Annotated in this window: 101 protein-coding genes, 1 tRNA gene and 5 pseudogenes (2 of these 107 cut by a window edge); 57 read left to right on the top strand and 50 right to left on the bottom strand. The window is 72.2% G+C overall.

Annotation, left to right across the window (positions count from 1 at the left end; genetic code table 11):
* Both IE244_RS02005 and IE244_RS02000 read right to left on the bottom strand, forming a co-directional pair.
* Positions 1-1,060 carry the beginning of a serine/threonine-protein kinase gene (locus IE244_RS02005; RefSeq protein ID WP_191870867.1) on the bottom strand. The gene continues 1,100 nt to the left of window position 1, outside the view, so the window shows 1,060 of its 2,160 coding nt (coding positions 1-1,060); it begins with the start codon at positions 1,058-1,060; the stop codon falls past the left edge of the window.
* A gap of 63 nt (positions 1,061-1,123) precedes the next feature.
* Positions 1,124-1,318, bottom strand: coding sequence for a hypothetical protein (locus IE244_RS02000; RefSeq protein ID WP_037684666.1), 195 nt, complete (start codon positions 1,316-1,318; stop codon positions 1,124-1,126).
* A 532-nt stretch (positions 1,319-1,850) separates the two neighbouring features.
* Between IE244_RS02000 and IE244_RS01995 the strand changes: the two genes are divergently transcribed.
* Positions 1,851-2,939 carry an acyltransferase family protein gene (locus tag IE244_RS01995; RefSeq protein WP_229853914.1) on the top strand — a complete coding sequence of 363 codons (1,089 nt, stop codon included), beginning with the start codon at positions 1,851-1,853 and terminating at the stop codon, positions 2,937-2,939.
* Here IE244_RS01995 and IE244_RS01990 read toward each other — a convergent pair.
* Positions 2,936-3,391 carry an HD domain-containing protein gene (locus IE244_RS01990; RefSeq protein ID WP_191870865.1) on the bottom strand — a complete coding sequence of 152 codons (456 nt, stop codon included), beginning with the start codon at positions 3,389-3,391 and terminating at the stop codon, positions 2,936-2,938. The genes IE244_RS01995 and IE244_RS01990 overlap by 4 nt on opposite strands.
* A gap of 89 nt (positions 3,392-3,480) precedes the next feature.
* Here IE244_RS01990 and IE244_RS01985 point away from each other — a divergent pair, with 89 nt between their 5' ends.
* Positions 3,481-4,146 (top strand): GNAT family N-acetyltransferase, encoded by a 666-nt coding sequence (locus IE244_RS01985; RefSeq protein WP_191870864.1) that lies wholly within the window; start codon positions 3,481-3,483, stop codon positions 4,144-4,146.
* A 31-nt stretch (positions 4,147-4,177) separates the two neighbouring features.
* Here the strand turns inward: IE244_RS01985 and IE244_RS01980 are convergent, their stop codons facing one another.
* Positions 4,178-5,356 (bottom strand): PP2C family protein-serine/threonine phosphatase, encoded by a 1,179-nt coding sequence (locus IE244_RS01980; protein ID WP_191870863.1) that lies wholly within the window; start codon positions 5,354-5,356, stop codon positions 4,178-4,180.
* A gap of 187 nt (positions 5,357-5,543) precedes the next feature.
* Here IE244_RS01980 and IE244_RS01975 point away from each other — a divergent pair, with 187 nt between their 5' ends.
* Positions 5,544-6,785, top strand: coding sequence for a GNAT family N-acetyltransferase (locus IE244_RS01975; protein WP_191870862.1), 1,242 nt, complete (start codon positions 5,544-5,546; stop codon positions 6,783-6,785).
* Positions 6,786-6,840: 55 nt separating this feature from the next.
* Here the strand turns inward: IE244_RS01975 and IE244_RS01970 are convergent, their stop codons facing one another.
* Together IE244_RS01970 and IE244_RS01965 are read right to left on the bottom strand one after the other, a co-directional pair.
* The gene (locus tag IE244_RS01970) at positions 6,841-7,650 is read right to left on the bottom strand and encodes an Fpg/Nei family DNA glycosylase (protein WP_191870861.1); all 810 of its coding nucleotides are present in this window, start codon (positions 7,648-7,650) and stop codon (positions 6,841-6,843) included.
* A 116-nt stretch (positions 7,651-7,766) separates the two neighbouring features.
* Positions 7,767-8,252, bottom strand: a complete 486-nt coding sequence (locus IE244_RS01965) for a ribose-5-phosphate isomerase (RefSeq protein ID WP_191870860.1) — start codon at positions 8,250-8,252, stop codon at positions 7,767-7,769.
* A gap of 214 nt (positions 8,253-8,466) precedes the next feature.
* Between IE244_RS01965 and IE244_RS01960 the strand changes: the two genes are divergently transcribed.
* Positions 8,467-9,891: an amino acid permease gene (locus IE244_RS01960; RefSeq protein ID WP_191870859.1), complete on the top strand. Its 1,425-nt coding sequence runs from the start codon at positions 8,467-8,469 to the stop codon at positions 9,889-9,891.
* A gap of 344 nt (positions 9,892-10,235) precedes the next feature.
* Here the strand turns inward: IE244_RS01960 and IE244_RS01955 are convergent, their stop codons facing one another.
* Positions 10,236-10,817 (bottom strand): biotin transporter BioY, encoded by a 582-nt coding sequence (locus IE244_RS01955; RefSeq protein WP_191870858.1) that lies wholly within the window; start codon positions 10,815-10,817, stop codon positions 10,236-10,238.
* 429 nt (positions 10,818-11,246) lie between these two features.
* Between IE244_RS01955 and IE244_RS01950 the strand changes: the two genes are divergently transcribed.
* From IE244_RS01950 to IE244_RS01915, 8 genes are all read left to right on the top strand, one after another.
* Positions 11,247-12,446 carry an ROK family transcriptional regulator gene (locus IE244_RS01950; protein ID WP_191870857.1) on the top strand — a complete coding sequence of 400 codons (1,200 nt, stop codon included), beginning with the start codon at positions 11,247-11,249 and terminating at the stop codon, positions 12,444-12,446.
* Positions 12,447-12,652: 206 nt separating this feature from the next.
* On the top strand, positions 12,653-13,693 hold the full coding sequence (locus tag IE244_RS01945) for an ABC transporter substrate-binding protein (protein ID WP_191870856.1): 1,041 nt from the start codon (positions 12,653-12,655) through the stop codon (positions 13,691-13,693).
* Positions 13,690-14,535, top strand: a complete 846-nt coding sequence (locus tag IE244_RS01940; RefSeq protein ID WP_191870855.1) for an ABC transporter permease — start codon at positions 13,690-13,692, stop codon at positions 14,533-14,535. Before IE244_RS01945 ends, IE244_RS01940 begins: the two co-directional genes overlap by 4 nt.
* Positions 14,511-15,245, top strand: a complete 735-nt coding sequence (locus tag IE244_RS01935; protein ID WP_191870854.1) for an ABC transporter ATP-binding protein — start codon at positions 14,511-14,513, stop codon at positions 15,243-15,245. Before IE244_RS01940 ends, IE244_RS01935 begins: the two co-directional genes overlap by 25 nt.
* Entirely contained in the window at positions 15,242-16,600 is a 1,359-nt protein-coding gene (locus IE244_RS01930) for an LLM class flavin-dependent oxidoreductase (protein WP_373305698.1), read from the top strand. Before IE244_RS01935 ends, IE244_RS01930 begins: the two co-directional genes overlap by 4 nt.
* Before the next feature lie 12 nt (positions 16,601-16,612).
* On the top strand, positions 16,613-17,518 hold the full coding sequence (locus IE244_RS01925; RefSeq protein ID WP_191870852.1) for a TauD/TfdA dioxygenase family protein: 906 nt from the start codon (positions 16,613-16,615) through the stop codon (positions 17,516-17,518).
* Positions 17,519-17,640: 122 nt separating this feature from the next.
* Positions 17,641-19,029, top strand: a complete 1,389-nt coding sequence (locus IE244_RS01920) for an amino acid permease (protein ID WP_191870851.1) — start codon at positions 17,641-17,643, stop codon at positions 19,027-19,029.
* 120 nt (positions 19,030-19,149) lie between these two features.
* Positions 19,150-19,797, top strand: a complete 648-nt coding sequence (locus tag IE244_RS01915) for a superoxide dismutase (RefSeq protein WP_191870850.1) — start codon at positions 19,150-19,152, stop codon at positions 19,795-19,797.
* Positions 19,798-19,950: 153 nt separating this feature from the next.
* Here IE244_RS01915 and IE244_RS01910 read toward each other — a convergent pair whose 3' ends face one another.
* Positions 19,951-20,595, bottom strand: a complete 645-nt coding sequence (locus tag IE244_RS01910) for a mycothiol-dependent nitroreductase Rv2466c family protein (protein WP_191870849.1) — start codon at positions 20,593-20,595, stop codon at positions 19,951-19,953.
* Positions 20,596-20,733: 138 nt separating this feature from the next.
* Here IE244_RS01910 and pepN (IE244_RS01905) point away from each other — a divergent pair, with 138 nt between their 5' ends.
* The 3 genes from pepN (IE244_RS01905) to IE244_RS01895 all read left to right on the top strand — a co-directional run bounded on the left by pepN (IE244_RS01905) (position 20,734) and on the right by IE244_RS01895 (position 25,541).
* Positions 20,734-23,316 (top strand): aminopeptidase N, encoded by a 2,583-nt coding sequence (pepN, locus tag IE244_RS01905; protein ID WP_191870848.1) that lies wholly within the window; start codon positions 20,734-20,736, stop codon positions 23,314-23,316.
* 207 nt (positions 23,317-23,523) lie between these two features.
* Positions 23,524-24,561, top strand: a complete 1,038-nt coding sequence (locus IE244_RS01900) for a hypothetical protein (protein WP_191870847.1) — start codon at positions 23,524-23,526, stop codon at positions 24,559-24,561.
* Between the two features lie 176 nt (positions 24,562-24,737).
* Positions 24,738-25,541, top strand: coding sequence for an SGNH/GDSL hydrolase family protein (locus IE244_RS01895; RefSeq protein ID WP_191870846.1), 804 nt, complete (start codon positions 24,738-24,740; stop codon positions 25,539-25,541).
* A 3-nt stretch (positions 25,542-25,544) separates the two neighbouring features.
* Here the strand turns inward: IE244_RS01895 and IE244_RS01890 are convergent, their stop codons facing one another.
* The 6 genes from IE244_RS01890 to IE244_RS01865 form a co-directional block, all read right to left on the bottom strand.
* Positions 25,545-26,738 (bottom strand): glycosyltransferase, encoded by a 1,194-nt coding sequence (locus tag IE244_RS01890; protein WP_191871390.1) that lies wholly within the window; start codon positions 26,736-26,738, stop codon positions 25,545-25,547.
* Positions 26,739-26,889: 151 nt separating this feature from the next.
* Complete coding sequence (locus IE244_RS01885; RefSeq protein ID WP_191870845.1) at positions 26,890-28,026, bottom strand: serine hydrolase domain-containing protein; 1,137 nt, start codon at positions 28,024-28,026, stop codon at positions 26,890-26,892.
* A gap of 95 nt (positions 28,027-28,121) precedes the next feature.
* Positions 28,122-29,891 carry a TIGR03767 family metallophosphoesterase gene (locus IE244_RS01880; RefSeq protein WP_191870844.1) on the bottom strand — a complete coding sequence of 590 codons (1,770 nt, stop codon included), beginning with the start codon at positions 29,889-29,891 and terminating at the stop codon, positions 28,122-28,124.
* A gap of 199 nt (positions 29,892-30,090) precedes the next feature.
* Positions 30,091-30,582: an NUDIX hydrolase gene (locus IE244_RS01875; RefSeq protein WP_229853913.1), complete on the bottom strand. Its 492-nt coding sequence runs from the start codon at positions 30,580-30,582 to the stop codon at positions 30,091-30,093.
* Between the two features lie 9 nt (positions 30,583-30,591).
* Complete coding sequence (locus tag IE244_RS01870; protein WP_191870843.1) at positions 30,592-31,551, bottom strand: pyridoxamine 5'-phosphate oxidase family protein; 960 nt, start codon at positions 31,549-31,551, stop codon at positions 30,592-30,594.
* A 2-nt stretch (positions 31,552-31,553) separates the two neighbouring features.
* Positions 31,554-32,000: a VOC family protein gene (locus IE244_RS01865; RefSeq protein ID WP_191870842.1), complete on the bottom strand. Its 447-nt coding sequence runs from the start codon at positions 31,998-32,000 to the stop codon at positions 31,554-31,556.
* Between the two features lie 114 nt (positions 32,001-32,114).
* On the opposite strand from IE244_RS01865, the gene IE244_RS01860 reads away from it, so the two are divergent.
* The 3 genes from IE244_RS01860 to IE244_RS01850 all read left to right on the top strand — a co-directional run bounded on the left by IE244_RS01860 (position 32,115) and on the right by IE244_RS01850 (position 37,480).
* Positions 32,115-32,657 (top strand): CGNR zinc finger domain-containing protein, encoded by a 543-nt coding sequence (locus IE244_RS01860; protein WP_191870841.1) that lies wholly within the window; start codon positions 32,115-32,117, stop codon positions 32,655-32,657.
* Positions 32,658-32,810: 153 nt separating this feature from the next.
* The gene (locus IE244_RS01855) at positions 32,811-36,107 is read left to right on the top strand and encodes a S8 family serine peptidase (protein WP_191870840.1); all 3,297 of its coding nucleotides are present in this window, start codon (positions 32,811-32,813) and stop codon (positions 36,105-36,107) included.
* A gap of 353 nt (positions 36,108-36,460) precedes the next feature.
* Entirely contained in the window at positions 36,461-37,480 is a 1,020-nt protein-coding gene (locus tag IE244_RS01850) for an aspartate-semialdehyde dehydrogenase (protein WP_191870839.1), read from the top strand.
* Between the two features lie 138 nt (positions 37,481-37,618).
* Here the strand turns inward: IE244_RS01850 and pepN (IE244_RS01845) are convergent, their stop codons facing one another.
* Positions 37,619-40,195, bottom strand: coding sequence for an aminopeptidase N (pepN, locus tag IE244_RS01845; protein WP_191870838.1), 2,577 nt, complete (start codon positions 40,193-40,195; stop codon positions 37,619-37,621).
* A gap of 112 nt (positions 40,196-40,307) precedes the next feature.
* Between pepN (IE244_RS01845) and IE244_RS01840 the strand changes: the two genes are divergently transcribed.
* Positions 40,308-40,814, top strand: coding sequence for a DUF1203 domain-containing protein (locus tag IE244_RS01840; RefSeq protein ID WP_191870837.1), 507 nt, complete (start codon positions 40,308-40,310; stop codon positions 40,812-40,814).
* Here the strand turns inward: IE244_RS01840 and IE244_RS01835 are convergent.
* A complete protein-coding gene (locus IE244_RS01835; RefSeq protein ID WP_191870836.1) occupies positions 40,811-41,743 on the bottom strand; it encodes a LysR family transcriptional regulator in 933 nt (310 codons plus the stop codon). The genes IE244_RS01840 and IE244_RS01835 overlap by 4 nt on opposite strands.
* A gap of 220 nt (positions 41,744-41,963) precedes the next feature.
* Here IE244_RS01835 and IE244_RS43105 point away from each other — a divergent pair.
* Positions 41,964-42,227, top strand: a pseudogene (locus IE244_RS43105) (MmyB family transcriptional regulator); the annotation flags it as partial.
* Here IE244_RS43105 and IE244_RS01825 read toward each other — a convergent pair.
* From IE244_RS01825 to IE244_RS01815, 3 genes are all read right to left on the bottom strand, one after another.
* A complete protein-coding gene (locus IE244_RS01825; RefSeq protein WP_229853951.1) occupies positions 42,199-43,050 on the bottom strand; it encodes a DMT family transporter in 852 nt (283 codons plus the stop codon). The pseudogene IE244_RS43105 and the gene IE244_RS01825 overlap by 29 nt on opposite strands.
* 111 nt (positions 43,051-43,161) lie before the next feature.
* The gene (locus IE244_RS01820) at positions 43,162-44,088 is read right to left on the bottom strand and encodes an EamA family transporter (RefSeq protein WP_191870833.1); all 927 of its coding nucleotides are present in this window, start codon (positions 44,086-44,088) and stop codon (positions 43,162-43,164) included.
* Positions 44,085-45,485: an MFS transporter gene (locus IE244_RS01815; protein ID WP_191870832.1), complete on the bottom strand. Its 1,401-nt coding sequence runs from the start codon at positions 45,483-45,485 to the stop codon at positions 44,085-44,087. The genes IE244_RS01820 and IE244_RS01815 overlap by 4 nt, the downstream gene beginning before the upstream one ends.
* A 106-nt stretch (positions 45,486-45,591) precedes the next feature.
* Here IE244_RS01815 and IE244_RS01810 point away from each other — a divergent pair, with 106 nt between their 5' ends.
* On the top strand, positions 45,592-46,110 hold the full coding sequence (locus IE244_RS01810; protein WP_191870831.1) for a MarR family winged helix-turn-helix transcriptional regulator: 519 nt from the start codon (positions 45,592-45,594) through the stop codon (positions 46,108-46,110).
* 47 nt (positions 46,111-46,157) lie between these two features.
* Here the strand turns inward: IE244_RS01810 and IE244_RS01805 are convergent, their stop codons facing one another.
* On the bottom strand, positions 46,158-47,645 hold the full coding sequence (locus IE244_RS01805; RefSeq protein ID WP_191870830.1) for an FAD-dependent monooxygenase: 1,488 nt from the start codon (positions 47,643-47,645) through the stop codon (positions 46,158-46,160).
* Positions 47,646-47,774: 129 nt separating this feature from the next.
* On the opposite strand from IE244_RS01805, the gene IE244_RS01800 reads away from it, so the two are divergent.
* Positions 47,775-48,353, top strand: coding sequence for a TetR/AcrR family transcriptional regulator (locus IE244_RS01800; protein ID WP_191870829.1), 579 nt, complete (start codon positions 47,775-47,777; stop codon positions 48,351-48,353).
* A 203-nt stretch (positions 48,354-48,556) separates the two neighbouring features.
* Here the strand turns inward: IE244_RS01800 and IE244_RS01795 are convergent, their stop codons facing one another.
* Genes IE244_RS01795 through IE244_RS01785 form a run of 3 tightly spaced genes read right to left on the bottom strand, consistent with a single transcriptional unit; the run spans position 48,557 to position 51,215 of the window.
* On the bottom strand, positions 48,557-48,832 hold the full coding sequence (locus tag IE244_RS01795) for a hypothetical protein (RefSeq protein WP_191870828.1): 276 nt from the start codon (positions 48,830-48,832) through the stop codon (positions 48,557-48,559).
* Between the two features lie 58 nt (positions 48,833-48,890).
* Positions 48,891-50,981 (bottom strand): 4-alpha-glucanotransferase, encoded by a 2,091-nt coding sequence (malQ, locus tag IE244_RS01790; protein WP_191870827.1) that lies wholly within the window; start codon positions 50,979-50,981, stop codon positions 48,891-48,893.
* Positions 50,982-51,215 carry a hypothetical protein gene (locus tag IE244_RS01785; RefSeq protein WP_031160081.1) on the bottom strand — a complete coding sequence of 78 codons (234 nt, stop codon included), beginning with the start codon at positions 51,213-51,215 and terminating at the stop codon, positions 50,982-50,984. It abuts the gene before it with no gap.
* Between the two features lie 171 nt (positions 51,216-51,386).
* Here IE244_RS01785 and IE244_RS01780 point away from each other — a divergent pair, with 171 nt between their 5' ends.
* From IE244_RS01780 to IE244_RS01760, 5 genes are all read left to right on the top strand, one after another.
* A complete protein-coding gene (locus IE244_RS01780; protein ID WP_191870826.1) occupies positions 51,387-51,998 on the top strand; it encodes an RNA polymerase sigma factor in 612 nt (203 codons plus the stop codon).
* Positions 51,995-53,029 (top strand): zf-HC2 domain-containing protein, encoded by a 1,035-nt coding sequence (locus IE244_RS01775; protein WP_191870825.1) that lies wholly within the window; start codon positions 51,995-51,997, stop codon positions 53,027-53,029. The genes IE244_RS01780 and IE244_RS01775 overlap by 4 nt, the downstream gene beginning before the upstream one ends.
* 143 nt (positions 53,030-53,172) lie before the next feature.
* Positions 53,173-53,937 (top strand): ABC transporter ATP-binding protein, encoded by a 765-nt coding sequence (locus IE244_RS01770; protein ID WP_191871388.1) that lies wholly within the window; start codon positions 53,173-53,175, stop codon positions 53,935-53,937.
* On the top strand, positions 53,934-55,265 hold the full coding sequence (locus IE244_RS01765; RefSeq protein ID WP_191870824.1) for a hypothetical protein: 1,332 nt from the start codon (positions 53,934-53,936) through the stop codon (positions 55,263-55,265). The genes IE244_RS01770 and IE244_RS01765 overlap by 4 nt, the downstream gene beginning before the upstream one ends.
* Entirely contained in the window at positions 55,262-55,864 is a 603-nt protein-coding gene (locus IE244_RS01760) for a hypothetical protein (protein ID WP_191870823.1), read from the top strand. Before IE244_RS01765 ends, IE244_RS01760 begins: the two co-directional genes overlap by 4 nt.
* A 140-nt stretch (positions 55,865-56,004) precedes the next feature.
* On the opposite strand, the gene IE244_RS01755 is transcribed toward IE244_RS01760, so the two are convergent.
* Positions 56,005-56,541, bottom strand: coding sequence for an HNH endonuclease (locus IE244_RS01755; RefSeq protein ID WP_031160068.1), 537 nt, complete (start codon positions 56,539-56,541; stop codon positions 56,005-56,007).
* A gap of 327 nt (positions 56,542-56,868) precedes the next feature.
* On the opposite strand from IE244_RS01755, the gene IE244_RS01750 reads away from it, so the two are divergent.
* From IE244_RS01750 to IE244_RS01695, 12 genes are all read left to right on the top strand, one after another.
* Positions 56,869-57,981: a mechanosensitive ion channel family protein gene (locus IE244_RS01750; protein WP_191870822.1), complete on the top strand. Its 1,113-nt coding sequence runs from the start codon at positions 56,869-56,871 to the stop codon at positions 57,979-57,981.
* 102 nt (positions 57,982-58,083) lie between these two features.
* On the top strand, positions 58,084-58,248 hold the full coding sequence (locus tag IE244_RS01745) for a hypothetical protein (protein ID WP_191870821.1): 165 nt from the start codon (positions 58,084-58,086) through the stop codon (positions 58,246-58,248).
* 206 nt (positions 58,249-58,454) lie between these two features.
* Positions 58,455-59,666, top strand: coding sequence for an ROK family transcriptional regulator (locus IE244_RS01740; RefSeq protein WP_191870820.1), 1,212 nt, complete (start codon positions 58,455-58,457; stop codon positions 59,664-59,666).
* Positions 59,667-59,713: 47 nt separating this feature from the next.
* Complete coding sequence (locus tag IE244_RS01735; RefSeq protein ID WP_191870819.1) at positions 59,714-61,057, top strand: ABC transporter substrate-binding protein; 1,344 nt, start codon at positions 59,714-59,716, stop codon at positions 61,055-61,057.
* Entirely contained in the window at positions 61,057-61,998 is a 942-nt protein-coding gene (locus IE244_RS01730; protein ID WP_191870818.1) for a carbohydrate ABC transporter permease, read from the top strand. The genes IE244_RS01735 and IE244_RS01730 overlap by 1 nt, the downstream gene beginning before the upstream one ends.
* A gap of 2 nt (positions 61,999-62,000) precedes the next feature.
* On the top strand, positions 62,001-62,897 hold the full coding sequence (locus IE244_RS01725; RefSeq protein WP_191870817.1) for a carbohydrate ABC transporter permease: 897 nt from the start codon (positions 62,001-62,003) through the stop codon (positions 62,895-62,897).
* 7 nt (positions 62,898-62,904) lie between these two features.
* A complete protein-coding gene (locus IE244_RS01720) occupies positions 62,905-64,170 on the top strand; it encodes a 6-phospho-beta-glucosidase (protein ID WP_191870816.1) in 1,266 nt (421 codons plus the stop codon).
* Positions 64,161-65,159, top strand: coding sequence for an N-acetylglucosamine kinase (locus IE244_RS01715; RefSeq protein ID WP_191870815.1), 999 nt, complete (start codon positions 64,161-64,163; stop codon positions 65,157-65,159). Before IE244_RS01720 ends, IE244_RS01715 begins: the two co-directional genes overlap by 10 nt.
* A gap of 109 nt (positions 65,160-65,268) precedes the next feature.
* Positions 65,269-66,324, top strand: a complete 1,056-nt coding sequence (locus tag IE244_RS01710) for an RICIN domain-containing protein (RefSeq protein ID WP_191870814.1) — start codon at positions 65,269-65,271, stop codon at positions 66,322-66,324.
* 220 nt (positions 66,325-66,544) lie between these two features.
* Complete coding sequence (locus IE244_RS01705; RefSeq protein WP_373305697.1) at positions 66,545-67,978, top strand: GlnX family signal transduction membrane protein; 1,434 nt, start codon at positions 66,545-66,547, stop codon at positions 67,976-67,978.
* Between the two features lie 14 nt (positions 67,979-67,992).
* Positions 67,993-69,024, top strand: a complete 1,032-nt coding sequence (locus IE244_RS01700) for a glutamate ABC transporter substrate-binding protein (protein ID WP_191870813.1) — start codon at positions 67,993-67,995, stop codon at positions 69,022-69,024.
* A 43-nt stretch (positions 69,025-69,067) separates the two neighbouring features.
* On the top strand, positions 69,068-70,342 hold the full coding sequence (locus IE244_RS01695) for a coiled-coil domain-containing protein (protein ID WP_191870812.1): 1,275 nt from the start codon (positions 69,068-69,070) through the stop codon (positions 70,340-70,342).
* Between the two features lie 19 nt (positions 70,343-70,361).
* On the opposite strand, the gene IE244_RS43375 is transcribed toward IE244_RS01695, so the two are convergent.
* Complete coding sequence (locus tag IE244_RS43375) at positions 70,362-70,721, bottom strand: hypothetical protein (protein WP_444545071.1); 360 nt, start codon at positions 70,719-70,721, stop codon at positions 70,362-70,364.
* Between IE244_RS43375 and IE244_RS01690 the strand changes: the two genes are divergently transcribed.
* From IE244_RS01690 to IE244_RS01675, 4 genes are all read left to right on the top strand, one after another.
* Complete coding sequence (locus IE244_RS01690) at positions 70,696-72,807, top strand: serine/threonine-protein kinase (RefSeq protein WP_444545070.1); 2,112 nt, start codon at positions 70,696-70,698, stop codon at positions 72,805-72,807. The genes IE244_RS43375 and IE244_RS01690 overlap by 26 nt on opposite strands.
* A 3-nt stretch (positions 72,808-72,810) precedes the next feature.
* The gene (locus IE244_RS01685) at positions 72,811-74,226 is read left to right on the top strand and encodes a PP2C family protein-serine/threonine phosphatase (protein ID WP_191870810.1); all 1,416 of its coding nucleotides are present in this window, start codon (positions 72,811-72,813) and stop codon (positions 74,224-74,226) included.
* 110 nt (positions 74,227-74,336) lie between these two features.
* Entirely contained in the window at positions 74,337-75,677 is a 1,341-nt protein-coding gene (locus IE244_RS01680) for a vWA domain-containing protein (RefSeq protein ID WP_191870809.1), read from the top strand.
* Between the two features lie 35 nt (positions 75,678-75,712).
* Positions 75,713-77,434, top strand: a complete 1,722-nt coding sequence (locus IE244_RS01675; RefSeq protein WP_191870808.1) for an FHA domain-containing protein — start codon at positions 75,713-75,715, stop codon at positions 77,432-77,434.
* Positions 77,435-77,440: 6 nt separating this feature from the next.
* On the opposite strand, the gene IE244_RS01670 is transcribed toward IE244_RS01675, so the two are convergent.
* Positions 77,441-78,418: a methyltransferase domain-containing protein gene (locus IE244_RS01670; protein ID WP_191870807.1), complete on the bottom strand. Its 978-nt coding sequence runs from the start codon at positions 78,416-78,418 to the stop codon at positions 77,441-77,443.
* An 80-nt stretch (positions 78,419-78,498) separates the two neighbouring features.
* Between IE244_RS01670 and IE244_RS01665 the strand changes: the two genes are divergently transcribed.
* Together IE244_RS01665 and IE244_RS41705 are read left to right on the top strand one after the other, a co-directional pair.
* Positions 78,499-78,903, top strand: coding sequence for a globin (locus IE244_RS01665; protein WP_191870806.1), 405 nt, complete (start codon positions 78,499-78,501; stop codon positions 78,901-78,903).
* Between the two features lie 64 nt (positions 78,904-78,967).
* Positions 78,968-79,135, top strand: a pseudogene (locus tag IE244_RS41705) (ABC transporter ATP-binding protein); the annotation flags it as partial.
* A 15-nt stretch (positions 79,136-79,150) separates the two neighbouring features.
* On the opposite strand, the gene IE244_RS01660 reads toward IE244_RS41705, so the two are convergent.
* Genes IE244_RS01660 through ettA form a run of 3 tightly spaced genes read right to left on the bottom strand, consistent with a single transcriptional unit; the run spans position 79,151 to position 81,909 of the window.
* Positions 79,151-79,828 carry a DUF8185 domain-containing protein gene (locus IE244_RS01660; RefSeq protein ID WP_191870805.1) on the bottom strand — a complete coding sequence of 226 codons (678 nt, stop codon included), beginning with the start codon at positions 79,826-79,828 and terminating at the stop codon, positions 79,151-79,153.
* Complete coding sequence (locus IE244_RS01655) at positions 79,825-80,238, bottom strand: acyl-CoA thioesterase (RefSeq protein ID WP_191870804.1); 414 nt, start codon at positions 80,236-80,238, stop codon at positions 79,825-79,827. Before IE244_RS01655 ends, IE244_RS01660 begins: the two co-directional genes overlap by 4 nt.
* Positions 80,239-80,244: 6 nt before the next feature.
* Positions 80,245-81,909 (bottom strand): energy-dependent translational throttle protein EttA, encoded by a 1,665-nt coding sequence (ettA, locus tag IE244_RS01650; protein WP_191870803.1) that lies wholly within the window; start codon positions 81,907-81,909, stop codon positions 80,245-80,247.
* Positions 81,910-82,377: 468 nt separating this feature from the next.
* Here ettA and IE244_RS01645 point away from each other — a divergent pair, with 468 nt between their 5' ends.
* The gene (locus IE244_RS01645; protein WP_191870802.1) at positions 82,378-82,773 is read left to right on the top strand and encodes a hypothetical protein; all 396 of its coding nucleotides are present in this window, start codon (positions 82,378-82,380) and stop codon (positions 82,771-82,773) included.
* Positions 82,774-82,982: 209 nt separating this feature from the next.
* On the opposite strand, the pseudogene IE244_RS01640 reads toward IE244_RS01645, so the two are convergent.
* Positions 82,983-83,775 (bottom strand): annotated as a pseudogene (locus IE244_RS01640) (GntR family transcriptional regulator).
* On the opposite strand from IE244_RS01640, the gene IE244_RS01635 reads away from it, so the two are divergent.
* Positions 83,710-84,369 carry an NADPH-dependent FMN reductase gene (locus IE244_RS01635; RefSeq protein WP_191870801.1) on the top strand — a complete coding sequence of 220 codons (660 nt, stop codon included), beginning with the start codon at positions 83,710-83,712 and terminating at the stop codon, positions 84,367-84,369. The pseudogene IE244_RS01640 and the gene IE244_RS01635 overlap by 66 nt on opposite strands.
* Before the next feature lie 386 nt (positions 84,370-84,755).
* Positions 84,756-84,968, top strand: a pseudogene (locus IE244_RS41700) (DNA mismatch repair protein MutT); the annotation flags it as partial.
* A 14-nt stretch (positions 84,969-84,982) separates the two neighbouring features.
* Here IE244_RS41700 and IE244_RS01630 read toward each other — a convergent pair.
* The 3 genes from IE244_RS01630 to IE244_RS01620 all read right to left on the bottom strand — a co-directional run bounded on the left by IE244_RS01630 (position 84,983) and on the right by IE244_RS01620 (position 88,355).
* Complete coding sequence (locus IE244_RS01630) at positions 84,983-86,428, bottom strand: Dyp-type peroxidase (RefSeq protein WP_229853912.1); 1,446 nt, start codon at positions 86,426-86,428, stop codon at positions 84,983-84,985.
* A gap of 56 nt (positions 86,429-86,484) precedes the next feature.
* The gene (locus IE244_RS01625; RefSeq protein WP_229853911.1) at positions 86,485-87,069 is read right to left on the bottom strand and encodes a hypothetical protein; all 585 of its coding nucleotides are present in this window, start codon (positions 87,067-87,069) and stop codon (positions 86,485-86,487) included.
* Positions 87,070-87,233: 164 nt separating this feature from the next.
* Positions 87,234-88,355, bottom strand: a complete 1,122-nt coding sequence (locus tag IE244_RS01620; RefSeq protein ID WP_191870799.1) for a catalase family protein — start codon at positions 88,353-88,355, stop codon at positions 87,234-87,236.
* A gap of 972 nt (positions 88,356-89,327) precedes the next feature.
* Here IE244_RS01620 and IE244_RS01615 point away from each other — a divergent pair.
* Positions 89,328-90,641 carry a cytochrome P450 gene (locus IE244_RS01615; RefSeq protein WP_229853910.1) on the top strand — a complete coding sequence of 438 codons (1,314 nt, stop codon included), beginning with the start codon at positions 89,328-89,330 and terminating at the stop codon, positions 90,639-90,641.
* Positions 90,642-90,678: 37 nt separating this feature from the next.
* On the opposite strand, the gene IE244_RS01610 is transcribed toward IE244_RS01615, so the two are convergent.
* From IE244_RS01610 to IE244_RS01590, 5 genes are all read right to left on the bottom strand, one after another.
* The gene (locus IE244_RS01610; protein WP_191870798.1) at positions 90,679-91,236 is read right to left on the bottom strand and encodes a GNAT family N-acetyltransferase; all 558 of its coding nucleotides are present in this window, start codon (positions 91,234-91,236) and stop codon (positions 90,679-90,681) included.
* Positions 91,237-91,292: 56 nt separating this feature from the next.
* Positions 91,293-92,699 (bottom strand): Cys-Gln thioester bond-forming surface protein, encoded by a 1,407-nt coding sequence (locus IE244_RS01605; protein WP_373305696.1) that lies wholly within the window; start codon positions 92,697-92,699, stop codon positions 91,293-91,295.
* Positions 92,700-92,952: 253 nt separating this feature from the next.
* On the bottom strand, positions 92,953-93,432 hold the full coding sequence (locus IE244_RS01600; protein ID WP_191870797.1) for a single-stranded DNA-binding protein: 480 nt from the start codon (positions 93,430-93,432) through the stop codon (positions 92,953-92,955).
* A 310-nt stretch (positions 93,433-93,742) separates the two neighbouring features.
* Positions 93,743-96,202 carry a YfjP family GTPase gene (locus tag IE244_RS01595; protein WP_229853909.1) on the bottom strand — a complete coding sequence of 820 codons (2,460 nt, stop codon included), beginning with the start codon at positions 96,200-96,202 and terminating at the stop codon, positions 93,743-93,745.
* A 678-nt stretch (positions 96,203-96,880) separates the two neighbouring features.
* Positions 96,881-98,491 (bottom strand): dynamin family protein, encoded by a 1,611-nt coding sequence (locus IE244_RS01590; protein WP_191870796.1) that lies wholly within the window; start codon positions 98,489-98,491, stop codon positions 96,881-96,883.
* A 321-nt stretch (positions 98,492-98,812) separates the two neighbouring features.
* Between IE244_RS01590 and IE244_RS01585 the strand changes: the two genes are divergently transcribed.
* A tRNA-Arg gene (locus tag IE244_RS01585) sits at positions 98,813-98,885 on the top strand.
* Positions 98,886-99,119: 234 nt separating this feature from the next.
* Here the strand turns inward: IE244_RS01585 and IE244_RS01580 are convergent.
* Together IE244_RS01580 and IE244_RS01575 are read right to left on the bottom strand one after the other, a co-directional pair.
* On the bottom strand, positions 99,120-99,395 hold the full coding sequence (locus tag IE244_RS01580; protein ID WP_031159950.1) for a hypothetical protein: 276 nt from the start codon (positions 99,393-99,395) through the stop codon (positions 99,120-99,122).
* Between the two features lie 72 nt (positions 99,396-99,467).
* Positions 99,468-100,244 carry a hypothetical protein gene (locus IE244_RS01575; protein ID WP_191870795.1) on the bottom strand — a complete coding sequence of 259 codons (777 nt, stop codon included), beginning with the start codon at positions 100,242-100,244 and terminating at the stop codon, positions 99,468-99,470.
* 507 nt (positions 100,245-100,751) lie between these two features.
* Between IE244_RS01575 and IE244_RS01570 the strand changes: the two genes are divergently transcribed.
* The 3 genes from IE244_RS01570 to IE244_RS01560 all read left to right on the top strand — a co-directional run bounded on the left by IE244_RS01570 (position 100,752) and on the right by IE244_RS01560 (position 102,314).
* Positions 100,752-101,225, top strand: a complete 474-nt coding sequence (locus IE244_RS01570; protein WP_031159945.1) for a hypothetical protein — start codon at positions 100,752-100,754, stop codon at positions 101,223-101,225.
* Positions 101,226-101,491: 266 nt separating this feature from the next.
* Positions 101,492-101,791 (top strand): hypothetical protein, encoded by a 300-nt coding sequence (locus IE244_RS01565; RefSeq protein WP_191870794.1) that lies wholly within the window; start codon positions 101,492-101,494, stop codon positions 101,789-101,791.
* Between the two features lie 220 nt (positions 101,792-102,011).
* A complete protein-coding gene (locus IE244_RS01560) occupies positions 102,012-102,314 on the top strand; it encodes a hypothetical protein (protein ID WP_031159939.1) in 303 nt (100 codons plus the stop codon).
* Positions 102,315-102,449: 135 nt separating this feature from the next.
* Here the strand turns inward: IE244_RS01560 and IE244_RS01555 are convergent, their stop codons facing one another.
* The 9 genes and pseudogenes from IE244_RS01555 to IE244_RS01515 all read right to left on the bottom strand — a co-directional run bounded on the left by IE244_RS01555 (position 102,450) and on the right by IE244_RS01515 (position 109,247).
* Positions 102,450-102,884: a hypothetical protein gene (locus IE244_RS01555; protein WP_191870793.1), complete on the bottom strand. Its 435-nt coding sequence runs from the start codon at positions 102,882-102,884 to the stop codon at positions 102,450-102,452.
* A 339-nt stretch (positions 102,885-103,223) separates the two neighbouring features.
* On the bottom strand, positions 103,224-103,490 hold the full coding sequence (locus IE244_RS01550; RefSeq protein WP_191870792.1) for a hypothetical protein: 267 nt from the start codon (positions 103,488-103,490) through the stop codon (positions 103,224-103,226).
* A 147-nt stretch (positions 103,491-103,637) separates the two neighbouring features.
* Positions 103,638-103,961, bottom strand: a complete 324-nt coding sequence (locus tag IE244_RS01545) for a hypothetical protein (RefSeq protein WP_191870791.1) — start codon at positions 103,959-103,961, stop codon at positions 103,638-103,640.
* 114 nt (positions 103,962-104,075) lie between these two features.
* Positions 104,076-104,321, bottom strand: coding sequence for a hypothetical protein (locus IE244_RS01540; protein ID WP_031159933.1), 246 nt, complete (start codon positions 104,319-104,321; stop codon positions 104,076-104,078).
* Between the two features lie 169 nt (positions 104,322-104,490).
* Positions 104,491-105,903: a condensation domain-containing protein gene (locus IE244_RS01535; protein ID WP_191870790.1), complete on the bottom strand. Its 1,413-nt coding sequence runs from the start codon at positions 105,901-105,903 to the stop codon at positions 104,491-104,493.
* A 278-nt stretch (positions 105,904-106,181) separates the two neighbouring features.
* Positions 106,182-107,048: a tyrosinase family protein gene (locus IE244_RS01530; protein WP_191870789.1), complete on the bottom strand. Its 867-nt coding sequence runs from the start codon at positions 107,046-107,048 to the stop codon at positions 106,182-106,184.
* Positions 107,032-107,529, bottom strand: coding sequence for a tyrosinase family oxidase copper chaperone (locus tag IE244_RS01525; RefSeq protein ID WP_191870788.1), 498 nt, complete (start codon positions 107,527-107,529; stop codon positions 107,032-107,034). Before IE244_RS01525 ends, IE244_RS01530 begins: the two co-directional genes overlap by 17 nt.
* A 156-nt stretch (positions 107,530-107,685) precedes the next feature.
* Positions 107,686-108,145, bottom strand: a pseudogene (locus tag IE244_RS01520) (vitamin K epoxide reductase family protein).
* Positions 108,146-108,587: 442 nt separating this feature from the next.
* Complete coding sequence (locus IE244_RS01515; RefSeq protein ID WP_191870787.1) at positions 108,588-109,247, bottom strand: hypothetical protein; 660 nt, start codon at positions 109,245-109,247, stop codon at positions 108,588-108,590.
* A gap of 673 nt (positions 109,248-109,920) precedes the next feature.
* On the opposite strand from IE244_RS01515, the gene IE244_RS42705 reads away from it, so the two are divergent.
* A complete protein-coding gene (locus IE244_RS42705) occupies positions 109,921-110,286 on the top strand; it encodes an LPXTG cell wall anchor domain-containing protein (RefSeq protein WP_268252838.1) in 366 nt (121 codons plus the stop codon).
* Between the two features lie 113 nt (positions 110,287-110,399).
* Here the strand turns inward: IE244_RS42705 and IE244_RS01505 are convergent, their stop codons facing one another.
* Positions 110,400-111,272, bottom strand: a complete 873-nt coding sequence (locus IE244_RS01505; RefSeq protein WP_191870785.1) for a beta-1,6-N-acetylglucosaminyltransferase — start codon at positions 111,270-111,272, stop codon at positions 110,400-110,402.
* Positions 111,273-111,662: 390 nt separating this feature from the next.
* Here IE244_RS01505 and IE244_RS01500 point away from each other — a divergent pair, with 390 nt between their 5' ends.
* The 3 genes in view from IE244_RS01500 to IE244_RS01490 are tightly spaced (at most 45 nt apart) and all read left to right on the top strand, a layout consistent with a single transcriptional unit that may run on beyond the window.
* Positions 111,663-113,024 (top strand): sugar transferase, encoded by a 1,362-nt coding sequence (locus tag IE244_RS01500; RefSeq protein ID WP_229853950.1) that lies wholly within the window; start codon positions 111,663-111,665, stop codon positions 113,022-113,024.
* Between the two features lie 13 nt (positions 113,025-113,037).
* Entirely contained in the window at positions 113,038-113,604 is a 567-nt protein-coding gene (locus IE244_RS01495; RefSeq protein ID WP_191870783.1) for a DapH/DapD/GlmU-related protein, read from the top strand.
* 45 nt (positions 113,605-113,649) lie between these two features.
* On the top strand, positions 113,650-113,698 hold the 5' end (the start) of the coding sequence (locus tag IE244_RS01490; RefSeq protein ID WP_191870782.1) for a glycosyltransferase. It continues 1,079 nt past the right edge of the window; only the first 49 of its 1,128 coding nucleotides appear in the window; the start codon lies at positions 113,650-113,652; its stop codon lies off the right edge, out of view.

Here is a 113,698-nt window from a genome sequence, read left to right as displayed (position 1 = left end):
TGGGGGCCGCGGTGTTCCGGTTGCCGCCCGCGGGTGTCCCGGCCTGCCGGTGCCAGGCGTGCCAGCCGGCCGGCAGGGCGTGCGGGGTGCCGCCGCCGTCGCGGGCGAGGAAGGCGACCCCGGTGGCGGCCACGGCGGCCAGTACGGCGACGGCCGCGACGAGCGCCGTCCGGCGGCGCCGGCGCCGTGCGGGGCGTGCGGGGTCCGGCCCCGGCTCCCGTGCCCCGGGCCGCTCCGGCCGCTCGGGCAGCCGTCCGTCCCGGAGCAGGTGCAGGAGCTCGTCGGGGGTCGGGCGGCCTTTGGGGTGCTTCTCCAGGCAGAGCCGGACGAAGGGGAGCAGATCATCGGGGACGCCGGCGAGGTCGGGCTCGCGCTCCACGACTCTCGTCGCCGTCTCCCAGGGGCTGACGCTGTCGAACGGGCCGTGCCGGGTGGCGGCGTACGCGACGACCGCGCCGAGGGAGAAGACGTCGGTGGCGGGGCCGACCTCGTGCGGGGAGGTGAACTGCTCGGGGGACATGAAGGGCGGGGTGCCCATCACCCGTCCCGTCTGGGTGAGGGCGTCGGCGGTGGTGGACTCGGCGGCGCGGGAGACGCCGAAGTCGATGACGCGCGGGCCGTCCTCGGCGAGCATGACGTTGGCCGGTTTCAGGTCGCGGTGGACGACTCCGGCGCGGTGGATGTCGCGCAGCGCCTCGGCGAGGCCGGTGGCGAGTTCGCGCAGCCGGCCGGGCGGGAGCGGGCCGTGGCGGCGGACGTGGGTGCCGAGGTCCTCGCCAGGGATGTAGAGCGTGGCCATCCAGGGGCGCGGGGCGTCGGCGTCCGCGTCCACCACGGGGGCCGTGAAGGCGCCGCTGACCTGGCGCGCGGCGGCCACCTCGCGGCTGAAGCGGGTGCGGAACTCGTCGTCGTCGGCGTACTGGCCGTGGACGACCTTGACCGCGAGCCGGCGACCGGAGGCGGACCGGGCGAGATACACGACGCCCATGCCGCCGCTGCCCAGGCGGTCCTCGATCCGGTAGCCGCCGATCTCCGCGGGGTCCGTGTCGCGCAGCGCCATACCCGTGGGTCCCCCCGTTGCTTCAGTTGTTCAGCACGTTCCGCTCCGGTCGCCCCGCGCCGGTCAGAACTTGATGGAGCTGATGGAGTCCGCTATCGAGTTCAGGAAGCGGTCGATGGACGGGGCCATGCCGGTGGAGGCGAGGAAGAAGCCGAAGAGGATGGCGACGATCGCGGGTCCCGCCTTGATGTTCCCCCCTCGTATCAGCACTACAAGGATGATCGCCAACAGCAGCACCACAGACAGTGAAATGGCCACAACTGATCACACCCTCGGTCGGTCCGCTCTCCCGGCCCGGGGGCACGGCCCGCGCGCCCCCGCCAGAACCATCGTGCCACCAACCCGGCCCTGCCATGCGGCCCGTGACGCAACGTCGGACGGCCGACCCGCGCGGGGGATGCGCCGCACAGCAATTCGTCAGGGCCTCCGTGCGTGACTTCACGACGAATTACGCGACTTCGTTTCCACCTCCACACATCCTGTGCGCAGGTAATTCGAATTGATGACACAGAGACGCCGTATGCACCATTTAGTCGGGATGAATCGGGACATCGAGGGTGAACTGGCGACCCTGTGTGCGCATCATCACGTAGACGTAGATGCCAAGTTCTGTAAATCAGTGGGCACTCGGGGGCGATAACCAGGAATGACTGCGGGGGTTTTACGAAATCCCACAGACGACGCTAGGGTGCCTGAGATGTTTGACGCCGCCTCGTCCCCCGGCCAGAACCGCAGGCCGCTCCCCCCGGCACAGTCGCCGGTGGACGGAGTGCCCGGTCCGCGTACCCCGATGAGTGCGCAGAAGGGACAGGCGAAGGCGGACAGACCCGGCAAACAGCGCGACGCGTTCTTCGACAACGCCAAGTACCTGGCGATCGTGCTCGTCGCGATGGGGCACGCGTGGGAGCCGCTGAAGGGGGACAGCCGGATCCTGGAGGGCGTGTACACCGTCGTGTACTGCTTCCACATGCCGGCGTTCATCATCGTCTCCGGGTTCTTCTCGCGCGGTTTCGACATGCGCCCGGACCGGCTGAAGCGGCTGATCACCGGCGTCGTGGTGCCCTACGTCCTGTTCGAGACCGCGTACCCGCTGTTCAAGAACCTCATCACGGGTTCGCACGAGGAGATCAGCCTCCTCGATCCCTGGTACCTGACCTGGTTCCTGGTCGCGCTGTTCGTCTGGCGGCTGACGACACCGATCTGGAAGCTGGTGCGCTCGCCGCTCGCGGTCGCCCTGGGCATCGCCATGCTCGCGTCGGTCACCCCCAACATCGGCGACGACCTCGATCTGCAGCGCGTCCTGCAGTTCCTGCCGTATTTCGTGCTCGGCCTGTGCATGAAGCCCGAGCACTTCCAGCTGGTGCGCCGTCGCTCGGTGCGGATCGCCGCGGTGCCGGTGTTCGCCGTCGCGCTGGCCGTCGGCTGGTGGGCCGTACCGCGCATGAACACCGCGTGGTTCTACCACCGCGACTCCGCGCAGGAGCTGGGCGCGCCCTGGTGGTGCGGCCCCGTGATGACGCTGGCGATGATGGGCTGCTCGCTGGTGCTGACGGCCTGCTTCTTCTCCTGGGTGCCGGGACGCAGGACGTGGTTCACGGCGCTCGGCGCCGGCACCCTGTACGGCTATCTGCTGCACGGCTTCCTGGTGAAGTTCGCCGACTACCGCGGCCTGTTCGACCACGCCTGGCTGCACCACCCGCTCGGCGAGATCCTGGTGACCGCCCTCGCGGGCGCCGCCGTCACCCTGCTGTGCACCAGGCCCGTGCAGCGCGTCTTCCGCTTCGCGATGGAGCCGAGGATGGAGTGGGCGTTCCGGCAGGACGCGGCCGAACTCGCCCGCGAGCGGCAGCAAAAGGAGCGCGAGCGGGTCAGCGCCTAGGAGCCCGGCTCGGCCAGACCGAGAAGTGCACGCATCCGCGCGTACTTCTCGGTCAGTCGTTTCCGGGTCGGCTCGTCCAGGACCGCGAGCCGCTCCGGGTCGGCGTTGTGCGCCAGGTCGGCCTCCTTCACCAGCCGTGCGCCCTCCGTGGCGAGGATCCGCCGCGCGTACACCTCCGGCTGCTCCCCCGGCCGCTTGGTGAGGGCGTCCACGATGGCCTTGGTCCGCGCGGTCAGCGCCGCCCGTTCCAGCCACTGGCGGGACAGCGCGTCGTCCTCGACGGAGTCGTGCAGCCAGGCGGCAGCGATCTGTTCCGGGTCCCCGCCGCGGGCGCGCACGCCCGCGGCGACGGCGGCGAGATGCTCGGCGTACGGCCGGCCCGCCTTGTCCTTCTGACCTTCGTGCACGGCCCGGGCGAGGGCCTCCACTTCGGTGAGCGTGAGCTGTGTCATCACGCCAGTGTCTCGCGAAGCCGGCCGCACCATGCCATCCTGTAATAGACGCTAATCAAGAGCACCTATTACACGCTCATGGAGGGGTCATGCGCTTCGGGAGTACCGCGGAAGCCGTACGCGCCTGGGTCGAGGGCTGGGCCGTGTCGCGCGGGGCGGCCCAACCGACGTGCGAGCCCTGGGGTTTCACGGTCCAGGTCGGCCTGCCCGGGGAGGTGGCCCGGCATGTGCTGACCGCCGCCGACGAGGCGACCGTCCGGAAGCTGGCCGAGAGCAGTCCCGCCGGGGTCGCGCTGAAGGCGTTCGTCGCGGCGGGGACCCTCCGGGCGTGGCTGCCGCCGGGCTGGGGACTGCTGGACGGTCACGCCGTCCTCATGGCCGCCACCCTGGCCGAGGCCGCGGCACCGCCCGGCCTGCCCGACGGCTACCTGCTGAGCAGCTGGAGCCGGGGCGGGGTGACCCGGGTCGTGGTGCGGGCCGCCGACGGGTCCTTCGCCGCGCGCGGGCAGACGGCCGTCACCGGTGCGACCGCCGCCGTCGACCAGGTGGAGACCGCCCCGGCCCATCGGCGGCGGGGGCTGGGACGCGTGGTGCTGGGCACGCTCGCCGAGGCCGGCACCCGCCAGGGGGCGAGGGCGGCCGTACTGGGCGCGACCGAGGAGGGCCGGGCCCTGTACGAGGCCCTGGGCTGGCGGGTCCTGGCCCCGCTGAGCGCAGCCATGCGCACCGCGGAGACAGGGCCGGGGGCGGCGTAGGCCGGCGCCCGGAGCCGGGTGGGGACGGCGGTCAGGAGGGCAGTCGGGGCGGGGAGGACTGGCGGCAGATCAGCAGGAGGGCCCGGTCGTCGTTGACGTCCTTCGCGACCGCCTCGATGAGGTGCCAGGCGGCGCCGTGGAAGCCGCCGGCGACATAGCGGTCGGCCTCGCCGGTGAGGCGGTCGATGCCCTCGACGATGTCGCGGTCGGAGGTCTCCACCAGGCCGTCCGTGAAGAGCATCAGGACGTCGCCGGGGCGCAGGGAGCCCTTCATGGGATCGAACTGGGCGCCGTCGTACACGCCGAGCAGCGGGCCCTCGGCGGCCTTCTCCTCCCAGCGTCCGCTGCCCGCGCTCAGCTGCAGACCCGGGGGATGGCCGGCGGAGTACAGCTCGTAGTCACCGGAGTCGAGGTCCAGGACGAGATGGATGGAGGTGGCGAAGCCCTCGTCCCAGTCCTGGCGCAGGAGGTAGCCGTTCGCGGCGGGCAGGAAGGCGTGCGGCGGCAGCGAGCCGAGCAGGCCGCCGAAGGCACCGGACAGCAGCAGGGCGCGCGACCCGGCGTCCATGCCCTTGCCGGACACGTCCGTGAGCACGACCTCCAGCGTGCGGCCGCCGTTGGTGCGGGCCGCGACGACGAAGTCGCCGGAGAAGGACTGGCCGCCGGCCGGCCTGAGCGCCATCTCGTGGTGCCAGCCCTGCGGCAGCTTCGGCAGCTTGCTCTGCACCCGGATCCGCTCGCGCAGGTCGAACAGCATGGTGCCGCCGCGCCGCCAGGGCACGCCGACCCGGCTGCGGAACTGGGCCGTGAGCAGACCGAAGAAACCGCACGCCGCCACGACCAGGACGACGCCCGGGGTGACCCGGGAGGGCCCCTCGGTGTACGGGCCGAGCCGTACCGACTCCACGATCAGCGCGCTGGCCCCCGCCGCGTACAGGCCGAGCAGGCTCGCCGGGCGCAGCAGCAGGCCGCCCGCGATGATCGGCAGCACCAGCGTGGCCGGGGAGCACCACACCGAGTCGACCAGGGTGACGGCCATGAGGAGGGGGATGGCGAGCAGCAGGCCGACGAACGCGATCCAGTCGGAGCCGTCGCCGCGGAAGTAGTCCACGGCGCTTCTGCGCAGGCCGACGCGGGCCCGGTGCCACTGCATCTTCCACCGGGCCGTGAACGTCTCGGCCTTCGCGCGCCGCTGTCGTCCTGCTGCCATCAGTTCGGGACCCTATCCATCGGACCGGCTGCTTGGCACGGGAGGTCCCACTTGTCCCCCGTGCGAGGCCCCACTTCGTGATGCGTCTCGTGGTGCGTCCTCACAGTGAACGGCACGCGGGGCCATCGCGCCGCCGACCGGGAGAAATTCACTGGCTCGTCCTGCAATGCCCTGATAGGCATGGCTCATGGGGACTGACGGCGGGACCGAGTTGAGGATGCTGCGCCCGGAGGAGTTCGACCGGTGGTGGGACCACCTGGTCCGTGCGTTCGGGGGCGGACCGGCCTCGACCGAAGAGCGCGAACTGGACAAATCCGTCACCGAGTTCGATCGTTCCCTGGCCGTCTGGGACGCGGACGCGATCGTCGGTACGTCCGGGGCCTTCAGCTTCCGGATGACCGTGCCGGGCGGGGCGGTGGTGCCCACCGCCGGTGTGACCATGGTCAGCGTGGCCGCGACGCACCGGCGGCGCGGGATCCTGACGGCGATGATGCGGCGGCTGCTGGCCGACGCGCACACCAAGGGCGAGCCGCTGGCGGCACTGTTCGCCTCCGAGCCCGCGATCTACGGCCGCTTCGGGTTCGGTACGGCGAGCTTCCAGATCAGCGCCGACATCGACACCGGCCGGGTCGCGCTGGCGCTGCCCGCGGGCACCGACGAGGTGCGCGTGCGCTACGCACCGCCCGCCGACGTCCTGAAGGAGTGCGAGGCGGTGTACGCGGCCCTGGTGCCCCGCCGCCCCGGCATGCTGGCCCGGCAGCCCGGCTGGGAGCAGGCCGGCCTGCTCGACCCGGAGAGCGACCGGAACGGGGCGTCGGCCCTGCAGTGCGTGGTCGCCGAACGGGACGGACAGGTCACCGGGTACGCCCGGTTCCGCACCAAGATGGAATGGGGGCCGAGCGGCCACGACGGTTCGGTGACCCTGGAGGACCTCGCCGCGCTCGATCCGGCGGCGGAGGCCGCGCTGTGGCGGTTCCTGTTCGGCATCGACCTGATGACGACGCTGACGGTACGGGGACGGCCGGTCGACGACGCCTGGCAGCACCTGGTCTCCGACATCCGCCGCTGCCGGCTGCGGCTGCGGGACGCCGGGCACGTCCGCCTGGTGGACGTGGGTACGGCCCTGTCGGCACGTACGTATCCGGCGCCCGTGGACGTGGTGCTGGACGTGGAGGACGCCTTCTGCCCCTGGAACGCGGGACGCTGGCGGCTGACGGGCGACGCCGAGGGCGCGTCCTGCGAGCGGACGAGCGACGCACCCGCGCTCGCCCTCACGGTACGGGACCTGGGCGCGGCCTACCTCGGCGGTGTGACCCTGCTGTCACTGGCGAGGGCCGGCCGGGTACGGGAGCTGCGGCCGGGCACGCTGACACAGGCATCGGTGGCGTTCGCCTCAGCGGTGGCCCCCTGGCTGCCCCACGGCTTCTGACACCCGCCACCCCGGCACCACGGCGGTCCCGCAGCCCGGTGTCCCCATGCCCCGTTCACGGTTTCTGGCAGGTGGGGCACCAGAAGAGGTTGCGGGCGGCGAGGGCGGCGGTGCGGATCTCGTCGCCGCAGATGTGGCAGGGCTGGGGCGCGCGGCGGTACACGTAGACCTCGCCGCCGTGGTCGTCCACGCGGGGCGGGCGGCCCATGGCCTCCGGGGTGTGCTCGGGGCGGACGGTGTCGATCCGGTTGTTCCTGACCCCCTCCCGCATCAGCGCGACGAGATCGGCCCAGAGGGCGTCCCACGTGCGCGGGGTGATCTCCCTGCCGGCCCGGTAGGGGTCGACGCCGTGCCGGAAGAGGACCTCGGCGCGGTAGACGTTGCCGACGCCGGCGACGATCTTCTGGTCCATGAGGAGCGCGGCGATCGTCGTACGGCTACGGGAGATCCTGCGGTACGCCGCGGCGGGGTCGGCGTCCTCACGGAGCGGGTCGGGGCCGAGGCGGGCGTGTATCGCGCGCTTCTCCTCCTCCGTGATCAGCGCGCAGGTGGTGGGGCCGCGGAGGTCGACGTAGGCGGTGTCGTCGGCGAGCCGCAGCCGGACGGTGTCGGTCGGCGGGGGCGCGGGGGCGTCACCGAAGCCGACCTTGCCGAACAGACCGAGGTGGATGTGGACCCAGTCGGCGTCCCGGAAGCGGAGGAAGAGGTGCTTGCCGTGGGCTTCGGTGCCGGTGAGGACGGCGCCGTTCAGCAGGTCGGCGGCGTCCGAGAACTTCCCCTGCGGGCTGCTGACGCGGGCGGGCCTTCCCGAGAACCGCTCGGCGTAGTCCTGGGCCAGCCGGTGGATGGTGTGCCCTTCTGGCAAGGCTGAGCTTTCCTTTCCGATCCGGCCGACCAGGACCGCGGGGATGCCTCCCCGGCCCACCGGATCGAAACCGGTGGGCCGGACGGAGGGGCGGGGGCAGGGTCCCCCGCGGGGTCTTACTGCTGCGGGTGGTGGGGCGGGATCGGGGGGAGGTCGCCCGTCGTCTCGTAGCCGGCCAGCATGTCGATCCGGCGGATGTGCCGCTCGTCACCGGAGAAGGGTGTGTTCAGGAACACCTCGACGAACTTCGTCGCCTCCTCCGTGCTGTGCATGCGCGCCCCCACGGCCACCACGTTGGCGTTGTTGTGCTGCCGCCCGAGCGCCGCCGTCTCCTCGCTCCAGGCCAGCGCCGCGCGCACGCCCTTCGCCTTGTTCGCGGCGATCTGCTCACCGTTGCCGGAGCCGCCGATCACGATGCCGAGGGCGTCGGGGTCCGCGGCCGTCCGCTCCGCGGCGCGCAGGCAGAAGGGCGGGTAGTCGTCCTGGGCGTCGTAGATGTGCGGCCCGCAGTCGACGGGCTCGTGCCCCGCCGCCTTGAGCCAGTCGACGAGGTGGTTCTTGAGTTCGTAGCCCGCATGGTCGGAGCCGAGATACACGCGCATGCAATGAGTGTGACACGCCTGTATCAGGGCAGCAGCCTCGGGTGGCGGCCCCCCTGAGAGTCCCAAAAATGTGAGCCTGACCATAGAACCTCAAGGGAACCTCAAGTAACGATACGGATTCAGAGGTTCCCGAATTCGTTCGCCTCGGATTCACTGGACCGACTCGTACACCGCTCATACGAGCTGCCCCTCCTGGTGCAAAGGAAATCCGTCCATGACCCCTGGTTCGGGCCTCCAAGCAGGACTCAAGAACCGCCATCTGTCGATGATCGCGATCGGTGGTGTGATCGGAGCCGGCCTCTTCGTCGGTTCCAGCTCCGGCATCGCCACCGCGGGACCCGGCATCCTGCTGTCGTACGCCCTCGTCGGCACCCTCGTCGTCCTCGTGATGCGCATGCTCGGCGAGATGTCCGCGGCCAACCCCGCCTCCGGCTCCTTCTCCGAGCACGCCGACCGCGCCCTCGGCCGCTGGGCCGGGTTCTCCATCGGCTGGCTCTACTGGTTCTTCTGGGTCGTCGTGCTGGCCGTCGAGGCCACCGCCGGCGCCGGGATCCTCGCGGGCTGGGTGCCCGCCGTGCCCCAATGGGCCTGGGCACTCATCGTGATGACCGTGCTCACCGCGACCAACCTCGTCTCCGTCGGCTCCTACGGCGAGTTCGAGTTCTGGTTCGCCGGCATCAAGGTCGTGGCGATCGGCGCGTTCATCGTCGTCGGTCTGCTGGCCGTGTTCGGCGTCCTGCCGGGCGCGCACGCCGACAAGGCGTCCTTCGGCAACCTGACCGACCACGGCGGCTTCCTGCCGCACGGCCCCGGCACCATCCTCACCGGTGTGCTGCTGGTCGTCTTCTCCTTCATGGGAAGCGAGATCGCGACCCTGGCGGCCGGCGAGTCGGAGGACCCGCAGCGCGCGGTCACCAAGTCCACCAACAGCATCATCTGGCGGATCGGCGTCTTCTACCTGGGTTCGATCCTGGTCGTCGTCTCGCTGCTGCCGTGGAACGACCCGTCCATCAAGAAGGACGGCTCCTACGTCGCCGCCCTGAACTCCCTGGGCATCGCGCACGCCGGCGAGATCATGAACGTCATCGTGCTGACCTCGGTGCTGTCCTGCCTCAACTCCGGCCTGTACACCGCCTCCCGGATGGCGTTCTCGCTGGGCCAGCGCGGTGACGCGCCGAAGGCGTTCGCCCGCACCACCTCCCGCGGTGTGCCGCTGACGGCCATCCTGGCGTCGGTCGTCTTCGGATTCGTGGCGGTGTTCTTCAACTACGCCTACCCGAAGACCGTCTTCCTCTTCCTGGTCAACTCCTCCGGCGCGGTCGCCCTGTTCGTGTGGCTGGTCATCTGCTTCTCGCAGCTGCGGATGCGGAAGATCATCCAGCGGGAGGCGCCGGAGAAGCTGGTCGTGAAGATGTGGCTGTACCCGTACCTGACCTGGGTGACGGCCGCCTTCATCGTCTTCGTCCTCGGCTACATGCTGACCGACACCGAAGGCGAGAGCAGCGGCCGTACGACCGTGCTGCTGTCGGTGGGCGTGGCGACGATCGTGGTGCTGGTCGCCCTGGTGAAGCAGAAGCTCGCGGCGAACCGCCCGGCCCCCGCGGTCGAGGCCCCGGCCGACAAGGTGTCCGTCGGCTGATCCGCCCCTCCGGCTGAACATGGCCGCATGACCTGACGCATCCTGTCAGGTCATGCGGCCATGTCGCGTGCCATGACCTCCGTGGACGAGCACCTGGACCCGGCCTGGTCACCGCCGACGGGCAGCGCCGTCCTGCGGGCGTACGAGGACTTGGGCGCGGACCGTGCCGGACGGGCTGACCTCGTCGTTCGCCGCCGTGCCGTACCCGGACCTGGACGTCGAGCGGGCCGGTGAGCCACCGGGGACAGGAACACCGCTCCGTACGACCCCGAAACGCGCAAGAGGCTCGCCCGGGTCGAGGAGACGTACGACCCGGCGAGCCTCTTCCGCAGGAACTACGGCGTCTAGCGCTTGTTCGCGAACTTCCAGGCGGTCGGCAGCGCGCCCATCGCCAGGGCGGCCTTGAGGGCGTCGCCGATCAGGAACGGGGCGAGGCCGAGGGCGACGGCCTGGGAGAGGGAGAGGTGGGCCGCGACGGCCAGGTAGGGCACGCCGACGGCGTAGATGATCGCCTCGCCGAGGATCATCGTGCCCGCCATGCGCAGCGGCGAGCGGTCGGCGCCGCGCCGGGCCAGGGCTCCGACGGCCGCCGAGGCGAGGAGCATGCCGAGGATGTAGCCGAAGGAGACCGAGGCCGCGCCGGAGGTGCCGTGCGCGAACCACGGCACGCCCGCGACACCGGCGAGCGCGTACAGGGCGAGCGAGAGGACGCCGCGGCGGGCGCCGAGCGCGGTGCCGACGAGCAGCGCGGCGAAGGTCTGGCCGGTCACCGGCACCGGGGAGTGGGGCACCGGGACGGCCACCTGGGCCGCGAGGCCGGTGAGCGCGGCGCCGCCGATGACGAGGGCCGCGTCGCGGACGCGGGACGCGGGCAGCAGGTCGGCGAGGACTGCGCCGGGGCGAGCGGTGGCGGTGGCGGTGCTCATGGGGACTCCGCGGGTGACGGGGACATGCTGGGACAACGGTGACGCTATCCCAGCCGCCTCCGGCCGATCACCGTCAGCGATCGACAAAGGGGAGATCGGGGGCTTGGTGGGCTCCGGACAAAGACTGCGGGATACACCGACCTTGGGGTGACCCTGGTCACTGAGGCGGGGACGGGTGGCTCACTCGGCGGGGCGCCGAGCGGACTGTGGGGTCTCACCAAATGAATCCTGGTCGTCTGGCCGGATTCACCTTTCCTGGCCTACCCTTCCAGCCATGGTGGCCCAGTCCCGGTACTTCACGTCGCGTCGCTATGTCGACCTGCGACGCCAGGGCACGGCCACCTGTCGCCGCCCGGGGTAGGGGCGGGCCGGCACGGCACGCCTCGCCTTTCCGAGACGTGTCGGCCCCGCTCCCGAGGACGGTCCTCCATGCCCCGTACCGCGGCATCCACCCTTGTCTCGCCCGTTCCGCGTGCCGCCGACAGCGACCGGCGGCGCACCAGCGCCAGTGTCGTCCTGCGGTCCGTGCTGGAGCACGGGCCGGTGGCGCGCAGCACCATCGCCCGGCTGACCGGGCTGTCGCCCGCGTCGGTGACCGAACACTGTGCCCGGCTCGCCGAACTCGGCCTGGTCCGGGAGTCCGCCGTGCCGCGCCGCTCGAACGGGGTCGGCCGGCCGCATGTCCCGGTCGACCTGGACGACGCCCGGTTCCTGGTCGGCGGGGTGCATGTGGCCGTGCCGTACACGACGGTGGCGCTGCTGGATCTGCGCGGCCGGGTGGTGGCCCGGCGCGAGCTGAAGCACGAACGGACCGACGCGGGCTGGGTGCTGGCCCGGGCGGCCGAGGGACTCGCCGAGCTGCTCGCCGGGGTGCCGGACCGCCGGCCGCTGGGCGTCGGGGTGGCGGTCGGCGGCTGGGTGGAGCGGGAGACGGGCAGCGTGGTCGAGCACGAGCTGCTGGGCTGGCGCGAGGTGCCGGTGCGGGAGCTGCTCGGCGCCCGCACGGGTCTGCCGGTCCATGTGGACGGGCACGCGCGGGCGTTGGTGAACGGGGAGCGGCTGTTCGGGCGGGCCCGGGGCAGCCGGAGCGTGCTGCACCTGTTCATGGGCAACGTGGTCGACGCGGCCTTCGCGACCAACGACGAGGTGCACCACGGGCCGCGTTCGGCGGCCGGGGCGATCGCGCATCTGCCGGTGCCGGGCGGCACCGAGCCGTGCGCGTGCGGCCGTACCGGCTGCCTGCAGGCCGAGCTGAGCGAGCGGACGCTGTGCCGGCGGGCCCGGGCGGCCGGGGTGACCGGCTCGGCCAACCCGATGCACGTGGTGGCCGCGGCGGCGGGCGGGGACGCGACGGCCCGGCGGCTGCTGGTGGAGCGGGCCCGGGCGACCGGGCGGGCGGCCGGATTGCTGCTCGATGTGCTCAACCCGGAGACCGTCGTCGTGACCGAGGTGGGCGTCATCCACTTCGAGGACTGCCTCGCCGCACTGCGGGAGGCGGCCGGCACGGCCCGTGCGGCGGATGTACTCCCGACGAGTTTCCCGGATTCCGTACTGGCGGTGGCGGGCGGTTCGGTGGTGCTGGACGCGTTGTTCCGGGACCCGCTGGCTGCCTCACCTGAGGCTATTTAATTCAGAAACTCCGAATGTTGACAGGGGGTACTCATGGCCAGGAACATGCTGGTCATGAGCCTCCTCATCAGCTGTCGCACCGTCTGTTGCTGACACATTGCCGCGCATGAAGCGCGTGTTTCCCGCTGTGTGAGTTCTCTTTCCTCCGGCTCTTCTTCCCGGAATTCTTCCTGCCTTTCCCCTCTTTTTGTCCCGGGAGTCCTCCCATGCACCGTCGTGTCTTTCTCACCTCCCTGCTGGGCGCGTCCGCCGCCGTGGGCCTCAGCGGCTGCGCCAAGGGTGACGCCTCCGCCGACACCAGCGGGGCCGCGACCAAGCCGCTCGCCGACGAGGTCCCGGCCGGCACCAGCCTGAAGATCGCCTCCTACCTGGGCCAGCAGCAGCTGCAGTTCCGGCTGGCGAAGCTGCCCAAGCTGCCCTTCACGGTGTCCGACTGGCTGAACATCGGAGCCGGCCCGGACGTCATCAACGCCTTCCGCGCCAAGTCCCTGGACCTCGCCAACAACGCGGGCATCCCGCCGATCCAGGCGCACTACCAGGGCTTCGACGCGAAGATCGTGGCGATCGACATCACCCGCAAGCCCAACTACCTCTTCGCCACCAAGCCCGGCAGCGACATCCGCACCGTCGACGACTTCAAGGGCGGGCGGCTGGCCTTCTCGCAGGGGCAGGCGCAGGGCGTCGTCCTGCTGCGGGCGCTGAAGAAGGCGGGCCTGAGCTACGACCAGGTGAAGCTGGTCCCGCTGACCAGCAACCAGTTCTTCACCGCCCTGCAGTCCGGGCAGGTCGACGTGGCCCCGCTCGCCATCAGCCAGGCGCCCGCCTATCTCAAGCAGTACGAGGCGAAGGGCGCCCGCGCCATCGACACCGACGTCGTGGACCTGCTCAACCCGCTGTGGGCACCGCAGTCGGTGCTCAGCGACCCGGCGAAGGCCGCCGCGGTCGCCGCCTACATCCCGCAGTGGGCGCGGGGCCAGGTGTGGGCGTACGAGCACCCGGACGTGTGGGACGAGGAGTTCTACGTCAAGACGCAGAACCTGACCCTCGCGCAGGCGCAGGGCATCACGAAGCTCGCCAACAAGCCTCTCTTCCCTCCCGTTTGGGACGAGGCGATCAAGTGGGAGCAGGAGACCGCGGATCTGCTCGCCGAGGGCGGGTTCGTGAAGAAGTTCGACGTCTCCTCGCTCTTCGACCACCGCTTCGAGTCGATCGCCGCCAAGGCCGTACCGCAGGAGTACCGGAAATGACCGCCGTGACCACGTCGACCGCCGTGCCGGCGACGGCGGCCGGGGAGCCGCCCCAGGTCCGCCGGCGCCGCCGCCTCTCCCCCGGCCGCCGGCTGCCCGCCGCCCGGCTGATCGGCCCCCTGGCGTTCCTCGCGCTGTGGGCCGCCGCCTCCGCCGCCGGGTCCCTCGACCCGGCCGCCATCCCCGCGCCCTGGACGGTGCTGCGGACCGGCGGTCACCTGTGGACCGACGGCACGCTGTCCACCGACGTCCTGACCTCGCTGAAGCGGGCCGGGTACGGCTTCGCGATCGGCCTGACCGCGGGGGTCCTGCTGGCGCTCGCCTCCGGGCTCAGCCGCACCGGTGAGGCGCTGATCGACGGGACCGTGCAGCTCAACCGGGCGGTACCGACCCTCGGTCTGATCCCGCTGTTCATCCTCTGGCTGGGCATCGGGGAGACCTTCAAGGTCGCCATCATCGCGATCGTCGTCTACGTCCCGATCTACCTGAACACACACGCCGCGCTGTCCGGCATCGACAGCCGGTACGTCGAACTCGCCGAGGTGCAGGGCCTGTCCCGGCTCGCCTTCGTCCGCCAGGTGGTGATCCCCGGCGCGCTGCCCGGATTCTTCGTGGGACTCCGGCTCGGTGTGACCGGCTCCTGGCTGGGCCTGGTGGTGCTGGAGCAGATCAACGCCACCAGCGGTCTCGGCTACCTGATGTTCCAGGCGCAGAACTACGGCCAGACCGACGTGATCCTGGTAGGCCTGCTGATCTACGGCGTCTTCGGCCTGGTCTCCGACAGCGTGGTCCGTCTGATCGAACGGAGGGTGCTGTCGTGGCGCCGCACACTGAGCAGCTGACCCGGCCGGCCGTCCGGCTGCGGGACCTGACCCGGTCGTTCGACGGCCGTACGGTCCTCGACGGCATCGACCTCGACCTGCCCGCCGGCCAGTTCACGGCCCTGCTCGGGCACAGCGGCTCGGGCAAGTCCACCCTGCTGCGGGCCGTCGCGGGCCTGGACCACGGAGTGGCCGGCAGCGGGCGGCTCAGCGCGCCCGAGCGGGTCTCGGTGGTCTTCCAGGACTCCCGGCTGCTGCCCTGGCGCCGGGTGCTGGACAACGTCCTGCTGGGCACGGACGGCGGGGACGCCGAGCAGCGCGGCCGGGCCGCGCTGGAAGAGGTCGGTCTGAAGGGCCGCGAGCGGGCCTGGCCCGGCGAGCTGTCCGGCGGCGAGGCCCAGCGGGCCGCGCTGGCCCGCTCCCTGGTCCGCGAACCGGAACTGCTGCTGGCGGACGAGCCGTTCGGCGCGCTGGACGCGCTGACCCGGATCAAGATGCACAACCTGCTGCGCGGCCTGTGGCAGCGCCACCGGCCGTCCGTGCTGCTGGTCACCCACGACGTGGACGAGGCGATCGTGCTCGCCGACCGGGTCCTCGTCCTGGACCGGGGCCGCATCGGCCTCGACCTGACCATCGACCACCCCCACCCGCGCTCCTACCGCGAGCCGGTCCTGGGCGAGTACCGCGAGCGGCTGCTGGCCGCGCTGGGCGTCACGGAGGACCACCAGTGACACGGGGTAAGACACCGCGAAGGCTCCATCTGAACGCCTTCCTCATGAACACCGGGCACCACGAGGCGTCGTGGCGGCTTCCGGAGAGCGACCCGTACGCGCACGTCGATCTGCGGCACTACGTGCGGCTCGCGCGGATCGCCGAACGCGGCACCTTCGACTCGCTCTTCCTCGCCGACGGACCGCAGCTGTGGAGCAACCTCGCGCAGCGCCCGGCGGGTGCCCTGGAACCGCTCACCCTGCTGACCGCGCTGGCGACGGCCACCGAGCACATCGGACTGATCGCCACCGCGTCCACCTCCTACAACTCCCCCTACAACCTGGCCCGCAAGCTGGCCTCGCTGGACATCATCAGCGGCGGCCGGGCCGGCTGGAACATCGTCACCACCGCCGGCGCCGAGGCGGCCCGCAACTTCGGGCTCGCCGAGGAGCCCGCGCACGCCGAGCGGTACGCCCGTGCCGCCGAGTTCCTCGACGTGGCGCGCAAGCTGTGGGACAGCTGGGAGGACGACACGATCGTCGCCGACAAGGCGGCCGGGGTCTGGGGCGACGACAGCAGGATCCATCCGGCCCGGCACCAGGGCACGTACTTCAGCGTCGCCGGCGCCCTCAACGTCCCGCGCTCCCCGCAGGGCTACCCGCTGCTGGTGCAGGCGGGGTCGAGCGAGGACGGCAAGGCGTTCGCGGCCCGGTACGCCGAGGCGGTCTTCACCGCCCAGCGGACCCTCGCCGACGCCCAGGCCTTCTACGCCGACCTCAAGTCGCGTACCGGGCGGGCCGGACGCGACCCCGGGCACATCAAGGTGCTGCCCGGGATCGTGCCCGTCCTCGGGTCGACGCAGGCGGAGGCGCGGGCGGCGGAGCAGCTGCTGGAGGACCACATCGTGTACGAGCACGGGGTGGGCCGGCTGGAGAGCCTGCTGACGCTTCCCGCGGGCACGCTGAAGCTGGACGAGCGGCTCCCCTCCGAGCTGCCGCCGGAGTCCGCCATCGAGGGCGCCAAGAGCCGCTACACCCTCGTCGTGGAGCTGGCCCGGCGCGAGCGGCTCACCGTCCGGCAGCTGATCGCGCGGCTCGGCGGCGGACGCGGTCACCTCACCTTCACCGGGACGCCCGAGCAGGTCGCCGGCCAGATCGAGACCTGGTTCACGCAGGGCGCCGCCGACGGCTTCAACATCATGCCGGCCGTACTGCCCTCCGGCCTGGACGCCTTCGTCGAGCACGTCGTACCGCTGCTGCGCGCCCGCGGCCTGTTCCGCACGGAGTACGACGACCCCCGCCAGACCCTCCGGGAGCGCTACGGCCTCCCCCGCCCCGCCCATCCGTACCCCACCCCCGCTCCCGCCCTCGTCTGAAAGGACCGGTTCATGTCCCTGGAGATCACCAAGGTCACCGCACGCATCGGCGCCCGCGTCAGCGGCGTCGACATCACCCGCCCGCTCGCCCCGGAGGAGGTCACCGCGATCCGCGAGGCGCTGAACGTCCACAAGGCACTCGTCTTCGACACGGGTGCCGCCGGAGAACTCGACGACGCCGGGCAGCAGGCCTTCGCCCGCCACTTCGGCGACCTGACCACCGCCCACCCGACGGTCGGCGCGGTCGACGGCGCCCCGAACGTGCTGCCGGTGGACAGCGAGCGGGGCCGGGCCAACCACTGGCACACCGACGTCACCTTCGTCCTCAACCCGCCGCAGGCCAGCACCCTGCGCTCGATCACCGTCCCGCCGTACGGCGGCGAGACCCTGATCGCCAACGCGGCCGCCGCCTACCGGGACCTGCCCGAGCCGCTGCGCCGCCTCGCCGACACCCTGTGGGCGGAGCACACCAACGACTACGACTACGCCGTACCGGAGGAGGAGATCGACGAGGAGAAGGCCGCCCAGCGCGCCCAGTTCACGTCCATCACGTACCGCACCGCCCACCCGGTGGTCCGCGTGCACCCGCTGACCGGCGAGCGCGGGCTGTTCGTCGGCGGGTTCGCGCAGCGGATCGTGGGCCTGTCGGCCGGCGAGTCCCGCAAGATCCTCGACCTGCTGCAGGCGTACGTCACCCGCCCGGAGAACATCCTGCGCCACCGCTGGGCGGTCAACGAGCTGGTGCTCTTCGACAACCGGATCACCCAGCACTACGCCATCGACAACTACGACGGACAGCCGCGCCGGCTGCACCGGGTGACCGTCGCCGGTGACGTCCCGGTCGGCATCGAGGGCAAGGAGAGCTATTCGATCGAGGGTGACGCCTCGCACTACACCCCCGTGCCCGCGGCCGCGTAACCGCCGGTTCACCCTGCGTAGGGCAGGTGTCCGGATACTGGGCGGCCCCTCCGCCTGAGCGGACGGGCCGCCCAGACTGGCGGGGTTTTTGCCCGCCCATTGCACGGGGAGAGCCGCGCCCAATGCCCAGCAGCAGCCCGACCACCGATTCACCGCCGCAGCAACAGGACGGCGCCTCCCTCTCCCACGGCCTCAAGCAGCGCCATCTGTCGATGATCGCCCTCGGCGGTGTCATCGGCGCCGGCCTGTTCGTCGGCTCCGGCGCGGGCATCGCCGCCGCCGGCCCCTCGATCGTGATCGCCTACACGGTCTCCGGCCTGCTGGTGATGCTGGTGATGCGGATGCTCGGCGAGATGTCCGCCGCGTACCCGTCGTCCGGTTCCTTCTCGGCGCATGCCGAGCGGGCGATCGGGCCCTGGGCGGGCTTCGCGGCGGGCTGGTCCTTCTGGGTGCTGCTGTGCACGGCCGTCGGGCTGGAGGGCATCGGCGCCGCGAAGATCGTCCAGGGCTGGGTGCCGGGCACCCCGCAGTGGATGTGGGTCGCGCTGTTCATGGTGGTGTTCTGCGGCGCGAACCTGGCCGCCGTGAAGAACTTCGGTGAGTTCGAGTTCTGGTTCGCCGCGCTGAAGGTCGGCGCGATCAGCCTCTTCCTGATCCTCGGCGTGCTGGCCATCGCGGGCGTGCTGCCCGGCACCGACTCCCCCGGCGCCTCACACCTCGCCCACTTCCTCCCGCACGGCAGCGATGGCCTGATCATCGGCCTGCTCGCGTCCGTCTTCTCCTACGGCGGCATGGAGACGGTCACCATCGCCGCGGCCGAGTCGGAGAACCCGGTCAAGGGCGTGGCCTCCGCGGTGCGTACGGCGATGTGGCGCATCGCCCTGTTCTACATCGGCTCCATGGCGGTCGTCGTCACCCTGGTCCCGTGGGACTCCAAGGAGGTCGTCGAGAAGGGCCCGTACGTCGCCACGCTCGACCACCTCGGCATCCCCGGCGCCGGTCAGCTGATGAACGTGGTCGTCCTGGTCGCCCTGCTCTCCGCGATGAACGCCAACATCTACGGCTCCTCGCGCATCGCCTTCTCGCTGGTCGAGCGCGGCCTGGGCCCGAAGGCGCTGGCGAAGCTGTCCGGCGGGGTCCCGCGGATCGCGGTCCTCGTCTCCTGTGTCCTCGGGTTCGTCTGCGTCCTGCTCAGCTACTGGAGCCCGAACGGCGCCTTCAAGTGGCTGCTGAACATGATCGGCGCGGTCATCCTGGTCGTCTGGATCTTCATCGCGGTCTCCCAGCTGCTGCTGCGCCGCCGCATCGAGCGCGAGACCCCCGAGAAGCTGGTCGTGCGGATGTGGGCCTTCCCGTGGCTGACCTGGGTCGCGCTGGCCGGCATGGCCGCGATCTTCGTCCTGATGGCCCGGGAGCAGGACACCCGGCTCCAGCTCTACTCCACCGGCGTCATGACCTTGCTGCTCGCGGCCGTCGGCTACGTGTGGCAGCGGGCCCGCGCCCGGCGCTGAGCCCCGCACCGGACAAGGCCCCCACGTGCGACACGTGGGGGCCTTTGTGTTGCCCGGCCACTCTTGTTGCTAGCGTGTAGTTGCAAGTAACTTGCAATAAGGTTCCGGAGGGGATCACCCATGCCCGTCTACACGCTGCCCGACCTGCCCTACGACTACTCCGCGCTGGCCCCCGTGATCAGCCCGGAGATCATCGAGCTGCACCACGACAAGCACCACGCGGCCTATGTGAAGGGCGCCAACGACACGCTGGAACAGCTCGCCGAGGCGCGCGAGGCGGAGTCGTGGGGCTCGATCAACGGCCTGGAGAAGAACCTGGCCTTCCACCTCTCCGGTCACATCCTGCACAGCATCTACTGGCAGAACATGACCGGCCCGAAGGACGGCGGTGGCGAGCCGCTCGCGGCCGACGGCGTGGGCGGGCTGGCGGACGCGATCACCGAGTCCTTCGGCTCCTTCGCCGCCTTCAAGACCCAGCTGTCCAAGGCCGCGGCCACCACCCAGGGCTCCGGCTGGGGCGTTCTGGCGTACGAACCGCTCAGCGGCCGGCTGATCGTGGAGCAGGTCTACGACCACCAGGGCAACGTCGGCCAGGGCGCCACGCCCCTCCTGGTCTTCGACGCCTGGGAGCACGCCTTCTACCTCCAGTACCGCAACCAGAAGGTCGACTTCATCGAGGCCATGTGGCAGGTCGTCGACTGGCAGGACGTGGCCCGCCGGCACGAGGCCGCCAGGTCCCGTGCCGACGCGCTGCTGCTGGCCCCCTGATCGGCCGGTCTCCCCCGGGACGTCCCGCCTCGTGATCGTCTTCTCACCTTTCACGTCGGCGGGCGGATGAACGGAAGACCCCTGCGAGGACGTGACTCGCAGGGGTCTTCCCATGCCGCGGGTGCGGGCGGCGGCGGCCGGTGGGGCGTGGACCTACAGGTTGCTGAAGTCGGGGCCCTGGGTGCGGGTGCGCTTGATCTCGTAGAAGCCCGGCACCGAGGCCACGGCGAGGGTGCCGTCCCACAGGCGGGCCGCCTCCTCGCCCTTCGGGGCGGGGGTGACGACGGGGCCGAAGAAGGCGATCTGCTCGCCGTCGGGGCCCGGGACCGCGATGACCGGGGTGCCGACGTCCTGGCCGACCTTCTCGATGCCCTCCTTGTGGGAGGCGCGCAGCTCGGCGTCGAACTCGAAGTCCGTCTGCTCGGCGTACTCGATCAGGTCGGCGGGCAGGCCGACGTCGGCGAGGGCGCCGGCGAGGGCCTCCAGGGTCGGGCCCTCGCCGTTGTTGTGGATGCGGGTGCCGAGCGCGGTGTAGAGCGGGCCGAGGACGTCGGCGCCGTGCTTCTGCCAGGCGGCGGTGACCACGCGCACCGGCTGCCAGGCCTTGGTGGCGAGCATCTCCCGGTACTCCTCCGGCAGCTCGTCCAGGCGGTTCTCGTTGAGGACGGCGAGGCTCATGATGTGCCAGCGGACCTCGATGTCCCGGACCTTCTCCACCTCCAGCACCCAGCGGGAGGTCATCCAGGCCCACGGGCACAGCGGGTCGAACCAGAAGTCGACGGGGGTCTTCTGAGACATGTCTCTCCTCAAGGGGAACTCTTTTCCCGGGAAACGCCCTTGGCCGCCCGGCCATTCCCTGCTGACCCCTGTCAGGGGCACGTGGCAGGATCGGTCCTGTTCAGCCGTCATCCGTGCGACCACGAGGGAGCGCCGCCCGTGCCCGGTGAGAATCTGTCCCGCGACGAGGCCCGGGAGCGGGCCGCCCTGCTGTCCGTCGACGGGTACGACGTGTCCCTGGACCTCAGGTCCGCCGTCGGCGACGGGGACGGCGAGCCGCGCACGTTCCGCTCGGTGACCACGATCCGCTTCCGCTGCAACGAGCCGGGCGCGTCCAGCTTCGCCGATCTGATCGCGCCGGGCGTCACCTCGGTCTCGCTCAACGGCCGCGACCTGGACCCGGGCCAGGTCTTCGACGGCTCGCGGATCCTGTTGGAGGACCTGGCCGGGGAGAACGAGCTGGTGGTGGACGCCCGGTGCGCCTACTCACGCACCGGCGAGGGCATGCACCGCTTCGTGGACCCCGAGGACGGCGAGGTCTACCTCTACACGCAGTACGAGCCGGCCGACTCCCGCCGGGTCTTCGCGAACTTCGAGCAGCCGGACCTGAAGGCGCCGTACCGCTTCGAGGTGCGGGCGCCCGAGGGGTGGACGGTGTGGAGCAACGGGGCGGGTGAACTGGCCGACGGGGTCTGGCGGTTCGCGGAGACCAAGCCGATCTCGACGTACATCACGTGTGTGGTGGCGGGCCCGTACCACCACGTCACCGACTCCTACACCCGCACGTTCGAGGACGGCACGAAGCTGGAGATCCCGCTCGGCGCGATGTGCCGCAAGGGACTCGCCCCGCACTTCGACGCCGACGACGTCTTCCTGGTCACCAAACAGGGCCTGGACTTCTTCCACGACCACTTCGACTACCCGTACCCGTTCGGGAAGTACGACCAGGCGTTCGTGCCCGAGTACAACCTGGGCGCGATGGAGAACCCGGGCCTCGTGACCTTCCGGGAGGAGTACATCTTCCGCGGGAAGGTGACACAGGCGTCGTACGAGGCGCGGGCCAACGTCGTCCTGCACGAGATGGCGCACATGTGGTTCGGCGACCTGGTCACCATGGAGTGGTGGGACGACCTGTGGCTGAAGGAGTCCTTCGCGGACTTCATGGGCACCTTCGCGAACGTCGGCGCGACCCGCTTCAAGGACGCGTGGATCACCTTCGCCAACCGCCGCAAGGCCTGGGCGTACCGCGCGGACCAGCTGCCCTCGACGCATCCGGTCACGGCGGACATCCGTGACCTGGAGGACGCCAAGCTGAACTTCGACGGCATCACCTACGCCAAGGGCGCCTCGGTGCTCAAGCAGCTGGTGGCCTACGTGGGCCAGGACGCGTTCCTGGAGGGCGCCCGCCGCTACTTCAAGCGCCACGCGTACGGCAACACGCGCCTCGGCGACCTGCTGTCGGTGCTGGGCGAGACCAGCGGGCGGGACATGAGCGCGTGGGCCCGGTCCTGGCTGCAGACGGCCGGGGTGAACGCCCTGACGCCGCAGGTGCTGCTGGACACCGAGGGCGGCCGGATCGCCGAGCTGGCGGTGGTGCAGGAGGCTCCGGAGTCGCACCCCGAGGAGCGCCCGCACCGCGTCGCGGTGGGCCTGTACCGGCGTACGCCCGAGGGCGCGCTGGAGCGGTACGCGCGCGTGGAGACGGATGTGGAGGGCCCGCGCACGGTCGTCGCGGAGCTGGCGGGCGCCGAGGCCCCGGAGCTGGTCCTGGTCAACGACGACGACCTGACCTACTGCAAGATCCGCTTCGACAGCACCTCGCTGGCCACGCTCACGCAGCACCTGGGCGCCCTGACCGACCCGCTGGCCCGTGCCCTGTGCTGGTCGGCGCTGTGGAACCTGACCCGGGACGCGCTGCTGCCGGCCCGGGACTTCGTCGCTCTGGTGCTGCGGTTCGCGGGCCGCGAGTCGGACATCGGTGTGCTGCAGATGCTGCACACGTGGGCGAACTCGGCGCTGGTGCACTACGCGGCACCCGAGTGGCGGGAGACGGGCGGCGAGCTGCTGGCCGAGGGCGCGCTGCGGGAGCTGCGGGAGGCCGAGCCGGGCAGCGAGCACCAGCTGGCCTGGGCCCGGTTCTTCGCGGCCGTGGCCTCCGGTGAGCCGGACCTGACGCTGCTGCGGGACCTGCTGGACGGCACGTCGGCGATCGACGGCCTGGAGGTGGACCAGGAGCTGCGCTGGGCGTTCCTGGAGCCGCTGGCCGCGCACGGGGTGGCGGACGAGTCGGTGCTGGCGGCCGAACTGGCCCGGGACGACACGGCGTCCGGCAAGCGGCACCAGGTCCGCTGCCTGGCGGCCCGGCCCTCGGCGGCCGTCAAGGCGCAGGCGTGGGCGCAGGTGGTGGAGTCCGACGCCCTCTCCAACGCCCTGGTGGAGGCGACGATCGCGGGCTTCGACCAGCCCTCGCAGCGGGAGCTGACGGCGCCGTACGCGCGGAAGTACTTCGCGGCGATCGAGCGGGTGTGGCGGGAGCGGTCGATCCAGATCGGCATGGACGTCGTACGGGGCCTGTTCCCGGCGCTCCAGGACCGGCCGGAGACCCTGGAGGCGACGGACGCGTGGCTGGACGCGCACCGGGACGCGGCGCCGGCGCTGCGCCGGCTGGTGCTGGAGGCACGGGACGACCTGGCGCGGGCGCTGCGCGCACAGGAGTGCGACGCGACGGCCGCCGACCACTGAGCCTTGGCCTGAGCTTTCCACGCCGGTGACCGTTACGAAATTCGGGCAAGAGTAGCCGTAACCCCTGGTCCGCACCCGATCGGACCAGGGGTTTTCGTTCCCTACTCGGCACCCGAACACCTGACCTTTAGTCCCGGCTTGTCCGCATTTCTCGACGGGCGTGTAACAGCGGTTAAAGGAGGGACCGGGGGCGGGAATCCCGTCGCCATGACGCACAACACCCCGGTCTCCCCCCGCCCCCTCCGCCACCTCTCGGAGGTCCACCGCCGCGTCCTGACGACGGCTCAGCTCCGCGCCCACGGCGTGACGACGGCCGAGCTGAACGAGCAGTGCCGCCCCGGCGGCCCCTGGCAGCTGCTGCTGCCGAACGTGATCCTGCTGCACCCCGGACCGCCGACGAGCGAGGAGCGTCTGCACGGGGCCCTGCTGTACGCCGCCCGCGAGTCCACGCCGGGCGTCCCGGCCCAGCCGACGGCGGAGGAGCCGCACCGCCCGGTCTACGCGGAAGCGATGATCACGGGTCTGGCCGCCCTCACCCTCTACGGCTTCTCCGCCACCCCGCCGCTGGTCTCCCTGGACCACGTCGACGTGCTGGTCCCGCGGCTGCGCCGGCTGCGCTCCTCGGGCTTCGTCCGCGTCCTGCGCACGCCCTCCCTGCCCACGGCCCGGGCGGTGACGGGCCTGCCGGTGGCGCCCGTGCCGCGGGCGCTGGCGGACGCGGTGGCGGAGCTGACGGACGCGGAGGCGGTACGGCGGCTGCTGACCGAGGCGGTGCGCCGCGGCCACTGCGAACCGGCGTCGGTGGTCCGCGAGTTGACCCACGCCAAGCTGCTGAACCGCCCCCACGTGGTGGACGCGGTGGACGCGCTCGTGGCGGAGGGCCGCTCCATCGCCGAGGACCGGCTGTACCGGATGGTCGCCGAGTACGGGCTGCCCGACCCGGTCTGGAACGTCGACCTGCGCCTGCCCGGCGGCCCGCACCTCGGCGGCCTGGACGCCTACTGGCCGGACCAGGCGGTGGCGGTGGAGCTGGACACCCGCGCGCCCCGGCAGGACGACGACGCGCTGTGGTCGGAGTACGCCCGCAAACGCGAACACCTGGAACGCCTGGGGATCACGGTCGTGTACATCACCCCGAGGAAGCTCCGGGACGGGATGGAACAGCAGGCGGCGGTGGTCCGCACCGCCCTGATGGCGTCGGCCGACCGCGACCCGGCCGCCTATGTCGTGGTGCTTCCCCGGTAGTGACGGCCGGGGAGGGCATCAGGAGGGGAGAGGAGGGGCCACCGGACCGCATCCGGTGGCCCCTCCTCGTGCGTGCCGGCGCCCGTCCACTTCTGCTGCGCCGACCGGGTGGCGGTTCACCGGAACGGACGAGCACCGCGGGCGGGACCGGGCGGGCCCGCGATAGGAGGATTCCCATGAGACAGTCCCGAACAGCGGCGGGGGCGTGCTCCCTCCTCCTGGCGGCCGCCTGCGCCTTCGCCGACCCCGCGACGGCCCAGGTGGCGCCCGTGGCCACCGGCTATGTGGCCCTCGGTGACTCCTACTCCGCCGGTGTCGGCGCCGGCGACTACCTGTCCTCCGGCAAGGAGTGCAAGCGCAGCGCCCGGGCGTACCCGGTGCTGTGGGCCGAGACCCACGGGCCGTCGTCGTTCACGTTCGCCGCCTGCAACGGCGCCCGGACGACCGACGTCCTGGCCGACCAGCTCGGTCACCTCGGCCCGCGCACGGGCCTGGTCACCCTCACCGCCGGCGGCAGTGACTCGGGCTTCGGCTCCGTCATGACGACGTGCGCGCTCGGCGGCGACACCCGGTGCCTGTCCGCCCTCTCCGGCGCCCGCACCGCCATGGACGGGACGCTCGCGCACAACCTCGACCGCCTCTACACGGCGATCAGGGAACGGGCGCCCGCCGCCCGCGTCGTGGTGCTGGGCTACCCGCACCTGTACCACCTGAGGGGCACCTGCAGGCTGGGCCTCGCGGACCGGGACCGGGCCGCCGTCAACGACGCCGTGGACCACCTCAACGCGGTGATCGCCATGAGCGCCGCCGGCCACGGCTTCACCTTCGCCGACGTCACCGCCGCCTTCGCGGGCCACGAGATCTGCTCGGCCAGCCCCTGGCTGCGCGGCGTCGACGTGCTGGCGATCACCGAGTCGTACCACCCCACGGCACCGGGGCAGTCCCTCGGCTACCTTCCGGCCCTCACCCGGGCCTCCTGACCGCTACAGCGGCCCGGGCAGCGTCGGCAGCCGGGAGGCGCCGGTGTGGACGCCGTCCAGCAGCGCGGCGTACGCCGCGATCATGCGCGTACGGCTGAAGCGCTCGCGGCTCGCGGCCAGGGCCGGGGCGAGGCCGGCGCGGCCGGCGACCGCCGCCGCCCAGGCCAGGGCGATGGCCTCCGGGTCCTGCGGGGTCACGAAACCGTGGCCCCGGACGATCTCCGCGCTGTCGCCCACGTCCGTCGTCACGGGGACGGCGCCGCACATCATGCCCTCGATCAGGCACAGCGGCGCCGCCTCCCCGGAGGCGGAGGTCAGGGCGACGACGTCGGCGCCGGCGTAGACGGTCTCCATGTCGCGGCGCACGCCGAGCAGACGGATCCGCTCCGCGAGCCGCCGGTCCGCGCCGAACGCGACCTCGGTGTCGGCCCACAGGGCCGGGTTCCCGTCGTTCATCCCCGCGCCGCACATCAGGACGTGGCCCTCGGGCTCGCGGGCGAGCCAGGCGCGGGCCGCGCGCAGCAGGAGCGGGACGTTCTTCATCGTGGCGTAGCGGGCCGCGAAGACGACCACCGGCGCGGTGGCCGGGATGCCCAGGGACGCGCGGAACGCCTGCCGGGCCGCCGGGTCCGGGCGGAACCGGAGCAGGTCGACGCCGTTGGGTATGACGTGCAGCAGCCGGGACGGGATGCCGGCGGCCTCGTAGGCGGCCCGTGTGGACTCGGCGCAGCACACGCAGGCGGCCACCGTGCCGTCGGCGATGGCGGCCTTCAGCTCCTGAAGCGCCGGACCCTGGTTCTCCGGGTCCGACCGGTGCAGGCAGACCACGACCGGGCGGCGGGGCAGGCCGGCCTGGTTCAGCAGGGCCAGCGGCTGCTCCTTCAGGGAGAGGATCACCTCCGCCGCGGCCATCGCCCGGGCCGTTTCGGCCATCTCGGGCCCGCTGAAAACGTTCGCCGCGAGAGCCCCGTCCACCAGGCCGGCGCTGCGGCCGAGCGAGGTGACACCGATCCCGGCCGCGGTCAGCGCCCGGTAGCAGGCGTCGTCCTCCATGCGCTGCCGGGTGGCCTCGCGCCGGACCTCGTCGTGGATGCTGAGTACCTGGTGGGACTGGCCGCCCTCGGCCAGTCCCCGTACGACGTCGCTGTGCACGATCCGGGCTCCTCCGGAGAAGAAACCCTCGTAGACCGACAGCACACGCAGTCCGTGCCTCTGCCGCACGCGACCACCCGCCTTGCATAAATGATCGAGAAGATCGAGCCATCCCCGTCCGTAGCGGGATAGCCGATATGAGGCGGTACGGACGTTACGTACGGGTTAACGGGCAATGTCGTGCATGAAACGGTAGCTAACAGAATTCCCCTTCGACCGCGGCTGCCGTGTCCCCGGTCCAGTCCCCGTTGAAATTGACGGCCAGGGCGTGCCGGCCGTCCGCCGTCACGTCCGCCTCGCTGGTGGAGCCGAAGATGCCACCGCCGTGCCCCCAGACATGAACGCCGCAGCCCAGCCTGGTGTCCATGAGACCGAGGCCGTAGCGGACGCGGGGCGAGATCGTGGTGCGCACGGTGGTCTTCATTTCCTTCAGCTGGTGCGCCGGAAGGAGCTTTCCGCCGAGCAGGGCGCTGTAGAAGCGGTCGAGATCGGCGGAATTCGAGATCATTTCGCCCGCGGAGGCGGCGAGGGACGGGTTGAAGGTCGTGACGTCGTCGGTGGGGCCTTTCGGGCCGCTGAATTTCGAATAGGCGCGACTGCTCGGCTGCGGGACGGTGATCTTCGTGCCGGGCAGGGACGTCGCCTTCAGGTGCAGGGGGGCGATGATGCGGCGGGTGATCTCGGCGGCGTACGTGCGTCCCGTCACCTTCTCGATCACCATGCCGGCGACGACGTAGTTGGTGTTGGAGTAGTTCCAGGACTCCCCGGGCGTGAAGTCCGGCTTGTGTGTCATCGCGATCTCCACCAGCCGGCGCGGGGTGAGCGTGTCGTAGCGGTGCCGGTGGAAGCCGTCCCTGCTGGAGTAGATGCGGTCGAAGTCCTTGTCCGCGGTGTAGTTGTAGATGCCACTGGTGTGGTTCAGGAGCTGCCGGACGGTGATGCGGCGGCCGTCGTGACCGTGCCCGCGGACCACTCCCGGCAGCCACCTGTCCACCGTGTCGTCCAGCGACAGCCGGCCCTCCGCCTCCAGTTGGAGCAGGACGGTGGCGACGAAGGACTTGGTGATGCTGCCGACGCGGTAGCGGTCGGCGGTGGAACGCGGCTCGCCCGTGCGCAGGTCACCTACCCCGGCGGTGGTGGACCAGGTGCCGTGGGCGTCCTTCGCGGTGGCGGTCACGCCGGGCACGCCGGCCGCGACCGCCGCTTCGACGGCCTTGCGGGTGCCGGCGTGGCCGCCGTGCGGGTGGGTGCCGGTGGCGGCCACGGCCGGAGCCGCCAGGGCCGCCGTGAGGAGCAGGGCGGTGGCGCCCACCAGGGTCGTGCGTACGCGCATGTCTTCCCCCAACCTGGGATTCTCGTTCCGGTCGGGAGTAAGAACCTGCGCCGGATGCGCGAAGGTTGCCGCGGCTTACGCCGGTTGAGTGACTTTCAGCCCTTCTTCAGCACCAGCTCCGTGTTCCGGTCGGCCGCGCCGCCCGCGAGGGTCTTGTTGGCGCCGGGGGCGTTGTAGGCCAGCTCGCGGTAGAGGGCGGCGAGGCCGGTCTGGGAGAGGTCGCCGAAGTCCGTGCGGTGCGGGGCGGCGGACTCGATCAGGGTGGTGAACACGGAGATCGTGCCGTCCTTGTTGTCGACCAGCTCGACGATGCGCGCCAGGTGCGGGTAGTCGATGTGCGAGGCGGTGGAGATCTCCCAGAAGGAGCGGCCGCCGGAGGCCTGGTGGGGGGTGATGACGTTCTTGTGGATGTGCCCGTTCACCCAGGCCAGGACGTTGGCGTGGGAGGACAGGACGGAGATCACCTCGGCGCCGTTGTGGCGGCGCTCCCCCGGGCGGGCCGGGTCGGGGCGGGTGTTGGTCATGGACGTGCTGGTGTGGTGGCTGAAGACGACGGCGTAGGAGTCCTTGTTGTCCTTCAGCGTCTTGTCCAGCCACTTCAGCTGGGCGGTGCCGAGGGAGCCCTCGTAGTGGCCGCCGGCGTCGGTGGTGTCGAGGCTGATGCCGATGACGTCGTCGGAGATACGGAAGGCGTAGTACTGGGTGCCCGCGTCGAGGTTCGCCGAGGAGTAGCCGTGGCCGACCGGGCCGTGCCCCTGGTACGCCGGGTCGAGGTGGGCCTTGAGGTAGTCGGCCTGGGTGTACGGGGCGCGCTTCTCGTCCGCCGTGACCGAGCGCATGGAGCGGGCGTGGGCCTTGAGGAAGTCGCGGTAGCCGGCGCCCCTGGGGTCGGTGGCGTTCTTGATGGCGTCCTGGAGCTTCTTGGCGTCGGCGTCGGAGACGCTGAACAGCTTCTTGCCGGCGATGGCCGCCTCGGCGAGGTAGGGGTCGCCGTGGGAGCCGTAGCAGCCGAGCGGGAGGGCGTCGTGGTTGCCGACGGTGGAGTACCAGGGCAGCTTCAGGCCGGGGCTGTTCACCTCGCGGATCGCGGCGGCCAGGAAGCCCCCGAGATGCGGGAAGCCGAGCGCCTTGTCGTTGTCCCGGGTGGTGGAGTCCGGCTGCCAGTACAGCTTCAGACCGCTGTTCTGCACGCCCTCGTAGTGCCGGGGGTCACCGGAGTTGGGGGTGATACGGCCACCGCTCATCACCTTCATGAACCACTCCAGCTCGGAGTGGGCGTTGTTGTCGGTGTTGTCTCCGGTGGTCATGACGAAGTGCAGCGGGGCGCCGGTGACGGGGGCGCCGTGCAGCGCGTTGACCCGCTCGACGAGCGAGATGGCACCGGGCACGGTGAGCGCCTCCTGCGGACGCCAGGCGTGCACGTCGTGCGAGCGCAGGTACTCCAGCCGCAGCGGGTGCTGGACGTCCTGCAGATGCAGGTCGGTGAACTGCACGAACGCGGCGAGCGTGGTACGGCGGCCCGCCCGGCCGGACTTGGGCGCGGCCAGCTCGCCGCGCACCACCCGCGGCCAGCCGGAGCCGTCGCCGAGCCGGCGGTAGCCGTAGCTGTTGCGCGGTGCGGCGACCGAGGCGAGGGTGGTGCCCTTGGTGTACGGGGCGAGGGCCGCCCCGGCGGCCTGCCGGGAGTGGGCGACGGGCGCCTCGGCGCCGGCGCCCGTCTCCGGCGCGCCGGTGGCGGCCTGGCTGTCGGTGGGCCGGAGGGCGTAGCCGACGCCCGCGGAGAGCGAGACCGCTCCGGCGGCGGCGAGGACGGTACGGCGGTTGACCCCCAGAGCGGAGGTGGTGACAGAGCGTATGCGCGACATGGCGCGATCTCCCCGAGTGCGAACGCGTCGGCAGTGGTCGCGGGCCGTCGCAGGCGCGAACGCCCCGCTCGCTCTGGATGTTTGGCACCGGGGATGACCTGTGCGTGAACGCGGCGGCAACGCGCAGCGCCCATCACCGTACGTGGATCTGCGGGGAGGGACGCGGTCATGGAGTGGATCGCGGGCGGCCCAGGGCCGGCTACTCCTCGTTCATCTCCTGGGGTAGGGGACGGGCTCCGGCCGCGAGATGGCCGTGCGCGGGCCGCTCCTGCCAGAGCCGCAGCGCGACGTCGACCAGACGCACCCGGGTGAGGCCGGGTACGGCCGAAAGGTCCTGCCATGCGGCGAAGTCGGTGGATCCGTCGACCTCGTAGCGGAGTTCGCCGCCGGTGACCTCGCCCTCGTAGAGGAGGCGCAGGGCATGGTGGCGGGTGGGGCGCCGCAGACCGCGGCGGGGGAAGAGGTGCCGCCGGGAGTCCACGCCGAGGAGACCGGTCACCTCGATGCGGTAGCCGGTCTCCTCGGTGACCTCCCGGCGGACGGTGTCGTACGGGTCCTCACCGTGCTCCATGCCGCCGCCGGGCAGCACCCATTCGGGAGGACCCCCGTCGAGGCCGGGGGACCGGGCGAGCAGGATCCGTCCGTCGCGGACGCATACGGCGTAGGCCGCCACCCTCAAGTTCTGTCGCATTCCTGGACGTTAGCCCGGCCCGTCCGGATTGGCCGGTGAGTATTCCGGCGGGGACCAGCGCAGGGGCAGGGCGGCCGGGGTCCACCGGGCCTCGGCGAGGGTGAAGCGGACGGTGCGTGCGCCGTCGGCGGTGAACTCGGTGTGCGCCTCGCCGGTCAGCTGGAGGGTGGTGCCGGTGGTCCAGTCGAGGAAGAGCAGGCCCGCGCGGGGGTCGGTGCGCAGATTGCCCAGGGTGAGGAACATGGCGTTGCCGGGGTAGTCCGGCCAGGTCAGTTCGCGCGGTGACGCGATCCGCACGAAGCCGGGGTTGCCGCCGCGGTGGCTGACGTCCGCTCCGCCGGGGTGCGTGGTGGCCAGGAAGAAGGTGTCGGCCGCGCGGACGAACTCCCTCTGGCGCGGGGTGAGTCCGGTCATGCGGTGGGGAGTTCCGGGGGTGCGGTCGGTGAGGATCTCGTACGACTCCCTGCGCTGGATGTACTTGGGGCAGTTGGAGAAGACCTGGTCCGCCTCGACCGTGAAGCCCGCCGGTGTCGGCCTCAGCCGGCCGTTGAGGCGCATACGGCGGCGGGTGCGGGGATCGAGGGCGATGGTGCCGATGGGCGTGCGGGGGGTGGTCAGCGCGTCCGCCAAGGGGTCCTTCAGGCCGCCACCCGCGTGCGGGTCGCTGGTGGTGGCTCGCGCGGCTCCCCGCGCCCCCGCGGGCACGCCCTCCTGCCCGGTGCGGGTGAGGACCGACATCCGTCCCGGGCCCGTGGCCCGGACGAAGCCGGGGCGGCCCGTGAGCGCGGAGGCCCACACCCGGCCCGTCTCCGGGGCCGCCGCGCCCACGACCAGCAGGGGCTGGAGCTCCAGGAAGGCCGCCGCGACCGGCTTGATGTCCTGGCCGAGGGAGCGGCCCACATGGTCGGCGCGGTCGCGTACACCCATCAGCTCCTGCACGGCGAGCGAGCCCGCGTGGTAGGTGCCCACGGCTAGAAGAAGCCGCAGGTCGGTGCGGAGGCGTGGGGGGCCGGGGCGCCGTCGGGGCCGAGCGGGGCGGAGATCTCCAGGCGGATGCCGTCCGGGTCGTGGAAGAAGATCCCGCCCGAGGTCGCGCCCTCACGGTGGGCGACCACGCCGTCGTACGCGAAATCCGCTCCGGCGGCCCGCAGCGCGGTCTCGTACGCCTGGACGCGGTCGACGGAGTCGACCGTGAAGGCGAGGTGGTGCAGTCCGGGCCGGTCGCGGTCGTACGCCCCCCGCGCCTGCTGCCAGAGGGTGACGAGCGGCTGACCGCCGTCCTCCCCGAGGAGCGCGTAGCGCCGGCCGTCCTCCTTGCCCTCAGCGAGCAGGGCGAAGCCCAGGACGTCCCGGTAGAAGGCGAGCGAGCGGTCGAGGTCGGTGACGTTCAGGCCGGTGTGCGCGAGGCGCGGGCTCATGGCTGTTCCCTTCGGTGCGATCCATCTAACCGTTGTACTTCACAGTAGAGGGTTAGGTTCGATCGGGTCAACCGGTGACGTACGCTTTACTGGTTAGCCGAGAAGGAGGGCCCGATGTCCGCCGCCCGCGATCCCCGCCCGCTCACCGGTGAGCCCCTCGCCCTCGACCTGCTCAACACCCGGTGGAACCGGGAGGGCGTCACCCAGGACCTGCTCGACGGCACCGGGGGGCTGGCGGTGTGGCTCGCGAGCAACGGGCTGGCCGGCACCCACCCGGCCGACGCGGAGGTGCTGCGCCATCTGCGCGAGGCCCGCGAGGCGATCGCGGCCGCGGTGCACGGGCCGCCGCGGGAGGCGGCGCCGCTCGTGGACGCCGTACTGGCGCACGGGCGCATCCGGGCCCGGCTGACCGAGGACGGTCCCGCCGAGGAGCCGGAGTTCGCCGACCCGTCCTGGGGCCCGGCCTGGCTCGCCGCCCGCGACTATCTGGACCTGCTCGGCAGGGCGCCGGAGCGGATCCGCTCGTGCGCCGGCGGCGGCTGCGTCCTGCACTTCTTCGACACGTCGCGCAACGGCACCCGCCGCTGGTGCTCGATGGCCGCGTGCGGCAACCGCGCGAAGGCCTCCCGGCACTACGCGCGCTCCAAGGAGAACTGAGCGGATTCCGGTCCATTCAGGCCGGTTCCACGCATAACCATCGCGGGTTTTCCCCATACATCCATATCGTTTCGGTCAACGGACGCCAAAGTCCGGCGCCTTGGGCAAGGCTGAGCGCTCTCGTCCGCTCGTTCCTTGACCCGAGGGATGCCGATGACCCACACGCAAGAGCGTGATCCCATACCCGGCCACAGACGCCTGGCCCGCATGGCCGTGACCGTGGGCGTGGTGGCCGCCCTGTCCGCTGCCGGGCCGATACCCCTGGCCCTCGCCGCCGGTACGCCGTCCGCACCGGCCACCGGACCCGGCGTCAAGTCCGCCCACGACAAGCTGGGTTCGGACGACGCCTCACTGCTCGCCGACGCCAAGGCCGACGGCGACAAGAACGTCACGATGATGATCGCGACGGCCCCCGGGCAGACCGAGCAGGTCGCCAAGGAGCTGGCCGCGGTCAAGGGCGGCTCGGTGGGCCGCACCTACGACAGGGTCGGCTACGTCCGCGCCACCGTACCGACGGCCCGCGCGGACGCGGCCATCGCCGCCGCCGCGAAGCTCTCCTCGGTGCACGCCATCGACCTCAGGCAGGAGATACCGCTCGACGACCCGGCGCCGAACGGCCCGAAGTCCGGCTCGCCCGCCGCCGGCCGCCCCGGCCCCGACCGGAAAACCCCCGCCGCGAACCCGTACAACCCGTCCTTCGAGACCGGTGCCGTCGACTTCGTCCGGGAGCACCCGAAGGCCGACGGCCGCGGCATCACCATCGGCATCCTCGACTCCGGCGTCGACCTCGGCCACCCGGCGCTGCAGAAGACCACCACCGGCGAGCGGAAGATCGTCGACTGGGTGACCTCGACCGACCCGATCGCGGACGGCGACGCGACCTGGCGGCCGATGGTCACCACGGTCTCCGGACCCAGCTTCTCCTACGGCGGCGCGACCTGGACGGCGCCCTCCGGCTCCTACGGGATCAGCACCTTCAAGGAGTCCGCCACCACGGGCGGCGACGAGAAGGGCGACCTCGACCGGGACGGCGACACCACCGACAGCTGGGGCGTGCTGTACGACGCGGCGGCCGGCACGGTCACCGTCGACCTGAACGGCAACCACGACTTCACCGACGACACGCCGATGAAGCCGTACAAGGACGGCTACCAGGTCGGCTACTTCGGCACCGACGACCCGAAGACCGACGTGGCCGAACGGGTGCCGTTCGTCGTGCAGATCCGCAAGGACGTGCCGATGGACCCGTACGGCGGCGACTGGGTCGGCAAGAAGGCCGACTTCGTCAACATCGGTGTCATCGAGTCCGAGCACGGCACGCACGTCGCGGGCATCACCGCCGCCAACGGCCTGTTCGGCGGGAAGATGAACGGCGCGGCCCCCGGCGCGAAGCTCGTCTCCTCGCGCGCCTGCACCTGGACCGGCGGCTGCACCAACGTGGCCCTCACCGAGGGCATGATCGACCTGGTCACGAACCGGGGCGTCGACATCGTCAACATGTCGATCGGCGGTCTGCCGGCCCTGAACGACGGCAACAACGCGCGCGCCGAGCTGTACACCCGGCTCATCGACACCTACGGCGTGCAGCTGGTGATCTCGGCCGGCAACTCCGGACCGGGCGCCAACACCATCGGCGACCCCGGCCTCGCCGACAAGGTGATCTCGGTCGGCGCCGCCATCTCCAGGCAGACCTGGGCCGCGGACTACGGCTCGGTGGTGGAGAAGAAGTACCAGATGATGCCGTTCTCCTCGCGCGGCCCGCGTGAGGACGGCGGCTTCACGCCGACCCTGGTCGCGCCGGGTGCCGCGATCAACTCCACCCAGACCTGGCTGCCCGGCGCCCCGGTCCCCGAGGCGGGCTACTCGCTGCCGGCCGGCTACTCCATGCTCCAGGGCACCTCGATGGCCTCCCCGCAGGCGACGGGAGCCTCCGCGCTGCTGCTGAGCGCCGCCAGGCAGAAGGGCATCGTGCTGCCGCCCGCCACGCTGCGCACGGCGCTGACCTCGACGGCCCACCACATCAAGGGGGCGCAGGCGTACGAGGAGGGCGCGGGCCTGATCGACGTCGTGGACGCCTGGGACGCCGTCAAGGACGACGCCCAGGCCCACGACTACACGGTCAGGGCCCCGGTCGACACCGCGCTCGACCAGGCCCTGAAGACCCCCGGCTTCGGCACCGGCCTGTACGACCGCGAGGGCGGTCTGAAGGCGGGCGAGAAGAAGACCTACGACGTCACCGTCACCCGCACCTCCGGCCCCGACAAGGCGGTCCGGCACGAGCTGCGCTTCGCGAACAACGCCGGGCACACCTTCGGGATCGTCGGCGCCGACGAGGTGTGGCTGCCGCTGAACCGGCCGGTGACGGTCAAGGTCCAGGCGGCACCGGCGTCCGCGGGCGTCAAGAGCGCGATCCTGGAGGTCGACGACCCGAGGACCGAGGGCGTCGACAAGCAGATCCTCACCACGGTGGTCGTCTCCACCCCGGTGAAGTACACGTACTCGGCGACGGGTTCGGTGCAGCGCAACAGCACACGGTCGTACTTCCTGACCGTGCCCGAGGGCGCGAAGTCCCTTGAGGTCGCGATCGGCGGGCTGAAGGACGGGAGCCAGACCCGGTTCATCGCCATCCACCCGTACGGCACCCCGGTCGACAACACCGGCACCCCGTACTGCTACCCCAACTACCTCGACGGCAACGGCTGCAAGCCCGACGTGCGCTCCTACGCCGACCCGCAGCCCGGCGTCTGGGAGGTGGAGGTCGAGTCCCGGCGCACGTCCCCGCTGCTGGACAACCCGTACACGCTGGACGTCAGCGTGCTGGGCGCGGCCTTCGACCCGGCGACGGTGACCGTGCCCGAGGCGAAGGCCGGTGTGCCGGCCGACGCCACCTGGAAGGTCACCAACGCGTACGCGGCCCTGGACGGCAAGCTGACCGGCGGCCCGCTCGGCTCCGCCCGGACGACCCGTCCGTCCCTCGGGCAGGGCGAGAAGCAGATCACCACGGTGGACGTGCCGGCCGGCGCCAAGTCCCTGGACGTCGCGATCGGCAACGTCTCCGACGCGGCCGCCGACCTCGACCTGACCGTGTACGACGCGAGCGGCAAGCAGGTCGCCCAGTCCGCCGACGGCGACTCGGAGGAGGCGGTCTCCGTCCCCTCCCCGGCCGCCGGCACGTACACCATCGAGGTCGTCGGCTACTCGGTCCCGTCGGGTACCACCGCCTACGACTACCGGGACGTGTTCTTCTCCCCCACGCTCGGCACGGTCACGGTGGACGACGCCACGCCCGTCAAGCTCGGTACGGGCGACTCGGCCACGGTGACCGGGCAGGTCACGGCCGCCGCCCAGGCACCGGCCGGCCGTGAGTTCTTCGGGCAGGTCCAGCTGGTGAACGCGCACGGCACGGTCGCGGGCACCGGCAGCGTGAAGATCGGGAAGGTCACGCCGTAACCCGGAGCGGCTCTGGTGAGGGGCGGGCGTCCGTCCGGGCGCCCGCCCCTCATGGCGTACCGGTCGGCTCCCCGCCCGGCGGGTGGCTCCGGGGTCGCGGAGGCGTACGTCACACCGCCGTGTGGCCGCCACCCGGACGGGCAGGGACGGGACAGCACAGCTTGCGGCCCGGGCGCCTCGCGGAGGGAACATCTCCAGCTCAGCGGGGTGCCCGACGGACGTACGGAACCGTCCGCGGGGTGATCGTGTCCCACTCTTCGGGCACGGCTCGCAAAGAATTGGACAGGTGGACCGGGGTGGGCCGCATGATGGAAAAGCCCCGGTCATGCACGAGACACACAGAGGGAGACACCGTGAGGGTCGGAATCGTCGGAGCCACCGGTCAGGTCGGCACGGTCATGCGCAGGATCCTCACGGAGCGCAACTTCCCGGTGACGCAGCTGCGCCTGTTCGCCTCGGCCCGCTCGGCCGGCACCGTGCTGGACGGTGTGACGGTGGAGGACGCGGCGACCGCCGACTACACCGGCCTGGACATCGTGCTCTTCTCCGCGGGCGGCGCGACCTCCAAGGCGCTGGCCGAGAAGGTCGCCGCCCAGGGCGCCGTCGTGATCGACAACTCCTCGGCCTGGCGCAAGGACCCCGAGGTCCCGCTGGTGGTCTCCGAGGTCAACCCGCACGCGGTCGCCGACCGCCCCAAGGGCATCATCGCCAACCCGAACTGCACGACGATGGCCGCGATGCCGGTCCTGAAGCCGCTGCACGAGGAGGCCGGCCTGGAGGCGCTGGTCGTCGCCACCTACCAGGCGGTGTCCGGTTCGGGTCTCGCGGGCGTGGCCGAGCTGCACGGCCAGGTGCAGAAGGTCGCCGCGGAGGCCGACAAGCTCACCCACGACGGCGCGGCGGTCGACTTCCCCGAGCCGCAGGTCTACAAGCGCTCCATCGCCTTCAACGTGCTGCCGCTGGCGGGCTCGATCGTCGACGACGGTCTGAACGAGACCGACGAGGAGCAGAAGCTGCGCAACGAGTCCCGCAAGATCCTGGAGATCCCCGGGCTGAAGGTCTCCGGCACCTGTGTGCGCGTCCCGGTCTTCTCCGGCCACTCCCTCCAGGTCAACGCCCGCTTCGCCCGTCCGATCAGCCCTGAGCGCGCGACCGAGCTGCTCGCGAAGGCGCCCGGCGTCGCCCTCTCCGAGATCCCGACCCCGCTGCAGGCGGCCGGCCAGGACCCGTCGTACGTCGGCCGCATCCGCCGCGACGAGACCTCCGACCACGGTCTCGCCCTGTTCATCTCCAACGACAACCTCCGCAAGGGCGCCGCACTGAACGCGGTCCAGATCGCGGAGCTGGTGGCGGCGGAGCTGTCGGCGAAGTAGGCCCGAAGCGAACCTCCCGCCCAAAGCCCCGGCCCTTCAGGGTCCGGGGCTTTTGGTCATCACGCTTGGGGAATCACCGGGACACGAAGGGGCGCCTGGTGTCGTGAGACACCAGGCGCCCCGTCACCGTGTGAAGGACTACTCGCCCGCCGCCGCGTCCGCCGCCTGTGCCCTCAGGGCGCGCTCGACGCCCGCGCGGGACTCCGAGACGAGGCGGCGCAGCGCCGCGTTCGGCTCGGCCGCGGCCAGCCAGGTGTCGGTCTTGGCCAGGGTCTCCTCGGAGACCTGGACCGCCGGGTACAGGCCGATGGCGATCTGCTGGGCGATCTCGTGCGAACGGGAGTCCCAGACGCCCTTGACGACCTCGAAGTACCTGTCCGTGAAGGACGCGAGCAGCTCGCGCTGGTCGGTCTGGACGAAGCCGCCGATCACGGCCTCCTGCACCGCGTTCGGCAGCTTGTCGGACTCGACCACCGCGGCCCAGGCCTCCGCCTTGGCCTCGGCCGTCGGGCGGGCCGCGCGGGCGGTGGCCGCGTGCCGCTCACCGGCCGCGGTCTTGTCCCGCTCGTACTCGGCCGCGATCTCGGCCTCGTCGAACCGGCCGACCGCCGCCAGCCGCTCCACGAACGCCCAGCGCAGCTCGGTGTCCACGGCCAGGCCCTCGACGGTGTGGGTGCCGTCCAGCAGGGCTTCCAGGAGGTCCAGCTGCTCGGGGGTGCGGGCGGTGGCCGCGAAGGCACGGGCCCAGGCCAGCTGGTGGTCGCCGCCCGGCTGGGCCGCGCGCAGGTGGGCCAGCGTGGCGTCGGTCCAGCGGGTCAGCAGGGACTCGCGGGCGGCCGGGTCGGCGTACAGGTCGATGGCGAGCTTGACCTGGCGGTGCAGCGACTGCACGACGCCGATGTCGGACTCCTTGCCGATGCCGGACAGGACGAGCGCGAGGTAGTCGCGGGCGGCCAGCTCGGCGTCCCGCGTCATGTCCCAGGCGGAGGCCCAGCACAGGGCGCGCGGCAGGGACTCGGTGAAGTCGCCGAGGTGCTCGGTGACGACCGCGAGGGACTGCTCGTCCAGGCGGACCTTGGCGTACGACAGGTCGTCGTCGTTGAGCAGGACGACCGCGGGGCGGCGCCTGCCGGTCAGCTGCGGTACGGCCGTCAGCTCGCCGTCGACGTCCAGTTCGAGGCGGTCGGTGCGGACCAGCTTGCCGGAGCCGGCGTCGAGGTCGTACAGGCCGATGGCGATGCGGTGCGGGCGCAGGGTGGGCTCGCCCTTGGCGCCGGCGGGCAGCGCCGGGGCCTCCTGGCGGACGGCGAAGGAGGTGATCACCCCGTCGGCGTCGGTGGCGACCTCGGGCCGCAGGATGTTGATGCCGGCCGTCTCCAGCCATTTCCTCGACCAGGTCTTCAGGTCCCGGCCGGAGGTCTCCTCCAGGGCGCCCAGCAGGTCGGACAGGCGCGTGTTGCCGAACGCGTGCCGCTTGAAGTAGGCCTGCACGCCCTTGAAGAACTCGTCCTCGCCGACGTACGCGACCAGCTGCTTGAGGACGGAGGCGCCCTTGGCGTACGTGATGCCGTCGAAGTTGACGAGGACGTCGTCCAGGTCACGGATGTCCGCCATGATCGGGTGCGTGGACGGCAGCTGGTCCTGCCGGTACGCCCAGGTCTTCATCGAGTTGGCGAACGTGGTCCACGAGTGCGGCCAGCGCGAGCCGGGCGCGGCGGCCTGGCAGGCGATGGAGGTGTAGGTGGCGAACGACTCGTTCAGCCACAGGTCGTTCCACCACTCCATCGTGACGAGGTCGCCGAACCACATGTGGGCCAGCTCGTGCAGGATCGTCTCGGCCCGGACCTCGTACGCCGCGTCGGTCACCTTGGACCGGAAGACGTACTGGTCGCGGATGGTGACGGCACCGGCGTTCTCCATCGCGCCCGCGTTGAACTCGGGCACGAACAGCTGGTCGTACTTCTTGAAGGGGTAGGCGTAGTCGAACTTCTCCTGGAACCAGTCGAAGCCCTGCCGGGTCACCTCGAAGATCGCGTCCGAGTCGAGGAACTCGGCGAGCGAGGGCCGGCAGTAGATGCCGAGCGGCACCGACTGGCCGTCCTTCTCGTACACGCTGTGCACGGAGTGGTACGGGCCGACGATCAGCGCGGTGATGTAGGACGAGATGCGCGGGGTCGGCTCGAAGGCCCAGACGTTGTCCTTGGGCTCGGGCGTCGGCGAGTTGGAAATGACGGTCCAGCCCTCGGGCGCCTTCACGGTGAACTGGAAGGTGGCCTTCAGGTCCGGCTGCTCGAACGAGGCGAAGACGCGGCGGGCGTCCGGGACCTCGAACTGGGTGTAGAGGTAGGCCTGTTCGTCGACGGGGTCGACGAACCGGTGCAGGCCCTCGCCGGTGTTGGTGTAGGCGCAGTCCGCGACGACCCGCAGGATGTTGCGCCCCTCCAGCAGCTCCGGCAGGGCGATCCGCGAGTCCTTGAAGACCTCGGCGGCATCCAGCTGGTCGCCGTTCAGGACCACCTCGTGGACGGTCGGCGCCACCAGGTCGATGAAGGACTCGGCACCGCCGCGGGCCACGTCGAAACGCACCGTGGTCACGGACCGGTAGGTACCGCCTTCCTGCGCGCCGGAGAGGTCGAGATCGATCTCGTACGAGTCAACGGTGAGCAGCTCGGCCCGCTGCTGCGCCTCTTCGCGAGTCAGGTTTGTGCCAGGCACGCGGTCATCTCCTCGTTATGTGTGGGTTGCGCCATCCTTCCATGGGATCCACGAGGAGCGCGATGTCCGGATCCCGCCGGTCAGCGGGGCGCCGCGGCAGGACGCTGGAGGCATGACGCCGACACACACGCCACGGCCCGTCCCGGCCCGGGTTCTCAGGGAGCTGCGGACCGCCGACGACGCGGGGCGCCCCCTGGCCCCCTTCACCGACGAGGAGGGCGGCGCCCCGTTGCGCTGCTGTCTGCGCCGCAGCGCGCCGGGCGAGGCGATCGCCCTGGTCTCGTACGCGCCGCTGCGCCGCTGGGCCGCTGAGACGGGCGCCGATCCGGGGGCGTACGACGAGCAGGGACCGGTCTTCATCCACGCCGGGGACTGCCCGGGCCCGTCCGGCACGGCCCTGCCCTTCACCGACGCCCACCGCACCCTGCGCCGCTACTCGGCCGAGGGCCGCATCCTGGGCGGCCGTCTGGTGACACCCGCCCAGGGCCCGGAGAGCGCGGGAGACCCGGAGTGTTTCGCGACGGCCCTCACCGAGGCCTTCGCCGATCCGCGGGTGGCGTTGGTGCATGTGCGGGCGGTGGAGTACGGGTGTTTCCTGTACGAGGTGCGGCGCGCCTAGGACCGGGGGGTGGGACGTCCGCCCGGGTGACCGGGGGCGGCCGCCACCTCCCGCAGGGCCTCCAGCACACGCGTCACCGCCCGCCCCGTCTCCCCGCCCCTGCGCACCGCCGCCGTCACATGGCGGACCGGGCCGGCCGGGCCGAGGTCGCGCATGACGACGCCGGTGCGGGGGGCCGCGGCCATGCGGGGGATCAGGGCCACGCCCATGCCCGCCTCCACCATGGCGAGGATCGCGGTCCACCCGGAGGCCGAGTGGCCCTGGTGGGGGCTGAAGCCGGCGGTCTCGCAGGCGCGGCGGGTGATGTCCGACCAGGGGCCGCTGCCGCCGAAGATCCAGGGTTCCGCGGCCAGGTCGGTGAGGGTCGGGGCGGGGGCCGTGGCCAGGGGGTGGTCGGGGGGCAGGGCGAGGTCGAGGGGGTCGGTGAGCAGGGGTACGCGGGTGAAGCGGGGGTCGGCCGCGCTGGGGGCCTCGGCGGCGAGGGACAGGGCGAGGTCGACGTCACCGGCGGCGAGCAGGTCGTAGGCCGCGGCGGCCTCCGCCTCCCGTATGCGGACGGTCACCCCGGGGTGCGCCTCGCGCAGGGCCCGTACGGCCGGTACGACGAGCGCGGGCACCGCCGTGGAGAAGGCGCCGACCCGGACCTCGCCCGCCTCGCCGCGCGCGTAGGCCGCCAGTGCCGCGTCGGCGCGCTCCAGCTGCTCGAACACCGCCTCGGCGTGGGTCAGTACCAGCCGGGCGGCGTCGGTGAGCCGGACCCGCCGTCCGTGCGCCTCCAGCAGGGGCACGCCGAGCTGGGCGGCGAGATTGGTGAGCTGCTGGGACACCGCGGACGGAGTCATGTGCAGGGCCTCGGCCGTCGCGGTCACGGTCCCCCGCTCGCGCAGGGTGCGCAGGATCTGCAGCTTGCGGATGTCCCACTCGGCCATGCGCGCACGCTACACGCCGGTCTCCCGGGCGACCGGGTCGACCGTGCTCCGGTCCTGCTCGCCGCGGCCCTCGGCGAGCGCCGCGGAGAACCTTCCGCCACCCGGCCGCGCGCCGTCCGTACGGCGACTGGGGCGAGGTCGCCGCCGCCACGGTCGCGCATCTCCGGGCGGCGGCCGGGCGCCGTCCGGACCCCCCCCGGACGTCACCGGCGCGGTCGGCGAACTCGTCGTCGGGAGCGGGGAGTCCGCGGCCCTGGGGCAGCGGTACGAGGTGCGCAGCCGGACCAACGGGCGCGAGCACTTCGCCCATCCGGCCATGGGCACGATGACCCTGAGCCACGAGGCCCACGAGGTCGCCCGCACCGACGGGCACGGGCTGGTCGTGTACCAGGCCGAGCCGGGCAGCCCGGACCACGAGGCCATGGTCCCGCTGGGACACGCGGACCCCGCGGCCGTCACCGCCGGGAGCCCGCGCCCAGGATGACCCCGCCCAGGATCAGCGCCATCGACAGCAGCTGCGGCAGGCCCGTCGTCTCGCCGAGCACGGCCCAGGACAGCAGGGCCACGCAGACCGGCTGGAGGTGGTAGACGATGCCGGCGCGGGTCGCGCCGATCAGGCCGACGGCCCGGTTCCAGGCGAAGAAGGCGAGCGCCGAGGAGGCGACGCCGACGTAGAGGAGGGGCAGGACCGTGCCGGGGGCCGGGTGGAAGGAGCCCTGCACGGCCACGCTCACCGCCTGCGCGGGCAGCAGCAGGACCGTGCCGGTCAGGAACGTGCTGAACAGGAAGGCGGTGCCGCCGAGTTCGGCGGGCTTGCGGCGCAGCAGCGCGCTGTAGCCGGCGAAGCAGCACGCGGCGGCGGTCATCCACAGGCCGCCGGGCGAGAAGTCGGCGCCGCCGCCGACCAGCAGGGCCACGCCCGCGCAGGCGACGAGCAGGCCGGTGGTGCGCCGGGCACCGAGCCGGGCGCCGCCCAGCCGTTCGAACACGGCCATGAGCACCGGCGAGGCGGCCATGATCATGCCCATGGTGGCGGCGGGGGTGGTCACTCCGGCCTGGTTGACGAGGGTGTTGTAGACGGCGACGCCGAGCAGGGAGGCGAGGAGCACGTAGCGGGCGTGCCGGCGCAGCAGGGACCGCTGGCGCCAGGCCTGCCGCGCGCCGAAGGGTGCCACGGCGAGGAGGGCGATCACCCAGCGCCAGAAGGCGTGCTGGACGGGCGGGACGCTGTCGTGCAGGCCGCGGGAGGTGACGAAGCTGCCCGACCAGACGACCGTGGCGAGCGCGGCGCAGGCGAGGCCCAGCAGGGAGGCGGCGGCCTCGCGCGGACGGCGGGCGGCCGCCGGGGTCTCGGTGCTGCTGGTCCGGTGCAGGACGGCGGTCACAGGGTTCCTTTCGGCGGGGAGGGATGCGTGCTCCTACCGTCGCAGCGGACCTTCTGTCAGGTCCATCGAAAGTTTTCGACTGTTCTTTTCAGCGGAACTGAACGGTCGGGGCCGGCTTCCGTACTGGCCCGCCAGCGTGGCGCCGAACGCCAGCGCCATCCCCGACAGCTGCACCGGTGTGAGCGTCTGACCGAGGGCCGCCCAGCCGACGACGGCCGCGGTCAGCGGGGAGAGCGGGCCGAGGAAGGCGACCTGGGGGGCGCTGAGCCGGCCGATGCCGCGGAACCACAGCCAGTACGCCACCGCCGTGTTGGCCAGCGCCAGGTACGCGCAGCCGCCGGCGGCACGGCCGTCCAGGGCGGGCGGCGCCCCCTCGGCCAGGAAGGCGACCGGCGCGATGAGCAGGCCGCCCGCGGTGAGCTGCCAGGCGGTGAGGGCCAGCGGACCGACCCCGTCCGGACGGCCCCACCGCTTGGTCAGGACCGTACCGGCGGCCATCGAGGCGGTGGCGGCGACGGCCGCGAGCACCCCGACGGCGTCGAGCGTTCCGGTGCCCTCCAGCACGACGAGGCTGACGCCGAGCGCCGCGACGACACCGGTGACGAGCGAGCGCGGAGCCGGTCGCTGTCCGAGCAGCAGCGCCGAGAGGCCGAGGACGAACAGCGGCTGGACCGAGCCGACCACGGCGGCCATGCCACCGGGCAGCCGGTACGCCGACACGAACAGCAGCGGGAAGAAGACCCCGATGTTCAGCGCGCCGAGCGCCGCCGCCCGCCACCACCAGCCGCCGCGCGGCAGCTTCCGGGTCAGCGCCAGCAGGACCAGGCCGGCGGGCAGGGCCCGCAGCAGCGCCGTGAACAGGGGCCGGCCCGGCGGCAGGAACTCGGTGGTGACGGCGTAGGTGGTGCCCCAGGAGACGGGGGCGAGGGCGGTGAGCAGAACGGTGACGGACCGTCTCATGACCGGGTCCTTTCCGGCTGGACGACGACGGGGGCAGAACCAGCGGCCAGGACGGGGACCGCGGCCGGGACGGGGGCCGGGGCCGGGGCGGGGGCCGGGGCCGGGGCGGGGGTGCCGCCGCGGTGGGGCGTCGGGGCCGGCAGCGGTCGTACCGCCGCCGCCGGCAGGCGGTCCTCCGTGCGGATCAGCAGCGCGGCGGCCACCGCCGAGGTGACGACGAGGACCGCCCACGGCGCCCGGCCGTCCAGCGCGAGCAGGGCCGTGAACAGGGAGGGCGCCACCGCCTTCGCCAGCGACCACGACATCTGGTACGCCGCCAGATACCGGCCGCGCACCTCCTCGGGCGCCGCCTCGACCGCGAGCACCTGGGAGGCGGGACTGTGGATCAGCTCGCCGACGGTGTAGAGGACGACCACGGCGACGAGGGCGCCGCCCAGGACCGTGGCCGACGCGGGCCGCACGGTGCCGAGCACGATCTGTGCGGCGAAGGCGGCCGCGAACAGGCCCCCGCCCAGCGCCGCGGCGCGGGTGCGCCGGGCGCCGGTCCTGCGGACCCGCGCGCCGACGCCGACCCCGGCCACCGCGCACAGCACGGTGTTGAGGGTGAACGCGGCACCGGTGAGCACCGCGGGGCCGTGCAGCCACTCCACCAGGAACAGCGGGAAGAGGACCGACAGGGCCGAATAGCTCAGCGCGTTCAGGAAGTTGGCGCCGGTGACGACCAGGAAGGGCCGGTCGGCGAGGACGAGCCGGTAGCCGGCGCCCGCCCGGCGCGGGGCGAGGGCCTCGGCCGCCGTACGCGTCGGCGGCACGGGGCGCAGGGGCCGCAGCAGCAGCGCCGCGAGCGCGAAGGACAGGGCGTTGCCCCAGGCCGCCCAGGTGTAACCGGCGCTGCCCGCGAGGGAGATGACCAGCGTGGCCAGCAGCGCTCCCGCGCCGTTGCCCGCGTTCTGCAGCGCCCGCGTCGACGCCTGCAGCCGGTCCCGGCCCGTGCCGCGCGCCACCTCGCCGATCAGGGACTGCTGCGCGGCGGGGAAGGCCCGGTCGGCGGCGGCCGTGACCAGGGCGACGGCCGCGAAGGCGGCGAGGGAGTGGGCGAAGGGGTAGAGGGCGAAGCCGGCGACCCGGACGCCGTTCAGCACGTACTGCACGCGCTTGGCGCCGTACCGGTCCACCGCCGTCCCGGCGAGCGGCAGTGCGGCGATGCCCGCGAGCCCGGTGGCGGTGAGCACGGCGCCCACGAGCGTGAAGGACAGCCCGGTGACGGCGTGGAAGAAGACCAGTGTGAACGGGACGTACATGCCGGTGCCGACGCCGTTGACGGCGGCGGTGACGGGCAGCACCCACTCGTGCGGGACACGGTCGTCCACGCGGCTCCCGCTGTTCGTCCTCTTCATCCTGGACCCCCTCCTGATTAGCTTGCTCGAAAGTAGCTTAGCACTAAGCTACTTTTCAGCAAGTCACTTTCTTGCGGGTGACCATCGAGCGAGGAATACTCGGCCCATGAACGAAGGCCCGCAGCAGCACAGGGATCCCGTCGACGCGATCATCGACCAGTGGGCCGTCGTCCGGCCCGACCTCGACACCAGGGCGATGGAGGTGTTCGGCCGGATCTACCGCCTCTCGCGCACCATGGGCGACCGCATGGAGGAGGCGTACCGCCCCTACGGCATCTCCCGCGGCGAGTTCGACGTGCTCTCGACCCTGCGCCGCTCAGGCGAGCCGTACACCCTCTCACCGCGCCAGCTGTCGGCCACTCTCATGCTCACCACCGGCGGCATGACCGGCCGTCTCGACAAGCTGGAGAAGGCCGGTCTGCTGCGCCGCTCCCCCGACCCGCACGACCGGCGCGCCCTTCAGGTGACCCTGACCGAGAAGGGGCTGGACGTCATCGACCGGGCGGTCGGCGCGGGCCTCGCGGTCCAGACCGAGGCCCTGTCCCCCTTCGACAGCGAGCAGGCCGGCCAACTGGCCGACCTGTTGCGGCAGTTGCTGTCGTCCACCGAGGAGGCGGGACACTAGTCCCCTTCCGGGGAGGCGGGGCACTGGTCCCCTTCCAGGGAGGCGGGCTACTGGTCCCCTTCCAGGGAGGCGGGGCGCCGGGCCCCCGGGTGGGCGGCCAGCGCCGCCTCGATGTCCGCCGCGGTGGCCGAGTCGGCGGCCCAGGCCGCGTATCCGTCGGGCCGGACCAGCACGGTCGTACGGCGGTCGCTCGCCCAGCGCGCCACGGCCGGCCGGTCCGCACGGCCGGCCCCCACCTCGTACGGCTCCGGTGTGATCAGGACGAACCGGCCACCGCGCAGCGCCTCGTACAGGCGAGTGCCGCTGGCCAGGGCGACGTCCGGGACGCGGGTACCGGTCAGCGGGTGGGCGCCCCGGGGCGCGGGGTAGCGGTAGCCGATGCCGGTGACCTGGGCGGCGACCGCGCGCCGGGCGGGACCCACGGCGCCCAGGAACGCGGTGAGCGCGGCGCGGGCCGCGAGGGTCCAGGGGCGCTTGGCCATGGCGAGGCGGACGATCCCGCCGCTGCTGCGCAGCACCGCCCGGCCCACCGGGTGGCGCTCGGCCTGGTAGGTGCCGAGCAGCGCGGGGTCCGCCTGCCCGGTGACGACGGCCGCCAGCTTCCAGCTCAGGTTGGCCGCGTCCTGGAGCCCGGTGTTCATGCCCTGGCCGCCGGCCGGGGTGTGCACGTGCGCGGCGTCGCCGGCCAGGAACACCCGCCCGACCCGGTAGGCGGGCGCCTGCCGTTCGTCGCTGTGGAAGCGGGACATCCAGCGGGCGTCGTGCATCCCGAAGTCCCGGCCGAGGGCGAGGCGGGTGATCTCCTGGACCTCGGCCAGGTCCAGCGGCGCGTCGTCGGCGACGTCACGGCCGCGGTGCCAGCCGATCACCCGGTAGTAGCCGTCGCCGAACGGCGCGAGGAAGGCGAAGGCGTCGCCGACGGCGTTGACGGTGAGCAGGGCCGGCGGCTTCTCGGCGAGCCTGACGTCGGCGAGGACGACCGACCGGATCACCGACCTGCCCGGAAACGGCAGCCCGATCGCGTCCCGTACGCCGCTGCGCATGCCGTCGGCGCCGACGACGTACGCCGCACGCAGACTCTCCGCACGCCCCCGCGGCCCGCGCACCTCGACGGTCACCCCGTCGGCGTCCTGGGCGAGCCCGGTCAGCTCGGTCTCGTACCGGAAGCCGGCGCCCGCCGCGACCGCGCGCCGCTCCAGGACCTTCTCGACCTCGTACTGCGGGAGGACGAGCAGATGGCGGAAGCGGGAGGGGAGGACGCCGAGGTCGACGGTGAGGCGGCCGAACAGACGCAGGCGGTCCAGGGGCTGCCCCACGGCCTCCAGGTCGTCGGCGAGACCACGGGCGTCGAGCTGTTCGAGGGTGCGGGCGTGCAGGACGAAGGCGCGGGAGAGGTTGCTGATCTTCCGGGGGCGCTTTTCGAGGACGGTCACCGGGACGCCGGCAGCGGCGAGATCACCGGCGAGGAGCAGGCCGGTGGGGCCGGAGCCGACGACGATGACGTGCTGCGGGCTGTGTCCCTTGGTGCCGGTCATGGTGGCCTCCTGGGCGCCAACATTCGTTGGCCAACGGGCGTTGGTCAACGCTTGTTGGCCAGCGTAAGGGGACTGTCCGGTAGGGGTCAACACTTGTTGGCCTACGTATGTTGGCCTACGCTCGTTGGCATGACCGACGGCACGAAGACCAGCCCCGCACGCCGCTCCGACGCCACCCGTACCGCCATCCTCGCCGCCGCCCGCGAACGGTTCGCCGCCGACGGCTACGACCGGGCCACCATCCGGGCGATCGCGAAGGACGCGCGTATCGACCCGTCGATGGTGATGCGCTACTACGGCAGCAAGGAGGGACTGTTCGCGGCGGCCGTCGCGCTGGACCTGCGGCTGCCCGACCTGGCGCGCGTGCCGCGGGACGAGGCCGGACGGGCTCTGGTGGCCCACTTCCTGGGCCTGTGGGAGGAGAACGAGGAGCTCACGGCCGTCCTGCGGGTCGGCGCCACCAACCAGGCCGGGGCCGAGCGGATGCAGGGCATCTTCCGGGACCAGCTGCTGCCGGTGGCCCGGCAGGTGTGCCCCGACCCCGAGCAGGCCCCCGCCCGGGCCGCGCTGTGTGCCGCCCAGCTGCTCGGGCTGGCCCTGACCCGCTATGTGCTGCGGCTGCCGCCGGCGCGGGAGCTGACCCGCGAGGAGCTGCTGGCGTGGCTCGGGCCGACCGTGCAGCGGTATCTGACCGCGCCGAATCCCTGAACCGGAGAGCCGGATCCCGGGGCCGGAGAGCCGGAACCCCAGGCCGAGGAGCCAAAATCCCAGGCCGAAGAGCCGAGACCCCAGGCCGGAGAGCCGGAACCCCGGGGCGGGAAAACGCCGGGGGCGCCGGTCTCACCCGGGGTACGGCGTGCGCGCGTACCAACGGGAGGACAGGCGCCCCCGGCGGCGGAACCGGTGTCCGGTCAGGCCTTGGCCCCGGACTTCGCCCTGGCCTTGGCCGAGGGGGCGATGACCCTGATCTTGGACTTGTCGAGCATCATCACCAGACCGGCGATCACCACGAACAGCGCCAGCGGGATCAGCACGTAGAGGCCCAGCGTCTGGATGACGCTCAGACCATGGCCGGGGTCGTCGCCGTCGTCGCGGGTCAGCGCGAGCGCGGGGGACGACATGAGCAGCATCATCAGCGTCGTGCCGGCGGCCAGGGCGCCGGCGCGCAGGGCGTTCTTCTTGTCCACGATCTCAAGTTAGCGAATCACCCGGAAGGACGCGCGCCCGGGGTCCACTAGCGGGGGTTCACCCCTCCCTGGCCTGCGTGAACACATCGAGCAGCGCCCTCAGCCGGGGGGCGGCCGTCAGTTCCTCCAGAGGCACCGGGCGGCCCTGGCGGTCCGCGATCGGCAGCCGCCAGTTCGGGTACTGGTCCCAGGTCCCCGGCAGGTTCTGCGGGCGCCGGTCGCCGACGCCGTCCGGGAGCCAGACGCCGATCAGCCGGGCCGGGGTGCGCAGCAGGAAGCGGTGGACGGCGCGGATCTCCTCCTCCTCGTCGGTACCGGGCGGTCCGGCGGCCGTCAGGTCCAGCAGGCCGAGGCTGCCGAGCAGGGCGAGCCACTCGGCGGCGTCGGCGGTGGCCTCGGCCCGCTCCTCGGTGGCCGGGCGGGTGAGCAGGCCCAGGCGGTCGCGCAGGTCGACGTGGTCGGCGGTCAGCCGGGCGGCGGTCGGCGGCAGGTCGTGGGTGGTGGCGGTGGCCAGGCAGCCGTCGCGCCAGCGGTCGGGCGGCAGCGGGCGGCCGTCGCCCTCCCAGTCGCGTTCGAACCACAGCACCGAGGTGCCGAGCACCCCGCGCCGCGCGAGCGTCTCGCGCACGCCCGGCTCGACGGTGCCGAGGTCCTCGCCGATGACGACGGCCCCGGCACGGGTGGCCTCCAGGGCGAGGATCGCGAGCATGGCGTCGGCGTCGTAGCGGACGTAGGTGCCCTCGGTGGGCGGGCTGCCCTGCGGGACCCACCACAGCCGGAACAGGCCCATGACGTGGTCGACGCGCAGGGCGCCGGCGTAGCGGAAGAGGGCGCGCAGCAGGTCGCGGTACGGCGCGTACCCGCAGGCCGCGAGCCGGTCCGGGCGCCAGGGCGGCAGGCCCCAGTCCTGGCCGCGGGCGTTGAAGGCATCGGGCGGGGCGCCGACGGACATGCCGGCGGCGAACACGTCCTGCTGGGCCCAGGCGTCGGCGCCGTCCGGGTGCACGCCGACGGCGAGGTCGTGCACGATCCCGACCGCCATCCCGGCCTCGCGGGCGGCGCGCTGGGCGGCCCGGAGCTGGCCGTCGGTGAGCCAGGCGAGGCGGGCGTGGAACTCGACCCGGCCGGCGAGTTCGGCGCGGGCGCGGGCGGTGTCGGCCGAGCGGGGGTCGCGCAGTTCGCCGGGCCAGCGGTGCCAGTCGAAGCCGTGGGTCTCGGCGAGGGCGTACCAGGTGGCGTGGTCGTCGAGGGCCTGGCCCTGGGCGGCGCGGAACTCGTCGTAGGCGGCCCGGCGGCCGGGGCCCAGCGGGACGGCGAGTACCAGTTCCAGTGCCTCCCGCTTCAGCTCCCACACCGCGTCCCGGTCGATGAGGGCGCCCTTGTCGAGGACGGTGGCGCGCAGCCGCTCGGCCCGCTCCAGCAGTCCGTTCAGCCGCTCGCGGTCCGGGACGTACGCGTACTCGGGGACGTCCTCGATCCGCAGGTGCACGGGGTCGGGGAAACGGCGGGACGACGGGCGGTACGGGGAGGGGTCGGTGGGGGCGCCGGGTACGGCCGCATGCAGCGGGTTGACCTGGACGAATCCGGCGCCGGCGGTGCGTCCGGCCCAGCCGGCCAGCTCGGCGAGGTCACCGAGGTCGCCCATGCCCCAGGAGCGGCGGGAGAGCAGGGAGTACAGCTGGACGAGCAGGCCGTGGGAGCGGCCGGGCGGGGCGGGCAGCCGGTCGGGGGCGACGACGAGGCGGGCGTGGCCGGTGCGGCCGTCGGGGGCGGCGGCGGTCAGGCGGTGCACGCCGAGCGGGAGGTTCCAGGTCCCGTCCCGTTCCTCCCCCTCCTCGGTCCGCACGCGTAGCCGCGTGCCGGGCGGCAGCGCGGTGAGGGCGGCGGGTCCCCGCGGGTCGCCGGCCCAGTGCACGACCGTCGGCGGCAGCAGGCGCTCGCTCAGTTCGCGCTCCCGGACGGCGAGCGCGGTGCGTACGGCGCCGGGGCCGGCCGCGTCGACGCCCAGGGCGGCCAGGGCGGCGATCACGGCGGAGGCGGGGACCGGGACGTCGCGGCCCGGGGCGGGGCTGTAGGAGGTGGCGACCCCGTGCAGCTCGGCGAGCCGGGACAGGTCCGCGTCCGCGGGGTCCTCCAACGCCGCGGCCATCTACACCCCCGCGCCGAAGGCGTCGGACTCGCTGGTCAGCGGGGTGGCGTCGGCGAGCGGTGGCTCGCTGGTCAGAGGCTCGGCGTCGGGCAGGGGCGGTTCGCTGGTCAGCGGGGTCTGGGCGCAGGCGCTCTCCGCGCTGAAGACGCACAGCGGTGCTTCGGCGGTCGTGGCGGACGGCTCCGCCACGGGTTTCCACTGGGCCGGGATCGAGAGTCGAGCCGGTGCGGCCACGGGGGCCTCCTTCGGTTGAGTCGGTCGCTCGGGTCGGATGATGCGGCTTTGAACGGGTTACGGCAGGCCTACCCCGTGACGGCGTCCGCACTCGCGGACGTTCCGGGCACCTGTCCGTGATCCGGCACCGGCCCGGTGATCGATAGAGAGGGTGTGAGACTGTTCCGCCCCATGGGGGGCCAGCGGGAGAGCGACGGGAGAGCCGGCGCCGCCGACGGGGACGCGGCGCTGTTGCGGTCCGTCGCCACGGGGGACGCGGCCGCGATGGCCGCGCTGTACGACCGGCACGCGGGCTGGCTGCACGCGCGGCTGACGCGCCGGTGTGCCGACCCGGAAACGGTGCGCGAGGTGCTGCAGGACACGTTCGTCACGGTGTGGCGGTCGGCGGCCGGGCACCGCGGGCAAGAGGCGGGCGGCTGGCTGTGGACGATCGCCGCGCGCCGGCTCGTCGACGCCCGGCGGGCGCAGGAGCGGACCGCGCGGACGGCGGCGCCCCTGGAGGCGGCGGTCGGCCGCCACGAGCCCGCCGGCGCGCCGTCCGCCGAGGACCGGGTGCTGGCCGGACTGGAGTACGGCGATGTCGGCACCGCCCTGGACCGGATCTCCCCGGAACTGCGCGAGGTGCTGCGGGCGACCGTGGTGGACGGGCTGAGTACCCGTGAGGCGGCCCGGCTGCTCGGCATACCCGAGGGCACGGTCAAGTCCCGCGCCCGGCGCGCCCGTGCCGAACTGCGGGCCGCGCTGGCCCAGTTGAACCCGTCCCCGATCGGAGGCACCGCATGAGAGACGGCGACGCGCGCGTCTGGCACGTCTCCGGCGAGTTCGCCGCCCGCTATGCCGGGGGCACACTGCCGGAGCCGGACGCGTGGTCCCTGGAGAAACACGTGGAGGACTGCGCGGGCTGCGCGTCCCGGGTGTCGGACGCGGTGGGCGCGACGACGGCCGGCACGGTGCTCGCGCAGGTCCGGGCGGCGGTCCTGGAGACGGTTCTGGACCCGGCCCCGGACCCGGTCCCGGAGACCGCGCCGACCCCGGTACGGCGGACCGCCCCGGAACGGCATCCGGTGGGGCGGACCACGAGCGAGCGGCGTCCGGCGGAGCGGACCGCACCCGGGCGGCGTCCGGGACGGCCCACCGCCCCGCGGCCGCGAACGCGTGCGGCGCGCTCGTCCCCGAGGCCGCCCGGCTCCCGGCTGCCGCGGCTGCTGTGGGCGGCCGGGCCCGCCGTGCGCGGGGCGTGGCTGCCCGCCGTGCTCGTCGTGGCCGCCGGCGCGCTGGCCCTGGCCTACGGTGCGGGTCTCCCCGGCACGCGGGCGCTGCTGCTGGCGGTCGCGCCGGTCGTGCCGGTGACCGGGATCGCCCTGTCCTACGGCCCGCACGCCGACCCGCTGCACGAGATCGCCGCGGCCACCCCGGGCGGCGGACTGCGGCTCGCGCTCATCCGCACGGTCGCCGTCCTCACGGTGAGCGTGCCGCTGCTGACCCTCACCGGTCTGCTGCTGCCCGCCTCGGGCGCGCCGGCCGCCGCGGCCTGGCTGCTGCCGGGGCTGGCGCTGTCGCTGGGCTCGCTGGCGCTGGCCTCCTTCATCGGCTGCCGGGCGGCAGCCCTGGTGACGGGGGGCGGCTGGCTGGCGGCCGTCCTTGGCCCGGTGCCGGTCGCGTCCGGCGACGCGGGCGGCGCCCGGCTGGCCGAGCAGCTCTCCCGCTGCCTCGACGGCATCGGCGCACAGAGCGCGTGGGCGGCGGCGGCCGTGCTGAGCGCCGTCCTGCTGACCGCCCGCCGCCCCGCGTACGACCGCCCGCTCGGCCGGTGACGGCGGGCTCCACGCCCGCGGGCCCAGCCACGACCCGGCCGTGATCCGGCCATGCCCGGCCGCGACCCAGTCATGCCGTCCGGCCTCCTGAACCACTCCTTCCTGAACCGCTCCTTTCTGGAGAGTCCTTGAACTCCATACATGTGACCGGCCTGCGGGTCCGGCACCGCAAGACGCTTGCCCTCGACTCCCTCGACCTCGGTCTCGGCACCGGTGTGCACGGGCTGCTCGGCCCGAACGGGGCCGGGAAGACCTCGCTCATCCGGGTGCTGGCCACGGTCGCCCGGCCGGACGCCGGCCGGGTGGAGATCCTCGGTGAGGACACCGCCGAGCACCGCGGCCGCACCGAGGTGCGGCGCCGGCTCGGCTATCTGCCGCAGGAGTTCGGCTACTACCCGGGCTTCACGGTGCGGGAGTTCGTCGCGTACGTGGCCTGGCTGAAGGAGGTGCCCGCCGAGCGGGTGCCGGACGCCGTGGAGCGGGCCGTGACCCGGGTGGGCCTCGCGGACCGCGCCGACGCGAAGGTGCGCACGCTCTCGGGGGGCATGGTCCGCCGCGTCGGGATCGCGCAGGCCATCGTCAACGACCCGGCCGTACTGCTGCTGGACGAGCCGACGGCCGGGCTGGACCCGGAGCAGCGCGTGGAGTTCCGCGCGCTGCTGCGCGAGCTGGGCACCTCGGCGACGGTGGTGGTCTCCACGCACCTGGTGGAGGACGTGGCCGCCGCCTGTACGGAGGTCACCCTCCTCGATGCCGGCCGGGTCGCCTACCGGGGCACGCCGGAGGCGCTCACGGTGCTCGGCGAGGCGTCCGACGGTCCGGGCGACCATCCGATCGAGCGCGGGTACACCGCCGTGCTGCGGGCCCACCGCGCGGCGGGCAGCGGCGCGCGGGAGGCCGTGCGATGACGATGGTCGCGCGGCGCAGGGCGCCGGGGGTGCGCAAGGGGGCTCCGCACCCTCTCCGTACGGAGGCCGTGCGGGGGTTCGCCCCGTTCGCGGGGGCCGTGGTCCTGGTGACGCTCGGGGTGATGCTGGGCAGCAGGGCGAAGCGGTGGCAGGGCGACTGGGGGGCGACCGCCGCGCAGGTGCACAGCGCCCTGCTGATCATCCTGCCGCTGGGCGCCGCCGCGGGCTGCTGGCAGGGCGGGCGGGAGCGGCGGCGGCGTACCGAGGAGCTGTGGGGGACGGCCGTACGGCCGCCGCTGGTGCGGTTCCTGGCCGCCGCGCTCCCGCTGACGGCCTGGGTGACGGCCGGCTATCTGGTCGCCGTGGCCGCCGCGCTGCTCGCGACGGGGCCGTACGCGCTGGGCGGCCGGCCGCACCTGGGGCTGCTGCCCGGGGACGCGGTGGCCCTGGCCTCGGCCGCACTGGCCGGCCAGGTGGCCGGGCGGGTCCTGCCGACGCGGCTGGCGGCGCCGCTGCTGGCCGTGGCCGGGTACGCCGGGCTCGGGGTGGCGACGATGGGTTCCTCGGGCCACGGCTCCCCGCTGAGCCCCGTGTTCCCCGTCGGCGACGACCAACTGCCGGTGTGGTGGCAGCCGGTGGCGATGGCCGTGTGGACCGGTGGGGTGGCGCTCGCCGCCGTGCTGGCGTACGCCGCCCGGCGCCGGACGGCGGCCCTGCTGCCGCTGGCCGCCGCCGTGGCCGCGGGTGCGCTGCTGGTGCGGACCGGCGAGGGCCTGCTGCACCCGGATCCGCTCTCCCGGCACCAGGTCTGCGACACCTCGACCACTCCGGCGGTCTGTGTGAACGCCCGGTACGCGAAGCTGTTGCCGCAGGTCAAGGCGGCCGTGGCCGGAATCACCGGCAAGCTGGAGGGGGTGCGGAACCTGCCGGTGCGCTGGGCGGACCGGCCGGGCGGGTTCCACCCCGACGAGGCACAGCTGCCGATGGTCACGCCGGTCGGCTGGGCGCTCGTACGGGGGCGGCTGACGGATCCGCGCGAGTTCGCCTGGGAGGCCGCCGCCGGGCTGGGGCGGCACGCGGAGTGCGAGGAGCCTCGGGTGATGGAGCTGGACGAGCTGGTCCGGCACTATCTGGCGCCGCGCCCCTACGAGTCCTACATCGACGGGCTGGACGCGCACGGCTCCAGGGCCCAGCGCGCCGAACTGCGCAAGAGGGTGGCCGCGCGGGCGCACCTGGCGTCGATGAGCGGCACGGAGCGCAGGGCTTGGCTGTCGGCGTACTTCGCGACGGCGGGCAGCTGCGATGTCACGGGGGTGCCGCAGCTGTGAACGGACTCGTCCTCTACGCCCGCTCCCGGGCCCTGCCGCTCACACTGGCCGCACTCGCCGGGACCACGGCGTTCGCGGTGTGGTCCGCCGGGCGGCTGGACAGCTATCTGGACCCGGACCGCCGGGTGCCGGTCGTGGCACTCGCCCCGCTGCTGGCCTCGGCCGTGATCGGGACGAGCCTGTACACGGCCTCGGCGGAGCTGGACCGTACGGCCGTACGACCGTGGTGGCCGCGGCGTCTGGCGCAGCTCGCGCTGCTGACCGCGCTGGCGGCGGCCCTGCTGCCGCTGGCGGTGCTCGGCCACACCGAGACCTTCGGACCGCCCGCCATGATCCGCAACACGCTGGGCTGCACGGGGTTCACGGCCCTGGCCGCCGCCCTCCTGGGCGCCCGGCTGAGCTGGTTGCCGGCCTTCGCCTACGTCTCGGCCGTGTACATGGGCGGGCACGGGGCCCATGGCCGCGCGGCGACGGTGTGGGCGTGGCCGATGCAGCCAGGGGCGGAGCGGGGCGCGTGGGTGGCGGCGGTCACTCTGTTCGCGCTGGGGGCGGCCCTGTACGCGGCGGTGGGCGCCCGCCCTGAGGGACCTCGCGCCTGAGACGCCGGGGCGCGGGCCGGCCTGTGGGGGCGCGGGGCGGTGTCGGCAGGCGGCTCCGCCGCTGGGGCGCGACCGGCCACGAACGGCCGCCGGACCCCCGGCACCGCGCCCCTGGGAGACGAAAGAACACGACCCGGAAGTCAGGCAGAGATGCCGTCGATCCGGGCCAAAGCGTCATCCGCGCCATACGGCTGCAAGTAGGGCAACCAGCGCGGATCCCTGTGCCCGGTACCGATGATCCGCCAGGCGAGCCCGGACGGCGGGGCCGGCTTGTGCCGCAGACGCCACCCCAGTTCGACGAGGTGGCGGTCGGCCTTGACGTGGTTGCAGCGGCGACAGGAGGCCACCACGTTGTCCCAGACGTGCTTGCCCCCGCGACTGCGCGGGATGACGTGGTCGACGCTGGTTGCGACGCCACCGCAGTACATGCACCGGCCCCCGTCGCGGGCGAACAGCGCGCGACGGGTGAGAGGAACGGGCCCCCGATAGGGAACCCGGACGAAACGCTTGAGCCGGACCACGCTGGGTGCGGGGACTGTGACGGTCGCGCTGTGCATATAGGCGCCGGATTCCTCCAGGGAGACGGCCTTGTTCTCCAGGACGAGGATGAGCGCGCGGCGGAGCGGTACGACGCCGAGCGGCTCGTACGACGCGTTGAGGACCAGGACATGCGGCACGGGTGCCTCCTTGGGCGTCGGCGGCGCGTGGCTCGCGCCGGGACGATCTGCAGTCAGTCTCCCCTCATGCCTGGTGGAAGCGCCACCATGTGCCGGTAACGGGCTGGGAGTGTTTTCGACCACATCCGATTCATCCCCCGGAACATGGCCGGTTCAAGCCAGGGTGAGCCCCGTCTCTCCTGTGCCCCTCCTTGGCGGATCCGCGTGGGGCACACACAATGCCCCGTTAGTGTGGTGGTCCTGTCCGTCCGGTGACCTTTTCGTGACCTTGAAGACCTTGACCGCCCCACCGGTACGGACCTGCGCAGCACCTTGGAGGTACCTGCCGTGTCGTCCTTGCCCGCCGTCCTGCTGGCCGCCGGTGCGTCGCCGACCCCGTCCCCCTCTCCCTCCGGATCGACCGAGCCGGCCGTGCCGTCGCTCCAGGACGCCCAGCAGAGCGCGACGAACGCGGCGAGCTGGGTCGAACAGAACTGGTCGACCTGGCTCGCGATGGGGCTGCAGATACTGCTCGTCGTGGTCGTCGCGGTGGCGCTGCGCGCGGTGGTGCGGCGGGCGATCACCAAGCTGATAGACCGGATGGGCCGCACCGCCGAGGCCGTGGACGGCACGGCGCTGGGCGGGCTGCTGGTCAACGCCGAGCGGCGGCGGCAGCGGTCGGCGGCGATCGGGTCGGTGCTGCGCTCGGTGGCGAGCTTCCTGATCATGGGCACCGCCGCGCTGATGGTGCTGTCCACGTTCAGGATCAACCTGGCGCCGCTGCTGGCGTCGGCCGGTGTGGCCGGTGTGGCGATCGGTTTCGGCGCCCGCAACCTGGTCACGGACTTCCTCTCCGGCGTGTTCATGATCCTGGAGGACCAGTACGGCGTCGGTGACGTGGTCGACGCGGGGGTGGCCACCGGTGAGGTGATCGAGGTCGGGCTGCGCGTGACCAAGCTGCGCGGCGCGGCCGGCGAGATCTGGTACGTGCGCAACGGCGAGGTCAAGCGGATCGGCAACCTCTCCCAGGGCTGGGCGACGGCCGGGGTCGACGTGACGGTCAGGGCGAGCGAGGACCTGGACCGGGTCAAGGCCACGCTGGACGACGTCGCCGAGCACCTGAGCAAGGAAGAGCCCTGGAACGAGCTGCTGTGGGGGCCGGTCGAGGTGCTCGGCCTGGACTCCGTGCTGATCGACTCCATGGTGGTGCGGGTCTCGGCGAAGACGATGCCGGGCAAGGCGCTGACGGTCGAGCGGGAGCTGCGCTGGCGGATCAAGCGGGCGTTCGACCGGGCGAGCATCCGCATCATGGGCGGTGCGACGTCCGTGGAGGACGCGGAGGACGCCCCCGACCCGACGGCCTCGGTGGCGGCGCCCTCGGTGTACGCCAACGCGGACTCCGCGCAGTCGGCGGCGACGGCACCCATCGCCGCCCAGCGGCCGGCGCCTCCGGCGAAGTAGAAGCAGCGGAACGGTTCGGCACACACGTTCGAGTGAACAGGTGGGGCATCCCGGCGCGCGGTGCGCACGGGGTGCCCCATCGTTCTGCACGGGGCGCCCGGCGTGGGCTTAGCCTGGCATCAGTGCGACGAGGAGAACCCGGTCCTCCCTGGTGACGACCCCACCGAGGCGTACTACGGCACCGACACCAAGGTGACCCTCGGCGACCCGCTCCCCCTCCCCGCCCCTTACCCCACCCTCGACACCACCCCCTTCCTCGACGACTGAACCTCCGACGCCCCCGCCCCGGGACAACAACTCCGTCGCCTCGGGGCCGCTGTCTATTGACGCCCCCTTCGTCCTGGGCTTACGTTCCTCGCACCGCGATAGGAAACTTTCCTAACAGTGATCTTCCCGCGGCCGGTGATCAAGGCTGGACGCCACGCCCGGGTCACTGAAAAGCTGGGTGGCTGGAAAGGCAGGTGTCGAACTCCATGGCAGGAACCGCCGGTACGCCGGGCACCCCGCGCGTGCTGCGCGCCATGAACGACCGTGCCGCACTCGACCTCCTGCTGGAACACGGCCCGCTCTCGCGCACCCGGATCGGCAAGCTCACCGGCCTGTCCAAGCCCACCGCCTCCCAGCTGCTGGCCCGGCTGGAGGCGGCCGGACTGGTCCGGGTGACCGGCACCAGCGAGGGCCGGCCGGGCCCCAGCGCCCAGCTGTACGCCGTCAACCCCGCAGTCGCCCACGCCGCCGGGCTCGACGTCACCCCCGACCGCATCCGCGCCGCCGTCGCCGACATCACCGGCCGGACGGTGGGCGAGTTCGAGCTGCCCACACCCGGGCGGCACCCCGCGCAGCCCGTCGTACGGCAGGTCACCGACGCGCTCGACGGCGCCGTGAAGGCCGCCGGGCTCGCCCGGTCCGACGTGCACCGGCTGGTCATCGGCACGCCGGGCGCCTTCGACCCGAACACCGGGCGGCTGCGTTACGCCTCCCATCTGCCCGGCTGGCACTCCCCCACCCTGCTCGACGAACTCGCCGCGGCCCTGCCGATGCCGGTCGAGTACGAGAACGACGTCAACCTCGCCGCCCTCGCCGAACAGCGGCTCGGAGCCGCCCGGGGCCACGAGGACTTCGTGCTCCTGTGGAGCGAGGAGGGCCTCGGCGCCGCCCTGGTCCTCGGCGGCCGGCTGCACCGCGGCTGGACCGGCGGCGCCGGCGAGGTCGGCTTCCTGCCGGTGCCGGGCACACCTCTGGTGCGCCAGGTGGCCAAGGCCAACAGCGGCGGCTACCAGGAGCTGGCCGGCTCCCAGGCCGTACCGAAGCTGGCCCGGGAACTCGGCATCGAGGACGTGCCGCCGGGGCCGCACACCGAGGTCGCCGCCGAACTCGTCGCCCGTGCCGCCGACCATGCGAGCGGCCCCTACCGGGAACTGCTGCGGGCCTACGCGACCCGGCTCGCCACCGGCCTCGCCTCGCTCGTCTCCGTCCTCGACCCCGAACTCGTCGTCCTCAGCGGCGCCGCCCTGACGGCCGGCGGCGAGGTGCTGCGCGGCCTCGTCCAGGCCGAGCTGGAGGAACTCGCCGCGGCCCGCCCCCGGCTGCTCGTCGGCGACGTCCACGAACACCCCGTCCTGCGCGGCGCGTTGGAGTCCGCGCTCGTCGCCACCCGCGACGAGGTCTTCGACACCTCGCGCTAGAGCGCCCCGCCCTCTCTCACCCACTCCGCCCCCTGGGAGACCTCGCCATGCCCGAAGTCATACCTTCCACTGCCCGGAAAGCGGCTTTTGCCCTGACTGCGTCCCTCGCCCTGTGCGCCACCGCCTGCACCGGGCAGACGGGCTCGGGTGCCACCGACGACGCCTCGAAGGACACGACGATCAACTTCTGGCACGCCTGGAGCGCGCCGAACGAGGTGCGGGCCGTCAGGTCGCTGGTCGACGGTTTCGAGAAGGCACACCCCAACATCCACGTGAACGTCGTCGGCAACATGACCGACGACAAGATCAACCAGGCGCTGCGGTCGGGGGGCGGCAAGGCGCCGGATGTGATCTCCTCCTTCACCACCAACAACGTGGGCAAGTTCTGTTCCTCCGGTGCGCTGGTCGACCTCAACCCCTTCTTCAGGAAGTCGGGCATCGACCCGGGGACGACGTTCCCGAAGCCGATGAACGAGTACACCCAGTTCGGCGGAAGCCGCTGCACGGCGCCGCTGCTCGGGGACGCGTACGGGCTCTACTACAACAAGACGGCGTTCGCGAAGGCCGGTATCAGGAACCCGCCGAAGACCTGGTCCGAGTTCGAGGCGGACGCGAAGAAGCTGACGGTCCCGCAGGGCGACGGCTACCGGCAGCTCGGTTTCATGCCGGACTACCACGGCTGGGAATCGACCACCGAGCACTACTTGGGGCAGTTCTCGCCGACCTACTTCGACAAGAACGGCAAGTCGAACGTGGCCTCGGACCCGGCGTTCGAAAAAGGCTTCACACTGCAGAAGAAGCTCGTGGACGAGCTCGGCGGATTCCAGAGGCTGGAGAGGTTCCGGGCCACGCTCGGCGACGAGTGGGGCCCCAAACACCCCTTCCACACCGGCCAGGTCGCCATGCAGCTCGACGGCGAGTGGCGGCTCGGGATGGCGAAGGAGGCCAAGCCCAAGTTCGAGATCGGGGTGGCCCCGCTGCCCGTCCCGGACGACCAGGCCGCCCGCTACGGCAAGGGCTACATCACCGGCACCGTCGCGGGTATCGCCGCGAACAGCCACAAGCAGAACGCGGCCTGGGAATTCGTCAGGTACATCACCACGAACACCGATGCCGTGGTCGGATTCGCCAACGACATCCACAACGTGCCCTCCACCCTGGCGGCCCTGAAGTCCCCGAAGCTGACGTACGACCCGCGCTTCAAGACCTTCCTCGACATCGCCGCCGACCCGGACTCCACCACCTCCCCCGCCTCCGTCAACGGCGGCCAGTACCTGGTGACGATCCAGCAGCTCGGCTACGACTACGAGAGCGGCAAGGTCACCGATCTGAGGGCCGGCCTGGAGAAGGCGGCCGCCCAGATCGACACGGACATCGCGCAGGCGCGGTGATGAGCGCCCTCACCCTCGCGTCGAAACGCCGGCGCTCGGCCCTGCGCACCCTCGCCTTCATGTCGCCGTGGCTCATCGGCTTCGCGGTCTTCTTCGCCTATCCGCTGATCTCGACGGTCTATTTCTCCTTCATGCACTACGACGGCTTCCGGCCACCGACGTGGAGCGGCGGGAAGAACTGGGCGTACGTCTTCGAGCACTACCCCCTGTTCTGGCCCGCCCTGCGCAACACGCTGTGGCTGGTGCTGGTGATGGTGACCCTCCGGGTGGTCTTCGGGCTCGGTGTCGGCCTGCTCATCACGAAGATCAAGACCGGTACGGGGCTCTTCCGCACCCTGTTCTACCTGCCGTACCTGGCCCCGCCGGTCGCCGCGACCATGGCCTTCGCCTTCCTGCTCAACCCCGGTACCGGGCCGGTCAACTCGATCCTGGAGAAGGCCGGCGTCCCGGCGCCGGGCTGGTTCAACGACCCCGCCTGGTCCAAGCCGGCCCTGACCCTGCTGGCCCTGTGGGGCATCGGCGACCTGATGGTCATCTTCATGGCCGCGCTGCTGGACGTGCCGGCCGAGCAGTACGAGGCCGCCCAACTGGACGGCGCGTCGGCCTGGCAGCGCTTCCGGTACGTCACGCTCCCGAACATCGCCCCGATCGTGATGTTCGCCGTCGTCACCGGCGTGATCCAGACGATGCAGTACTACACGCAGCCCCTGATCGCCGGGAAGGTCGCCTCGGGCGTGATCCAGGGCGCGGGCACCCAGTTCGAGCCCGGCTACCCCGACAAGTCCACGCTCACCCTCCCCCAGCTCGTCTACAACCTCGGCTTCCAGCGCTTCGACTACGGATCCGCGTGCGTCGTGGCCCTGGTGCTCTTCGCCCTGTCGACGGCGTTCACCGCACTGCTGATGCGGCGCCGGGGCGGCCTCATCCAGGCAGGTGACTGACCATGACCCAGGTACTGGACCAGCCGGTGAAGCCGGCGCCCCCGCTCGTCTCCGGCGCCGAGCGCACAGCCCGGCGCCGGGCCCTGCTGGAGTGGATCGCGCTCCACTCGCTCGGCGTCGCCGCCGCGCTGTTCTTCACCCTGCCCTTCGTGTTCGTGTTCCTCACCTCGCTGATGAGCGACACCCAGGCGCTCAGCCGGGATCTGGTCCCGCACACGTGGGAGTGGGGCAACTACGCGAAGGTGTTCGACACGCCCGGCTTCCTGACCTGGTGGAGGAACACCCTGGTCTACGCGGGCCTCGGCACGGCCCTGACCGTGGTGTCGTCCGTCCCCGTGGCGTACGCCCTCGCCAAGTTCCGCTTCCGGGGCCGCGACCTGTCGCTCATGCTGGTGATCTCGATGATGATGCTGCCCCCGCAGGTGGTCGTCATCCCGATGTACCTGTTCTGGGCGAAGCAGCTCGACCTGTCCGGCACGCTGTGGCCGCTGATGATCCCGATGGCGTTCGGCGACGCCTTCTCCATCTTCCTGCTGCGCCAGTTCCTGATGACGATCCCGAACGAGTACCTGGACGCGGCGAGGGTCGACGGCTGCGGCGACCTCGGAACCCTGCTGAAGGTCGTCCTGCCGATGGCCCGCCCGGGCATCGCGGCCGTCGCCCTCTTCCAGTTCTTCTACGCCTGGAACGACTACTTCGGTCCGCAGATCTACGCGTCCGAGAACCCCGGCGCCTGGACCCTGTCCTACGGCCTGGAGTCCTTCAAGGGCGCCCACCACACCGACTGGAACCTCACCATGGCCGCGACCGTGCTGGTCATGGCCCCCGTGATCCTCGTGTTCTTCTTCGCCCAGAAGGCGTTCGTCGAAGGCGTCACGCTCACCGGAGTGAAGGGTTAACCCGTACATGAAACTCACCGTGGTCGGCGGAGGCTCGACCTACACCCCCGAACTCATCGACGGCTTCGCCCGCCTCAGCGACACCCTGCCCCTGGAGGAACTCGTCCTCGTGGACCCGGCCGCCGACCGCCTGGAACTGGTCGGCGGCCTGGCCCGGCGGATCTTCGCCAGGCAGGGCCACACCGGCCGGATCGTCACCACCGCCGACCTGGACGCGGGCGTCGACGGTGCCGACGCCGTGCTCCTCCAGCTGCGAGTCGGCGGGCAGGCGGCCCGCCAGCAGGACGAGACCTGGCCGCTGGAGTGCGGCTGCGTCGGCCAGGAGACCACCGGCGCGGGCGGGCTGGCCAAGGCGCTGCGCACGGTCCCGGTCGTCCTCGGCATCGCCGAGCGGGTGCGCCGCGCCAACCCGCGCGCGTGGATCATCGACTTCACCAACCCGGTCGGCATCGTCACCCGCGCCCTGCTGCAGGCCGGGCACCGGGCGATCGGCCTGTGCAACGTGGCGATCGGCTTCCAGCGGAAGTTCGCGGGCCTGCTCGGCGTGGCCCCGGCCGAGGTGCACCTCGCCCACGTCGGCCTCAACCACCTCACCTGGGAGACGGGAGTGCGGCTGGGCGGCCCGGAGGGGGCGAACGTCCTGCCCGGGCTCCTGGCCGAGCACGGCGACGCCATCGCCGACGACCTCCGGCTGCCGCGCCCCCTGCTGGACCGCCTGGGCGTGGTCCCCTCCTACTACCTGCGCTACTACTACGCCCACGACGAGGTCGTACGGGAACTGCGCGGCAAGCCCTCCCGCGCCGCCGAAGTGGCCGCCATGGAGCGGGAGCTGCTGCGGATGTACGGCGACCCGGCCCTGGACGAGAAGCCGGCGCTGCTCGCCCGACGGGGCGGCGCCTACTACTCGGAGGCGGCCGTGGACCTGGCGGCGGCGCTGCTCGGCGGGGGTGGCAGCCCGTACCAGGTGGTGAACGCCGCCAACCGGGGCACGCTGCCCTTCCTGCCCGACGACGCGGTGATCGAGGTGCAGGCGGCGGTCGGCCCGAAGGGCCCCGCCCCGCTGCCGGTACCCGAGCCGGACCCGCTGTTCGCCGGTCTGATCGCGAACGTCACGGCGTACGAGGACCTGGCCCTGGAGGCGGCGCTGCGCGGCGGACGCGACCGCGTCTTCCGCGCCCTGCTCGCCCACCCGCTGATCGGCCAGTACGCCTACGCCGACACCCTCACCGACCAGTTGATCGCTCACAACCGGGAGTACCTCGCGTGGGCCTGACCGCATCCGAGCCCGGCAGTGTCCTCGCGGTGGACGCGGGCAACAGCAAGACCGACGTGGCCGTGGTCACCACCGCCGGGGACGTCCTGGCCACGGCCCGCGGCGGCGGCTTCCGGCCGCCCTCGGTGGGGGTGGCGGCGGCGCTGGACGTGCTGGCCGAGCCGGTCACGCGGGCCTTCGCGGACGCGGGCGTCACCTCGGTGGCACAGGTGTCGGCCTGCCTGGCCAACGCCGATCTGCCCGTGGAGGAACAGCGGTTGGCGACCGCGCTGGAGGAACGCGGGTGGGGGGCGTCGGTGGAGGTGCGCAACGACACCTTCGCGATCCTGCGGGCGGGGGTCGCCGAGCCGCGCGGGGTGGCCGTGGTGTGCGGAGCGGGCATCAACTGCGTCGGCATGCGCCCCGACGGCCGTACCGCCCGCTTCCCGGCCATCGGCCGTATCTCCGGTGACTGGGGCGGGGGCTGGGGGCTGGCCGAGGAGGCCCTGTGGCACGCGGCCCGCGCGGAGGACGGCCGGGGCGGGCCGACCGCCCTGGCCCGCACCCTGCCCGCGCACTTCGGCCTGCCGACGATGTACGCGCTGATCGAGGCGCTGCACCTGGAGCACGTCGACCACGACCGCCGGCACGAGCTGACCCCGGTGCTCTTCGCGACGGCCGCCGGGGGCGACGCGGTGGCCCGCGCGATCGTCGCCCGGCTCGCGGAGGAGGTGGCGGTGATGGCCACGGTGGCGCTGACCCGCCTGGATCTGCTCGACGAGCGGACGCCGGTCCTGCTCGGCGGCAGCGTCCTGACGGCCGGGCACGCCCAGCTCGACGACGGCATCCGCGCCGTGCTGGCGGCTCGTGCCCCGAAGGCCGACGTCCGTGTGGTGACGGCGCGCCCGGTCCTCGGCGCGGCCCTGCTGGGCCTGGACCGGCTGGGCGCGGGAGCGACGGCGCGGGAGCGGGCGCGCGGGTACTGGGAGCTGTCCGGAAAGCACCACTGACCGGAAGAAGCTGGTTTGCGCACAAGATCGTCCGGAGTCCGTCCCGTCCGCGAACCGGGACGGCTAGCTTCGCGCAGGTCTGCACCAACCGCCAAGGGAAGGACAGCCTGTGTTCCGACGTACAGCAGCAGCCGGCCTGGCCGCGATCGCGGCGCTCGTGGGACTCGCCGCAGGGCCCGCGAGCGCCGCGACCGGGGCGGGCGCCGACCCGTCGACGCTGAAGGGCCTGACCCTGACGTCGTCGAGCAACGGCCGCAACCTCGACGTCCAGAACGGCAACACCGGCGACGGCGTCTTCCTCGTCACCAACTCCGCCCCCGGTCACCACCAGGGCTGGAGCGCGAACCTCACCGGCGCCGACGGCTCCTTCACCCTCGTCAACGACGCCACCGGCAAGTGCGCGGACGCCGGCCTGCCGCTCAGACAGCAGCCCTGTGACGGCCGGACCACGGAACGCTGGTTCTTCCAGCCGGTCACCGGCACCCCCGGCGCCTTCATGATCCGGAACGCCCGCGACAGCAAGTGCCTGGACGTCTGGTACGACGCCCGGTACGACGACGCGTGGACCGACACCTACGACTGCAACGGCACCCGGGCCCAGCAGTGGCGGCTGCCCGCCGGCGCCCAGGACGCCGCCGTCGCCGCGGCCGTCGACCACGCGGCGGCACGCTGTGTGAAGGACACCTCCAGCTGCTCCTGGCGCACCCGGTCCCAGGCCCCGGCGGCGCCGCTGCCGAAGAAGTGCGTCTCACCGGTCTGGTACAACGGCACCTCGGCGCCGGTGCCGTGGACGTTCACCATGGCCAGGCACACCGGCTGGACCTCCACGCTCGGCTTCACCTTCGGCGCCTCGCTCGGCGCCGGCGGGGCGTCCCCGGTCACCGCCCAGGTCAGCCAGCAGATCACCGGCAGCGTCTCGCAGAACCTCGTGGAGGACCTCGGCAACAGCCTCACCGTCACCGTGCCGCCGCGGCAGTACGGCTGGGTCGCCCTGTCGGAGCTGGCGACCAACGTCACCGGCACCTGGACGTTCGACGTGAACGGCTACGCCTGGACCGCCGACGACACCCTGACGGTCCCGCTGCGCACCGACGGCCAGGGCGGCGCCAGCATCTACCTCGCGCAGACCAGCGACACCTTCACCAGCTGCGGCAGCGGCGACTGAGCGGCCGGCGGGGCGGATCGGTTCCCCGGTCGGGCGCGCGCCCGCCGGGCCGGGGAACCGATCCGCCGTGACCGGCGTGTTCCTGTGCAGAGGGTGGTGCGCCGGACGCCGCGCGCCGTCGGGCACACTGCGATCCGATCAAGATCCAGTGAAGGCCGGTGCGGATGTCGGTCCGCGCGGTGATACTTGGCGGCGAACGGATGACCATGGGGGAGGTCAAGTGACACACCCGCCGAAGAGCGCAGCACCACCCGTGGTGGGCCCGGGTGCGTCCGCCGCCCCCGGCATCCCCGCACAGGCCCCCCGGCCGGCCCCCCTCGGCTCCCCCGCGCCGCCCGCCCGGCGGACCGCCTTCGCCGAGGGTGCCGACCGGCTGCGGGCCGCGGCGACCACCGAGCCGGGGCGGCTGCGGATCATCGGTGCCGTCCTGGCGCTGCTGGTCGTGGCGTTCGGCGCGGTCACCGCCTGGCAGGCCAGTGAGCGGGCGGCCGCCGCCGACGACGTGCTGCACCGCAGCCAGCCGCTCAGTTCGGGCGCCGCCGACATCTACCGTTCGCTGGCGGACGCCAACACGGCCGCGTCCAGCGGGTTCCTGGCCGGTGGCCAGGAACCGGCCGCCGCCCGGGACCGGTACGAGAAGGACATCCGGACCGCCGCCGCGGGGCTGGTGACCGCCGCCGCCAACGCCGAGCCGGGCTCGGCCTCCGAGGCGACGATCGCCAAGCTGAACAAGCTGCTGCCCGAGTACAAGGGGCTGGTCGAGCGCGCCCGGACGTACAACCGGCAGGGCTATCCGGTCGGCGGCGCCTATCTGCGCTACGCCAACGAGAAGATGCAGCAGGAGATGCTCCCGGCGGCGGAGGACCTCTACACCAAGGAGAACGCCCGGCTCGACGCCGACTACGCGGACGCGACACCGTATCCGTGGATCGCCATCGCGCTCGGCGTGCTCGCGCTGGCGGCGCTCGGCTGGGCCCAGCGCCGTTCGTACCGGCGCACCCACCGCGTCCTCAACCACGGCCTGGTGGCCGCCAGCGCCGTCACCGCCGCCGCCCTGCTGTGGCTCGTCATCGGGCACGCGGTGGCCCGCTCCGAGCTGAACGGCTCCTACGACCACGGCGTCCGCTCCCTGACCGTGCTGCACGACGCCCGGATCGCCTCCCTGAAGGCACGCGGCAACGAGAACCTGAGCCTGGTGGCGCGCGGCGCCGAGACCATCACGGTGGGCGGGAAGACGTACGACGCCTACTACCACGACTTCGACAAGGACATGGCCGTGCTCGGCGACGGGCTGACCCGGGCTCAGAAGCTCGCCGACGACCAGGGCGGCCGTACGCCGGTGAAGGCGGCCGTGGGGAACATGGCGGTGTGGAAACAGCGCCACGCCGCGGCCCGCGCCGAGGACGAGAACGGCAACTACCAGCAGGCACTGGACAAGGTCATCGGTGCGAAGGGCGCCACCGGTGAGTGCTTCGACAGCGTCGACAGCAATCTCGCCCGGGCGATCGACCACGAGCAGGGCGAGTTCCAGCGGGCCGCCGGGGACGGACGGGACGCCATGGCGGGGGTGCCGGTCGGCGCGGCCGTGCTCGTGGTGCTCGGCGCGGCCGGCGCGGTGTCCGGCATCGGACGCAGACTCTCGGAGTACCGGTGACAGGGGGCATGACGATGTACGCGGCACGTGCACGGTCCTCCCTGCGGGGCTGGGGCGGGGTCGGCGCGATGGCGGTGCTGTGCGCGCTGGCGCTGGCGTTCGTCCTGCTGCTGCCCCGCATCCAGCAGACCCCGCGGCCGGCGGGGCGGACCGGTCAGGCCGTCGCCCACGGGGTGCAGGCCCGCGCCGGGGACTGCAAGGACTCCGAGGCGCAGGACCGGACGCTGTCGCCGTCCGGCGCGGACGGGCCGGCCATCGACGCGATCAAGGCCCGTACGGGCGCCCGGCGCAAGCTGATCGTCGGGGTCGACCAGAGCAGCTACCACTGGGGCTACCGCAACCCGAACACCCAGGGCGCGGAGCTGGAGGGTTTCGACATCGACCTGGTGCACCGGATCGCGCAGGACATCCTCGGCGACCCGGACGCGGTGCAGTTCAAGGCGATACCGACCAGCCAGCGGATCTCCGCGATCCAGGACGGGCGGGTGGACATGGTCGTCCGGACCATGACGATCACCTGTGAACGGCTCCAGCAGGTGGCGTTCTCCGCTCCCTACTTCAAGACCGGCCAGCAGGTCCTCGCGCCCAAGTCGTCGTCCGTCACGGGCTACAACGGCACCCTGGCGCACAAGCGGATCTGCACGGCGGCCGGTTCGACGGCGCACACCAAGCTGGACGCCGACCAGAAGGCCGGCTCCCTGCCCGCGTCCACCGACCTCTCCACCACCGTCCCGAACCAGCTGGACTGCCTGGTCAGGCTGCAACTCGGCGAGGTGGACGCGGTGGTGACCGACGGCGCGCTCGCCGCGAGCCAGGCCGCGCAGGACCCGACCGTCGAGCTGAAGGGCGCGGCGTTCACGACCGAGTACTACGGCGTGGCGATGAAGCAGGACGCCTCCGATCTGGTACGCCGGGTCAACCGCGTTCTGGTGGGCTACCGCACCAGCGGCTGGCAGGCGTCGTACGACATGTGGCTGTCGGCGACACTGGGGAAGGATCCGAGCGCGTCCAAGCCGCCCGCGCCGCGGTATCTGCGGACGAGTTGAGCCACATCCGACCGGAACACTTGAGCGCAGCGAGAGGTGATCGATGGGCGTCACGGACCCCGCCGGGCCGGTGATGGACCGGGACGAGGTGGACCGTGCGCTGGCGCGGCTCGGCCAGGAGCACGAGGCGATCGAGACCTCGCTGCTGGCGCTGCAGGACCACGCGGGCCGCAGACTCCTCGAAGGCGCCGAACTGACCGGCGTGACCCGGGAACGCTGGCAGACGACGGAGGCGCGGATCACCCTGCTGTGGAGGTACTTCGACGCCTACGCGGACACGTTGCGCTCCGCCCGCGAGATCCGTACCCGGCGCCGCTGGGCCAGTCGCGAGGACCTGGTGGAGCTGACCGGGCTGCTGCGCGGCGAGTCGGTGACCGTCGCCGGGAGCGGCACGCTGAGTGAGTCGTTCTCGCTGGCCGGCCTCGTGGACCGGATGAACGAGCTGTACGCGACGAGCCTGGACCTGGTCGTCACCGCCGACGCGGTGTGGTCGGCGCTGCCCGCGCGGATCGATTTACTCGCCGCGGAACTCCAGCGCACCCGCAAGCTCGCGCACTCCGTCGGCGTGCGCCCCGGCGAGCACCCCTCCGGTGACGACCTGGAGCGGATCACCCGCACGCTGACCAGGCTGCGCGAGGACGTCATCTCGGACCCGCTGGCCTTCTGGGTGCCGGCCGAGGGCAGTTCGGCGCCCGGCGGCGGCCGTCCGGACACCACGGTGTACGACCGTGAGGCGCGCGCCCTGGAGGACGTGCGCCGGGAGATCGACGCCGTGCTGACGGTCCGGCAGGACGCGGAGGCCCGGCTGATCCGGCTGCGGGACGTGCTCTCGCGCGCCGACCGCACCCTGGCCGAGGCCCGCACCGCGCGCGGCGAGGTGCTGGCGAAGATCGCGGCGACCGAGGTGCCGGTGGTCAGCGGTCCGCCGACCGTGCTCCAGGAGCAGCTGGCGACGGCGGCCGAGTACCGCAGGCAGGCGCAGTGGCACCGGCTGTCCCCACTGCTGGAGTCGCTGGAGCAGAAGGCCGAGGACGAACTGCTGCGCGCCCGCGAGTCGTTGACGGCGGTGACCGCGCCGCTCGCGGTGCGCGCCGAGCTGCGCGGCCGGCTGGACGCGTACAAGGCGAAGGTCGCCCGGCACGGGCTCGCCGAGGACCCGTTCCTGGTCGAGCGGTACGACGCGGCCCGGCGGATGCTGTGGAGCGCGCCCTGCGACCTGCGGGTGGCCGAGCAGGCCGTGCTGCGCTACCAGCAGCTGGCGGCCGAGCTGCTCGGCGGCACGGGAACGCCGCAGGACCGTAAGGGGGACCAGGCATGAGCCAGCCGGGGCAGAGCTGTCAGCGGCCGGACTGCGAGGGGTCGTACGAGGACGTCGGCGGCGGCGAGCTGTACTGCGACACCTGCGGTCTCGCCCCGGTCGTGTCGGCGAGCGGGATGGTCGGCTCACCGGCGACCGGCGTGACCAGGGGGGCCGCGGACAGCGGCAGTTCCCGCAGCAGCTCCCGTACGTCCTCGCAGTCGTCGAAGTCGCGCCGCTCGGTGTCGGGCCGGCTCTCGCGGTCCCTGTCGGGCCGGTCCAGCGGGCGCTCGGTGTCGGTGCGCAGCTCCGGCTCCTCCGCCGGCACCTCCACGCGCGGGCGGCTCGGCGCCGGGCTGGTGAACGTGCCGCAGGTGCCCCGGCCCGACCCGCGCGCCATGGTGCTCGACCACCCGGAGGTGCCCGAGCGGAAGCGGTTCTGCTCGCGGTCCGACTGCGGGGTGCCGGTGGGCCGGGCCCGGGGTGACCGGCCGGGGCGCACGGAAGGTTTCTGCACCAAGTGCGGGAACCCCTACTCCTTCGTGCCGAAGCTGAAGGCCGGGGACGTGGTGCACGGCCAGTACGAGGTCGCCGGCTGTCTCGCGCACGGCGGGCTCGGCTGGATCTACCTCGCCGTGGACCGGGCCGTCTCCGACCGGTGGGTGGTGCTCAAGGGCCTGCTGGACACCGGCGACCAGGACGCGATGGCCGCGGCGATCTCCGAGCGGCGCTTCCTCGCGGAGATCGAGCACGCCAACATCGTGCGGATCTACAACTTCGTGGAGCACCTCGACCAGCGCACCGGCTCCCTCGACGGCTACATCGTCATGGAGTACGTCGGCGGCAAGTCCCTGAAGGAGATCGCCAACGCCCGCCGCGCGCCCGACGGCCGCCGCGATCCGCTGCCGGTGGAGCAGGCCTGCGCGTACGGCATCGAGGCCCTGGAGGCGCTGGGTCATCTGCACAGCCGCAACCTGCTGTACTGCGACTTCAAGGTCGACAACGCCATCCAGACCGAGGACCAGCTCAAGCTGATCGACATGGGCGCGGTGCGCCGCATGGACGACGAGGAGTCGGCGATCTACGGCACGGTCGGCTACCAGGCGCCGGAGGTCGCCGAGGCCGGCCCGTCGGTGGCGAGCGACCTGTACACGGTGGGCCGTACGCTCGCCGTGCTCACGTTCGACTTCCAGGGCTACACGAACGTGTACGTGGACTCCCTGCCCGACCCGGACACCATCGACGTCTTCCGCCGCTACGAGTCCTTCTACCGGCTCCTCGTCCGCGCCACCGACCCCGACCCCGCCCGCCGGTTCGCCTCCGCGCAGGAGATGGCCGAGCAGCTGACGGGCGTGCTGCGCGAGGTGGTCTCCCTGCAGACCGGGCAGGCACGGCCCGCCCTGTCGACGCTGTTCGGGCCCGAGGTGAGGGTCGTGGACCGGGAGCTGTTCCCCCGGCTGGACGGCGACGTCTCGCTGCTGGGGGCGCGGGAGACGCGGGGCCGGAAGCGGACGGCCGCGGCGCCGGCCACGTCGCCGGCCGCTCTCGTCAAGCCCGTCGACAGCCCCGCCACCGCGCTCGCCCTGCCGGTCCCGCTGGTCGACGCGGGCGATCCCAACGCCGGCTTCCTCGCCGGGCTGCTGGCCTCCGCCCCGGCCGAGCTGATCGCCGCCCTGGACGCGGCGCCCGCACAGACCGTGGAGACCCGGCTGCGGCAGATCCGCGCCCGGCTGGAGAGCGGCGACCACCAGACCGCGCTGATGAGCCTGGCCAAGCTGGAAGAGGAACGGCCCGACGACTGGCGGGTGGTGTGGTACCGGGGCGTGGCCGCCCTGGTCACCGGCGACTTCGAGGGCGCCGCGCTCTCCTTCGACGCGGTCTACGACGCCTTCCCCGGGGAGGCCGCGCCCAAGCTGGCGCTCGGCCTGTGCGCGGAGGTGCTGGGCCAGCTCGACAACGCGGCCGAGTACTACCACCTGGTGTGGGCGACCGACCCCAGCTATGTGAGCACCGCCTTCGGCCTGGCCCGGGTGCAGCTCGCGGCCGGGAACCGGCACGGTGCCGTGCGCACCCTGGAGTCGGTGCCGGAGTCGTCCATCCACTACACGACCGCCCGGGTCGCCGCCGTCCGGGCACGGCTCAGACAACGCACCGCGGCCGCCGGTGACGTACCGTTTCTGGACGACCTGACGGCCGCCGCCGGGCAGGTCGAGGCGCTGGACGCGTACGGTCTGGACCCGGCGCGGCGCGAGCAGTTGGCCGTGGAAGTGCTCGGTTCGGCGCTGGACTGGATACTCTCCGGAGGCCAGGGCGCCCAGCCCGCCGCCGGCGGACGGGTGCTGCTGGGCAGCGGTCTGGACGAGCGGGGCCTCCGCTTCGGACTGGAGCGCGCCTACCGCATGCTGGCCCGGCTGGCGCCCGGCGGCGAGGAGAGGATCGAACTGGTGGAACGGGCCAACCGTTACCGCCCCCGGACGTGGGTGTAGTTGATGTCGCAGATGCCCCAGCAGGCCGCACTGTCGAAGTGCCCGAGCTGCGCGGAGCCCGTGGAGTCGGGTGACCGTTTCTGCGGAGCGTGCGGGTACGACCTCTCCGTCGTACCCGTGCCGCCGCAGGACCATCCGACGCTCACCATGACCGGTTCCGCGCCCGGCTCCCCCGGGGACGGCGTGGACTGGCCCGCTCCCGAGCCGGCGGGTCCCGGCACCCCGCCGGCGGTGCACCTGCCGGCCGACCTGCCCGGCACCGACTCCGGCGGCTCGCCGCTGCCCGCGGACGCGCCCGCCGGCGCGGCCCCGCACGGGCACGAGCCCGGCGCGCCCGGCGACGAGCCCGGCGCGGCAGCGCACGGGGACGAGACCGGTGTGCCGCAGCCGGCCGGTTCCGGGGTGCGCTTCGACCGGCCCGCGGAGCCCGATGAGTACCCGCTGCAGGCGCCCGACCCGCGCGTGGCCGAACACCCGGAGCCCACAGCCCCGCCCGAGGAGCCGGCGCAGGTGTGCGTGGCCTGCCGCGCGGGCCGGGTGGACAGCGACGGCTACTGCGAGAACTGCGGGCACGCCCAGCCCCGTGAACGCGACCACCTGGAGCGCGAGTCGGGTCCGGTGGCCGCCGTCAGTGACCGGGGCCTGCGCCACCACCGCAACGAGGACGCGTTCGCCGTCGGCCACACCACGCTGGCCGACGGCACCCCGGCCGTCCTCGCGATCGTCTGCGACGGCGTGTCCTCCGCGACCCGCCCCGACGACGCGTCGAGCGCCGCCTCCCAGGCGGCCGGTGACACGCTGCTGGCCGCCCTGCCGCGCGGTACGCATCCGCAGACGGCGATGCACGAGGCGATCGTCGCGGCCGCGCAGGCCGTCAACGCGCTCGCCGAGGAGCCCGCCACGGCCCGTGAGCACGCCCCGCACCAGAACGCCCCGGCCTGCACGATCGTCGGCGCGGTGGTCGCCGCCGGGCTGCTGGTCGTCGGCTGGGTGGGCGACAGCCGCGTCTACTGGGTGCCGGACGATCGCGGCGCGCCCGCGGCCCGGCTGACCGAGGACGACTCCTGGGCCGCGCAGATGGTCGCCGCCGGCCTGATGAGCGAGGCCGAGGCGTACGCCGACGAGCGCGCCCACGCGATCACCGGCTGGCTCGGCGCGGACGCCTACGAACTGGAGCCGCACACCGCGTCCTTCAAGCCCGACCGGCCCGGCGTGGTGGTGGTGTGCACCGACGGCCTGTGGAACTACGCCGAGACGGCCGAGGAGATGTGCGAGGTCGTCCCGCCGGACGCGGCCACGCGCCCGCTGCACGGCGCCCGGGTCCTGGTCGGTCACGCCCTGGACGGCGGGGGCCACGACAACGTAACAGTGGCCGTCGTGCCGTTCCCGGCGCCGCCCCAGGGGGCAGTATCGGCCTGAGGCCGTACGAACCGTACGAACGGGGAAGCCTCACCGGGCCGCGGGGGAGCGGTCCGTTCACACGTACCGCCTCGCGTCAGCGGGGTGTGCCGAGGGGGATTCGAGCGAGCATGGCCATTTTCGCGAAGTCGCATGTGCCGCAGTTCTCGATGGACGTCTACCAGAACGAGTACCTGCCCGAGGGCGGCCGCGAGGTCAACGCCATCGTCACCGTGACGGCGACCGGCGGCGGCACCGTCGGCAGCCACCTGGCCCCGGTGTACCCGCGGGGCCGCGGCCCGTCCGCGGCGGTGGCGATCATGGTGGACTGCTCCGGTTCCATGGACTACCCGCCGACCAAGATGCGGGGTGCCCGGGACGCCACGGCCGCCGCGGTCGACGCCCTGCGCGACGGCACGCACTTCGCGGTGATCGACGGCACACACGTGGCCAAGGAGGTCTATCCGGGCGGCGGGCGGCTCGCGGTCGCCGACGCCACCACCCGCGAGCAGGCCAGGCAGGCACTGCGCCGGCTGAGCGCGGGCGGAGGTACGGCCATCGGGACCTGGCTGCGCCTGGCGGACCGGCTGCTGAACTCGGCGGACGTCTCCATCCGGCACGGCATCCTGCTCACCGACGGCCGCAACGAACACGAGTCGCCGCAGGATCTGAGGGCCACGCTGGAGGCCTGTGCCGGACGGTTCACCTGTGACGCGCGGGGCGTGGGCACCGACTGGGAAGTGAAAGAAGTCACAGGCATCGCCTCGGCACTGCTCGGCACGGCCGACATCGTCGCCGATCCGGCCGGGCTCGCCGCCGACTTCACGCGGATGATGGAGACGGCGATGGGCAAGGAGGTCGCCGACGTCTCCCTCCGGGTGTGGACGCCGGTCGGCACGAAGATCCGCTTCGTCAAGCAAGTGGCGCCCGCCGTCGAGGACTTGACCGACCGTCGCGGCGAGGCCGGGCCGCGCGCCGGGGACTACCCGACCGGGTCCTGGGGCGACGAGTCCCGCGACTACCACCTGTGCGTGGAGGTCCCGCCGGCCGGCCTCGGCCAGGAGATGCTCGCCGCGCGGGTGTCCCTGGTCGTGCCGGAGCCGGACGGTTCGGCGCAGAACCTCGGCGCGCAGGGCCTGGTGCGGGCGGTGTGGACCGACGACATGACGGCCTCGACCTCGATCAACCCCCAAGTCGCCCACTACACGGGGCAGGCCGAACTGGCACAAGCCATTCAACAGGGCCTGGATCTTCGCAAAGCGGGCGATTTCGATGGAGCAACGGCCAAACTGGGCCGCGCTGTTCAGCTCGCCAACGCCTCCGGGAACGCCGATACTGCGAAACTGCTTGCGAAGGTGGTGGACGTGGTCGACGCCGCGACAGGTACTGTGCGGTTGAAGACGAAGGTCGCGGAGGCGGATGAGATGACTCTGGAGACCCGGTCCACAAAGACTGTTCGTGTAAAGAAGTGACCCAGTAGAAGATCCGGAGAAGGGGAAGCGCCGACATGCCGACCTGCCCGAACGGACACCAGTCGGGTTCCGACGACTGGTGCGAGGTCTGCGGTCACCGCATGGCCGGTGCCGTACCTCCGCCCCCGCCGCCCCCGCCCGCGGGCGGTTACGGCTTCCCGCCCCCGCAGGGCGACCCGGCCGGCGCACGCCCGCCGGCCGCGGCGGCCCCGGAGCCGGAGCTGTGCCCGCAGTGCCGTACGCCCCGCGAGGGCGGCGCGCCCTTCTGCGAGGAGTGCCGGTGGAACTTCCTGACCAACACGGCCACCTCCTACACCCCGGCCGCGCCGCCGCGCCCGGCGCAGCCGCGGTTCCAGCCGCCGAGCGCGACGTACGGCGGCGGTGACGGGTACGAGTACCAGGGCTCGCGGCCCTCGCAGGTGAACCGGCCCGCCGAGCCGATCCCGTCCTTCGGCAGCGAGCCGTCGGGCCCGACGCCGTTCGGCGGCGACCGTGGCCCGTCCGGCCCGCCGACCCCGCCCGGCCCGCCGGGCCAGGGCGGTCCGTCCGGCTTCGGCGGCGGCCCGGGTCAGGGTCCTGGTCCTGGCGGTCCCGGAGGTCCTTCCGGCTTCCGTGGCGCTCCGGGCCAGGGTCCCGGTGGTCCCGGTGGCCCGTCCGGCTTCGGCGGCCCCGGTCAGGGTCCGGCCGGTCCTGGTGGTCCCGGCGCTCCCGGCGGTCCGTCCGGCTTCGGCGGCGGCCCGGGTCAGGGTCCTGGTCCTGGCGGTCCTTCCGGCTTCGGTGGCGCTCCGGGCCAGGGTCCCGGTGGTCCCGGCGGTCCGTCCGGCTTCGGCGGCCCCGGTCAGGGTCCGGCCGGTCCTGGTGGTCCCGGCGCTCCCGGCGGTCCGTCCGGCTTCGGCGGCGGCCCGGGTCAGGGTCCTGGTGGCCCCGGCGCGCCCGCCGGTCCGCCGTCCTTCGGGCGTGAGCCGTCCGGTCCCGGCGGCCCGTTCGGCCGTGAGCCCTCCGGCCCCGGTGGCCCCGCACCGACCCAGGGCGGCCCCGGCGGCTTCGGTGGCGACCCCTCCCGTCCGGTACCGCCCCCGCCGGCCGGTCCGGGCGGTGCCCCGCAGGCGTTCCAGCAGTCCGGTCCGCCCGCGCCCCCCGCGTTCCCGGGCGAGACCGGCCGGCCGCCCGCCGGCGGTCCGTCCTTCGGCGGCGCCGAGGACGACTGGATGCTCTCCCCGCCGTCGTCCGCCGGCCCGTCCGGACCGGGGCAGCCGCAGGGTCCCGGCGGCGGCCCGGGTGGCGGTTACGGCTACCCGCAGCCCGGCGCCACGCAGGCACCGCCCGGCGGCCCCGGCTTCCCGCCGCAGCGGGTCACCTGGACGGTGACCATCGGTCCGGACCGCGACTACTTCATGGCGATGATGCACCGCTCGGGCCCCGAGGCCACGGGGCTGAACCTGCCCGCGTACTCGCCCGAGCAGCAGCGCACGCTCAGCGGCAACCAGCTCACCATCGGCCGCCGCCGGCACTCCACCGGCGACACCCCCGACATCGATCTGGCGGTGCCGCCGGAGGACCCGGGCGTCTCGCACCAGCACGCGGTGCTGGTGCAGCAGCCGGACGGCAGCTGGGCGGTCGTCGACCAGAACTCGACCAACGGCACCACGGTCAACATGTCCGAGGAACCGATCCAGCCGTTCGTGCCGGTTCCGCTGCAGGACGGCGACCGGGTGCACGTGGGCGCCTGGACGACGATCACCATCCGCCGCGGCTAGCAGGGGTCAGGACAGGGGCCAGGCGTACGGCCCCGCCGGCTCGTCCAGCCACGCCCAGGTGTGCTCGCCGCCGACCGTGACGCCGTACCGCTCGCGCTCCGGCGTGCCCTCGCGCTCCCACAGCGCGTAGGCCTCCCGCGGATCGAGGGTGCCCCGGGTCAGCGCGAGCAGGAAACGGAACGTCTCCTGCTCGCGGGCCCCGTCCGGCAGCCCGGCGAACGACACGCCCTCCGGCTGTGCCCGGCCCGCGCCGCGCAGCGGTACGAAGTAGGCGGCGGTGGGCAGGAACCGGCCCTCGGCGTGTGCCGCGTCCCGCACCGTGAGCGCGAGCAGACCGGTGGCCAGCGGGGTCAGGATCCGGGCACCGGGGCGGCACTGGGCGAGCCAGGCGCGCGGGATCGTGGACAGTTCGCAGGTGGCGATGATCCGGTCGTAGGGGGCGCGTTCGGGCACGCCGCGCGCGCCGTCGCCGGTGACGACGGCCGGGCGGAACCCGGCCGCGGCCAGGTGCCGGCGGGCCGCCTCGGTGATCTCCGGTTCCAGGTCGACGGTCGTGACGAGGTCGTCGTCGCCGAGCCGGTGGGCGAGCAGGGCCGCGTTGTAGCCGGTGCCGGCGCCCACTTCCAGGACCCGGTCGCCCTCCTCGACCTCCAGGGCGGCCAGCATCCGCGCCATCAGCGAGGGCTGGCTGCTGGAGGAGAGCAGCTCGCCGTCGCGCAGCCGGGTGGCCAGCGGTACGTCCGCGTAGGCGCCGCGGACCCAGCGCGCACGGGCCTGGGGGTCGGGGCTCTCGCCCCAGCGGCGCTCATAGCCGTGCGGCCCGGCGACGTAGTAGTACGGCACGAACAGGTGCCGGGGCACCGCCGCGAACGCCTCCCGCCACACCGGGTCCCCGGCGAAGGCCCCGTCGGCGTCGATCTCCCGCACCAGCGCGTCCCGCGCGGCGGCGGCCAGGCGGTCGGTCTCGGTGTCGTAGGCGCCCATGGGTCCACAGTAGGGGCGGGGCGGTTCCCCGGGGTCCTAGGCCTTGAGTCCTGGGCCACCCGGTCTGAGACGATGGACGGGTGAATGAGATTCGGCGCGGCACGCTTCAGGAGCAGACCTTCTACGAGCAGGTCGGCGGGGAGGAGACCTTCCGTCGGCTCGTCCACCGTTTCTACGAGGGAGTCGCCGGGGACCCGGGCTTCAGGGCGATGTACCCGGAGGAGGACCTGGGCCCGGCAGAGGAGCGCCTCACCCTGTTCCTGATGCAGTACTGGGGCGGCCCCACCACCTACAGCGACAACCGCGGCCACCCCCGGCTGCGCATGCGGCACGCCCCGTTCACGGTGGACCGGGCGGCGCACGACGCCTGGCTGAGGCACATGCGGGTGGCCGTCGACGAACTCGGGCTCTCCGAGGAGCACGAGACGACGCTGTGGAACTACCTGACGTACGCCGCCGCGTCGATGATCAACGCCCCGGACTGACGAACAGCCGTCACTGAACGCCGGATTCCGGCCGCCTGTGGCCGGAATCCGGTCACTTTCACTCGACGCCACGACCGGCCACGAGACGGTCGTGGCCCGCGAGTACGCCATGCTCGACCGCGCCGGCCGCCTCCAGCTGCCCGCCGACTGCCTCCGCGCCCTGGACATGCGCGACCGGGTGGCCATGGAACTGGAGTCGGACCACATCGGGGTATGGCCGGACGAGGTGCAGTGGGACCGGGTGGGTTCAGCGGATGGTGACGCCCAGCGGACCGAGCCCGGCCCGGCGCACCACGACGGACCCGTAGGGGGTGCGCAGCCTGAGCCACGCCCCCGAGGAGAACAGCCCGGTGTCGGCCGGACCGACGCCCGGCCGCAGGAAGCCCAGGGACTGGGCCGCGTGCACGGCCCGCACCGGAAGCCCGGTCCGCGCTATCTCCCGGGACCAGATGTCCCGGCCGATCCGGTCCAGTTCCGCGCGGGTACGCCCGTCCGGCGCCAGTTCCTGCGTACGGGACCGGAACTCGGCGACCGCCGCGGCGACCGTCGCCCGCAGCGCGTCCGGGGCGGGCAGCCCCGGCTCGGCCTGCCAGCCGCCGCGCGGCGGCAGCACACCGGCCCACGGCGGGCCGGTGACCGCGGCGGGCACGGCGGCGGTGGCCGCGCGCTCGTCCACGCCCTCCAGGAACTCACCCGCGGAGACGGTCACGTCGAGGGTGACGTCGAGGCCGTTCTCGTACGGCTTGGCCAGCCGCACCGCGCGTACGGCCAGCACCTCGAAGGACGGCGGGCGGCCGAAGACGGCGAGCGCCGTGCCGGCCGCCTGCAGGCGCACCGCGGCTCCACGGTCGTAGTGGAGCAGCCGGGAGAGGAAGGCGGCGAGGTCGGCCGCCTCCGTCTCGTCGGCCAGGTGCAGCACCGTCATGCGGCGACGGCCTCCTCGTCGGCGTCGTCCCGGTACTTCTGCAGGAACTCCCGCTCCTGGGCGGTGAGCCGGCGCGGCCGCTGCGTCTCGAAGTCGAACGGGACGACCACGGTGGCGGCCCGCACGTAGACCGCCTCCGCGTCCTTCACCTCGTAGGTGACGGTGAAGGACGCGGCCTTGATGTCCGTGACCCACAGCTCGATGTCCACGGGCGTGGGCCGGTGGACGAGCTGCCGCTTGTAGTCGATCTCATGGCGCGCCACCACGGACCCCTGCTTGGACTCCTTGCCCCGCAGGGACAGGAAGTCGATCCGAGCCTCCTCCAGGTAGCGCAGGAAGATCGCGTTGTTGACATGTCCGTACGCGTCCATGTCCGACCAGCGCAACGGGCAGCGGTAGATGTGACGCAAGACCGATCAGCCCCGGGTCAGCTTCTTGTAGGTGGCGCGGTGCGGACGCGCGGCGTCCGGGCCCAGCCGCTCGATCTTGTTCTTCTCGTACGACTCGAAGTTGCCCTCGAACCAGAACCACTTCGACTCACCCTCGTAGGCGAGGATGTGCGTGGCGACCCGGTCGAGGAACCACCGGTCGTGGGAGACGACGACGGCGCAGCCGGGGAAGTCCAGCAGCGCGTTCTCCAGGCTGGAGAGGGTCTCGACGTCGAGGTCGTTGGTGGGCTCGTCGAGGAGCAGCAGGTTGCCGCCCTGCTTGAGGGTGAGCGCCAGGTTGAGGCGGTTGCGCTCACCACCGGACAGGACGCCGGTCGGCTTCTGCTGGTCCGGACCCTTGAAGCCGAACGCCGACACGTACGCCCGGCTCGGCATCTCGACCTGGCCGACGTTGATGTAGTCGAGCCCGTCGGACACGACCTCCCACAGCGTCTTCTTCGGGTCGAGGTTCTCGCGGCTCTGGTCGACGTAGGAGATCTTGACGGTCTCGCCGACCTTGATGTCACCGGCGTCCGGCGTCTCCAGGCCCTGGATCATCTTGAACAGGGTGGTCTTGCCGGCGCCGTTCGGGCCGATGACGCCCACGATGCCGTTGCGCGGCAGCGTGAAGCTGAGGCCGTCCACGAGGACCTTCTCACCGAAGGCCTTGTTGAGCTTGTCGACCTCGACGACGATGTTGCCCAGGCGCGGGCCCGGCGGGATCTGGATCTCCTCGAAGTCCAGCTTCCGCATCTTGTCGGCCTCGGCGGCCATCTCCTCGTAGCGGGCGAGACGGGCCTTGGACTTGGCCTGGCGCCCCTTGGCGTTGGAGCGCACCCACTCCAGCTCTTCCTTGAGCCGCTTCTGCCGCTTGGCGTCCTTCTGGCCCTCGACCTTCAGACGGGTCGCCTTGGTCTCCAGGTACGTGGAGTAGTTGCCCTCGTACGGGTAGGCACGGCCGCGGTCGAGCTCAAGGATCCACTCGGCGACGTTGTCGAGGAAGTACCGGTCGTGGGTGATCGCGACCACGGTCCCCGGGTACTTGGCCAGGTGCTGCTCCAGCCAGTTCACGGACTCGGCGTCGAGGTGGTTGGTGGGCTCGTCGAGGAGCAGCAGGTCGGGCTGCTCCAGCAGCAGCTTGCAGAGCGCGACGCGGCGCTTCTCGCCACCGGAGAGGTTGGTGACGGGCCAGTCGCCGGGGGGGCACCCGAGGGCGTCCATGGCCTGCTCCAGCTGGGCGTCGAGGTCCCAGGCGTTGGCGTGGTCCAGCTCCTCCTGCAGCTTGCCCATCTCGTCGAGCAGCGCGTCGGAGTAGTCGGTCGCCATCAGCTCGGCGATCTCGTTGAACCGGTCGAGCTTGCCCTTGATCTCGGCGACACCCTCCTGGACGTTCTCCAGGACGGTCTTCGCCTCGTTCAGCGGGGGCTCCTGCAGCAGGATGCCGACGCTGTAGCCCGGGGACAGGAACGCGTCGCCGTTCGACGGCTGCTCAAGCCCGGCCATGATCTTCAGCACGGTCGACTTACCGGCACCGTTCGGACCGACGACGCCGATCTTCGCCCCCGGCAGGAAGTTCAGGGTGACGTCGTCGAGGATCACCTTGTCGCCGTGCGCTTTGCGCGCCTTGCGCATGGTGTAAATGAACTCAGCCAAGAGAAACCGTCCGGCAGCTTGAAATCTGGCAGTGGGCAGATACACCCCATCTTGCCTGAACGCCAGGCTTGGGTGTTAACCCGTTTGGTGCGGGGGCTGTGACCTGGGGTTTCTCGGATGGCGGCGACAGCTCGCCTGTCACTGTCGGTCGCCGTCGGGTGGCCTCGGGGAGCCTCGGACGGCCCAGGGACGGCCGAAGTGGGGCACTGCTCGCGGGCTGGACGGGCACGCCTGGGGCACGGCTGCCCCCTTTTACGAGCAGCCCCGGCGGGCAGCAGGTTCACCGTCGGCTGTCGGCCAGGGCTTGTCCCGGCGATCATGCGCGGAGCCAGACGACCAGGTGGCTGTGTCCATGAGAACAGACAGCGGATGTTCACGACTATGGGCCCTCCGCGACCGCCACGCAGGCCGTTGCCGCCCTCCGTGCCCCCGAACACGATTGCGGGAGCTGGGTGCGATCATGCACGCGTGAACCATCTCGGCGACGCGAACCTGCGCACCTGGACACTGCGCATCACGGCCCTCCTAGCGGCCGACGCCCGAGATCAACTTGCCTGGCTGGGCGAGCGTGAGCTGGAGACGAAGGACGTCGTTGAAGAGGTGGAGCTCATGTGCCGCGTGTCCGAGGGGCTCGCGGAGCGCGGAGCCTTCGAGCCTGAGGATCAGCGTCATCTTCGGGCCATCGGCCGTCGCATCGGCGAGATCGATGCCACCCGCCGGGTCGGCCCCTGGGACAACGCTCTGGCCACAGATTCGGCATGGGACGACATTCGTTCTCTCGCTCGTCGGTTTCTCCTCATGAGGCTGGGAGACTGGCATCAGCCACTGCCACGCCTCGTGCCCCCGCCCATGGGCGACCACTGAGCCGTCCAGGCCGCCTGTGCGGCTCTGACACAGTCGGCGCCGCACACTAATCGGCGGGAACGTCGCGACTATGTTCGGACGGATGTTGCCAGGGCCGCACACCGCCTGCCAAGCCCCGGGGGCCGCCTCTCGGGCCGAAACTCAAGCCGCGTTCGGATCCTCGGTGCGCTCTGACGCCTCGCGTAGCCATGAACGTCTGCTGTCCGTTCTCATGGACAAAGCCACTGGCGATTAATCGGGATCTCGTACACGATCTCGCAGTGAGCAGCGGGCACCACGATGTCCGCAGTCTCCACGGGCCGCCCCTGGTCGCTGTAGTACGTCCGCCGGATGTGCGTGACGAGCGCGGCCTTCTGGATGCCGAGTATCGACGCCTCCTCGGCGGTCGCCTGCCTCGGCTCGGGCTGCTCCACGGCGTGGCTGACGGTGACCCCGATCGCGGCCATGCGGTGCACGACACCCGCCCCGGCGTGCGGCCCTCCCTCGGGGAGGACGACGAGGGTGCCGGCGGTGAGGTCGTACGGCTCCCAGCTCGTGGACAGCTGCACCGGCCTGCCGTCGCTCAGGAACTCGTACGTCGTCCGGACACACAGCTCACCCTCGGCGATTCCGAGCCGGGCCGCGATGTCCGCGGGAGCCGGCACCTTGGCGTCACTCCGGCTCTCCCAGTCCCCCTGCCTGCCCACGGCCTTCATGTCCGCTCGGAACGGCGACCCGTCGGGCCGCTCACGCGCCGACGAACGGACCATCCGCACCCGCTGCCGGGGCTCAGCGACGTACGTGCCCGAACCAGCCCGCCCCTCCAGGCCGAGCCATTGTCCTGACCGGCTCGGACCTGTCGGTTCCTGGCCCTGTCGCGTGACGCCGGCTGAGGAACCAGACTTGTCGGTGGGGCACCCTCCTGGAGGGGCTTGCCCGCGACGGAAGGACGGATCCATGCCCACGGACTCGCTCCCCGGCCCGCTGCGGTTCCTGGTCTTCGGCGCGGCCCTGCGGGCCGATTCTACGAACGCCCGCCTCGCCTCCCTCGTGGCCCGGCTCATCTCCGACACCGGTGCCGCCGTCGACCTCGCCACCATGCGCGACTTTGAGATGCCCTTGTACGACGGCGACATGGAGGCCGGCGCAGGGCTGCCGCACGGCGCTCTCGCCCTGCGCGACCGGCTTGAGCGGAGCGACGCCTTCGTCATTTCCTCGCCGGAGTACAACGCCTCCGTGCCGGGAGTACTGAAGAACGCGATCGACTGGGTCTCGCGTGTCAGGCCGCAGCCGTTCAAGACCAAGCACGCGCTGCTCGTCTCCGCCTCGCCGTCGCTGGTCGGAGGCAACCGCGGATTGTGGGCTCTGAGGATTCCCCTGGAACACCTGGGCACCCGCGTCTACCCGGACATGTTCAGCGTGGCCAACAGCTACCAGGCCTTCGCCGAAGACGGAACGCTGGCCGACCCCGGGCTGCAACAGCGTCTCACCGAGACGGTGTCGGGTTTCCTCAGCCTCGTCGAGGCAGACGTGCGCTACGTCTGTCTCGAACGCCGCTGGTACGAGTTCCTGGGAGACCGCACCGAGGCGGCCATCACTCAGCGGGCCGAGAAGTGAGTTCCTCGATTGCGAGTCCGGTGTCGATTGTTCCCCGGGGTACCCCGCTTGATCCAGCACACGTCTGGCACGGCTCCGGCTCGCCGGAGCGTGAGCTCGACGGGGAGTGACCATCGCTTTGGGAGTTCGTTCTCGTCCCGGTCCGGCGGGGGCTCGCCTCATGCACGGGTACCGCACGCGGCTGCTGGTTGTCGTCGCCGTCCGCTGCCGTTGATGTCACTCGTGGCTGGCTGCACTCAGGACAGGCCGGGGCTTCTTCGGCCATGCGGAGCACCCTAATGAGGCTCAGCCACGCTGCTTCTCTGCTCTGTCGCCATCGATCCGCTGTGACGTGCGGCGACTGAGCGTCCTTCGACGGCCCGAGGACGGCCAGGGAGGGCGCTCACACGGCGGTCTACAAGAACGTGAGCCGTGGCGTCGTTGCTCTCGTCTTCCTGTGTCGACCGGTCGCCGGTGCAGAACGCACGTCAAGCGAGTCGACCACCGTGAGATGGCTGACCCCGGAGGAAGTCGAGGCGATGGGGGAGGTCTACGCGGTCCGTGTGCTCGATGCCCTGGACACCGCAACCGCTCCGCACGTCCGCTCACATGACGGCCGGGGTCGCGACGGCTTTCAGGATGGTTCGGCTCGTTCATCAGCGTGGCCGCTGGAATGGCGGAGCTCCCCGATCCATCTCAAGGCGGACAGGGAGGGCATGAAGAAGTATTCGCCGCCGCGCAGCACGTTGAATGTCTGGATGCCGTGGATGCGGCGCCGGACCGGATGTTGCGGAATGGTGAACGTCGCCCCGTCCTCCTGCAGCCCGACGTTCGGATCGCGTTCGTCGCCCAGGTCCATGAAGTTGCCGTTGTTGATCCACTCTTGCTGCAGGAACTCCATCGTGGCCATTGCCTTGGCGCTGAGGAAGATGAAGTAGGTGCCGCGTGCTACCTCGTCGTCCTGCTCCGAGGTCGCGTCAGGGTCGTAGGGTGCCCCGTAGGTCGTGCTGCGCCGGATGATCCGGTGGAGGTTCACGTCGGCGAGTAGGGCCATCTTGGTGTCGCGCGGGTTCATGCGCCGCATGTGTGAGCCGAGCGGCACCTGCCGGCCGTGCGGATCCGCGGCGTAGGTGAAGTCGTTGTTCCGGCGCGCGTCCGCGCCGAGCGCTGGGTCGTCCTGCGTCGGGGCGAGCGTCAAGGGCGCGCCGCTGCGCCAGCGGCCCACCAGCTTCGCGGCGAGCAGTTCCCGCTCCTGCTCGGTCTGCGCGTGCTCGCGCAGGAACCGGTTGAACGTCCCGACGCGGGCCTGGTAGTTGCGCAGCCCGACGAAGGTGCCGTTGCGGCCCAGCACGTCCGGGAGGGGCATCGGCAGCGGCACGCCGGCCTCGCCGGGGTAGCCGAGGATGAACTCGCCGGCCTTGATCGGTGGTCCCTGGCCGGGCAACGAGTCGACGCCGCAGCCCTCGATGGCCGGCTGGCCGATCGAATCTTTGTAGCCCAGCGGATTGAGGTCGCCTGGCTGGGCGCCGAAGTCCCGCATCAGCATTACGGTGACGCCGGAGAACCCCTGATACTGCTGGCCCGCGGTCTCCATCGCGCGGCGCCACTTGTCTTCCGTGTCGCTGAAGATGCTGACCGCGATGTGGATCTCCCCGGTGCCGAAGGGCCGGTCCCAGTTCGTCGGGTCGTTTGGTCCGTAGTCCCGGAGCTTGTCGGCGCGTGCGGCCATCCCCACGCGGAATGCTTCGGGGAAGGACCGGAGCGAATCCTCTGGCAGGCCTAGAGCCACCAGCCCGGTGGAGCTGATGGCGATTGAGGTCCAGACGTCGCCGGCCTGCCACCAGTCGGCGGCAGAGTCGACATAGGGGGTCAGCCGCTGCACGAATTCGCGGCCGGCCTGGGCATCCTCCACGTGGAGCATGACGTGCGTGCCGTAGTAGGGCTCGGGCCGGTAGCGCAGCACCGTCGCCTGGATGTCGTCGAGCTCCACGGTGACGGGGGCGCGCGGAAGGTCGCCTCCGAGGCGATCGACGAGCGGCATGGCGTTCTCCCCACAAGAACCCGAGACGAGCCGGCTCACGGGGACAGTCTCGCCGGGTGGCGCGGCGCACCCCGCAGACTGTCCGGGTGGCCGGACTAGTCGCTGATCTTGTCCAGGAATTCTTCCAGCGCGTGGCCGACGCGGTTCAGCCGCCTGGTCTCCGCCACCGTCAGATCTGGATTCGCGACGTACCAGCCATCGGCCGCGATCTGGTACTTCGCGATCCAGTCCTTCACCGACGGGCTGCGCGTTCCCGGCCATCCCACGCAATTGCACATAAACAGATCCAGTTCGTCCGGGATCTTCGTTGCGAAGTCGTCGATGTAGGGGTCCCACTCATCGTCGTAGGCGGTGCAGAAGAGCAGCTTCGTGTCGTTGTCAAGGAATACGAAGCGCATATCGTGGACGGTGCCGACCCTGTCTGTGTCATCGAAGTTTCCGTCCCGCAGCTGCAGGAAGGCGCGCAGTCGCTCCGCTCCACCTTCCACGAACGGAGCGATCAGGGTGAGCTCCGAGACCCTGCCCTGGCGGCTGCCGACCCGGCCAGCGGATTCCATCCGCGTTCGCGGCTTCCCCACAAACGACGTCGCGTCTTTTCGGAGTACGTTCTCCAGCGCCCGCTTTCCCACCTCCGGCGCGTCGGCGTAGAGCTCTCGCAGCTTCTGGATCTTCTGCTCCACGGCCTGATCGGGTTCCGGTGCGGTCCCTGTCCCTTCTTGCATTGTCATAGCTGTCCTGCCCTTTCGATCCGGTTCGATTCCTGCGCCCGGATAATGGCCACACGACCCACGGATGCGCCGCGGACCGGATGGTTACCGCCCGAGCCGGGCTCGTGGGCCTCTGATCACGGCAACACCGCATCGGCACTGGTCGGCTCGGTTTGCGGCTGGTGGTTGAGCGTCCGGCGGACCTTGGCCGACGCCGTGTAGATCCGTCGCACGTTCATGATTTCGCCCAGCGGGCGGTGAGCGGACGTGACACGCCACTGATTGAACGCGAGCGCGTCACCCTTCTCGAAGTTCTCGGGTCCCGAGATGTCCTGGCGCGGTAGATGCACGCGCCCCACGGTGACAAAGGGGGACAACTTTTCGGGCCATTCCACGGTCAGGACGTTCACTGGCATAGCCGTGAGGTCCGTGCACAGCTGGACCTGAAGATCGAAATCGAATGGTCTCGCCTGTAGCTCGTCCGCCAGCGTCGGATAAAACACGTCCGGGCCAATCGTGAGGTCGAGATCACGATGGATCACGTGCGTGGCGCTCTCCGCGGCCGGCGCGACACGTATCTTGGCGATGTAGTCCCCATGACGTACCGCGCCCATGCTCCAGAACGTGGTGAGCAGCGGATTGCGCACATGCGTCTGCGTTACCAGTCTCACGATCGCGAATAGCTCGTCCCATGCCCACTCTTGCTGCTGCAGCTGGCCCTTGCCCGTGAGCACATCCGCCAGCAGCTCGTGGAGACCCGCCTTGCCGCGCGTCAGGTAGTCCTGCGCGTTGTTCGCGATGTCCTCGATGAACAGGTAGTGTTTCGCCGTATTGCTGATGAAGATCGGATTATTTTTGAGCACGAGGTCGAAGGTGGTCGAGTCCGGCTCGTCTTCCACGAGTTTTGGTCCGTCGATATCGAATATTTTGATCGCGAAGCCAAGGCCGGGTCCGAGTTGTGCGTCCGTGCCCAGGTGGGTGGACGTGCTGGAGAAGCGAATCAGTGCGCCGTGGCGGCCCGGCTTGGCATAGATGCCCTGCGCATACGCCGCCGGCACATCAGCCAAGATCTCGACTTCTGCCTTGACCAGGCCGAACGACTTCGCGTGCGCGCCGCGGACGGCCCGCCCGGTGCCCTCGGTACTCGGCGATTCACGGCCCTTTTTCTCCCAGAAATCGATGATCTGTGCCAGCAGCTCGTCGAGATGGGGATCGATGGTCTCGATCTCAGGGGTATAACGAACGAACTCGGATGACATCTGTCGCTCCTCCAAGTCGGCCTCGCTTGTCCCGTTCGTTCAATGCTTGAGGCTCTGCTGAACTCCACCCGAGTAATATTTGGCGGCCAAGTACAGCCTTTGAGTACTGCTGGACTTGATGGTCCCGAGTGCGCCCGGCACTGTCGGCGACTGGCGGAGGTTGCCGCTGTTGATCCGCTCTTGTCCGAGAACTATCCATCGCCTCGGCACTAACTCTGATCATTCATGCGCCCAGCAGACGGGAGGTGACCTCGTGCAGGTGATCTTTCGTCGTAAGCCCGTCGGCGCTTGCCGGTGTGAGTCCGGCCCGGGTACCTGGTACCTGCCAGGAGGCCCAATGTCCGAGCACGCTGGGGCCCGGTCTTGAAACGGGTCAACTACAGACTGGGGCAGTCGCCGAAGGGCGCATCACCCGACCTGAGTTGCATCATTACGGTGTAATCGTCGCATGCGTTGGGCAGGAGCGCGAGCCGTTCGAGGGCGGCCAGCGACGACCGACAACGGCCAATGACGACCACAACCCCGCAGCTCTCCGGCGGCGAGGCCTTTTCATGCCCCCTCGTGGCAAGTAACACCCCATCTTGCCGTACGGCCACCCCTGGGCGGAGACTCGTCAGCTTGGGCGGCTCTGACCTGGTGTTTTACCGCGGGCGACACGGGCCGCATGAACCTCAGCCAGGGCGGCCGACATCCCTTACCACACATGCGCCACCTGTGGCAACATTGCTCGTGTGGCATCTGGTGCTGAAGACAGGCGAGAGGAGTGCATCATGATCGCCAAGCTGCTCGGCAAGCTCTCCTTCACCCGCCACTACGGTGCGTACGGGGCCCACGAATGGGATGCGTACGCCGGCGACTGAAGCTGACCGCGATGCCGGCGGGTGCCCCCGGGCGCCCGCCGGCTCCCCACCACGCAACCGACGACATCGGCCTGGTCACGTCGCGAGAGTCAGGGACGGTCTCATGGGCCGGATGAACGAGCCGCCGCGGTTGCCCGAGGGCGGCTTCGCGTCCTGGAGCCGCGACCGGCTGGCGATGGCGTGCCGCGGCGCTGACGAGTGCGGGGACGTCTGGCAGCTGGAGCCGGGCGTCTACGTAGCCGCTACGGCCGGGCCGTGTGAAGAAGTCCTGCGCCGCGCACAGGACTTCCCCAAGGCGCCCTCGCCTCTCTTCCCGCCGTTGAAGCGGTCGAGCGGAGCACCGACACCCGAGGAGCGTGTCCACGCACACGCCGCCCGCATGCGGGGACTTCGCCCCCAAACGGTCGCCGCCCGGATCGGTGAGATCGCGCCCGGGACGGCTCGATTCGCCGACCAGTGGCCTCTGGGCGAGGACGTCGAAGTTCTGCCCGTGGTCCGGCACACCCTTGCCGAGATCGGCGTGCGCTACCTCTTCTCCGAAGACGCTCCCACCCTGCTGCCCTACGCCTCACAGCTCTTCCTGGCCCGGGAGGTGCTCGTACGCCCCTCGCGCTGGGTGTGGCCGCGCTGGATTCCCACACCGGCACGGCGGTTCCGCACACGGCAGCAAGTCGCCTTCACCGACGCTCTGCGGCCGATCGTCCGCCGGCGCCGTTCATCGGGCCGGCTCGGTGACGACGTGCTGGGACAGATGCTCCGGCCCTCCCCCCGCCACGGCCTCCTGCCGGAAGAGGCGGTCCTCGACACTCTGCCCGGAATCACCGTCGCCACCTTCGAGACACCTTCCCGGGCGGCCGGTTGGATCCTTCTCGGCCTGGCCCGGCACCCCCAGGCAGCGGGCCGCGTCGCGGCCGAGGCCGCCTTGCTGCCCGCGGACCCGGCCGCGACGACCAGCACCCACCTCGACCGGCTGCAATACACCCAGGCACTGGTACGCGAGGTGCTCCGGCTGCACCCCCCGAGCTGGCTGCTGACCCGGCGCACCACGCGACAGACTCAGCTCGCCGGCTACACCATCGACGCCGGGTCCACCGTTCTCGTCTGCCCCTACACCGCCCACCGCGACGCACGGGAACACTCCGAGCCGGACCAGTTCCAGCCCGAGCGCTGGCTCGATGGTCCGGGCTCGCCGGCGAAGCCCGGGGTCTTCCTCTCCTTCGGTACCGGGCCGCACGGCTGTGAGGGAGAGGCCCTGGCCATGGCGATGCTGACGCTCCTCACCGCGCAGACCGCCCGCCGCTGCCACTTGAGCGAGCCGCCCGGACCCGGACCCAGCCACCAGGTCACCACCCTCGAAGGTCTCGCCACCGTCGGCTTGCGTCTGCGTGCCACCTCGCGCAGCCGGGAGCAGTCCCGCTTCCCGTGAGAGCCCGCCTCCGCCCGCGGACAGCGGGCGTCGATCCTCATGGTTCGCTCAGCGTGTGTCGCCGGTCGAACTCGTCGGCGAGCATGCCCATCATGACGAGGTCGTGGTACCGGCCGGCGAAGAAGACGTGTTCCCGCAGGCGCCCCTCCTCGGTGAAGCCGAGCCCACGGAACAGCGCCAGCGACGCCTCGTTGTGGGCGAAGACCGCTGCCAGGCATTTGTGGTAGCGCCGCTCGGCGAACATGAAGCGCAGCAGCAGCACCACCGCTTCTGCCGCGTAGCCCTTGCGCCGGTGGTCAGCCCCGATCGTGACCTCACACTCGAACCACCCTGAACGAGGGCCGGTGCGATGTGAGCCGACTGTGCCGACCAGCTCTGCCGTGACCGTCGTTTCGACCGCCAACAGGAAGCGGTCGTCGTCGCACCTGGCAACGGCCTGCTCCTTCGCCCAGGCGCGGTAGCTCTCGGCCGACCGGGGCAGATCCAGCCGGCGCCCTCGCCGCCCGTCATCGTCGGCGAAGCGCGTGAACACGGTCCAGTCGTCGGGCTCCACGGCGCGCAGGCGTACCCGATGACCGGTCCAGGACGATGCCATGCGCCATTTGATCACGCTGCCGTACGCGCGGGACCGGGAGGCGCGCCGAGGCTCCGTCAGTCGCCCGGCTGCTCCCGCTTGCGGAGCACCACCAGGACCGCCCCGCCGATCACCACGAACCCGATGGCGACGCCGGCGATCAGGGGGGTGATCGCCGAACCGCCCGTGGTGGCGAGGTCGGTGCCGGGTGCTGTGGTGCCGCCGCTCACCGTGGCCGGGCTGGGCTCGTTGCGGGTCCGGGTCGTCCGGGTCGTGATCGTGCCCTGGGTCCGGCAGTCGAGCACGCCGGTGAAGCGGTGGCTGTAGCCGTGCGGCCCGGTGATCGTGAAGTCGTAGGCCTGGTCCTCCTGGAGCGGGACGGTCACCGTGCGGGAGGCACCCGCGGGGACGGTGTGCTCCGCGCCCATCAACTGGAAGGTGAAGGGTTTGTCGCCCTTGTTGGCCGCGATGACGTCCACGCCGCTGCGGGCGCAGTCCTTACGGGCCGACAGCTCCGGTATGGCACCCTCGGCCGCCCAGGTGGCGGTCGCGGTCGCCGAGACCGTGGACTCGCTGGAACCGGCCAGGACCTGGGTCTGACTGCGGCTGTCGGAGGCGAAGGCACGGCCCACGGGCACGGTGGTCGACCCCTGCACGGTCAGCTGGGCCGTGCCGGCCGACGCGTCCGCGGGGATGCGGAAGTACAGCCGGCTGCCGTCCTGCGCGGACGTGATCGCCTTGCCCGTCTTGTCGATGATCCGCACCCCGCTGGTGGCCGCGTCCGCCGGCGGACTCACCGCGACCGTGCCCGCGTTGGTGTGCACGGTCACCGGTCCGAGCAGGTCGCCCGGCCGGCCGGAGACCGCGGGCGGGTCCAGGGTCAGCGAGGCCTGTGGTTCACCGAGGCCACGGGCACGCTTGTGCAGGTAGTCGGCGAGCTTCTCGGCCTGCGGGTCGACGGCGTCGACCTTCGCGCCGTCGGAGTAGCGCCAGATGGCGACCTGGGTGCCGGCCGCCGCGTCCTGCTCGGTCAGGGCGCCGGCGCCCGCCTGGCGGGCGAGCGCGGCGAGGTCGTTGACCTGGGGGTAGGAGTGCTGCAGGATCCAGCGGATCTTGCCGGCGTCCTTGTTGGCGCCCAGCGAGGTCCCGCTCCAGGGCGTCTCCTGGTAGTGGGCGTCGCGCTGGGTGGGGTTGTGGAGGTCGACGCAGTACGTCTGCAGGGTGCCGCCGCCGTCCACGGACATCTCGAACAGGCCGGCCTCCACCCGCTGGTCGCCGCCGTCCTCGTGGATCACGGCCTCGCCGAAGGTCTTCAGACCGTTGATCGTGGCCGTCGCCCCGCCCTGGCTCTGCGGCGTCTCGTCGGCCTCGGCCCTGCCGGCGCCGGACAGCACACCGGCCGCCATCAGACCGGACGCCGTCGCGGCGGCGGCCAGACGGGCCGCTCCGGTGGAACGGCGGAACCCAGAGAACGCAGCAAGCACAGAATTCCCCTTCGAGCAGGACCCGTTGGACGTGGGGGGACGGTCCCACCAGCAGAATCGGCAGCCCCTAGGGGCACGCCCGGCATCCTATGGATCAGGCGGAGCCTGTCCTGCCGGTCGGATGATCCGATGGGCGATCCGATCCGTAATCGTTATCGCCGGGACCGTCCATGAGCTGGGCATATCGACAAATCCACCCGTTCGTACGGGGAGTTCGGCCACCGGGTGACCGGCGGCCGGGTGCGCGCTGACGTCATGTCACCGCCGCTGGCTCCGGCACGTGTTGGGCCGCGTCCTCGTCCGGTGTGCGGGCGGGCTTGGGGGGCGTCTCCCAGTTCGGCTCCGGCCGGGTCGCCGTGGCAGGCGACTCCGGTTTGGCCGCGCGCTGGAAGGCGGCCGTGCCCCGGGAGAGGTCGTGGCCGATCGCCACGGCGTCGATGTCGGCGGAGGTCCACTGCTGCTGCCCCTCGCGCGTCTCCGTGCGCACCTTCAGCCGGCCCTGTACGACGACCGGCTGGCCCACCTCCACGCTCGCGGCCACGTTGACCGCGAGCTGGCGGCCCGCCCACACCGTGAAGAAGTTGGTGTGCCCGTCCGTCCAGACGCTCTTCTCCCGGTCCCAGTAGCGCGCGGTCACCGCGAGCCGGAACCGGGCCGACGGACCCGTCGACTGCTCCCGGTACACCGGCTGGGTCGCCACGTTGCCCACCACGCAGACGATCGTCTCGTTCATGTCCTCACTCCCCTCCCCCGCCAGGCCCGTCACGGCCGGGCGGACACGCGTACGGGCCCGTCCCGTACGGCTGCGTCTGCCGCGCCGGCACGTACGACCGCCGTACGTGCCCGCGCGTCCCGTCGATCGCCGGCACCGTCCGCCGTCCCTCCGGCCGGACCTGCCGTGCGATCGCCGCGACCCCAGACTGCCTCCGCCGGGCCGGGCCCGCCGAGCGCTGTGGACGACCGCCCACCTGTGGAGAACCCCGCCACCCGCACGAGTGAAACCGCTCCCTGGCCACCGCCGTCACCCAGGCGACCGCGACGGCTCAGCCCACCCGGACCCCCGGGCCGCTCCGTGCGACCCGCCCGTACTGCTCCCGCACCTCCCGGTAGCGCAGCAGCTCCGCCGCGACCGGGTCGAGCACCCGGGCCCGGCCGCAGCCGGCGGCGGCCTCCCGCAGGCGCCGTTCCGCCTCCTGGCCGTAGCGCCGGGCCGGTCCTCTGGCCGCCATCCGGCAACCCCACTCCACCAGCGGCCCGCCGATGATCCCGCACACCATCAGCAGCACCGGGATGCCGAGGTTGGGTGCCATGACGCCGGCGATCTGGCCCGCCAGCCACAGGCCGCCCACGATCTGCAGCAGGGTCATGGCCGCCTGGACCAGCACCGCCGCCGGCCACCAGCCCGGCCGCGGCGGCCGGCCCGGTGGCAGTCCGGCGCGTGCCGCCAGCTCGTCCAGCGCCTCGGACAGCCCCTGCGAGCCACGTACGGCCGCCTCGCGCACCGCCTGCGCCCACGGCCCGGGCAGGCCGGCCGAGGCGCGGTCGGACACCGTACGGACCGCCTGCTCGACGCGCTGGCGTGCCGTGGCCTCCTCGTCGGCCTGCGCGCGCACCGCGTGCCGGCCCGTCGTGGAGTCGCCGCGGCCCTGGTACCAGCGCCACAGCCGCAGCCAGGGCGTGCCGCAGGCGCGGTTGGCGTTGCGCAGCCAGGCGCGCTCGGCGGCGTCGCCCGCCGCGGTGGCGCCCACCGCGTCCGCGAGCCGTGCCGCGAACTCCTCGCGTGCCTCCTCGCTGAGGCCGACCCGCCGTTCGGCGGCGTAGACGGGCCGCAGTTCGACCGCGGCGGCGTCCACGTCGGCCGCGACCCGGCGGGCGGCCGCGCCGCGCTCGGCCACGAACTGGCCGAGTGCCTCGCGCAGTTCGCCGACGCCCTCGCCGGTGAGCGCGGACAGCGCGAGCACGGTCGCGCCCGGTTCGCCGTGCTCGCCGAGGGCGACGCCGTCCTCGTCCAGCAGCCGCCGCAGGTCGTCCAGCACCTGGTCGGCGGCCTCCCCGGGCAGCCGGTCGACCTGGTTGAGGACGACGAACATGACCTCGGCGTGGCCGGCCAGGGGCCGCAGGTAGCGCTCGTGCAGGACGGCGTCTGCGTACTTCTCCGGGTCGACCACCCAGATCACGGCGTCGACCAGCTTCAGGATCCGGTCGACCTGCTCGCGGTGCTGCAGGGCGGCGGAGTCGTGGTCGGGAAGGTCGACCAGGACCAGCCCGCGCAGCTCGGCCTCGGTCTCCGGGTTGTGCACGGGGCGGCGGCGCAGCCGGCCCGGGATGCCGAGCCGGTCGATCAGGCCGGCCGCGCCGTCGCTCCAGCTGCAGGCGATGGGGGCGGCGGTGGTCGGACGCCGTACCCCGGTCTCCGAGATGGCCACGCCGGCGAGGGCGTTGAACAGCTGCGACTTGCCGCTGCCCGTGGCGCCCGCGATGGCGATGACGGTGTGCCGGCCGGAGAGCTTGCGGCGGGCGGCCGCCTCGTCCAGGACCCGGCCGGCCTCGGCGAGGGTGCGCTTGTCCAGCCGGGCGCGGGAGAGGCCGACGAGTTCACGCAGGGCGTCCAGGCGGGAGCGCAGCGGGCCGTCGTACGCCAGCGGGACGGGCGGGTTGCCGCCCAGAGCGCGGGTGGCGCTCTCCCGTTCGGCGGCGAGCGCGGCGGCTGCGGCGTCCGTGACGCGCCGGGCGATCAGGCCGTCGTCCCAGGTCTCCGTGGATTCGGCGTCGGGGTCGATGCCGGGGCCGAGGTCCGGGTGGGCGCCAGGGTCCGCGTGGGTGCCGGGACCGGGGTCGGCGGCGGGGCCGGTGTCGGGCCGGCGCCGAGGAGCCGCCTCGTCGCTGGGGCCGGACTGCCGGGGGGTGCGGTGCGGCGGGCGGAGGCGCTGACCACCGGCCGCGTCGGCGCTCTTGCCGGAGACGGGCCTGCCCCGGTCCGGGGCTTGGTCCTCGGCGCCCGCGTCGGCACTCCTGCCGAAGACAGGCCTGCGCCGATCCGGGGTCTGATCCTTGGCGCCCGCGTCGGCGCCCTTGCCGAGGACGGACCTGTTCCGGTCCGGGGCCTCGTCCTCGGCGCCCGCGTCGGCACTCTTGCGAAGCCCGGGCCTGTCCTGGCCGGCGGCCTGATCCGCCCTGCCCGCGTCGGCGCTCGTGCCGAAGACGGGCCTGCTCCGGCCCGAGCCCTGTTCCTTGACGCCCGCGTCGGCACTCCTGCCGAAGACAGGCCTGCTCCGGTCGGAGGCCGGATCCTTGACGCCCGTATCGGCAGCCTTGCCGAAGACAGGCCGGCCCCGGTCCGAACCCTGATCCTTGGCGCCCGCGTCGGCGCTCATGCCGAAGACAGGCCTGCTCCGGTCCGGGGCCTCGTCCTTGGCGCCCGCGTCGGGGCCCTCACCACCCCGCGCAGGTCTGCCCGGCCCGTGCCCCGGCACCCGCCCGTCGACGCCTTCAGCGTCCCGCACAGACCCGCCCGATCCATGCCCCGGCACACGCCCGTCAGCGCCCTCACCAGCCCGCACAGACCCGCCCGGTCCACCCGGTCCGCGCTCCGATCCGTGCCCCGGCAAGGGCCCGTCGGCGCCCCGCACGGACCCGCCCCGCACAGATCCGTCCGGCCCGTGCTCCGACGCAGGCCCGGCGCCGCCCTCACCGGTCCGCACCGACTCGCCCGGACCCTGCCCCGTGGCAGGCCCGGCGCCGCCCCGCACAGGCCCGCCCGACACGCGCGCGTCCCGCTCGTCGGCGGGTTTCGTCGGTACCCCGCGCGACGGTGGCTCAAAGCCCGTCTCCTCCCCCGTGGCGCGTGCGTACCAGCGCCGTCCGGGGTCCCCGTCCCCGATCTCCGCCGCGGGCTCGCCCATGTCGTCGCCGGCCGCGGCCTTGTACTCGTCCGCGTCCGCCGACGGGACGGCCGGTGCGAAGTCCCTGTCCGCCTCCCCGGTCCGGTCCCCGGGGGTGCCGTCCTGCGGCGCGGCGCCGGCCTCGCCGGGCACGCCCGGGCTCGGGGTCGGCAGCTCCCCGCGCAGGTCGCCACGCTCCATTGGTCTCCTGACCTCGGCATTCTCAGAACCGCTGGGCTCGGTGGGGGCCATGCGGTCGGTGTGCTCCATGTGGTCCTGATCGGTGGCGGCCGTCACCGGTCACCTCTCCTTCTGCAGTACGGACAGCGCGGCGATGAGATCGGCCTGGGGCCCGGGGTTGACGCCGAGGGCGTCCAGCGGGGCGAGGCGCCGCTCGCGTTCGGTGTGCATGACCCGGTCCACGCAGTCGGCCAGCAGGCGTGCCGCCCGGTCGCGCAGCCGCAGCGCGCCATGGGCGCCGAGCTTGTCGGCGAGCCCCTCGCCCACGTTGCGCGTCCGGCGGCCGCCCAGCAGCGAGGTGGCGACGACGGCGGCGACGACCTCGGGGTCGGGTGCGGAGGTGCGCTCCAGTACCCGCACCTCGTCCTCGGCGTACTCCTCCAGCTCGCGCCGCCAGCGCCGTACGGCGAGGCCGATGCGGTGCTCGGCGCTCTCCGAGGAGTGGTCACGGCCGGCGAGGCCCGGCGCGCCCGCCGCGGGCTCGTGCCGCCAGGCCTCGTGGACCCGTTCGTCGGCGGCGGTGACGGAGCACAGCAGCAGCGCGCCCAGGCTCTCCACGAGAGCGTCGAGGAGCTCCCCGGGCGTGCAGTCCAGGGGGAAGGCCCGCCAGCGCTTGAGCGCGTCCCCGGCCAGTACGGCACCTGCCTGCAGCCGGCCGCGCACGCGCGCGTGCTCGCTGTCGTAGGCGGTCTCCACGGCCCCGGTCAGCCGGAGGGAGGCCGCGTACTGGGCGGCGGCGGCGCTGGCCAGCTCGGGCATCCGCGAGGTGAGCGAGTTGAGGAGGCCGTGGACCGTACGGGCGATCACCTGCTGCCGGGCGGCGGCGTCCTGCGTGTGATGGACCAGCCAGGTCCGCAGGGGCGCGACGGCGGTGGCGGGGAGCAGCCCGGCGCCCCAGGCGGACTCGGGCAGCTCGGGCACGGTGAAGCGGGGTACGTCGCCGAGCCCGGCCTTGGCGAGCAGGGCGCCGTACTGCCGGGAGACCTCGGAGACCACCTGGTGGGGTACCCGGTCCAGGACGGTCACGAGGGTGGCGTCGTACTCCTTGGCGGTGCGCAGCAGGTGCCAGGGGATGGCGTCGGCGTAGCGGGTCGCCGTCGTGACCATGATCCAGATGTCGGCGGCGCAGATCAGCTCCGCGGCGAGGACACGGTTGTCGGCGATCAGTGAGTCGATGTCGGGGGCGTCGAGGAGGGCGAGCCCGCGCGGAACGGTTTCGGTGGTCTCGATGCGCAGCACGCGCGTGGGGGTCTCGCGGTCGGGCAGCAGCAGCTCGTCGACGGGATCCTGCTGGTGCGCCCACACGCGCGTGAGCTCGGGGAGCACGCGCATCCCGCTGAACCAGTGATGATCATCCGGGTGGCAGACGAGGACCGGTGTGCGGGTTGTCGGCCGCAACACGCCGGCCTCGCTCACGCGCCGCCCGACGAGGGAGTTGACGAGAGTCGACTTGCCCGCGCCGGTCGATCCGCCGACGACGGCGAGCAACGGCGCCTCGGGGTCTCGCAGGCGGGGTACGAGATAGTCGTCGAGCTGCGCGAGGAGTTCGTCGCGGTTGGCACGCGCGCGTGCGGCCCCGGCCAGGGGCAGCGGGAAGCGTGTGGCGGCGACACTGTCGCGCAGAGCGGAGAGTGTGTCGAGCAGCTGAGGCCGTACGTCCAAGGTCACCACATGCGAAGAATGCCCAATTTTAGGGGAATTCTGAAGCATATAGACATGTCTGCGCGCCGAGGGGACAGAACGGACGGAAGGAACCATTGGGACATGGGCACAGTCGAGGCATAACGAGTGCACAACACCCGGTGCGTCGGAGGCCAAAAGCGATGCACGAATCGCACCTGCCTGCGATTATCAGGACCGCTTCACCGAACCTCCACATCGAGGCACGGAGGCGAAGCGACGGGGTCGAGGAACCGGGAGCCCTATCCTTGTCCCCGGGCAGCGTCAGGGATCAGCCCTTCAGGGGCACCCGGGACGCGGCCACCACACCAGGCCCCCGTAGCTCAGTGGATAGAGCAGGCGCCTTCTAAGCGCTTGGCCGCAGGTTCGAGTCCTGCCGGGGGCGCCCACGCTCCGCCCTCCTTCGGGAGGGCGTTTTCGTCGTTCCGGGCGATACGACGGCGCGCCGGGCGACACGCCCGCACACCGCACACGGAAGCGGGCCGGCCGCACATCGCACGCGGAAGCGAGCCGGCCGCACGCAGAAAGGCGCCGGACCCTTCCCCTGTGTTCGCGGGGAGGATCCGGCGCCGTCCGTCCGCCGCCGGAGCCGTACGACTCCGGCGTGCGGCGCCGCCCGTCAGAGCGCCCGGCTGTTGCAGCCCATGTCCGCACCGAGGTGGCTCTGCTGCGCGCCCGGGTTGCCTTCGCCGTTCAGCAGGTTGCCGGCCAGGCCGTTGACGGCGCCGACGCTGCCGAGCACATCGATGTTCATGTCGTGCGAGCGGCACTCGATGCCCTGGGTGACGTCGAGGTCGTGGCCCGGCTCGCCGTGTGCGGAGGCCGGGTTGACGCCGAAGGTGCCGACACTGCCGAGGACGGCGCCCACGAGGACGGCCTTGTGAAACGTGCGCATTACTTCTCCGAATGGTCTGGCGGATGCGATCTGCAGCAGATCGAGTGGGGACGGCGGAGCGCGACGGAGCGGTCAGCCGAGGCGGGGAAGACCCAGCTGGCCGACGGGGGGCGCCGCGACCTGCCCGAGGCCGAGGCCGGGCACCTGCGGCGTGCCTGCCCCTGCGACCAGCGGGTTGACGAGCGGGTTCACCTGCGGGTTGACCTGGGGGTTCACCTGGGGGGCGACGCGCGGCGGGGCCTCCGTCGCACCGAAGGTCTGGGGCACGGCGACCTGCGGGGCGACCCGCGGCATGACCTCCGGCGCGGACTGCGGGCTGACCTGGGGCATGACCTGCGCCGCCGGCTGCTGCGGGGCGACCTGCGGAGCGGCGGCCTGCTGCGGGGCGTACGGCGAGTTGGAGGCCTGCGCGGAGCCGTTCGACGTGGCCGCGGCGGCGGCGTAACCGGTCTGCTGCGGCGGCGCGGGCGGCGGGGGCGGAGGCGGCATCATCGGCTGGGCGTACGCCTGGGGAGCGGCGACCTGCGCCACGCCCCGCGAGTTGGCCGCCGCCGAGGCCTGCGGACCGCTCGGCTGGGGGGCCGCGTACTGCGGTGGCGCGTACTGGGGAGCCGGGTACTGGGGCGCAGCGTACTGAGGAGCCGGGTACTGGGGAGCCGCGTACTGCGGGGGCGCGTACTGGGGAGCGGGCGCCGGAGCCGCGTACTGGGGAGCGGGGTACTCGGGAGCCGGCGCTGGAGCGGCACCGCCGTACCCGACGGGAGTGTCGGCATGGCTGACGCCGGCGCCGATGGCGGACAAGCCGCCGGCCGCTGCTACGACGAGCGCGGCCTTGTGAATCTTGCGCATGGAACCCTCGGCCCTTCAATACCTGAACAGGGAAATCCGTTGTATTCAGCGGTCTCGCGTGCGCTCAGCCCGATGTTCATATGGTCACACCGCACCGTTACAGGAATAACTCCCGGGCTGCGCACGGGCTTACGCAGGAGCCGGCAGCGAACTCCCTTTACTCCTCCGTGATTCATGATCGCTGCCCTCTCCCAGCTGGCAACGACTTTTCCCCCGCCCCGGTCACGGGACCCGGAACTCCGTCACCCGTTTGCCATTGACGGGCGGGCGCGTCGCGTCAGGATCGCAGGGACGCCGAGGACGCGGCACCGAGGCACGCACACCCCTGGGGCAAATGGGTGACCGGGGCCCGATACCCGTATCCGGGCCCGCACTTGCTTCGTTCCCCCGGGGACAGAGCGATGGTCCATCGCAGCCGCCCAGGCAGCAGGAAAAGCAGCAGCCGCACCGAGTCATTCAGTATTTCGATACGTTCCGTGCACAGGTCAATGAAGGGCCGAGGGTTCCATGCGCAAGCTTCAGCAAGTCGCGCTCGTCGTCGCAGCAGCCGGGGGTCTGTCCGCCGTCGGCGCCGGCCCCAGCTCCGCCGCGGCACCCGCCTACAACGGCTACAACGGCGCCGCGCCGCCCCCCGTTTCGCAGCTGGACGCCCAGGCCGCCTCGGCCACCTCCGCCCAGGCCAGCACGCAGAGCTACGGGGCCCCGCAGCAGGCCCCGCAGCACGGCGCCGAGGTCACCCCGCAGGTCAACCCGACGCTGAGCCCGTCGATCAGCCCGCAGATCAGCCCGCAGGCCACCCCGGGGGAGGGCTCCTCCGCCCTGCAGAGCAACCTCTTCCGCCCGTCCCAGGAGTGCAGCCCGCAGTCCCTGCTGAACGCGGCCGTCCCGGTCGCCGTGCTCGCCGCCTCCGAGACCCGCGGCATCGACTGCGGCCAGGTCAACACGCAGTCGAACGCCCTCGCCAACGCGACCGCGCACTAGGACCGTTCCGGCCTCGGGCCGGCTCCGCCCACCGGAACAAGCGGCCCTGACACCGGAAACGGCCGGACACCGACGCCCAGCACGGGCCCTTCGGAGATCTCCCGAAGGGCCCGTTCGCATGCACTGCGGCTTTCGGGTGCTTTTGCCGAGAGATCATCAAACCGGCGCGTCGCTGACCGTTTTGGGATATTTCTTATTAACCTCCCGTAACTGTAAGAAGTCGATCTGTCACAGATCGCAACCCACTTCACTCCACCGGAGATGACATGCACAAGCTTCGCAAGGCTGCCGTCCTGGTCGCCGCAGTCGGCAGCATCGCGCTCATGAGCGGCACCGCCCACGCCGGCCAAGGCGGCTGGGGAGGCGGCAAGGGCGGCGACCACGGCGACAAGTTCAGCGTCCTGCAGAGCTCCAACTGCAAGTCGCACGACCTGAACCTTGACGTCCTCGGGGAGGTCGGCATCCTCAACGGCCTCCTGGGCAACGGGCTCAACGGCGAGGGCGACCCGGGTGCCCAGTCGACCCACATCGGCTCGACCATGGGCTGCAACAACAGCGCTTTCTGAGCGCACCGTCGCACAGGCGACTAAAAGCGGGAAATAATACCGGCCCCGAGCCTCAGGCTCGGGGCCGGTCCCTTTTTGCGGACGTATGGGCATTCAGAGTGACAGCAATTCGGAATTCGGCGCGTCGCCGATTGGCCTTGGTTATTTCCTATTAGCCTCCATAACCGTACGAAGTCGATCTGTCACGGATCGCATCCACTCATCACCCACCGGAGATGACATGCACAAGCTCCGCAAGGCAGCCGTCCTGGTCGCCGCCCTCGGGAGCATCGGACTCCTGAGCGCCGGCGCCGCTCACGCCGGCCAAGGCGGCTGGGGAGGCGGCAAGGGCGGCGACAGCGACCGCTTCAGCGTCCTGCAGAGCACCACCTGCAGGTCGCACGACGGCAACGCCGACGTTCTCGGCGAGGTCGGCATCGCCAACGGCCTCGGCGGCAACCTGCTGAACGGCGAGGGCAACGCGGGGGCGCAGGAGTCGTCCCTCGGCTCGAGCATGGGCTGCAACAACGGCGTCGGAAAGTAAGTCGGAATCATTCCCCGGTGTTCCGGCCGCAGGGCCGGGACACCGGGGAATTCCATGTCACCAGCAGGCCCTGCGGCCATAAAGCCGAAATGCCGGACCGGGACGATCCCGGTCCGGCATTTCGCTGGTCGCGCCTCAGAGCTCGACGTCGGGCTTCCTGATCTTCGGGGCCGTGATCTGCGGGGCCTTGATCTTCGGGGCCTTGAACTGCGACTTCGAGATCCGGGGCTTCTTGAACCGGGGCTTCTCGAAACCCTTGGGCAGCTGCGCCTTGTTGGAGCAGTCCACGGTCGGCCCGACGTTCCTGGTGCCGCCGCTCAGCAGGCCGTCGTCGGGAAACACCACGCGTGGCCGGTCGATGACCGAGCAGTCCCGCGTCTGCCTGAGGGCGTGGGCGCCGTGCTTGTCGTCGTGGGTGTCGCTCTTGCGCACGCAGATGGTGTCACCCAGAACGGTGTTCCTGCACTCGCTCCTGGGTTCATCGGCGTGCGCGTACGCGGCGCCGACGCAGATCACGGCGAGACTTCCGACGAGCCCCGAGACGGTCGCGATCTTCTGCCGAGTGAACATGTGCTGCGTCCTTTGCCATGGAGGCCCGGGCGCCGACGCCGTCGACCGGCGTGCGCCCGGGCCTTGGAGAAAGTCGAACGTGGACCCGACGCCTCGACGTGCTGTCAGTCGCGTCCGGCGCCGACACGGCCGCAGCCCGGACGCGCACCCTGAGGTGTCTGCCGCGCGTCCGGGCTGCCTTCGCCATGGGGTATTACTCAGCACACCGTCGAACAATCCGAGTTGATCCAGGACAGGGACGTTTCGTTCGCGCGATGTGCATGTCGTGCTCCAAAGAGGCGTCGATGCGCTACGACCGCAGCGCGCTCACACGTGCGCATCGATACCTGGGTGATCCTCTTACTGCTGCTGCTGGCCGCCCTCGGAGGGAGCGGAGTACTGGCCGTAGCCCTCCTCCGGCGCGGCGGTGTCCTTGCGGCCGCCGTCACCGGGCTGGGGGGTGAAGTAACCGCCCCACGTGGCCACGGCGTTGGCCGAGGAGTTGGCCACTGCGTTGATCTGCGGAGGAGTGTCGTCGTAACCGCCGGCGAAGCTGACGCCGATACCAAGGGCGGACAGTCCGGCAACCGCCGCGGCTACGACTGCAGCGCGCTGAAACTTACGCATGGTTTGACCCTTTCTTACCCGGGCGCGAGGCCCTGGCTTGACTACTTAGTGTGAGCATATACACACAGTCCGTAGCTATTTGGGATCTTCTCCACACGTCGTGTCGGATTACGACGAGAAATCCACCGGAAGTTTTCGCTCGAAGGCTCAGCCCAACAGCTCGGACAACCTGTCACCCTTGTCCGGCGCCGGCGCCCGGCAGGTCACCTCGGGCCCGATCCGCATCGTCCCGTTGCCCAGGGCGGCGGGCAGCGTCAGGGGCTGCGTCGGCATGCAGTTGTCCTGGTGGGGGATGACCCCGTCCTCGGGCAGCTCGCCCTGGATCCGCTGGATACAGGTGACGTTGCCCTGGATGTCGCGCGTGCAGATGCCCGGACCGCCCGCGGCGTGCACCTGGGCGACACCGGCGCAGGTCATGGCGAGACCGCCAACGAGTCCCGAGACAGCCGCGATCTTCTTCCTACTGAGCATGTGGTGCGTTTCCCTTTCGAGTTCAGGCAACCGGCCCGGCGTGCAGGGAACCCCTCGGGAGCGACCCGAAGGGTTCCACGGAAGGCGTCGCACGCGCTGACGCCTTCGAAAACCTCAGCCAGTGAAAGCGTTGTTGAACTGGCCGCAGGTGGTGTCCAGGGTCTGGGCGAGACCGAGCACGCCGATCGGGAGGTTGCCGTCAGCCACCGTCTGCGGGCTGCACTCCTGGTAGGGGCGGTAGAGGTCGTTCACCTCCAGGCCGCCGCCGGCGTGAGCGTAGGCGGTACCGGCGGCGCCGCCGACGGCGGACAGTCCGCCGGCCGCCACTGCTGCGATCACGACCTGCTGAAGCTTGCGCATGGAACCCTCGGCTCTTCATTGCTCGTACGTCGAGGCTGATTGCCTACCGTGACTGACTGAACACTAGCAGTAGCGATACTCCGTATTCCACTTTGGCGGATATCCGTGTCCAAAAGGGGAGTTGAGCCGTCAGATCCACCAACAGGAATACCTGAAAGGCAATTTGGTATTACGAGAATGTCGGTTCCGCGGTCCGGACGCGACGGGCCGCGGGCACGGACACGACGAGGTCCCGCAGTGCCTCGATGTACCGCCGGACGTTCTTGTACGCGACGTCGGTGTCCGGATAGCGGCAGGCGAGCCACAGACCCTCGTGCAACCGGCTGACCCAGACGCAGACCTGGTCGCCGTACGACACCCGGAGCAGTCCGTACACCTTCTGCTCGCTCCAGCGGTCCGCGCCGGGGACGGCGCGGGCGTCGACGTACGAGACGATCGAGTACAGGTCGGGCGAGGTGGGCCGGAAGTCCGCGCCGAGCAGGCGCAGTACCCTGGCCAGCGGAATCCGTGCCAGCGACCGGTTGGCCTGCAGCTCGGCGCGGACGGCGGTGAGCGCGGCGTCGAAGTCCCCCGCCGCGGGCACCTCGATCGGCGCGCCGCCGACGTACCAGCCCACGGAGTCCGACCAGGCGGACTTCACCCGGGTGTGGAACGGCACGACCGTGCGGTAGACCGGCTGTCCGCCGAGCTGGTGCACGATCAGACTGGTCGCGGCCAGGACGCCCACCATGCTGCCGCCGTAGGGCCGGCAGTACGCCTCGAACGCGGCGGCCGCGTCCGCGTCGACGAGCGGCTCGCGCAGCAGCTGCTGGGCGGGCAGTGGGCCACCGGGCCGCAGACCGAGGTCGACGGGGAAGTCCGGGAGCCTTCCGTCGCACCGGGCGATGAACTCCCGCCAGCGGGCGACGATCGCGTGGGTGTCGTCGATGCCGTCCGCGTCCGCCCGCTCCTGCTCGCAGAAGTCCACGTAACTGCTCACCTGTTGGCCGGCCGGGGACCGGCCCGCGACATCCGCGCCGTACAACTCGCCGATCTCGTCCGGGATGCGCTGGAGGGAGTAGGCGTCGACGTTGGTGTGGTCGAAGGCCAGGTACACGCTGGTGGAATCGTCGCGGACGACCGCCGCGTACAGGAAGTTCGGCCAGCCCAGCGCGTCCGCCGCGACGTCGAACCGGTCCTGCAGATACCGGGCCAGCGTGTCCGCGTCGGCGAAGTCGCCGACCACCTCGCGGCGCAGCGACACGTCCCGCTCGTCGAGCGTGAACCGGTGCATGTCGTCGCCGGCCCACCGAAAGCCGCTGCGCAGCGTCTCGTGCCGGAGCGTCCAGTCGTGCAACGCCCGCTCCAGCGCGCCGAGATCGGCTCGGCCCGGCAGATCGAACGCCGCGCCGATCCAGGTCGGCACGAACAGTCCGTCCTCGCGCACCGACCGGGCGGTCCTGATGTGCGACTCCTGGATGTACGCCGGCGGCCGCGGATCCGTCGGCAGCGCCGCCGCGGCCGCGACGGTCGCCGGGCTGAACCTCCACTCGACGAGCCGTCCTGGACGGACTTCGCAGCGCTGAATGTCAGAAATTCGCACGGGGGCGTCTCCTTCGCAGAAGACACAGACTTGATCAAGGAGGAGCCCTGCGCGAGCGGCACGATGCCGTGTCGCCGGCTTTTCAGCGGGACGTGTGACGCCTCGAACGGCGAAGCGATCGGCCGGTGGTGATCCCGGGCGGCGGCACCGGGATTTCCTCTTCCAGTGAGTGAACCGGCCGACGGGGACGAGCAGTTGACCGCGTGCGGGCGCCCGGGGAGGAGCGCCGGCCTCGGGCACCGGCGCTCCTCCCGTGTGACGGCCGCCGCACCGCGACCTCACTCGTACCGGTAGATCTCGCTCATGTCCTCCAGCTGGTCCGGCGTCACGTCCCAGGGCGGCATCCGCTCGTGCCGGGCCACGATCCGGCCGTGCTGGCTGTCGCGCGCGCCGGGCGGTTCGGCCGGGAGGTAGCGGTGCTCGCGGTGCCGCTGCTGCCAGCGGGTCCACTGCAGGTCGATGAAGGAGTGGTGCAGCCAGAAGACGGGGTCGTTGACGGAGGCGCCGCCGACCATCACCCCGCCCACCCAGCGGTGCACCCGGTTGTGGTTGTGCCAGGAGACGCTGCCCCGGCCGGGCGCCCACCCCTCCAGCTTGTTGCGGAACCCCCTGGTGACCGTCGAGTTCCAGGGCGCCGTGTCGTAGACCGGGTCGGCCAGCGCCGACTCCAGGTCACGGGCGGTCGGCAGGTCGAACGGGTTGCGGGCGCGGCCGAGGTCGCGGGTGAGGTACTGCCGGTCGGTCACCCCCTCGTTGAGCCGCCAGTGGCCCGCCCGGTAGGCGAACGGCCCGGTCATCACCTGCCGGTCCGTGCGCCGCCCGTTGCCGCCCATCAGGTCGTCGGTCCACGGCAGCGAGGTGGCCGTGCGGTCACGGGTCCAGTCCCAGTACGGCACCGTCACCGAGTCGTCCACCCGGCGCAGCGCCCGCTCCAGTTCCAGCACGAGCTTGCGGTGCCAGGGCAGGAAGGAGGGCGTCATGTGGGCGGTGCGCAGGCCGTGTTCGCCGTCGGCGGTGTTGTACCTGATGTGCGTCCGCACGAACTCGTCGTACTCACCGCGTCGTTTGACCTCCAGCAGGGCGTCCACGAACCTCCGCCGCTCGGTGCGGGTCAGCCTGCTGACGTTCTTACGCGTGTACGCCATGCCCGCCTCCTCCGTGCTCCGGTGCCCCGCCCATCGGTCCCGGTGCCAGATCGCGCAACTGCTCGTCGGGGCCCAGCTCGTCGACCGCTCCGCGGGCCGCGGCGAGCGGGGTCGAGTACGAGCGGTAGTGGTCGACCATGCTCAGCCAGCTGCCGTCGGCGCGGCGCATCAGATGCAGCGGACGGCCGTCGATCGTGACCTTCCACTGGGCGGCGGCGGCCCGGCCGGAGGCGCGGACCTCGACACCGCGGATGCGGCGCCCGCGGTAGGTCTCGTCGAAGGTGCCGCCCTGCCGGCCGTCGTCCGGGGTGTGTGGAGGCCGTCCGCAGGCCGCGGCCACCGGGGCGAGCGCCGCGCCGACGGCCGAGGCGAGCAGCCTCCGCGTCATGTCCCGCCGCGTTCCGCCCCGGGGCCGCGTTCCGCCCGCGGCCGGCGTGACGCGCTGCCCGCCCCCCGGCACTCCGCCGACGCCTAGAACCATCGTTCACTCCTCGTCCGGTTCGGATGTCGAAGCCGTAACCGCCGGACGGCCCCGCCGGTCACCGACGTGCGGCCGGACCGGTGACCCGGGCACCGGACCGGGCCCACCCGGGGTGCCGCGCCGGGAGGGCGCCGCGACCGCCGTGGCCGGGAGTGATCAGCTGGTCCAGAAGTCCCACCGGCGGGTCAGGATCAGCATCCCGACAACCCCCGTGTGCAGCAGTGGCGGCGCCCGGGCGAACTCGGCGAGGAACGCCCGCGGCGGGGCCGGCGCGGGCAGGAACCGGTGTCTTCGAAGGTCAGCCGGACCAGCGGGGGAAGGCGGCGCCGGCCAGCAGGCTCACGCCGACGCAGATCACGACGCCGTGGGCCACCAGACCGAGCGTCGGGGTGCGGAACCCGAAGGCCGCGGCCTGCGCGCTCTTCATGACGCTGCCGCAGGACACCAGCGGATTCAGGCTGCATCCCGGCGTGAAGGCCGGGTTCTGCAGCAGCTTGAACTTGTCGAGGGTGATGACCCAGGAGGCCGGCAGCCCGGCCGCGCCCGTGAGCACCAGGAGCAGTGCGAAGCCGCGGCCGGCGCCCGCCGTCCGCGGGGCCGGTGCCACCGCCGTCAGCCGGGGAGCCCGTGCGGGTCGCGGCCCGCACCGTCGTGCCGGCCCTCGGCCCGGGCGGGGCGGGACGGCGGTGGGACGACCGCCCCGACCTGCTCCGCCGGGCGCGGCACCGGCCGGCCGGGCCCGGGTGGGACGGCCCGGGCCGGCGGGACGGAACCTGCGCGTGTCGGCGGGGGCTGAGGTCACCGCGCGACCCTACTGGCACCGGACGGGACGGCCCGGTGCGCGCTCACCCGACCGGAGGAGGGCGGCCGGTGCGCCACACGATCGGGGGACGCGGGGGCGTTCTTCGGCGAAGGGATCGGGAGACGCCCCACGCACGCCCGTGGCGTCGTGGGGCGTCCCTCGGTCAAGGCGCCGTGGGGGCGCCCCTCGACCCTGGCATCGGGGGCACCCCTCGCCCAGGGCCACCGCTGCGGTGCGGCCCTGGGCCGGCGCCTCGTCAGGAAGCCGGCACCGTCGGCACCGGTACCGGCACCGGCACTCCCGGCAGCGAGGGCAGCGTCGGCAGCCCGGGCAGATCGGGAGCGGGCAGGCCGCCCGAGAGCAGCAGGGCGGCCAGATAGTTGACCAGGCCGGTCAGGACTCCCTTGACCGCCGGGACGACCTGGGTGGCGTCACCGGAGGTGATGGCCTTCAACAGGGTGTCCAGCGCCTTGGTGAGGTTGGCGAGCGCGTCGCCCGCGAGGTCGGCCCGCGTGGTGGTCCTGTGGTCCGTCGTGGTGCGGGGGGACGGCGGGCCCGGGGTCGCCGGGGTGGTGGGTGCGGCGGTCGGAGTGGCCGGCGCGGCCGGGGTCACCTTGGCGATGGCGTCCTTGGCGGCCTGCACGAGGGCGGTGGCCTGGTCGGTGGGGAGCTGCCCGTTGTCGGCCTTGAGCACCGCGGTGAGCAGGCCGGTGACCGGGGTGAGGACGATCCCGAGGTTCGCGAGGAGTGTGACCTGCGCGAGGAGCGCGTCCGCGCCGGGGACGGGCGCGTGGGACGCCGCACGGACACGGTCCCGGGTGGAGTCGGCCGCGACGGCGGCCGGGCCGGTGACGCCGGCCAGGAGAGCGGCGCAGAGCGTGACGCCCGCGATGCGCCGGGCGGGTGGGCCACCCATGGAACTTCCTTTCGGTGGTACGTCGGGTCCTGTGTCCACCGTGAGATCGCGCCCGGCCCTCTGCAACCGATCAAGCTCGTTCCGGTGAACCGCCCGGCCGTTCGGGGCAACGGCGGGGGTCTGCCGGGTGGAGTGCGCCGGACCCGGGACGGGCGCGGCGACGCTCCGAGTCGGCGGCGCGGGGGCGTACCGAGGCGCTCTGCGGCGGCTGGGGCCGCCGTCCCCGGGCGACAGCGCATTCCCGCACGGGCGGGCACGGGCGGGCAATCGGGTGAATTCACCGCCAATGTGCGCCTCTCGGTATCTTCGGGCCTTCATATCTCGTTCACAGTTCGCAGGTCGTGGCGAGTGTGAACGTGCGGCATCACGGTCCCCTGCGACGACCCTGCGGAACCCGGCAAGCGAGAAGGCCGGATCAACGGCCGCCGCCGGCTTCCCCTTCCCGCCTGAGAGAAAGACAACGAGAGTGCGACAGACCCTGACCAAGGGATTGGTCGTGGCCGCCGCCGCGACAAGTGCCCTGACTCTGTCCGGCACATGGGCGTTCGCGGACTCCGGTCCGCAGGCGACAGGGGCAGACTCACACACCGTCCTGTCCGGTGATACGGCTCCCCAGCAGGCCGTTCCCGGTGAGTCAAGTGCCCTGAGGGCGATCGCGCGTGCCCAGACCGCCGTGCGGCAGGCGCACCGGGAGGCAGGGGTCACGGCCCCGGCTTCCGACAGCCCCACGACAGAGGCGAGCGACCAGGGCTACGGCGACGACGAGCCGAGTGACGAGCCCACCTGCGCCTGCTACGGCGAGGACACGCCCACGCCGACCCCCACCAAGGCGACCCCACCACCCCGCGCGCACACCCCGGCGCCCAAGCCCACTCCGGTGAAGGCACCGCCCGTGAAGCGGACCCCGCCGCCGCCCGCGCCGCCGGAGCTGGCCAAGACCGGCGCGGAGACCACCATCGGAACCATGGCCGTCAGCGGTGCGCTGCTGGCCGCCGGAACCGTGCTGTACCGGCGGGGCCGGGCCGCTGCCCGTCAGTAGTACACCGGGGTGCCGGACGCCGCGCGCCCGGCACCCGCCGTCTCGCCGTCCGCCCGCTGCGCCGCCCGGTCCGGGCCCGTGGCGGGCGGACGGCTTTCGAGGTGCGCCCCGGCTCACGACCGTCTGTCGAGGGCGTCGAGCAACCCGGCCGACCGGGGTGAGGCGACCTTGCGGGTGAAGAACATCCGGGAGGCCTCGATCGCCGGCAGATCGGCGAGGGTCCTCGTGCCCTTGAGCAGCCGGTCCAGGTGGTGGAAGTTGGTGAAGTCGGCGGTGACGCGCCCGGCCCTCGGCCGCAGCACCGGGTCCTCCACCTCCTCGCGCCAGCCGCTGTTCCAGACCAGCGTGTGGAAGAACATCTCGTCGGGCGCGTGCGTCGTACGGAACAGGCTCTCCCAGCGGGGGTCCTCGGCCTTGCCGAGCAGGTCCGCGACGCAGTCGGCGGTCAGCGCCGTCCACTGGCTGCCCGCCACCGGCTCGATGTCACCGAACACGGAGCGCCTGCGCCGGGGAGTCAGCTCCGAGATCCCCCGGCGCAGCAGGGCGCGGGGAAGATAGGTCGGCCCCGGCCCCGTCGGCACGGCGTCGAGGTACCAGCGCTTGAGGACGCGGCCGGCGGTGATCCTCTCGTCCAGCACCGCGGCCGCCCGGCAGTGCTGCCGGAACGGCGCCGACGCGAGGTGCGCGGCGAACTCGCCGACCGGCCGGGCGGGGTAGCACTGCCCGGACAGCAGCACGATGTGCTCGCCGGGCTGCGCGAACTCCAGCGCCGTGCGGTACAGGGCGAGCGTCGCGCGGACGACGGAGAAACCTCCCCAGCGGACGGCGACGCGGTCGCGGACGTACGCGGTGCGCGGCACCCCCGCGAAGTCGGCGCCTCGCGACCGCGCGTCCACGTGGACGACCACCGGGTACGGCGCCAGTCGCTCGGCCAGCCGCGCGAACAGTCCGGGCTCGGTGTGCGCGAGCACGGCGAATACCGGCATCGTTCTCTCCTCCCTCGGTCCACCGGCTTCTCCCCCACGCTCCCCCACGGTGATCGCGCGGCCGTGGGACGCGTCGTGGGCTCGCTGGCACGCGGGAGCGATGTCCCTCTAATGGCACGTCACCCAAGGCCCCACCGTCGCCACGTCGACTGACGAGCCGTCAGCATCCTGACAACCCTCATACGATCGTTCCTCTGTACCGAATGACATTGTTTTGTGAAGAATGCCTGATATAAGTAGTGGCCGACGACAGCGACTGGGGGCTTCTGAAGGAGAGCCATGGGGCGGTCCACCAACGCGGTGTCGGGGCAGGCGCCCTTCTCCACGCCGTACCGAACTGTTCACCGCCACGGCACGCGAGGTCATGGATACGGCGCCCTCTCCGTCTGCGTGGACCTCGCCGGGGCGGCGCTGCCCCTGACGGCGGCGATCACGCGGGGCCAGGAGCCCCGCACCCTGCTCCTGGCCGCTGCCGCCGTCGTGTTGTGGCCGCTGATCGGCGCGGCGAGCAAGCGGTACGCGTCCGGGGTCTGGGCCGACGCGGTCGATCTGCGGGCCGTACTGAGGGACTGGCTCATCCTGGTCGGCGCCCTGGCCGTGCTCCGTGTGCTGTGCGGACAGAACAGCGGCCACATCGAGGCCTTCACCGCGCTGCTGCCCGCGCTGGCCCTCACCGCGACCTGTCAGAAGGTGATCCGCCGCCGGCTGCGGGCCGCGCGCAGGGACGCCCGCGTACTGCGTCGCGTGCTGGTCGTCGGCGAGGGGCCCCTGGTGGACGCCGTGGTCGCGCAGCTCGCCCAGCGCACCGATCACGGCTATGTCATCGTCGGCGCCTGTGCGGTGGGCGAGCAACCGGTGTCCTCGGGTGTCGCCGTGTGCGTACGGCTGGCCGGCGAAGCGCCCCAGCCACCGGAGACGGACGCGACGGGGGTGCTCGACGCCGTCGACGAACTGGCGGCCGACCTGGTCTTCGTGGCGGTGAGCCGCCACATGTCGGGCGAGCGGCTGCGCCGGCTGTCCTGGGCGCTGCACGACCGGGGCTGCCCCCTCGTGGTACTGCCCGGCATCGTCGATGTGGCCCGGCGCCGGCTGCGGGCCACCTCTGCCGCCGGACTGACGATGCTGCACATCGCACCGCCCGCGCGCCGCGGGATCCCGGCGCTGTTCAAGGCCGTCGTGGACCGGGCAGGCGCCCTGCTGCTGCTCGTCCTGCTCTCCCCCCTGCTGCTCGCCGTGGGACTGGCGGTGCGGTGCGGCTCACCCGGTCCTGCCCTGTACCGGCAGACACGGGTGGGCCGGTACCACACGCCCTTCTCCATGTGGAAGTTCCGCACGATGGTGGTGGGCGCGGACCGGCTCAAGACCGAGCTGGAAGAGGCGAACGAGAACGACGGGCACATGTTCAAGATGCGTCGTGACCCGCGGATCACCCCCGTCGGCCGCATCCTGCGCCGCTACTCGCTCGACGAGCTGCCCCAGCTCTTCAACGTCCTGCTCGGCCACATGTCCCTGGTCGGGCCGCGCCCCCCGCTGCCCGAAGAGGTCGTCAAGTACAACCTGGTGGAACGGCGCCGGCTCACCGTCAAACCGGGCCTGACGGGGCTGTGGCAGGTGAGCGGACGAGCGGACCTCTCCTGGAACGAGACCGTCGCGCTCGATCTGCGCTACATCGACAACTGGTCCCTGGCCGGGGACGTCACCGTGATGGCCCGCACCGTGCGAGCGGTACTGGACGGCCAGGGCGCCTACTGAAAGGCACAGCGTCATGGCAGCGACATGGTCCCTGCGCGGCTTCACCGGTGCCGGGTACGACAAGGGGCGGCCCCTGCTCGTGCAGGCCGCCTGGTTCGCCGTCGAGCACCTCGTCTTCGTCAAGTGGTGGTGTCCGGCCCGCTGGCGTCCGCCGCTGCTGCGGGCCTTCGGCGCCCGCGTCGGCCGGGGGGTGCTGATCCGGCACGGGGTGCGGGTGCACTGGCCGTGGAAGCTGGAGATCGGCGACGACGCGTGGCTCGGCGAGGGCGCCTGGATCATCAACCTCGAACCCGTCAGCATCGGCCACGACTGCTGCGTCTCGCAGGACGCGCTGCTGTGCACGGGCAGCCATCTGCGCCGTTCCCCCACGTTCGAGTTCGACAACGGCCCCGTCCGCCTGGAGCCGGGCAGCTGGGTCGCCGCGCGGGCGGTCGTCCTGCGCGGCGTCACCGTCGGCCGTGGCGCGGTGGTGGGCGCCGGTGCCGTGGCCCACCGGGACCTGGCGCCGGGCACCGTCCTGACGGCGGGCGGCACCGCGCGCACGACTCGGTCGACATCCACGAAAGAGGTCAGGGCATGAGAGGCCAGGGCATGAGAGAGGTCGGCGCATGAGAGAGGTCAGCGCATGAGGGTGGTCCAGGTGGTCACGCTCGTCAGCGACGACGGCACCTTCG

This window comes from Streptomyces filipinensis, from assembly GCF_014649495.1.
Taxonomy (GTDB): domain Bacteria; phylum Actinomycetota; class Actinomycetes; order Streptomycetales; family Streptomycetaceae; genus Streptomyces; species Streptomyces filipinensis.
This window is presented reverse-complemented; position numbering and strand designations above follow the sequence as displayed.

Excerpts from the sequence above, each read along its gene's own strand:
- IE244_RS01995 (WP_229853914.1), top strand. The coding sequence starts at position 1,851 with ATGAGTGCGCAGAAGGGACAGGCGAAGGCGGACAGACCCGGCAAACAG.
- IE244_RS01990 (WP_191870865.1), bottom strand. The coding sequence starts at position 3,391 with ATGACACAGCTCACGCTCACCGAAGTGGAGGCCCTCGCCCGGGCCGTG.
- IE244_RS01985 (WP_191870864.1), top strand. The coding sequence starts at position 3,481 with ATGCGCTTCGGGAGTACCGCGGAAGCCGTACGCGCCTGGGTCGAGGGC.
- IE244_RS01980 (WP_191870863.1), bottom strand. The coding sequence starts at position 5,356 with ATGGCAGCAGGACGACAGCGGCGCGCGAAGGCCGAGACGTTCACGGCC.
- IE244_RS01975 (WP_191870862.1), top strand. The coding sequence starts at position 5,544 with ATGGGGACTGACGGCGGGACCGAGTTGAGGATGCTGCGCCCGGAGGAG.
- IE244_RS01965 (WP_191870860.1), bottom strand. The coding sequence starts at position 8,252 with ATGCGCGTGTATCTCGGCTCCGACCATGCGGGCTACGAACTCAAGAAC.
- IE244_RS01960 (WP_191870859.1), top strand. The coding sequence starts at position 8,467 with ATGACCCCTGGTTCGGGCCTCCAAGCAGGACTCAAGAACCGCCATCTG.
- IE244_RS01955 (WP_191870858.1), bottom strand. The coding sequence starts at position 10,817 with ATGAGCACCGCCACCGCCACCGCTCGCCCCGGCGCAGTCCTCGCCGAC.
- IE244_RS01950 (WP_191870857.1), top strand. The coding sequence starts at position 11,247 with ATGCCCCGTACCGCGGCATCCACCCTTGTCTCGCCCGTTCCGCGTGCC.
- IE244_RS01945 (WP_191870856.1), top strand. The coding sequence starts at position 12,653 with ATGCACCGTCGTGTCTTTCTCACCTCCCTGCTGGGCGCGTCCGCCGCC.
- IE244_RS01940 (WP_191870855.1), top strand. The coding sequence starts at position 13,690 with ATGACCGCCGTGACCACGTCGACCGCCGTGCCGGCGACGGCGGCCGGG.
- IE244_RS01925 (WP_191870852.1), top strand. The coding sequence starts at position 16,613 with ATGTCCCTGGAGATCACCAAGGTCACCGCACGCATCGGCGCCCGCGTC.
- IE244_RS01920 (WP_191870851.1), top strand. The coding sequence starts at position 17,641 with ATGCCCAGCAGCAGCCCGACCACCGATTCACCGCCGCAGCAACAGGAC.
- IE244_RS01915 (WP_191870850.1), top strand. The coding sequence starts at position 19,150 with ATGCCCGTCTACACGCTGCCCGACCTGCCCTACGACTACTCCGCGCTG.
- IE244_RS01910 (WP_191870849.1), bottom strand. The coding sequence starts at position 20,595 with ATGTCTCAGAAGACCCCCGTCGACTTCTGGTTCGACCCGCTGTGCCCG.
- IE244_RS01900 (WP_191870847.1), top strand. The coding sequence starts at position 23,524 with ATGACGCACAACACCCCGGTCTCCCCCCGCCCCCTCCGCCACCTCTCG.
- IE244_RS01895 (WP_191870846.1), top strand. The coding sequence starts at position 24,738 with ATGAGACAGTCCCGAACAGCGGCGGGGGCGTGCTCCCTCCTCCTGGCG.
- IE244_RS01885 (WP_191870845.1), bottom strand. The coding sequence starts at position 28,026 with ATGCGCGTACGCACGACCCTGGTGGGCGCCACCGCCCTGCTCCTCACG.
- IE244_RS01880 (WP_191870844.1), bottom strand. The coding sequence starts at position 29,891 with ATGTCGCGCATACGCTCTGTCACCACCTCCGCTCTGGGGGTCAACCGC.
- IE244_RS01875 (WP_229853913.1), bottom strand. The coding sequence starts at position 30,582 with ATGCGACAGAACTTGAGGGTGGCGGCCTACGCCGTATGCGTCCGCGAC.
- IE244_RS01865 (WP_191870842.1), bottom strand. The coding sequence starts at position 32,000 with ATGAGCCCGCGCCTCGCGCACACCGGCCTGAACGTCACCGACCTCGAC.
- IE244_RS01860 (WP_191870841.1), top strand. The coding sequence starts at position 32,115 with ATGTCCGCCGCCCGCGATCCCCGCCCGCTCACCGGTGAGCCCCTCGCC.
- IE244_RS01855 (WP_191870840.1), top strand. The coding sequence starts at position 32,811 with ATGACCCACACGCAAGAGCGTGATCCCATACCCGGCCACAGACGCCTG.
- IE244_RS01840 (WP_191870837.1), top strand. The coding sequence starts at position 40,308 with ATGACGCCGACACACACGCCACGGCCCGTCCCGGCCCGGGTTCTCAGG.
- IE244_RS01835 (WP_191870836.1), bottom strand. The coding sequence starts at position 41,743 with ATGGCCGAGTGGGACATCCGCAAGCTGCAGATCCTGCGCACCCTGCGC.
- IE244_RS01820 (WP_191870833.1), bottom strand. The coding sequence starts at position 44,088 with ATGAGACGGTCCGTCACCGTTCTGCTCACCGCCCTCGCCCCCGTCTCC.
- IE244_RS01815 (WP_191870832.1), bottom strand. The coding sequence starts at position 45,485 with ATGAAGAGGACGAACAGCGGGAGCCGCGTGGACGACCGTGTCCCGCAC.
- IE244_RS01810 (WP_191870831.1), top strand. The coding sequence starts at position 45,592 with ATGAACGAAGGCCCGCAGCAGCACAGGGATCCCGTCGACGCGATCATC.
- IE244_RS01805 (WP_191870830.1), bottom strand. The coding sequence starts at position 47,645 with ATGACCGGCACCAAGGGACACAGCCCGCAGCACGTCATCGTCGTCGGC.
- IE244_RS01800 (WP_191870829.1), top strand. The coding sequence starts at position 47,775 with ATGACCGACGGCACGAAGACCAGCCCCGCACGCCGCTCCGACGCCACC.
- malQ (WP_191870827.1), bottom strand. The coding sequence starts at position 50,981 with ATGGCCGCGGCGTTGGAGGACCCCGCGGACGCGGACCTGTCCCGGCTC.
- IE244_RS01780 (WP_191870826.1), top strand. The coding sequence starts at position 51,387 with ATGGGGGGCCAGCGGGAGAGCGACGGGAGAGCCGGCGCCGCCGACGGG.
- IE244_RS01775 (WP_191870825.1), top strand. The coding sequence starts at position 51,995 with ATGAGAGACGGCGACGCGCGCGTCTGGCACGTCTCCGGCGAGTTCGCC.
- IE244_RS01765 (WP_191870824.1), top strand. The coding sequence starts at position 53,934 with ATGACGATGGTCGCGCGGCGCAGGGCGCCGGGGGTGCGCAAGGGGGCT.
- IE244_RS01740 (WP_191870820.1), top strand. The coding sequence starts at position 58,455 with ATGGCAGGAACCGCCGGTACGCCGGGCACCCCGCGCGTGCTGCGCGCC.
- IE244_RS01735 (WP_191870819.1), top strand. The coding sequence starts at position 59,714 with ATGCCCGAAGTCATACCTTCCACTGCCCGGAAAGCGGCTTTTGCCCTG.
- IE244_RS01730 (WP_191870818.1), top strand. The coding sequence starts at position 61,057 with ATGAGCGCCCTCACCCTCGCGTCGAAACGCCGGCGCTCGGCCCTGCGC.
- IE244_RS01725 (WP_191870817.1), top strand. The coding sequence starts at position 62,001 with ATGACCCAGGTACTGGACCAGCCGGTGAAGCCGGCGCCCCCGCTCGTC.
- IE244_RS01720 (WP_191870816.1), top strand. The coding sequence starts at position 62,905 with ATGAAACTCACCGTGGTCGGCGGAGGCTCGACCTACACCCCCGAACTC.
- IE244_RS01700 (WP_191870813.1), top strand. The coding sequence starts at position 67,993 with ATGTACGCGGCACGTGCACGGTCCTCCCTGCGGGGCTGGGGCGGGGTC.
- IE244_RS01695 (WP_191870812.1), top strand. The coding sequence starts at position 69,068 with ATGGGCGTCACGGACCCCGCCGGGCCGGTGATGGACCGGGACGAGGTG.
- IE244_RS43375 (WP_444545071.1), bottom strand. The coding sequence starts at position 70,721 with ATGGCGCGCGGGTCGGGCCGGGGCACCTGCGGCACGTTCACCAGCCCG.
- IE244_RS01685 (WP_191870810.1), top strand. The coding sequence starts at position 72,811 with ATGTCGCAGATGCCCCAGCAGGCCGCACTGTCGAAGTGCCCGAGCTGC.
- IE244_RS01680 (WP_191870809.1), top strand. The coding sequence starts at position 74,337 with ATGGCCATTTTCGCGAAGTCGCATGTGCCGCAGTTCTCGATGGACGTC.
- IE244_RS01675 (WP_191870808.1), top strand. The coding sequence starts at position 75,713 with ATGCCGACCTGCCCGAACGGACACCAGTCGGGTTCCGACGACTGGTGC.
- IE244_RS01670 (WP_191870807.1), bottom strand. The coding sequence starts at position 78,418 with ATGGGCGCCTACGACACCGAGACCGACCGCCTGGCCGCCGCCGCGCGG.
- IE244_RS01660 (WP_191870805.1), bottom strand. The coding sequence starts at position 79,828 with ATGACGGTGCTGCACCTGGCCGACGAGACGGAGGCGGCCGACCTCGCC.
- IE244_RS01635 (WP_191870801.1), top strand. The coding sequence starts at position 83,710 with ATGCCCACGGACTCGCTCCCCGGCCCGCTGCGGTTCCTGGTCTTCGGC.
- IE244_RS01620 (WP_191870799.1), bottom strand. The coding sequence starts at position 88,355 with ATGTCATCCGAGTTCGTTCGTTATACCCCTGAGATCGAGACCATCGAT.
- IE244_RS01615 (WP_229853910.1), top strand. The coding sequence starts at position 89,328 with ATGAACGAGCCGCCGCGGTTGCCCGAGGGCGGCTTCGCGTCCTGGAGC.
- IE244_RS01610 (WP_191870798.1), bottom strand. The coding sequence starts at position 91,236 with ATGGCATCGTCCTGGACCGGTCATCGGGTACGCCTGCGCGCCGTGGAG.
- IE244_RS01600 (WP_191870797.1), bottom strand. The coding sequence starts at position 93,432 with ATGAACGAGACGATCGTCTGCGTGGTGGGCAACGTGGCGACCCAGCCG.
- IE244_RS01580 (WP_031159950.1), bottom strand. The coding sequence starts at position 99,395 with ATGCGCACGTTTCACAAGGCCGTCCTCGTGGGCGCCGTCCTCGGCAGT.
- IE244_RS01575 (WP_191870795.1), bottom strand. The coding sequence starts at position 100,244 with ATGCGCAAGATTCACAAGGCCGCGCTCGTCGTAGCAGCGGCCGGCGGC.
- IE244_RS01570 (WP_031159945.1), top strand. The coding sequence starts at position 100,752 with ATGCGCAAGCTTCAGCAAGTCGCGCTCGTCGTCGCAGCAGCCGGGGGT.
- IE244_RS01565 (WP_191870794.1), top strand. The coding sequence starts at position 101,492 with ATGCACAAGCTTCGCAAGGCTGCCGTCCTGGTCGCCGCAGTCGGCAGC.
- IE244_RS01560 (WP_031159939.1), top strand. The coding sequence starts at position 102,012 with ATGCACAAGCTCCGCAAGGCAGCCGTCCTGGTCGCCGCCCTCGGGAGC.
- IE244_RS01555 (WP_191870793.1), bottom strand. The coding sequence starts at position 102,884 with ATGTTCACTCGGCAGAAGATCGCGACCGTCTCGGGGCTCGTCGGAAGT.
- IE244_RS01550 (WP_191870792.1), bottom strand. The coding sequence starts at position 103,490 with ATGCGTAAGTTTCAGCGCGCTGCAGTCGTAGCCGCGGCGGTTGCCGGA.
- IE244_RS01545 (WP_191870791.1), bottom strand. The coding sequence starts at position 103,961 with ATGCTCAGTAGGAAGAAGATCGCGGCTGTCTCGGGACTCGTTGGCGGT.
- IE244_RS01540 (WP_031159933.1), bottom strand. The coding sequence starts at position 104,321 with ATGCGCAAGCTTCAGCAGGTCGTGATCGCAGCAGTGGCGGCCGGCGGA.
- IE244_RS01530 (WP_191870789.1), bottom strand. The coding sequence starts at position 107,048 with ATGGCGTACACGCGTAAGAACGTCAGCAGGCTGACCCGCACCGAGCGG.
- IE244_RS01525 (WP_191870788.1), bottom strand. The coding sequence starts at position 107,529 with ATGGTTCTAGGCGTCGGCGGAGTGCCGGGGGGCGGGCAGCGCGTCACG.
- IE244_RS01515 (WP_191870787.1), bottom strand. The coding sequence starts at position 109,247 with ATGGGTGGCCCACCCGCCCGGCGCATCGCGGGCGTCACGCTCTGCGCC.
- IE244_RS01505 (WP_191870785.1), bottom strand. The coding sequence starts at position 111,272 with ATGCCGGTATTCGCCGTGCTCGCGCACACCGAGCCCGGACTGTTCGCG.
- IE244_RS01495 (WP_191870783.1), top strand. The coding sequence starts at position 113,038 with ATGGCAGCGACATGGTCCCTGCGCGGCTTCACCGGTGCCGGGTACGAC.